The 115,343-nt window shown below is 62.4% G+C and carries 98 protein-coding genes, 1 tRNA gene and 5 pseudogenes (2 of these 104 cut by a window edge); 51 read left to right on the plus strand and 53 right to left on the minus strand.

What is annotated here, in order from left to right:
• From IVB24_RS31190 to IVB24_RS31260, 15 genes are all read left to right on the plus strand, one after another.
• Window positions 1-1,026: the 3' portion of an inositol-3-phosphate synthase gene (locus tag IVB24_RS31190; protein WP_247770292.1), read on the plus strand. The gene continues 75 nt to the left of window position 1, outside the view; only the last 1,026 of its 1,101 coding nucleotides appear in the window; the start codon falls outside the window, past its left edge; the stop codon is at window positions 1,024-1,026.
• Window positions 1,026-1,622 carry a histidine phosphatase family protein gene (locus tag IVB24_RS31195; RefSeq protein WP_247774210.1) on the plus strand — a complete coding sequence of 199 codons (597 nt, stop codon included), beginning with the start codon at window positions 1,026-1,028 and terminating at the stop codon, window positions 1,620-1,622. The genes IVB24_RS31190 and IVB24_RS31195 overlap by 1 nt, the downstream gene beginning before the upstream one ends.
• The gene (locus IVB24_RS31200; protein WP_247770293.1) at window positions 1,619-2,722 is read left to right on the plus strand and encodes a glycosyltransferase; all 1,104 of its coding nucleotides are present in this window, start codon (window positions 1,619-1,621) and stop codon (window positions 2,720-2,722) included. Before IVB24_RS31195 ends, IVB24_RS31200 begins: the two co-directional genes overlap by 4 nt.
• 3 nt (window positions 2,723-2,725) lie before the next feature.
• Window positions 2,726-3,535: a nucleotidyltransferase family protein gene (locus IVB24_RS31205; RefSeq protein WP_247770294.1), complete on the plus strand. Its 810-nt coding sequence runs from the start codon at window positions 2,726-2,728 to the stop codon at window positions 3,533-3,535.
• Window positions 3,532-4,296, plus strand: a complete 765-nt coding sequence (locus tag IVB24_RS31210) for a TIGR04290 family methyltransferase (protein ID WP_247770295.1) — start codon at window positions 3,532-3,534, stop codon at window positions 4,294-4,296. The genes IVB24_RS31205 and IVB24_RS31210 overlap by 4 nt, the downstream gene beginning before the upstream one ends.
• The gene (locus tag IVB24_RS31215; RefSeq protein WP_247770296.1) at window positions 4,296-5,246 is read left to right on the plus strand and encodes a beta-xylosidase; all 951 of its coding nucleotides are present in this window, start codon (window positions 4,296-4,298) and stop codon (window positions 5,244-5,246) included. The genes IVB24_RS31210 and IVB24_RS31215 overlap by 1 nt, the downstream gene beginning before the upstream one ends.
• On the plus strand, window positions 5,234-6,439 hold the full coding sequence (locus tag IVB24_RS31220; protein WP_247770297.1) for a phosphopentomutase: 1,206 nt from the start codon (window positions 5,234-5,236) through the stop codon (window positions 6,437-6,439). The genes IVB24_RS31215 and IVB24_RS31220 overlap by 13 nt, the downstream gene beginning before the upstream one ends.
• Window positions 6,440-6,644: 205 nt before the next feature.
• The gene (locus IVB24_RS31225; protein ID WP_247770298.1) at window positions 6,645-7,757 is read left to right on the plus strand and encodes an NAD-dependent epimerase/dehydratase family protein; all 1,113 of its coding nucleotides are present in this window, start codon (window positions 6,645-6,647) and stop codon (window positions 7,755-7,757) included.
• The gene (locus IVB24_RS31230) at window positions 7,757-8,815 is read left to right on the plus strand and encodes an NAD-dependent epimerase/dehydratase family protein (RefSeq protein WP_247770299.1); all 1,059 of its coding nucleotides are present in this window, start codon (window positions 7,757-7,759) and stop codon (window positions 8,813-8,815) included. The genes IVB24_RS31225 and IVB24_RS31230 overlap by 1 nt, the downstream gene beginning before the upstream one ends.
• Complete coding sequence (locus tag IVB24_RS31235; protein WP_247770300.1) at window positions 8,812-10,098, plus strand: TIGR04295 family B12-binding domain-containing radical SAM protein; 1,287 nt, start codon at window positions 8,812-8,814, stop codon at window positions 10,096-10,098. The genes IVB24_RS31230 and IVB24_RS31235 overlap by 4 nt, the downstream gene beginning before the upstream one ends.
• A 23-nt stretch (window positions 10,099-10,121) precedes the next feature.
• Window positions 10,122-11,207, plus strand: a complete 1,086-nt coding sequence (locus tag IVB24_RS31240; protein ID WP_247770301.1) for a glycosyltransferase family 4 protein — start codon at window positions 10,122-10,124, stop codon at window positions 11,205-11,207.
• Window positions 11,204-12,331, plus strand: a complete 1,128-nt coding sequence (locus tag IVB24_RS31245) for a glycosyltransferase (protein ID WP_247770302.1) — start codon at window positions 11,204-11,206, stop codon at window positions 12,329-12,331. Before IVB24_RS31240 ends, IVB24_RS31245 begins: the two co-directional genes overlap by 4 nt.
• Entirely contained in the window at window positions 12,328-13,416 is a 1,089-nt protein-coding gene (locus IVB24_RS31250; RefSeq protein WP_247770303.1) for a glycosyltransferase, read from the plus strand. Before IVB24_RS31245 ends, IVB24_RS31250 begins: the two co-directional genes overlap by 4 nt.
• A complete protein-coding gene (locus IVB24_RS31255; RefSeq protein WP_247770304.1) occupies window positions 13,413-14,537 on the plus strand; it encodes a glycosyltransferase in 1,125 nt (374 codons plus the stop codon). Before IVB24_RS31250 ends, IVB24_RS31255 begins: the two co-directional genes overlap by 4 nt.
• 11 nt (window positions 14,538-14,548) lie before the next feature.
• Window positions 14,549-15,613, plus strand: a complete 1,065-nt coding sequence (locus IVB24_RS31260; RefSeq protein WP_247770305.1) for a UDP-glucuronic acid decarboxylase family protein — start codon at window positions 14,549-14,551, stop codon at window positions 15,611-15,613.
• 35 nt (window positions 15,614-15,648) lie between these two features.
• Here IVB24_RS31260 and IVB24_RS31265 read toward each other — a convergent pair whose 3' ends face one another.
• Window positions 15,649-16,113: a metallophosphoesterase family protein gene (locus tag IVB24_RS31265; protein WP_247770306.1), complete on the minus strand. Its 465-nt coding sequence runs from the start codon at window positions 16,111-16,113 to the stop codon at window positions 15,649-15,651.
• A 42-nt stretch (window positions 16,114-16,155) separates the two neighbouring features.
• Window positions 16,156-16,374: a hypothetical protein gene (locus IVB24_RS31270; RefSeq protein WP_247770307.1), complete on the minus strand. Its 219-nt coding sequence runs from the start codon at window positions 16,372-16,374 to the stop codon at window positions 16,156-16,158.
• 150 nt (window positions 16,375-16,524) lie between these two features.
• Here IVB24_RS31270 and IVB24_RS40100 point away from each other — a divergent pair, with 150 nt between their 5' ends.
• From IVB24_RS40100 to IVB24_RS31325, 12 genes are all read left to right on the plus strand, one after another.
• The gene (locus tag IVB24_RS40100) at window positions 16,525-16,647 is read left to right on the plus strand and encodes a hypothetical protein (protein WP_256471533.1); all 123 of its coding nucleotides are present in this window, start codon (window positions 16,525-16,527) and stop codon (window positions 16,645-16,647) included.
• 73 nt (window positions 16,648-16,720) lie between these two features.
• A complete protein-coding gene (gene coxB / locus IVB24_RS31275) occupies window positions 16,721-17,731 on the plus strand; it encodes a cytochrome c oxidase subunit II (RefSeq protein ID WP_247770308.1) in 1,011 nt (336 codons plus the stop codon).
• On the plus strand, window positions 17,728-19,641 hold the full coding sequence (gene ctaD / locus IVB24_RS31280; RefSeq protein ID WP_247770309.1) for a cytochrome c oxidase subunit I: 1,914 nt from the start codon (window positions 17,728-17,730) through the stop codon (window positions 19,639-19,641). Before coxB ends, ctaD begins: the two co-directional genes overlap by 4 nt.
• Window positions 19,638-20,237: a cytochrome c oxidase subunit 3 gene (locus tag IVB24_RS31285; protein ID WP_247770310.1), complete on the plus strand. Its 600-nt coding sequence runs from the start codon at window positions 19,638-19,640 to the stop codon at window positions 20,235-20,237. Before ctaD ends, IVB24_RS31285 begins: the two co-directional genes overlap by 4 nt.
• On the plus strand, window positions 20,234-20,587 hold the full coding sequence (locus IVB24_RS31290; protein WP_247770311.1) for a hypothetical protein: 354 nt from the start codon (window positions 20,234-20,236) through the stop codon (window positions 20,585-20,587). Before IVB24_RS31285 ends, IVB24_RS31290 begins: the two co-directional genes overlap by 4 nt.
• Window positions 20,575-21,498 (plus strand): cytochrome c oxidase assembly protein, encoded by a 924-nt coding sequence (locus tag IVB24_RS31295; RefSeq protein WP_247770312.1) that lies wholly within the window; start codon window positions 20,575-20,577, stop codon window positions 21,496-21,498. Before IVB24_RS31290 ends, IVB24_RS31295 begins: the two co-directional genes overlap by 13 nt.
• Before the next feature lie 74 nt (window positions 21,499-21,572).
• A complete protein-coding gene (locus tag IVB24_RS31300; protein WP_247770313.1) occupies window positions 21,573-22,364 on the plus strand; it encodes a heme-binding protein in 792 nt (263 codons plus the stop codon).
• Window positions 22,365-22,467: 103 nt separating this feature from the next.
• Window positions 22,468-24,315: a PQQ-dependent dehydrogenase, methanol/ethanol family gene (locus IVB24_RS31305; RefSeq protein WP_346771345.1), complete on the plus strand. Its 1,848-nt coding sequence runs from the start codon at window positions 22,468-22,470 to the stop codon at window positions 24,313-24,315.
• Window positions 24,299-25,138 carry a substrate-binding domain-containing protein gene (locus tag IVB24_RS31310; protein ID WP_247770314.1) on the plus strand — a complete coding sequence of 280 codons (840 nt, stop codon included), beginning with the start codon at window positions 24,299-24,301 and terminating at the stop codon, window positions 25,136-25,138. Before IVB24_RS31305 ends, IVB24_RS31310 begins: the two co-directional genes overlap by 17 nt.
• A complete protein-coding gene (locus tag IVB24_RS31315) occupies window positions 25,138-25,773 on the plus strand; it encodes a cytochrome c (protein ID WP_247774212.1) in 636 nt (211 codons plus the stop codon). Before IVB24_RS31310 ends, IVB24_RS31315 begins: the two co-directional genes overlap by 1 nt.
• A gap of 16 nt (window positions 25,774-25,789) precedes the next feature.
• Window positions 25,790-26,167: a c-type cytochrome gene (locus IVB24_RS31320; protein WP_247770315.1), complete on the plus strand. Its 378-nt coding sequence runs from the start codon at window positions 25,790-25,792 to the stop codon at window positions 26,165-26,167.
• A gap of 5 nt (window positions 26,168-26,172) precedes the next feature.
• Window positions 26,173-28,587 (plus strand): glucose/quinate/shikimate family membrane-bound PQQ-dependent dehydrogenase, encoded by a 2,415-nt coding sequence (locus IVB24_RS31325; protein WP_247770316.1) that lies wholly within the window; start codon window positions 26,173-26,175, stop codon window positions 28,585-28,587.
• Between the two features lie 120 nt (window positions 28,588-28,707).
• Here the strand turns inward: IVB24_RS31325 and IVB24_RS31330 are convergent, their stop codons facing one another.
• From IVB24_RS31330 to IVB24_RS31340, 3 genes are all read right to left on the minus strand, one after another.
• Window positions 28,708-28,947 (minus strand): hypothetical protein, encoded by a 240-nt coding sequence (locus IVB24_RS31330; protein ID WP_247303084.1) that lies wholly within the window; start codon window positions 28,945-28,947, stop codon window positions 28,708-28,710.
• Between the two features lie 159 nt (window positions 28,948-29,106).
• Entirely contained in the window at window positions 29,107-30,885 is a 1,779-nt protein-coding gene (locus IVB24_RS31335; RefSeq protein ID WP_247770317.1) for an SDR family oxidoreductase, read from the minus strand.
• Between the two features lie 117 nt (window positions 30,886-31,002).
• On the minus strand, window positions 31,003-31,212 hold the full coding sequence (locus IVB24_RS31340) for a hypothetical protein (protein WP_247770318.1): 210 nt from the start codon (window positions 31,210-31,212) through the stop codon (window positions 31,003-31,005).
• 245 nt (window positions 31,213-31,457) lie between these two features.
• Here IVB24_RS31340 and IVB24_RS31345 point away from each other — a divergent pair, with 245 nt between their 5' ends.
• Entirely contained in the window at window positions 31,458-32,321 is an 864-nt protein-coding gene (locus IVB24_RS31345; protein WP_247774213.1) for a formate/nitrite transporter family protein, read from the plus strand.
• A gap of 183 nt (window positions 32,322-32,504) precedes the next feature.
• Here the strand turns inward: IVB24_RS31345 and IVB24_RS31350 are convergent, their stop codons facing one another.
• The 11 genes from IVB24_RS31350 to IVB24_RS31400 all read right to left on the minus strand — a co-directional run bounded on the left by IVB24_RS31350 (window position 32,505) and on the right by IVB24_RS31400 (window position 39,247).
• Window positions 32,505-32,849: a response regulator gene (locus IVB24_RS31350; RefSeq protein WP_247770319.1), complete on the minus strand. Its 345-nt coding sequence runs from the start codon at window positions 32,847-32,849 to the stop codon at window positions 32,505-32,507.
• 277 nt (window positions 32,850-33,126) lie between these two features.
• Complete coding sequence (locus IVB24_RS31355; protein WP_247770320.1) at window positions 33,127-33,351, minus strand: hypothetical protein; 225 nt, start codon at window positions 33,349-33,351, stop codon at window positions 33,127-33,129.
• 423 nt (window positions 33,352-33,774) lie between these two features.
• On the minus strand, window positions 33,775-34,056 hold the full coding sequence (locus IVB24_RS31360) for a hypothetical protein (RefSeq protein WP_247770321.1): 282 nt from the start codon (window positions 34,054-34,056) through the stop codon (window positions 33,775-33,777).
• Window positions 34,057-34,272: a hypothetical protein gene (locus tag IVB24_RS31365; RefSeq protein ID WP_247774214.1), complete on the minus strand. Its 216-nt coding sequence runs from the start codon at window positions 34,270-34,272 to the stop codon at window positions 34,057-34,059.
• 112 nt (window positions 34,273-34,384) lie between these two features.
• On the minus strand, window positions 34,385-34,726 hold the full coding sequence (locus tag IVB24_RS31370) for a hypothetical protein (protein WP_247770322.1): 342 nt from the start codon (window positions 34,724-34,726) through the stop codon (window positions 34,385-34,387).
• 175 nt (window positions 34,727-34,901) lie between these two features.
• The gene (locus tag IVB24_RS31375; RefSeq protein WP_247770323.1) at window positions 34,902-35,174 is read right to left on the minus strand and encodes a hypothetical protein; all 273 of its coding nucleotides are present in this window, start codon (window positions 35,172-35,174) and stop codon (window positions 34,902-34,904) included.
• 189 nt (window positions 35,175-35,363) lie between these two features.
• Window positions 35,364-35,570: a hypothetical protein gene (locus IVB24_RS31380; RefSeq protein ID WP_247770324.1), complete on the minus strand. Its 207-nt coding sequence runs from the start codon at window positions 35,568-35,570 to the stop codon at window positions 35,364-35,366.
• Window positions 35,571-36,049: 479 nt separating this feature from the next.
• A complete protein-coding gene (locus IVB24_RS31385) occupies window positions 36,050-36,397 on the minus strand; it encodes a hypothetical protein (RefSeq protein WP_247770325.1) in 348 nt (115 codons plus the stop codon).
• Between the two features lie 169 nt (window positions 36,398-36,566).
• Window positions 36,567-37,763, minus strand: coding sequence for an NADH-quinone oxidoreductase subunit D (locus tag IVB24_RS31390; RefSeq protein ID WP_247774215.1), 1,197 nt, complete (start codon window positions 37,761-37,763; stop codon window positions 36,567-36,569).
• 149 nt (window positions 37,764-37,912) lie between these two features.
• A complete protein-coding gene (locus IVB24_RS31395; RefSeq protein WP_247770326.1) occupies window positions 37,913-38,350 on the minus strand; it encodes an NUDIX hydrolase in 438 nt (145 codons plus the stop codon).
• A 111-nt stretch (window positions 38,351-38,461) separates the two neighbouring features.
• A complete protein-coding gene (locus IVB24_RS31400) occupies window positions 38,462-39,247 on the minus strand; it encodes a succinate dehydrogenase iron-sulfur subunit (protein ID WP_247770327.1) in 786 nt (261 codons plus the stop codon).
• A 218-nt stretch (window positions 39,248-39,465) separates the two neighbouring features.
• Here IVB24_RS31400 and IVB24_RS31405 point away from each other — a divergent pair, with 218 nt between their 5' ends.
• From IVB24_RS31405 to IVB24_RS31415, 3 genes are all read left to right on the plus strand, one after another.
• The gene (locus IVB24_RS31405) at window positions 39,466-39,882 is read left to right on the plus strand and encodes a four-helix bundle copper-binding protein (protein ID WP_247770328.1); all 417 of its coding nucleotides are present in this window, start codon (window positions 39,466-39,468) and stop codon (window positions 39,880-39,882) included.
• 137 nt (window positions 39,883-40,019) lie between these two features.
• Complete coding sequence (locus IVB24_RS31410; RefSeq protein ID WP_247770329.1) at window positions 40,020-41,393, plus strand: thiamine pyrophosphate-binding protein; 1,374 nt, start codon at window positions 40,020-40,022, stop codon at window positions 41,391-41,393.
• Window positions 41,300-41,812: a thiamine pyrophosphate-dependent enzyme gene (locus IVB24_RS31415; RefSeq protein WP_247774216.1), complete on the plus strand. Its 513-nt coding sequence runs from the start codon at window positions 41,300-41,302 to the stop codon at window positions 41,810-41,812. The genes IVB24_RS31410 and IVB24_RS31415 overlap by 94 nt, the downstream gene beginning before the upstream one ends.
• Before the next feature lie 150 nt (window positions 41,813-41,962).
• On the opposite strand, the gene IVB24_RS31420 is transcribed toward IVB24_RS31415, so the two are convergent.
• The 10 genes and pseudogenes from IVB24_RS31420 to mdeB all read right to left on the minus strand — a co-directional run bounded on the left by IVB24_RS31420 (window position 41,963) and on the right by mdeB (window position 56,201).
• Complete coding sequence (locus IVB24_RS31420) at window positions 41,963-42,826, minus strand: SDR family oxidoreductase (RefSeq protein WP_247774217.1); 864 nt, start codon at window positions 42,824-42,826, stop codon at window positions 41,963-41,965.
• A gap of 154 nt (window positions 42,827-42,980) precedes the next feature.
• Window positions 42,981-43,520, minus strand: a complete 540-nt coding sequence (locus IVB24_RS31425) for a hypothetical protein (RefSeq protein WP_247770330.1) — start codon at window positions 43,518-43,520, stop codon at window positions 42,981-42,983.
• A 274-nt stretch (window positions 43,521-43,794) separates the two neighbouring features.
• Window positions 43,795-44,093, minus strand: a pseudogene (locus IVB24_RS31430) (integrase core domain-containing protein); the annotation flags it as partial.
• Between the two features lie 963 nt (window positions 44,094-45,056).
• Window positions 45,057-45,632 carry an FAD-dependent oxidoreductase gene (locus IVB24_RS31435; protein WP_346771346.1) on the minus strand — a complete coding sequence of 192 codons (576 nt, stop codon included), beginning with the start codon at window positions 45,630-45,632 and terminating at the stop codon, window positions 45,057-45,059.
• Window positions 45,633-45,755: 123 nt separating this feature from the next.
• Window positions 45,756-46,813, minus strand: a pseudogene (locus IVB24_RS31440) (cobalamin-dependent protein); the annotation flags it as partial.
• A 116-nt stretch (window positions 46,814-46,929) separates the two neighbouring features.
• Window positions 46,930-48,945 carry an acetyl/propionyl/methylcrotonyl-CoA carboxylase subunit alpha gene (locus tag IVB24_RS31445; RefSeq protein WP_247770331.1) on the minus strand — a complete coding sequence of 672 codons (2,016 nt, stop codon included), beginning with the start codon at window positions 48,943-48,945 and terminating at the stop codon, window positions 46,930-46,932.
• Window positions 48,946-48,953: 8 nt separating this feature from the next.
• Window positions 48,954-50,483 carry an acyl-CoA carboxylase subunit beta gene (locus IVB24_RS31450; RefSeq protein WP_247770332.1) on the minus strand — a complete coding sequence of 510 codons (1,530 nt, stop codon included), beginning with the start codon at window positions 50,481-50,483 and terminating at the stop codon, window positions 48,954-48,956.
• Between the two features lie 17 nt (window positions 50,484-50,500).
• Window positions 50,501-52,216 (minus strand): dihydrolipoyl dehydrogenase, encoded by a 1,716-nt coding sequence (lpdA, locus tag IVB24_RS31455; protein ID WP_247770333.1) that lies wholly within the window; start codon window positions 52,214-52,216, stop codon window positions 50,501-50,503.
• Between the two features lie 8 nt (window positions 52,217-52,224).
• On the minus strand, window positions 52,225-53,505 hold the full coding sequence (locus IVB24_RS31460) for a 2-oxo acid dehydrogenase subunit E2 (RefSeq protein ID WP_247770334.1): 1,281 nt from the start codon (window positions 53,503-53,505) through the stop codon (window positions 52,225-52,227).
• Window positions 53,506-53,522: 17 nt separating this feature from the next.
• Complete coding sequence (gene mdeB / locus IVB24_RS31465; RefSeq protein WP_247770335.1) at window positions 53,523-56,201, minus strand: alpha-ketoglutarate dehydrogenase; 2,679 nt, start codon at window positions 56,199-56,201, stop codon at window positions 53,523-53,525.
• A gap of 371 nt (window positions 56,202-56,572) precedes the next feature.
• Here mdeB and IVB24_RS31470 point away from each other — a divergent pair, with 371 nt between their 5' ends.
• Window positions 56,573-57,433 (plus strand): helix-turn-helix transcriptional regulator, encoded by an 861-nt coding sequence (locus IVB24_RS31470; protein ID WP_187435289.1) that lies wholly within the window; start codon window positions 56,573-56,575, stop codon window positions 57,431-57,433.
• A gap of 72 nt (window positions 57,434-57,505) precedes the next feature.
• Here IVB24_RS31470 and IVB24_RS31475 read toward each other — a convergent pair whose 3' ends face one another.
• From IVB24_RS31475 to IVB24_RS31530, 12 genes are all read right to left on the minus strand, one after another.
• Window positions 57,506-58,609 (minus strand): ABC transporter substrate-binding protein, encoded by a 1,104-nt coding sequence (locus tag IVB24_RS31475; RefSeq protein WP_247770336.1) that lies wholly within the window; start codon window positions 58,607-58,609, stop codon window positions 57,506-57,508.
• Between the two features lie 195 nt (window positions 58,610-58,804).
• Window positions 58,805-60,670, minus strand: coding sequence for an AMP-binding protein (locus IVB24_RS31480; protein ID WP_247770337.1), 1,866 nt, complete (start codon window positions 60,668-60,670; stop codon window positions 58,805-58,807).
• Between the two features lies 1 nt (window position 60,671).
• Entirely contained in the window at window positions 60,672-61,451 is a 780-nt protein-coding gene (locus IVB24_RS31485; RefSeq protein ID WP_007594449.1) for an enoyl-CoA hydratase-related protein, read from the minus strand.
• Between the two features lie 16 nt (window positions 61,452-61,467).
• Window positions 61,468-62,601: an LLM class flavin-dependent oxidoreductase gene (locus IVB24_RS31490; protein WP_247770338.1), complete on the minus strand. Its 1,134-nt coding sequence runs from the start codon at window positions 62,599-62,601 to the stop codon at window positions 61,468-61,470.
• Window positions 62,602-62,768: 167 nt separating this feature from the next.
• Window positions 62,769-63,560: a creatininase family protein gene (locus tag IVB24_RS31495; RefSeq protein ID WP_007594454.1), complete on the minus strand. Its 792-nt coding sequence runs from the start codon at window positions 63,558-63,560 to the stop codon at window positions 62,769-62,771.
• A 4-nt stretch (window positions 63,561-63,564) separates the two neighbouring features.
• Entirely contained in the window at window positions 63,565-64,329 is a 765-nt protein-coding gene (locus tag IVB24_RS31500) for an enoyl-CoA hydratase/isomerase family protein (protein ID WP_247770339.1), read from the minus strand.
• A gap of 105 nt (window positions 64,330-64,434) precedes the next feature.
• A complete protein-coding gene (locus IVB24_RS31505; protein ID WP_007594456.1) occupies window positions 64,435-65,154 on the minus strand; it encodes an ATP-binding cassette domain-containing protein in 720 nt (239 codons plus the stop codon).
• Entirely contained in the window at window positions 65,147-65,872 is a 726-nt protein-coding gene (locus IVB24_RS31510; protein ID WP_007594457.1) for an ABC transporter ATP-binding protein, read from the minus strand. The genes IVB24_RS31505 and IVB24_RS31510 overlap by 8 nt, the downstream gene beginning before the upstream one ends.
• Window positions 65,869-66,900, minus strand: a complete 1,032-nt coding sequence (locus IVB24_RS31515) for a branched-chain amino acid ABC transporter permease (RefSeq protein WP_007594458.1) — start codon at window positions 66,898-66,900, stop codon at window positions 65,869-65,871. Before IVB24_RS31515 ends, IVB24_RS31510 begins: the two co-directional genes overlap by 4 nt.
• Window positions 66,884-67,753, minus strand: coding sequence for a branched-chain amino acid ABC transporter permease (locus tag IVB24_RS31520; RefSeq protein ID WP_148754989.1), 870 nt, complete (start codon window positions 67,751-67,753; stop codon window positions 66,884-66,886). Before IVB24_RS31520 ends, IVB24_RS31515 begins: the two co-directional genes overlap by 17 nt.
• Window positions 67,754-67,865: 112 nt before the next feature.
• Window positions 67,866-68,390: a flavin reductase family protein gene (locus tag IVB24_RS31525; RefSeq protein ID WP_247770340.1), complete on the minus strand. Its 525-nt coding sequence runs from the start codon at window positions 68,388-68,390 to the stop codon at window positions 67,866-67,868.
• Between the two features lie 89 nt (window positions 68,391-68,479).
• Window positions 68,480-68,833 carry a VOC family protein gene (locus tag IVB24_RS31530; protein WP_007594462.1) on the minus strand — a complete coding sequence of 118 codons (354 nt, stop codon included), beginning with the start codon at window positions 68,831-68,833 and terminating at the stop codon, window positions 68,480-68,482.
• A gap of 676 nt (window positions 68,834-69,509) precedes the next feature.
• On the opposite strand from IVB24_RS31530, the gene IVB24_RS31535 reads away from it, so the two are divergent.
• On the plus strand, window positions 69,510-70,067 hold the full coding sequence (locus IVB24_RS31535; protein ID WP_245285907.1) for an Lrp/AsnC family transcriptional regulator: 558 nt from the start codon (window positions 69,510-69,512) through the stop codon (window positions 70,065-70,067).
• A 142-nt stretch (window positions 70,068-70,209) separates the two neighbouring features.
• On the plus strand, window positions 70,210-71,286 hold the full coding sequence (gene ribB / locus IVB24_RS31540) for a 3,4-dihydroxy-2-butanone-4-phosphate synthase (RefSeq protein ID WP_007594472.1): 1,077 nt from the start codon (window positions 70,210-70,212) through the stop codon (window positions 71,284-71,286).
• On the opposite strand, the gene IVB24_RS31545 is transcribed toward ribB, so the two are convergent.
• Window positions 71,245-72,183, minus strand: a complete 939-nt coding sequence (locus tag IVB24_RS31545) for a helix-turn-helix transcriptional regulator (protein WP_247770341.1) — start codon at window positions 72,181-72,183, stop codon at window positions 71,245-71,247. The genes ribB and IVB24_RS31545 overlap by 42 nt on opposite strands.
• Window positions 72,184-72,273: 90 nt before the next feature.
• On the opposite strand from IVB24_RS31545, the gene IVB24_RS31550 reads away from it, so the two are divergent.
• From IVB24_RS31550 to IVB24_RS31580, 7 genes and pseudogenes are all read left to right on the plus strand, one after another.
• Window positions 72,274-74,343: an FUSC family protein gene (locus IVB24_RS31550; protein WP_247770342.1), complete on the plus strand. Its 2,070-nt coding sequence runs from the start codon at window positions 72,274-72,276 to the stop codon at window positions 74,341-74,343.
• Window positions 74,340-74,558 (plus strand): DUF1656 domain-containing protein, encoded by a 219-nt coding sequence (locus tag IVB24_RS31555; protein WP_247770343.1) that lies wholly within the window; start codon window positions 74,340-74,342, stop codon window positions 74,556-74,558. The genes IVB24_RS31550 and IVB24_RS31555 overlap by 4 nt, the downstream gene beginning before the upstream one ends.
• Window positions 74,559-74,584: 26 nt before the next feature.
• Window positions 74,585-75,457, plus strand: a complete 873-nt coding sequence (locus tag IVB24_RS31560) for an HlyD family secretion protein (protein ID WP_247770344.1) — start codon at window positions 74,585-74,587, stop codon at window positions 75,455-75,457.
• Window positions 75,458-76,511: 1,054 nt separating this feature from the next.
• Window positions 76,512-78,002, plus strand: a pseudogene (istA, locus tag IVB24_RS31565) (IS21 family transposase); the annotation flags it as partial.
• A gap of 8 nt (window positions 78,003-78,010) precedes the next feature.
• The gene (gene istB, locus IVB24_RS31570; RefSeq protein ID WP_346771335.1) at window positions 78,011-78,874 is read left to right on the plus strand and encodes an IS21-like element helper ATPase IstB; all 864 of its coding nucleotides are present in this window, start codon (window positions 78,011-78,013) and stop codon (window positions 78,872-78,874) included.
• A gap of 45 nt (window positions 78,875-78,919) precedes the next feature.
• A pseudogene (locus IVB24_RS31575) lies at window positions 78,920-79,347 on the plus strand (hypothetical protein).
• 3 nt (window positions 79,348-79,350) lie between these two features.
• A pseudogene (locus tag IVB24_RS31580) lies at window positions 79,351-79,437 on the plus strand (SOS response-associated peptidase); the annotation flags it as partial.
• 179 nt (window positions 79,438-79,616) lie between these two features.
• Here the strand turns inward: IVB24_RS31580 and IVB24_RS31585 are convergent.
• The 6 genes from IVB24_RS31585 to IVB24_RS31610 form a co-directional block, all read right to left on the minus strand.
• Window positions 79,617-80,675: a hypothetical protein gene (locus IVB24_RS31585; RefSeq protein ID WP_247770345.1), complete on the minus strand. Its 1,059-nt coding sequence runs from the start codon at window positions 80,673-80,675 to the stop codon at window positions 79,617-79,619.
• Between the two features lie 299 nt (window positions 80,676-80,974).
• Window positions 80,975-83,716, minus strand: a complete 2,742-nt coding sequence (locus IVB24_RS31590) for an AAA family ATPase (RefSeq protein ID WP_247770346.1) — start codon at window positions 83,714-83,716, stop codon at window positions 80,975-80,977.
• Window positions 83,717-83,889: 173 nt separating this feature from the next.
• Window positions 83,890-85,518, minus strand: a complete 1,629-nt coding sequence (locus IVB24_RS31595) for a hypothetical protein (protein ID WP_247770347.1) — start codon at window positions 85,516-85,518, stop codon at window positions 83,890-83,892.
• Between the two features lie 281 nt (window positions 85,519-85,799).
• Window positions 85,800-86,780, minus strand: coding sequence for a hypothetical protein (locus tag IVB24_RS31600; protein WP_247770348.1), 981 nt, complete (start codon window positions 86,778-86,780; stop codon window positions 85,800-85,802).
• A gap of 527 nt (window positions 86,781-87,307) precedes the next feature.
• Window positions 87,308-90,850 carry a YhaN family protein gene (locus tag IVB24_RS31605; protein WP_247770349.1) on the minus strand — a complete coding sequence of 1,181 codons (3,543 nt, stop codon included), beginning with the start codon at window positions 90,848-90,850 and terminating at the stop codon, window positions 87,308-87,310.
• 3 nt (window positions 90,851-90,853) lie between these two features.
• Window positions 90,854-92,125 (minus strand): DNA repair exonuclease, encoded by a 1,272-nt coding sequence (locus IVB24_RS31610; RefSeq protein ID WP_247770350.1) that lies wholly within the window; start codon window positions 92,123-92,125, stop codon window positions 90,854-90,856.
• Between the two features lie 1,431 nt (window positions 92,126-93,556).
• Between IVB24_RS31610 and IVB24_RS31615 the strand changes: the two genes are divergently transcribed.
• On the plus strand, window positions 93,557-94,609 hold the full coding sequence (locus IVB24_RS31615; RefSeq protein WP_247457857.1) for a tyrosine-type recombinase/integrase: 1,053 nt from the start codon (window positions 93,557-93,559) through the stop codon (window positions 94,607-94,609).
• 239 nt (window positions 94,610-94,848) lie between these two features.
• On the opposite strand, the gene IVB24_RS31620 is transcribed toward IVB24_RS31615, so the two are convergent.
• From IVB24_RS31620 to IVB24_RS31640, 5 genes are all read right to left on the minus strand, one after another.
• Window positions 94,849-94,924, minus strand: a tRNA-Lys gene (locus tag IVB24_RS31620).
• A 157-nt stretch (window positions 94,925-95,081) separates the two neighbouring features.
• Entirely contained in the window at window positions 95,082-95,699 is a 618-nt protein-coding gene (locus IVB24_RS31625; RefSeq protein ID WP_140480781.1) for a Spy/CpxP family protein refolding chaperone, read from the minus strand.
• A 206-nt stretch (window positions 95,700-95,905) separates the two neighbouring features.
• Entirely contained in the window at window positions 95,906-96,910 is a 1,005-nt protein-coding gene (locus IVB24_RS31630; RefSeq protein ID WP_140480782.1) for a TRAP transporter substrate-binding protein, read from the minus strand.
• Window positions 96,911-97,175: 265 nt separating this feature from the next.
• Entirely contained in the window at window positions 97,176-98,738 is a 1,563-nt protein-coding gene (locus IVB24_RS31635; RefSeq protein WP_247770351.1) for a 2-isopropylmalate synthase, read from the minus strand.
• Window positions 98,739-100,045: 1,307 nt separating this feature from the next.
• Window positions 100,046-100,309, minus strand: a complete 264-nt coding sequence (locus IVB24_RS31640) for a hypothetical protein (protein WP_094977853.1) — start codon at window positions 100,307-100,309, stop codon at window positions 100,046-100,048.
• Window positions 100,310-100,531: 222 nt separating this feature from the next.
• On the opposite strand from IVB24_RS31640, the gene IVB24_RS31645 reads away from it, so the two are divergent.
• From IVB24_RS31645 to IVB24_RS31680, 8 genes are all read left to right on the plus strand, one after another.
• Window positions 100,532-101,779 (plus strand): SMP-30/gluconolactonase/LRE family protein, encoded by a 1,248-nt coding sequence (locus IVB24_RS31645; RefSeq protein ID WP_162406702.1) that lies wholly within the window; start codon window positions 100,532-100,534, stop codon window positions 101,777-101,779.
• 260 nt (window positions 101,780-102,039) lie between these two features.
• Window positions 102,040-103,284 carry an ABC transporter substrate-binding protein gene (locus tag IVB24_RS31650; protein ID WP_247770352.1) on the plus strand — a complete coding sequence of 415 codons (1,245 nt, stop codon included), beginning with the start codon at window positions 102,040-102,042 and terminating at the stop codon, window positions 103,282-103,284.
• 101 nt (window positions 103,285-103,385) lie between these two features.
• Complete coding sequence (locus IVB24_RS31655; RefSeq protein ID WP_247770353.1) at window positions 103,386-104,261, plus strand: branched-chain amino acid ABC transporter permease; 876 nt, start codon at window positions 103,386-103,388, stop codon at window positions 104,259-104,261.
• 1 nt (window position 104,262) lies between these two features.
• A complete protein-coding gene (locus IVB24_RS31660; protein WP_247770354.1) occupies window positions 104,263-105,189 on the plus strand; it encodes a branched-chain amino acid ABC transporter permease in 927 nt (308 codons plus the stop codon).
• The gene (locus tag IVB24_RS31665) at window positions 105,189-106,670 is read left to right on the plus strand and encodes an ATP-binding cassette domain-containing protein (RefSeq protein WP_247770355.1); all 1,482 of its coding nucleotides are present in this window, start codon (window positions 105,189-105,191) and stop codon (window positions 106,668-106,670) included. Before IVB24_RS31660 ends, IVB24_RS31665 begins: the two co-directional genes overlap by 1 nt.
• A gap of 41 nt (window positions 106,671-106,711) precedes the next feature.
• Window positions 106,712-107,947 carry an ABC transporter substrate-binding protein gene (locus IVB24_RS31670; RefSeq protein ID WP_247770356.1) on the plus strand — a complete coding sequence of 412 codons (1,236 nt, stop codon included), beginning with the start codon at window positions 106,712-106,714 and terminating at the stop codon, window positions 107,945-107,947.
• Between the two features lie 152 nt (window positions 107,948-108,099).
• Window positions 108,100-110,610, plus strand: a complete 2,511-nt coding sequence (gene uvrA, locus IVB24_RS31675; protein WP_247770357.1) for an excinuclease ABC subunit UvrA — start codon at window positions 108,100-108,102, stop codon at window positions 110,608-110,610.
• Window positions 110,611-110,758: 148 nt separating this feature from the next.
• Window positions 110,759-112,069: an ABC transporter substrate-binding protein gene (locus tag IVB24_RS31680; protein WP_247770358.1), complete on the plus strand. Its 1,311-nt coding sequence runs from the start codon at window positions 110,759-110,761 to the stop codon at window positions 112,067-112,069.
• A gap of 84 nt (window positions 112,070-112,153) precedes the next feature.
• Here the strand turns inward: IVB24_RS31680 and IVB24_RS31685 are convergent, their stop codons facing one another.
• The 3 genes from IVB24_RS31685 to IVB24_RS31695 all read right to left on the minus strand — a co-directional run bounded on the left by IVB24_RS31685 (window position 112,154) and on the right by IVB24_RS31695 (window position 114,341).
• Window positions 112,154-113,323 carry a Gfo/Idh/MocA family oxidoreductase gene (locus IVB24_RS31685; RefSeq protein WP_247770359.1) on the minus strand — a complete coding sequence of 390 codons (1,170 nt, stop codon included), beginning with the start codon at window positions 113,321-113,323 and terminating at the stop codon, window positions 112,154-112,156.
• A 43-nt stretch (window positions 113,324-113,366) separates the two neighbouring features.
• A complete protein-coding gene (locus IVB24_RS31690; RefSeq protein ID WP_094977462.1) occupies window positions 113,367-113,678 on the minus strand; it encodes a septal ring lytic transglycosylase RlpA family protein in 312 nt (103 codons plus the stop codon).
• A 225-nt stretch (window positions 113,679-113,903) separates the two neighbouring features.
• Complete coding sequence (locus IVB24_RS31695; protein ID WP_094977461.1) at window positions 113,904-114,341, minus strand: hypothetical protein; 438 nt, start codon at window positions 114,339-114,341, stop codon at window positions 113,904-113,906.
• Window positions 114,342-114,703: 362 nt separating this feature from the next.
• On the opposite strand from IVB24_RS31695, the gene glgC reads away from it, so the two are divergent.
• Window positions 114,704-115,343: the 5' portion of a glucose-1-phosphate adenylyltransferase gene (glgC, locus tag IVB24_RS31700; protein WP_094977851.1), read on the plus strand. The gene runs 623 nt beyond the window's last position; the window shows 640 of its 1,263 coding nt (coding positions 1-640); the start codon lies at window positions 114,704-114,706; its stop codon lies off the right edge, out of view.

Raw genomic sequence — 115,343 nt, forward strand, 5'->3', positions numbered from 1 at the left:
ATCCAGGGGCTTACCTACTACCGGAATGCAACGTCGAATGAGCCGGTACCCGGATTGATGAATGTGGATGTCGGCGGCTACCACATCAGCGACATTCAGATCGCTTCGGCATTCGACGTCAACGCTCATAAGGTCGGCCGCGACGTTGCCGAGGCGATCTGGGCCAAGCCGAACAACACGCACCGCTTTTCCGACGTCGCCGAGAGCGGCGTGATCGTGCAGCGCGGGCCGGTCATGGACGGCGTCGGCCGCTATCTTCAGGACGACATTCCAGTTTCAGATGCGCCTGAAGTGGACGTTGCGGAGGTGCTGGCGATGTCGCGCACAGACGTTCTGGTGTCCTATCTTCCGGTCGGCTCGCAACGTGCAAGCGAATGGTACGCCGCCCGAGCGATCGAGGCCGGTTGCGGCTATGTCAACTGCATCCCGGTTTTCATCGCCTCCAATCCGGATTGGCGAGCCAGATTTGAGCAAGCCGGTCTGCCCATCATCGGCGACGACATCAAAAGCCAGGTCGGCGCCACCATCCTTCACCGCGTGCTCGCCAATCTTTTCCGCGACCGCGGCGTCCGCCTCGACCGCACCTATCAACTCAACGTCGGCGGCAATACCGATTTCAAGAACATGCTGGAGCGGGAACGGCTGACATCCAAGAAGATATCGAAGACCCAGGCCGTCACCAGTCAGTTCGACGTTCCCATGGATGCCGATAACATCCATGTCGGGCCGAGCGATCACGTCCCCTGGCTCACCGACCGGAAGCTCGCTTACATCCGGCTGGAGGGCACCACCTTCGGCGGCGTTCCCCTCAGCGCCGAGGTGAAGCTCGAGGTCTGGGATTCTCCGAACTCGGCGGGAGTCGTCATCGACGCCGTGCGTTGCGCCAAGCTCGCCATGGACCGCGGCATGGCGGGCGCGCTGACCGGCCCTTCGAGCTACTTCATGAAGTCGCCGCCGCAGCAGTTCACCGACGAAGAAGCCGGGCGCCGCACGCGGGCCTTCATCGACAACAAGGCCCGCGCGTGATGGCGAGAGTCATACATCTCGTACGTCACGGTCATCACGCCCTGCTTGGCCGCACCCTGTGCGGCCGGATGAAAGGCGTCGCGCTCGACGAGCTGGGTTGCGAGGAGATCGCGCACTGCGCCGATGCGATAGATCCCCGCCCGAATCTGGTTCAATCGAGCCCGCAGCGCCGCTGCCTGCAATCCGCCTGCATCCTGGCCACGCACTACAGTCTCGCGGTCGAGATCGTTCCTGCTGTCGACGAACTGGACTACGGCGACTGGACGGGACAAAGGTTTGACGATCTCGACCGAGATCCGCGATGGTCGGCCTGGAACACGCAACGCGGCACGAGCCGGCCGCCCGGCGGCGAGAGCATGCGGGCCCTCCAGCAACGCGTCATCGGCCATCTCGAGCAGCTGCGGAGCGACTCTAGTTGCGACACCGTAGTCGTCGTCAGTCATGCAGAGCCTATCCGTACAGCGCTATTGCATTATCAGGGACTTGAACTCGACGACTTTCTCTCCGTCGAAATCGAACCGGGCAGTGTCAGCACGCTGACCGTCGATCAGAACGAATTCAAGATTACCGGAATGAATCAGCGGGCAAGAGCGTGAAGATCGTCATATTCGGCCTGACTATCTCCTCCTCCTGGGGCAACGGTCACGCCACCCTGTGGCGGGGCCTCTGCAAGCACCTGGTGCGACTGGGGCACACCATCGTGTTTTTCGAGCGCGACCTGCCGTATTATGCCGGCGCTCGAGATATTCACGAACTGCCGGGCGGTGAGTTGAAGCTGTTCTCGGATTGGGAGTCCGTTCGCCCGATTGCAAATCAGGATCTCCGGGACGCGGACATCGCGATCGTCACGTCCTATTGTCCGGACGCAATCGCGGCAACCGACCTGATCCTCATGGAGGGACGCACCCTACCGGTGTTCTACGACCTCGACACGCCGGTGACGCTGTCGAGGATCGTCGCGGGAGAGACAGTGCCGTATATCGGTCCGCGCGGCCTTGCGGATTTTGATCTGGTTTTGAGCTTTACCGGCGGCCCGCGCATCTCGCATGAATTTCGCTCCAGGCTCGGCGCGCGGCACATCGAGCCGCTGTATGGTCATGTCGATACCGACATACATCGGCCGGTCCCACCGCTGCCGCATTACCGTGCCGATCTGTCATATCTCGGAACCTATTCCGACGATCGTCAGCGGACGCTTGAGGCGCTGTTCGTGGCGCCCGCGCGTGACAGGCACGATCTGCGTTTTCTGATCGGCGGCGCCCAGTATCCCGACGATTTTCCATGGTCCCCGAACATCTATTTCGTCCGGCATCTGCCGCCGTCCGAACATGCCGCTTTCTTCGCTTCGTCCCGCCTGACACTTAATGTCACGCGGCGGGCGATGGCTCAGATGGGGTGGTGCCCCTCGGGCCGTCTATTCGAAGCCGCAGCCTGCGGTGTACCTATTCTCAGCGACAGCTGGGAGGGAATTGAGACGTTCTTCGCTCCTGGCGACGAAATCCTGCTCGCGAAGGACGAGGACGATACCCTCGCCGCCTTGGCAATGCCCGATGCCGAGCTGCGACGTATCGCGCGACGGGGGCGCGAGCGGACCATCGATCGGCACACATCGGACAAGCGAGCCAATGAACTTGTCGCGATGTTCGAACGCGCGGCATCCGTTCGCGTGCGCCAACAGCAACCCGAGGAGGTCTAGATCATGTGGGGAATCGTCCCAGCTGCCGGTCGCGGCAGCCGCATCCAGCCGCTCGCCTTTTCAAAGGAACTGCTTCCCGTCGGCAGCCGCGGCGAGGACGGCACCACGCGTCCTTGCGCGGTCTGCGAGTATCTCCTGGAGCGATTGATTCTCGGCGGGGCCGGCAAGATCTGCTTCGTCATCTCTCCCGGCAAGTCGGACATTCTCGAATATTTCGGCGACCATTATGGCAGCGCCCAACTCGCCTACGTGGTGCAGCCGGAGCCCCTCGGCCTGTGCGACGCCGTGTTCAGGGCGAGTACCGTCGTTGGCAGAGACGAGGACGTGATCGTGGGGCTACCCGACACAGTGTGGTTTCCCGCCGCCGCACTGCGCGCGCTGCCGGGCGCCGATCTGTCGTTTCTGTTGTTTCCGGTAGAACATCCGGAATTCTTCGATGCCGTGGTGCTCGATGGCGATCGTGTGACCGAAATCCAGGTCAAAAAACCCAACGCAACCTCGACATGGATATGGGGAGCGTTCCGGATGTCCGCGCGCGGCTTTCGTGAGCTGCAGGCGTTGTGGACCAAGCGTGACCGCTGCGACGAATATTTTGGAACGTTAGTCAATGCTTTCCTCGCTGCCGGCGGCCGCGGCACCGGTGTCAAGGCAGGCGAATCCTATGTCGACGTCGGCACGATCGATGGCTATCGCACGGCGATGGCGCTGCTCGCAGAGACGAGTACCGGCAATGGCCGTTCGCGCCTGCGGGCCGGCGCATCGGTGGAGATGATTCCGGCAACGCCCATGACGAATGACGGAGTGATCGTATGACCCAATCAGCCCTTTCCCGTGACGAAATCCGCCGGCGCGTCGATGCGCTAGGTCCATGGTTTCACAATCTCGATCTTGACGGCGTCCCGACCGCGCCGGCGCATTTTCTCGGCGACTATCCGAACGTCAAATGGCGGCATTTCTCAGGAATCATCCCGGACCGGCTCGAAGGCAAGACCGTGCTGGACATCGGCTGCAACGCCGGCTTCTACGCGATGGAAATGAAGCGGCGTGGTGCCGAGCGCGTGCTCGGCCTGGACACCGACGAAGAATACCTGGCGCAGGCCCGTTTCGCTTCCGAAGTCAATGGACTCCGCATCGAGTTCCGCAAGATGTCCGCCTACGACGTGGGGCAGCTTCGCGAAAAATTCGACCTGGTGATCTTCATGGGCGTGCTCTATCACCTGCGGCATCCCCTGCTCGCCCTCGACCTGATCCACGAACACGTCGCCGACGATCTCTTGCTGTTCCAATCGATGCAGCGCGGCAACAGCGACATTGAGCCAATCGAGAAGAACTACGACTTCTGGACGACGGATCAATTCGACGCTCCGGGCTATCCCAAGCTCCACTTCGTCGAGCACAAATACGCCGACGACCCCACCAACTGGTGGGTCCCCAATCGTGCGTGCGTGGAAGCCATGCTTCGCAGTTCCGGCTTTGCCATCACGGCGCATCCTGAAGACGAGGTCTATCTCTGCAAGCGAACCGAGCGGCCCCAGGCCGATGGCCCTGTTTACCCATCACGCAAGGTGGGCTGATGATCGAAGCTGCCAAAATATGGAACGAGCCGAACAACAAATCGCATTGGGACCTCCTGATCGATCCGGACTGGGCGCTGTTCGCCGACACCGCGATCGCGGCGGGCAAAGCCATCCGCACGGCACATCCGACCTTGCCGCGCGTGCTGGGCGGCATATCGCCGATCGACCCCTCCTTCATCCGCAACATGCAGGCGCGCGGCGTCCTCGATCATGTCGACGCCGTGGCAGTGCATGGCTTTCCGCTCGACTGGAATCTCTGGCAAATCGGGGAATGGCCGAACAAGCTCGAAGACATCAAGGCGACGACTTCGCTCCCGGTCTGGGTCACCGAGGTCGGGGTTTCATCGTTCGGTGCTGAAGAGGTCCAGGATTGGGGCCTATCGCGCACCGCCGAGCTCCTGATCGGTCGCGCGCCGCGGATCCACTGGTACAGCCTCTACGACCTGCCCACCGCCTGGGAGGCGACGACCCGGCACAAGGAAGCGGAAGGCTCCTCCTACTACCGGCATTTCCACATGGGGCTGCTGCGGGAAGATGGCACGCCAAAAGCAGCACTGGACAAGTTCGGGCAATACGCGCGTGATCTCGGGCTCTGTCAGTGGTTTCATTATGAAGATCATCGTCTGCACGAGGCCGCGGTTTGGATGCGCCGTCTCGGCGTGACACATCTGCGAACGGGATTGTCTTGGGCCGACAGCTTCCGTCCCAACGCCCTTGATTGGTTCGATCGCCAGATGGACGCTCTGGCCGAATTCCAGGTTACCGTGACATTCTGCTTCACGCCGGAACATCGCGGAGTCGCGCCTCATCACACCAGCCCGCCAAAGGACGTGAACGAGTTCGCCGACTTCTGCGCTCAGATGGTCGAACGCTATTGCACCCGGACTGGGCTGACGCCCGCGACTTCACCGCAACCGGTTGCGACGGAGCCAGTATGCGCGCCCTGATCCTGGTGATGGATTCCGTCGGCATCGGCGCTGCGCCCGACGCTGCGCTGTATGGCGACGAGGGCGCGGATACGGTCGGCCACATCGCAGAGGCCTGCATTGCCGGCAGAGCAGACAACGCAAGTCGGGAGGGGCCGCTACGCGTTCCCAACCTGGTCGCGCTCGGCCTCGGCCAAGCCTGCCAACTCGCCACCGGACGCACACCGCCGGGCCTCGCGATCCAGGCCGGGATCTCGCAATCCGGATGCGCGAGCGAGATATCGAAAGGCAAGGACACCCCTTCAGGGCATTGGGAAATCGCCGGCGTACCTGTCCCCTTCGACTGGGGGTACTTCCCGAGAACCGTACCCTGCTTTCCCGGCGATCTGGTGCAGCGCATGTGCTCCGAGGCGCGTCTGCCCGGGATCCTCGGAAACTGCCATACTTCGGGGACTCAGATCATCGCCGAACTTGGCGAGCACCACATGCGAAGCGGCGAGCCGATCTGCTACACTTCCGCCGACAGCGTGTTCCAGATCGCGGCGCATGAGGACACCTTCGGGCTCCAGCGCCTCTACGATGTCTGCCTGACCGCGCGCAGACTAGTCGATCCCCTCAATGTCGGGCGCGTCATTGCGCGGCCATTCGTCGGAAATCCCGGCACCGGCTTCAGGCGAACCGCGCACCGCCGGGATTTCTCCGTTCCTCCTCCGGAACGCACGATCCTGGACATCGCGGAAAGCGACGATCGTGACATCGTCACCGTCGGCAAGATCGACGATATCTTTGCGCATCGCGGCACCGGGCGGAATATGCGAGGCGATGGCAACGATGCCCTCTTCGATGCCACCCTCGAGGGATTAGAGGGCCTGGCGGAGGGCGGACTGTTGTTTGCCAACTTCGTCGACTTCGATACGATCTACGGTCATCGTAGGGACGTGGCCGGATATGCCGCGGCCCTCGAGGGTTTCGATGCAAGACTGCCACAACTGCTCGATCGGCTGCGAAGCGATGATCTATTGATCATCACCGCGGATCACGGCTGCGATCCCACATGGGCCGGCACTGATCACACGCGCGAACAGGTACCTATTCTCGCGGCGAATGCCAGACGCTCTCGTCGCATCGGCCGGCGCACCAGCTTTGCAGATATTGGCGCAACTGTCGCAAGACATCTGGAGTTGCCAGTGCCGCTCCACGGCACGAGCTTTTAAAATCTGCGTTCGGCGATTCACCCAGTTTATTGATCCAGGTTAGAGAACTTTTCGTTTGTACATTTTGCAGGAACCAACATTCCTTGCACCGCTTCTACCTTAGAACGTGACTGGCGCGCGGGTCGCCCGACCGATAGCAGAGCGCGCTTCCACACTCATAAAGGTCGATCCCGCGGGATCGGTCTCCATGCGCACGGAGCGGTGAATGACGCGAGTATTGATCACGGGCGGCGCGGGCTTCATCGGATCGCATGCGGCCGATGGTCTGTTGGCGGCCGGCTATGAGGTCAGACTGCTCGACAATCTCTCGCCACAGGTTCACGGCGGCAACCGTCAGCGGCCCTCTTATCTCGCTGCCGACGCGGAGCTCGTCGTTGGAGACGTGACCGACGCCAACGCCGTCGAACACGCTCTGCGAGGGGCCGACATGGTCCTGCATCTCGCCTCCGCGGTCGGCGTCGGCCAGAGCATGTACGACATCGAACCCTATGTCAGGACCAACGAGGTCGGCACTGCCGTACTGCTGCAGGCGCTGTCGAAGCGCCCAGTCGAACGGCTGGTTGTGGCCTCCTCGATGAGCATCTATGGCGAAGGCCTTTATCGGCGCGCCGATCAGAGCGTCATCGTCTGTGACGAACGGCCGATCGAACAGCTTCGCCGCGGCGACTGGGAATTGCGCGACTTGGCCGGTGATCCGCTTGAGCCCCTTCCGACGCCCGAGACCAAGCAGCCGACATTGAGTTCGATCTATGCGCTGAACAAATACTCGCAGGAGCGGATGTGCCTGATCACAGGAAGAGCCTACGGCATCCCAACTGTGGCACTGCGCTTCTTCAACGTGTTTGGTCCTCGGCAGGCCTTGTCAAACCCTTATACGGGGGTCCTCGCGATCTTCGCCGCCCGGCTGCTCAATGGACGGCCGCCGTTGGTGTTCGAGGACGGGCTTCAGCGCCGCGATTTCGTGCATGTGCACGACGTCGCTCGTGCTTGCCGCATGGCGCTCGAGGCTGATCACGCCCAGGACGTTTTCAACGTCGGTTCAGGCCAGAGCCGCAACATTCTTTCGGTGGCGCAGGATCTCGCCGACGTCATGGGACGGCCCGACATCCAACCCGAGATCACGCGGAAATACCGCGCCGGCGACATCCGGCACTGCTTTGCGGACGTCGGAAAATCTCGCGACGTGCTCGGGTTCGTGCCGCATGTCGGCTTCAAGGACGGCCTTGAAGAGCTCGCGGAATATCTTGCCGACCAGATCGCCGACGATCAGGCCGAGCGAGCAACCAGCGAGCTGCTGCAACGAGGATTGGTTGCGTGATGACTGACAGCAGACCCATCCTGATCACCGGCGGCTGTGGCTTCATCGGCTGCAATCTGGCCGATCGGCTTGCCGAGCGAGGCGACAACGTCGTGGTGCTGGATAATCTCGCCCGCACCGGCGTGCGTGAAAATGCCCAGTGGCTCAAGTCCAGGCACGGCGACCTGGTGGCGGTCACGATCGCCGATATCCGCGATCCGATCCCCGTCATCGACGCCGTGCGCGACGCCCGCGCAGTCCTGCACCTGGCGGCGCAGGTCGCCGTCACCGACAGCGTGAGCGATCCCGCTTCCGATTTCGAGATCAACGCGCGCGGTACGCTGAATGTCCTTGAAGCCGTTCGCCTGCACAATCGGTTGGCGCCGGTGATCTTTGCTTCGACCAACAAGGTCTACGGCCGCCTGATCGACGACAGTGCGATCACGCTGGCCGGCCAGCGCTATGTGCCCACACACGATGGCCTGGCTGGCGGCATTTCCGAAGACACACCGCTCGATTTCTACAGCCCCTATGGTTGCTCCAAGGGCACCGCGGACCAGTACGTTCACGATTACGCTCGCGTGTTCGGCCTTCGTACCGTCGTTATGCGCATGAGCTGCATCTACGGCCCGCGCCAGTTCGGCACTGAGGATCAAGGCTGGATTGCGCACTTCCTGCTGAGCGCGATCCGAGGCAATCCGCTCACGATCTATGGCGACGGCAAGCAGGTTCGCGACGCGCTCCATGTTTCCGATGCGGTCGGCGCCTGGCTCGCGGCGCTCGACCGCATCGATCTGGTACAGGGGCGCGTGTTCAATCTTGGCGGCGGTCCTCGCAACGCGATCAGCCTGCTGGAATTGATCGACCAGATCGGTAACCTGACCGGCAGAGGCGTTGCCTACAGCTTCGCCGACTGGCGTCCCGGCGATCAGCCCTGGTACATCACGGATACCAGCGCCCTGTCCGACGCGCTCGGTTGGGCGCCCAAGGTCGAGATTGCGGAAGGCCTCCGCTCGCTCCACACCTGGCTGCACAGCCGCTTCGGAACGTCAGACGGCAGCCGCGAGGCCACGGCATGACCCGCGTCGCCCTCATCAACCCAAATTGGGAGTTCGGCGGTAGCATCTATTTCGGCTGCCGATCGCCTCACCTGCCGCTCGAGCTTGGTATTTCCGAGCATCACTTGAAGGCGGCCGGGCACGAGACCCTGCTGCTCGACGCGCACATGTTCGATCTATCGCTCGCGGATATCGAGGCAGAGCTCCGGCCATTCGGTCCCGATGTGATCGCCATGACCACAGCTCCAACCTATCTGTTCTGGCGTTGCGCGCCCCCCGAGCTTCGCGTGCCGCAGCAGCTCGCAATTGCGGTTCGAGACCTTGCACCAATCCTGGTCGCGGTCGGCCCCCATGGCTCGACGACACCGAAGGCGGCGCTGAAGAAGCTCGGCGCCGACATCGTCGTCATGGGCGAATGCGAGACGTCCTTGCTTCGCCTGGCCAACGGCGAACGCGACTTTGCCGGCCTTTGCTTTACAGACGGAGCTTCCGTCCGAATCAATGGTGGGCCACAGGCTGCGCGCTTCACGGATCAGCCGCCGCTGAGCTGGCCCGACGAGATGATCCGACGGCATCATCACCACCATCACCGCTTTGAAGCCGAGCCGCTTGCTCCCGGCGCCGAAGTCGAGGCCTCACGCGGCTGCCCCTACAGCTGCACGTTCTGCGCCAAGGACAATTTCCGCAACGCCTATCGCAAGCGCCCTCCCGGCGTCATCCTCGATGAGATCGACGGCCTCCGCCGTCAGGGCGTCGAGTATGTCTACTTCGTCGACGAGATCTTTCTGCCCAACGCCGAACTGCTGCAAGCGCTGACCACGCGGGGGCTGAAGTTCGGCGTACAGACGCGGATTGATCTTTGGAAGCCGGACATGCTGGCCCTGCTCGGCCGCGCCGGTTGCGTTTCGATCGAAGCCGGGATCGAGAGCCTGACGGTTGAGGGGCGCGCCGCGCTTGCCAAGAATTGCAAGATGACGACGGATCAGCTCGCCGAGCGGCTGACCGAAGCGCATCGTCACGTTCCATTCGTGCAAGCCAACCTGATTGAAATGCCCGAGGACGACGATCCGGTCGTGCAGCGCTGGCGCCGCCAGATGCAGGACGCCGGTGTCTGGGCCAACGACCCCGTGCCGCTCTATCCGTATCCGGGATCCCCGGATTATCGCAAATTGTGGGGTGAGCCCGACGACTTCGCCTGGGAGCGCGCGCATCAACATTATCTAGCGATGTTCGACCGGTTTAGCGACGTCCAGAACGATCGCCCCGTCCCGCTGGACGCGCTCGAACTCCGGGTGGCGCCATGAGCCGCAATTCGAGCATCAGGCTCATGATGACCACCGACACCGTGGGAGGCGTGTGGACCTATTCCCGAGGTCTCGCCTCCGATCTCGCCCAAGCGAATGTCGAGGTCACGCTGGTGACGATGGGTCCTCGCGCGCGCGCAGACGAGCGGACCCAGCTGCAGCGGTCCCGCGTGCGCCTGATCGAGACGGACCTCGCGCTCGAGTGGCAGGATCCGGAAGGCCGGAATGTGGCAGACGCGAGCCGGGTGCTGGCCGGCCTTGAGATCAAGCTCAGGCCCGACATCGTCCACCTCAACAGCTTCCGTGAAGCATCTTTCGGCTGGCACGCACCGACTGTGCTCGTGGCGCATTCCTGCGTCAATTCATGGGCACAGGCGTGCCAAGATACGGCGTGGCTCGAGCAGCCGCGATGGCGGCGCTACACCGGGCGCGTTGGTGCGGCTCTCGACGAGGCGCAGGCTTGGGTGTGCCCGAGTCAGTCCTTCCACGACGTGATCAGCGAACTCTACCGTCCTCGCTCCAGAGGCACGGTGATCTGGAACGGGATTGCACCGGGCGATTTCGTCGGGAGAAAACAGGACCTGATCTTCGCCGCCGGACGGCTTTGGGATCGCGCCAAGAACATCGAAACTCTCGCGGCGGCAGCGCGTGGACTCGTCTGGCCTGTCGAGGTCGCAGGTGCCGCCGATGCGAGCCCGTCCGCGACTGTTAGCTGGCTCGGGCAGTTGTCGCCCGAAGCCATTCACACCCGGCTGCGGCATGCTTCAATTTTCGTCAGCCCGGCAAAGTACGAACCGTTCGGCCTGTCCGTTCTGGAAGCCGCGGCAGCCGGCTGCGCGCTCGTTCTGTCCGACATCCCCACGTTCAGGGAGCTTTGGAACGGAGCCGCCGTATTCGTCGATCCGACCGACTCCGATGCGCTGCATCGTGCGCTCGCCGGTCTCTGCGCCGACCGGCACGAGCGCTCGCGGTTGCAGCGTGCCGCCTATGAGCATTCCCTGACCTATTCGCAGGCGCGAATGACCAGCGCCTATTTGACTCTCTACGAAGGCCTGCTCACCTCGCACCCTGCCGACACCGCAGATGACCAGATCGAGGTGCGGGCATGAGATGCATCCTGTTCTACCATGCGTTCACCTCGTGCTGGAACAATGGCAACGCACACTTTCTCCGTGGCTACACCCGCGAACTGCACGCGCTGGGTCATGAGGTCGTCGTGTTCGAGCCGATCGACGGCTGGAGCCGATTGAATGCGACACGAGAAGGCGGTCCGCACGCCCTGGACGAGATCCCGTCGCTGCTGCCCGGGATCGATATCCGCCGCTATGATGCCTTCCTCGATCTCGACAATGCCACTGACGGCGCTGATCTTGTCATTGTCCATGAGTGGAATTCGCCAGACCTGATCGCGCAACTCGGGCGCAGGCGAGCGCAAGGGGCTGCCTACACGCTGCTGTTTCACGACACCCACCACCGCGCGGTCAGTGCCCCGGACGAACTCGCGCAATTCGATCTTAATGGATTCGATGGCGTGCTTGCCTTCGGCGAGGTGCTTCGGCAGATATACCTGAAGCTCGGATGGGCGGATCGCGCCTTCACCTGGCACGAGGCGGCGGATACCGCCCTGTACCATCCGCTGCCGGATATCGCGCGCACCGACGATCTGATCTGGATCGGCAATTGGGGCGATGGCGAGCGCGGCGCCGAACTCAACGAGTTCCTGGTTGAACCGGTCGCAGACTTGAAGGTCCGGGCAAGCATCTACGGTGTCCGTTACTCCGACGCGGCGCTCGATACTATTCGGGCGGCCGGTATCCGGTACGGCGGCTGGCTGCCGGCACATTGGGCTCCCGCAGCCTTTGCCAGCGCACGTACCACGGTGCATGTGCCGCGGGCGCCCTATGTCCGTTCTCTTCCCGGGATACCTACCATCCGCGTGTTCGAAGCGATGGCGTGCGGCATTCCCCTGATCTCCGCGCCGTGGTCCGATACGGAAGGCCTGTTCCCCGCAGGCGCCTATCTCAGCGTTGCCGATGGCGGGCAGATGAGACTGGCATTGCGCACGCTCCTGGATGACCGCGAGATGTCATCCGCAATGGTGCAAACCGGGCTCCGTGTGATCAGCGAAAAGCACACCTGCCGTCATCGGGCGCAACAGCTGCTTGATATCGTCGAGCACATCGGGGCCCAGGGCCAGCCGCAGCGCAAGCCAGACATCGGAGCGGTTGCATGAAGATATGCTTCTTCGGATCGAGCCTCGTATCGTCCTACTGGAACGGCGCCGCGACCTACTATCGTGGCATGCTGAAGGAACTCGCGGCGCTCGGCCACGACGTCACGTTCTTCGAGCCGGACGCGTTTGAACGCCAGGCGCATCGCGATATCGACGACCCCAACTGGGCACGGGTGGTCGTCTATCCGGCAACAGCGGAGGGCTGGCAACGCAGTCTTGATGCGGCCGCCAAATCCGCGAACATGCTGATCAAGGCCAGCGGGGTCGGCGTCTTCGACGAGGAGCTCGAGATCGCGGCCGCGACGATCCCATCGAGAGCCATGCGTATCTATTGGGATGTCGACGCGCCCGCCACGCTTGAAGCGATCGAAGCAAGCCCCCAGCATCATTTGCGTCGTGCCATTGCGTCCTACGACATGGTGCTGACTTATGGCGGCGGCGACCCGGTCGTGTCCGCGTATCGCGCCATAGGCGCCCGGGACTGCGTTCCGATCTACAATGCACTCGATCCGGCCACGCACTTTCCGGCCCCGCCAATTCCACGGTTCAGTTGCGATCTCAGTCTGCTTGCAAACCGGCTCCCCGACCGCGAGCAGCGCGTCGAGCGGTTCTTCATCGATGTGGCGCGTCTCCTGCGGGAAAAGACCTTCGTGCTCGGCGGATCCGGCTGGGAGACCAAGGACACTCCGGCCAACCTGCGCAAGGTCGGACACGTCGGCACCGCCGATCACAACGGTTTCTTCGGCTCGGCTCTTGCCACGCTCAACGTCAATCGCGACAGCATGGCGCGCTACGGCTTTTCGCCGCCGACACGCGTGTTCGAAGCCATCGGCGCCGGCGCCTGCCTCATCACCGACCAATGGGACGGCATCGACCATTTCCTCGAACCGGGCCGGGAGGTCCTGGTCGCGGCGACAGCATCGGAGGTGGCGGACCACATCAACACTCTGACGCCCGATCGCGCTCGGGCAATCGCCGGCTGCGCCCACGCGCGCATCCTCGATCACCATACTTACCGGCATCGCGCGCGCCAGTTCAACGAACTCTTTGTGGGAAGCAGCTCACGCGTCGAGGCAGCAGAATGAACCTCAACATCGTCGTCATCGGTCTTTCGGTCACATCCTCATGGGGCAACGGTCATGCCACGACCTATCGCGCCCTGATCGAGGCTCTGGCACAGCGAGGCCACAGCGTCAGTTTCCTCGAGCGCGACGTCACCTGGTATCGGAATCATCGCGATCTGGTCAGCCCCTCCGCGTGGAACGTTCACCTCTACGAATCGCTCAGCGATATTCCGTCCCGCTTCGGGCCCCTCGTCCGCGCTTCCGATCTGGTGATCGTCGGCTCGTACGTGCCTGATGGCATCGCGATCTCCGACTGGGTGACGAGCCAGGCTCGGGGAATTACAGCCTTCTATGACATCGATACGCCAGTCACGCTGTCTCGCCTCGAGCAAGGGCTGAATTACCTCTCGGCGGCAATGATCCCGCGCTTCGACCTGTATCTGTCCTTTAGCGGCGGCCCGGTCCCGCAGATGATCGAGGAGAATTACGGCAGCCCGCTGGCGCGCGTTCTCTACTGTAGCGCCGACACGAAGCGCTATGCGCCGAGGCAGGTCGAACCCAAATGGTCGCTGGGCTATCTCGGAACGTACAGCGACGACAGGCAGCCTGTTCTCGAGGAATTGCTTCTGGCTCCTGCCCGAGCCCTTCCCGCAGAGCAATTCGTGGTCGCTGGAGCGCAATACCCGGAGCATATCGTCTGGCCTGCCAATGTGACCCGCATCGAGCATCTCACGCCTCAACACCATCCGACGTTCTATTCCGAGCAACGCTTCACCCTGAATGCGACCCGCAGCGACATGCGCGCCCTCGGCTTCTCGCCCAGCGTTCGTCTGTTCGAAGCGGCAGCCTGCGGAACACCGATCATCTCGGACCGATGGCCCGGCATTGATACGATATTCGAGCCGTCGTCTGAAATCCTCATCGCCTCGGAGCCAAACGAGGTGGTCGATATCCTGCGGGACATGCCTGAAGAACGCCGGCGCGCGATTGCGGAGAACGCGAGAAAGCGCGTTCTTGCCGATCACACTTCAGAGCACCGGGCGCAGCAATTGGAAGAATATTATTTGGAGGCTTCCGCCCGGCGCCATCGGAAATCAAAGAGGCTGCCTGAAATCCGGCCGGTGCAGGTCGCCGAGCTCTGAAGGAGGTGAAAATGACGTTCCAGACTCGCATTCGTGCCCCGCGCCCGACCTCGACGGCGCTGATCCCAGGTGGTGCCGGCTTTATCGGCTCGCATCTGTGTGATGCGCTTCTCCAGCACGGGAAGAGAGTCATTTGTCTCGATAATCTGTTCACCGGCACCACCGCGAACATCCGGCCACTGCTCAACCATCCTAACTTTCGTTTCATTGAACACGACGTGCGCGATCCGTTGGAGATCGACGAGACCATCGACCGGATTTACAGCCTCGCCTGCCCGGCCTCGCCGCGCCATTACCAAAAGGATCCGATCGCTACGATGAACACCTGCGTGATCGGCACCATGAACATCCTCGAGCTTGCGCGCCGGAAATCGGCTCGCGTGCTTCAGGCCTCGACCAGCGAGGTGTATGGCGACCCCGAAATCCACCCTCAGCCGGAATCGTATCTCGGCAATGTCAACCCGATTGGTCCGCGCGCCTGTTATGACGAGGGCAAGCGCGCAGCAGAGACACTGATGTTCGACTACCACCGGCAGCACGGAGTCGAGATCAAGGTCGCACGCATTTTCAATACCTATGGACCACGCATGCTCGAGAACGACGGGCGGGTCGTCTCGAACTTCATCGTACAGGCCTTGCGGGGCGAACCGATCACGATCTACGGCCGCGGGACCCAGACCAGGAGCTTCTGTTTCGTCGACGACCTCGTGCGGGGATTGCAGCTTCTGATGGAGAGCCCGGCCGCGGTTACCGGGCCGTGCAACCTGGGAAACCCGCATGAGGTCACGATCGAAGCGATCGCCCGCGAAGTTCTGTCGTACACCCGCTCGACGTCTCCGCTCCGATTCGAGGCGCTGCCCCAGGACGACCCCAAGCGTCGCAAACCCGTCATCGACATCGCCGAGCGGTCGCTGGGATGGCGTCCGCGCGTGCCGCTGAAGGACGGCCTACAGGCGACGATCGCCTATTTTGCCCTTCGCATTGCGACGGATGCGCCGGTGCTGAAGCCGGCGATCGCCGCGGCCAGGACGGGCCGTACGGCACGCGGACGACTGACGCTTGCGGAGCGCACGTGATGGGCTGGGACAAGTAAAATCGATGACTCGCGCCGTCATCCAAGGTCGTGGATGACGGGACTAAGGGGCCCGCCCTTGTCCAATTCGAGCGTTGCCAGTGTGATCGGCAGCTTGAAGCGCCGCGGCCCGGCGCTGCCGGGATTGAGGTAAAGCACGCCGTCCCGTGTGCTGATCTGCACACGATGGGAATGGCCCGACACCACGATGTCGATGCCGAGATCGGCCGGGACCAACTTCAGAGCGTTGAGGTCATGCAAAATGTAGAAGCAGTGGCCGCCGAGGCGCAAGGTTTCAGTCTCAGGGTAGGATTTTGCCCACCCGCCTCGATCGACATTTCCCCTGATCGCGGTGACCGGCGCAATTCGGCGAAGCGGCTCCACGACCTCGGGAGCGCCGATGTCGCCGGCATGGATGATGTGGGAAACGCCCGCGAAGCAGTGCTCCACCTCCGGCCTCAGCAGTCCATGCGTGTCGGAGATCACACCGATGGTCAACGACATGCGAGAATCAAACCTTGTCGGAGAGCATTGCCGGATCAAGCCTCAGTGCAGGACGTCCAGCGGCACCCGGCCGATCGCCTCGCCATCCTGGTTCGTCACGAGGATGGCGAAGTGACGCCCTCGAAGCTCGGGACGCTCCTTCGACAGACGTCGTGCAATCTCTTCGGCAACCTCCGGCGCCTGAATGTCTTCCGGCAGCCCAGCGCCCCCCTCGTCGGTCGCTGTCCTGGAATCCACCAAATCAAAATGATAGCGCGACACGTTCAACCCGTCGAGTTTGCTGTCAGGAACGCCCGCTGTCCCGGCTTCGTTCCGGCCCGATCGCGGTACTGACGGCCCCGCCATCTCAGAACAGGAACCTCTCAGCTGCCGCAAGATTGCAGAAGTATAGATCGAGCGAGGAGCAAGGACATGCTGGAAGCGCTGCGCGTGCTTGCCCAACCCGGTGCGATGATCGCAGTCCTTGCCATCCTGCTGCTGATGGCCGCCGGCGATGCAGCCATTATCATCGCCGCCGGACGCTGGCCGTTCTAGCGGCTCCCGATTAGGAACCTTTGTAGGATTGGCCGGTTCCGTCCCTCGAAGCGGAAGTACGGCGATCGTCGAGATGCCAGTCTGGGTGCGAAGGATTCTCACGCTAAGCACAACCTGGCCGCTCGCTGCATGCGCGGGCCAGCAGTCCGCGCTCGCCCCCCAGGGATTGCAGTCCGAGCAGATCCGGTCGACGCTTTTCATCTTCCTCACCGTTGCAGCAATCGTCTGGATTGCGGTCGTGCTCGTCCTTGGCGTCGGAATGGTGCGCCGGAAGCGCGTGTCCGACGCACCGCTCGACCTCCACCCAGCCTTCGAGGACCATGCAGGCCGCCTCATCCTGGGGCTCGGCATTGCCACCACCGCGATCGTGCTCGGCCTCTCCTTGGTCAGCTATGCCGGCCAGCGCACCGTTTTCGCCAAGGACGAGAATGCCCTCACGCTGAAGATCATCGGGCATCAATGGTGGTGGGAGGTCCGCTATGAGTCCGACAGTCCGCATCAGAGTTTCGTCACTGCCAACGAGATCAGGATCCCGACTGGCCAGCCGGTGAAAGTCGAGCTGGAATCGGCCGACGTGATCCACAGCTTCTGGGTGCCGGCCCTGACCGGTAAGATGGACCTTATCACCGGGCAGAAGAACGAGCTGCAATTCACGGCAAAGAATGCCGGTGTTTATCGTGGACAATGCGCCGAGTTCTGCGGGCTCCAGCACGCCCATATGGCCTTTGCCGTCATTGCCTTGCCGCCGGACGAATTCGTCCGGTGGCGGCAGCATCAGAACCAGAGCGCGGAGAGCCCTGCGGATCAGCTCGGCGGGCAGGGCGAGGGGCTGTTCCGCGCGCGGGGCTGCGCACTCTGCCACAACATCAGCGGCACGCCGGCCGGCGGGCAGCTCGGCCCGGATCTCACGCATGTCGGCAGCCGCACGACCATCGCAGCAGGAACGCTGCCGAACACCCCGGCGACGCTCGGCGCCTGGATTTCCGATCCCCAGCACATCAAGCCCGGCAATCTCATGCCGAAGATGCCGCTGCAATCGGACGAGCTCATCGCGATTCTTCATTATCTGGAGCAGCTCAAGTGAGCATCGCCGCCCAACCAAACGAATTGCGGGACGATGTCCTGAACGGCTTCCAGCTCTCCACCCAGCTGGAGCGCATCTGGCGCACGCCGTCCGGGCTGCTCGGCGCGCTCATGTCGGTCGACCACAAGGTTGTCGGCCGCCGCTACATCGTAACCGCGTTCGCGTTCCTGCTTCTCGGCGGCGTTCTCGCGATCCTGATGCGCATTCAGCTGGCCGGACCGGAGAAGACCTTCCTCTCCGCAGACAAGTACAACCAAATCTTCACGATGCACGGCTCGACGATGATGTTCCTGTTCGCCGTGCCGGTGATGGAGGCGTTCGCCGTCTACCTCGTTCCACTGATGGTCGGCACGCGCAACATCGCCTTCCCGCGCCTGAATGCCTTCAGCTACTGGATGTTCCTGTTCGGAGGCTGCTTCCTCTGGATCTCCTTTGCCCTCAATGTCGGCCCGGACGTGGGCTGGTTCGCTTACGTGCCGCTTTCGTCGCTGCAATACACGCCCACCAAGCGCCCGGACGTCTGGGCTCAAATGATCACCTTCACCGAAGTCGCGGCGCTGGCGGTTTCGGTCGAGATCGTGGTGACCGTGTTCAAGCTCCGCGCGCCCGGCATGACGCTCGATCGCATTCCGCTGTTCGTTTGGGCGATGCTGGTCACGAGCTTCCTGGTGATGTTTGCGATGCCATCGATCATGGTCGCGTCGACCTCGCTGATCCTGGATCGCCTGGTCAACACCCGCTTTTACGATTCCTCATCCGGCGGCCATCCCCTGCTCTGGCAGCATTTGTTCTGGTTCTTTGGCCATCCCGAGGTCTACATCATCTTCATCCCGGGCACCGGCATGGTCTCGACGATCCTCGCGACCTTCGCGCGCCGGCCGGTGATCGGCTATCCCGTCATCATTCTCTCCTTGATCGCGACCGGCTTCCTGTCGTTCGGCCTGTGGGTCCACCACATGTTCGTGACGGGCCTACCCCAGCTTGGCGCCGGCCTGTTCACGGCGTCCAGCATGCTGATCGCAGTGCCGAGCGGGCTCCAGATCTTCTGCTGGCTGGCGACGCTATGGGACGGGCGGCCGGTCTACCGGACGCCGCTGTTGTTCGTGATCGGCTTCATCGTGATCTTCGTGCTCGGCGGCCTGTCAGGCGTGATGGTCGCCTCGGTACCGATCGACACCCAGGTGCACGATACCTACTTCGTCGTCGCCCATTTTCACTATGTGCTGATTGGCGGTGCCGTCTTCCCGTTGATCGGCGCGGTCTACTACTGGTTTCCCAAGATCACCGGACGCATGCTGAGCGAACGGCTTGGCCGCTGGAATTTCTGGCTCGCCTTCGTCGGCTTCAACGTCGCGTTCTTTCCGATGCATATCCTCGGGCTGATCGGGATGCCGCGTCGGGTCTACACCTACACCGCCGACATGGACTGGGCGCATCTGAACCTGTTGTCCAGCGGCGGCGCCTTCCTGTTCGCGCTCAGTTTCGCGCTGTTGCTCGTCAATGTCATCTACAGCCTCCGCAAGGGTGAGCTTGCCGGCGACAATCCCTGGGATGCGTCGACGCTGGAATGGGCGACCGCCTCGCCGCCGCCGCCGCAGAATTTCGACCGCATTCCCGTCGTCAATCACCGTGATCCGCTGTGGGCCGACAGCGAAAGCCTGCCCGTGGTCGCGGGCCTGAGCGCAGAGCGGCGTGAAGTGCTGCTGACCTCGCTTGCGGAAGCCGAGCCGCAGATCCGCGAGGCTTCGCCGGAGCCAAGCATCTGGCCGCTACTCACGGCGATCGCGACGACGATCTTCTTCATCGGATCGATCTTCACGCCCTGGGCCGTACTGTGGGGCACGCCGCCGATGGCCGTTGCCCTGATCGGCTGGTTCTGGCCGACGGGCAGCAAGGAGGACGAGGTGTGAGGCAGATCATCGTACGCGACGTCTCGGGCCTGCCGACCTACGGCTTCGGCCCGCGCAGCGGCCCCTGGTGGGGCGCGATGGGCTTCATGGCGCTGGAAGGCATGGGCTTCGCCATCGCCATCGGCGCCTATCTCTATCTCTATGCCGTCAATCCGAGCTGGCCGATCGGTGCGTCGCCGCCCGATCTCTGGCCAGGCACGGCTGAGACCGTGCTCTATCTGCTCAGCATCATCCCCAATGAATATACCAACCGCGCGGCGCATCGGCATGACCTCCCCAAGGTCCGTGTCGGCCTGATCGTGATGTCGTTGATCGGCATTGCGCTGTTGGTGCTGCGCGGCTTCGAGTTCGCGCATCTCAACACCCGCTGGGACAATTCCGCCTACGGGTCCATCGTCTGGCTCATCCTCGGGCTGCACACCACGCATCTCGCCACCGATCTCGGCGACACCGTCGTGCTGGCGGTGCTGATGTTCACGCGACACGCCAAGCCCCGTCGGTTCGGCGACGTGACCGACAACGTGTTCTACTGGAATTTCGTCGTGCTCGCCTGGCTGCCGCTCTACGTCCTGCTCGATTGGGTGCCGCGCCTATGACCGACGCTGACGGACGCTCCCGACTGCTCTATTGGGCCGGCGTTGCACTGGGCCCCCTTGCATGGGGGATCAATTTGCAAGGTGTCTACGTGTTGGCGCACTTCTCGTGCGAGAGCACCAGAATCAGCGGTGCGATCCTGAGCGGCGTGCTGGCGGTCGTCGCCCTCGCGGGCACGGCCATATCGGCCCGCGCGGTTCGGCGAGGAGCCGGGGCTGAATGGGCCGATGCGCAAGGCGGCGGGCCGCGGACGTTCATGGCCTGGCTCGGCGTCGGCAGCGGCGTGCTGTTCGCCCTCGTCATTGCGAACCAGCTCGCCGCCTCACTGATGATCAGTCCATGCCTGCGCTGAGGGTTGCGATACTGTTGATCGCGCTGCTTTCGCAGCCGGCATTTGCCCACGGCATCTCGGATGTCGATTCCGGATCGCTCTGGAGCTACGACCCCTGGCTGCTCGCGCCGCTCTACGCGGTCGGCATCGGCTTCTATGTCGGAACGCAGCGGCTATGGCGACATGCCGGCGGAGGACGAGGCGTCAGCTTCCGCCAGGTCGCCGCGTTCTGGACCGGCTGGCTGGTCACGGCGCTGGCCACGACGTCGCCGCTGCACTGGCTCGGCGAACACCTCTTCACCGCGCATATGGTCGAGCACGAGCTGCTCATGGTCGTCGCGGCCCCGCTAATGGCCTTTGCGCGGATCAACGGCCCGCTTTTTTGGTGCCTGCCCGCCTCACTGCGCCCGGCCGCGGGCCGGATTCTCAATCTGCGGGTATTGGCGTTGCCGTGGCGCTTCATCAGCCATCCCGTCAGCGCGACCGTGCTTCATGGCGCAGCGCTGTGGGTCTGGCATGCCCCGCCATTGTACGCATGGGCACTCGAGAGTGCTGCCGTGCATCGTCTCCAGCACATCAGCTTCTTTGCGACCGCGCTGTTGTTCTGGTGGGTGCTGCTGCACGGCCGCGGGCGGGACCGCAGCAGTCGCGTTCGCGACGGCATAGCGATCGGCTGCCTGTTCGTCACCACCCTGCATTCCGGTGTGCTCGGCGCCGTGCTGACGGTCTCGCCGCGGCTCTGGATCCCCGTTCAGGGCGCATTGGCGGGAGAATTCGGCTTGTCGCCGCTAGAAGATCAGCAGCTCGCGGGCATCCTGATGTGGGTGCCGATGGGTACCCTCTACACGGGTGCAGCGCTGTTCTTCGCCTATCGTTGGCTGACCGCTGTCGACTCGCATACACGCCTGTCGCTCGTTCGAAACGTCGGCTGATCGACGCTGCTTCCATAGGAACCGCAGGTTCGAGTCCGACGTTCGCCTGCCAAAGGTCAAATCCCGGAGGCGATATGGCTAAACTCCCTCTCTTGGCGGCAGCTGCGTTCGCAGCCGCGGCATCTTCGTTGACGATCGGCTCCTTCGCGCAGGACCAGCCCCACCCGGCGATGTCCTGCCCGATCGACCATGATCAGCTCGCCGACACTCTCAAGAAGAGCGTGAAACCCGGCGGCGGTCCAAGCAACGGCGGATTGGACAATAACGAGTGGGCAGCCGTCGTTAATCGGCAGGGCATCGTCTGCGCAGTCGCCTACAGCGGCGGCAAGGTCGACGACCAATGGCTGGGCAGCCGGGCCATCGCAGCCGAGAAGGCCAACACGGCGAATGGGTTCAGCCTGAAGGACAAGGCGATGGCGACGGCCAATCTCTATGCAGGCGCGCAACCCGGCGGGTTCCTGTTCGGCGCAGCCCTCAGCAACCCGCCGTCCCCGGAGGTCTTGTACGCGGGACCACCGGAGGAATTCGGCACGGCCCGCGATCCGATGGTGGGCAAGCCGGTCGGCGGCGTGATCGTGTTCGGAGGCGGGCTGGCACTCTATGACGGCAACGGCATCACGGGCGCGTTGGGCGTCAGCGGCGACAGCTCCTGCGCAGATCATAACGTGGCCTGGCGCGTGCGCCACCAGCTCGGGCTCGACCGCGTGCCGGCCGGCGTCAGTCCCAACATGAAGGACGCGATCATCTATGACATCGGACCGGACGGCAAAAGCCTGTCGGGATTTGGTCACCCCAAATGCAACGGCAGGGAAGATCAGATCGCAGTCGACCTTGGTGCCGGGGTCTCGGGCAATGTGGTGAGATAGCCGCCTCTGCCTTTTGGAACCAAGCGGAGGCGCAAGGTTTGTACGTTCGCAAACCGGCCTGCAGCGCGGCACGGCCTCATCACTGCCGTGGAGATCTTTACATATGTTAATGCGTGGTCTCACGCGTTTGCTGAACCGGATTCCAGCCGTCCTTTGCACTTGCTGTGCGGTGCTGTCGTCGGCGTCGGCACAGAGCGATCTCGCCAGCCGCATGAAGAACCCGGGCCAGTGGCCGATGGCGGCGCGCGACTACGCCAACACGCGCTATAGCGAGCTCGACCAGATCAACGCGTCCAATGCCTCGCGCCTCCAGCTTGCCTGGACCTTCTCGGTCGGCGCCGACCGGGGCCAGGAGGCGGCGCCGCTCGTGATCGACGGCACCATGTACGTGGTCGGCCCCTATGCAGGTCCCTATCCCAACCGCGTGTTCGCGCTCGATGCCACGACAGGCGAGTTGAAATGGTCCTACGCGCCGAAGCCCGAGCCCGCGGCCGCGGGGGTCGCCTGCTGCGACGTGGTCAATCGCGGGCTCGCGTTCGACGACGGCAAGGTCTTCCTCAACACGCTCGATGACCATACCGTCGCGATCGACGCCAGGTCCGGCAAGGAGCTGTGGCACACCAAACTCGGAGAGATCAACAAGGGCGAGACCATCACGATGGCTCCCGTGGTGGTCAAGGGCAAGGTTCTCGTCGGCAACAGTGGCGGCGAACTGGGCGTGCGGGGCTGGGTCACCGCCTTAGATGAAAATACCGGCGCGATCGCGTGGCGCGCCTATGCCACGGGCCCCGACAAGGACGTGCTGATCGGCGACGACTTCAAGCCGTTCTACGACAATCTCAAGGGCAAGGATCTCGGGGTGAAGACCTGGCCCGCCGACCGCTGGCAGGTCGGCGGCGGCACCATGTGGGGATGGATCTCCTACGATGCCGAGCTCAACCTGATCTATTACGGCACCGCCAATCCGAGCCCATGGAACGCCAACCAGCGCAGCGGCGACAATCTCTGGAGCACCACGATCTTCGCCCGCGACCCGGACACCGGCCGCGCCAAATGGGCTTACCAGATCAATCCGCACGATCTGTTCGATCACGACGAGATCAACGAGAACGTACTTGTGGATCTCGAGCTCAATGGCCAAACGCGCAAGGTTCTCATTCACCCCGGCCGCAACGGCTACATGTACGTTATGGATCGCGCCACCGGCGAGGTGATCTCGGCGGACGCCTTCGAATTCGTCAACGCGTATAACGGCGTCGACCTCAAGACCGGCAAGATCATCCCAAACGAGGAGAAGACCCCGCTCGTTGGCAAGACGGTGAAGAACATTTGCCCGGCCGCGCCGGGCGCCAAGGATTGGCAGCCGAGCGCGTGGTCGCCGCGCACCAAGCTGCTCTACGTGCCGCACCAACACCTCTGCATGAGCTTCAAGGCGTCGCAGGTCGGCTACATCGCAGGCACGCCCTATGTCGGCGCCGATGTCGACATGTACGCAGGTCCCGGCGGGCATCGCGGCGAGTTCATGGCCTGGGACCCCGTCGCGCGCAAGAAGGTCTGGGAGATCCACGAGAAGCTGCCGGTCTGGAGCGGCGCGCTGGTGACCGCCGGCGACGTTGCCTTCTACGGCACCATGGATCGCCTGTTCAAGGCCGTGGACGCCAGGGACGGGCATGTGCTCTGGCAATTTCGCGCCGGCTCCGGGTTCGTCGGCCAGCCGATTTCCTATCGTGGCTCCGACGGACAGCAATACATCGCGATCCTGTCCGGCGTCGGCGGCTGGCCGGGCGTCGTCGCAAATGCCGAGGTCGATCCGCGCGTACGTAACGGCGCACTGGGCTTCACCGGCGCCATGCAGGACCTGCCGTTCTACACCGCAGGCGGGAGCGAACTGCTGGTGTTCAAGCTCGGCGGCGCGACCGGCGAGGACAACAGCCATGCGCCTGCGAAATAATCGTGTTGCCGTCATCGCGGGCGTTGTTCTGTCGATTGCAACGAGTGTAACGGCATCCGCCGACGGCGCGCTCCGGGTCTGTGCTGATCCCAACAACCTGCCGTTCTCGAACGGTGCCGAGGCGGGGTTCGAGAACAAGCTTGCCGCCATGGTGGCCAGGCACCTCGGTGAACAGATCTCCTACATTTGGTGGGCCCAGCGCCGCGGCTTCATCCGCAACACGCTCAAGGCAGGCAGATGCGACGTGGTGATGGGCGTGCCCGCCGGCTACGATCTCGTGGAGACGACCAGGCCGTATTATCGCTCGACCTATGTCTTCGTCGCGCGCCAGGATCGCCACCTCGATCTCTCCTCGCTGCTTGACCCGCGCTTGCATCATCTGGCGATCGGTGTGCACCTGATCGGCGACGACGGCAACAATCCGCCGCCTGCACAGGCTCTTGGCGACCAGGGGATCGTCGATAATTTGCGCGGCTACTCGATTTACGGCGATTATCGCGAGGCCAATCCGCCGGCGCGCCTGATCGAGGCGGTCGAGAACGGCGAGATCGATGTCGCCGCCGCCTGGGGGCCGCTGGGCGGCTATTTCGCGCAGCGCTCCCCGGTGCCGCTGACGGTCACGCCGATCCGGGATACCGAGCGCTTCGCGCCTCAGCAATTCCAGTTCGCCATCGCGATGGGCGTGCGCAAAGGCGATCACGCCCTGCGCGATCGGCTCAATGCCTTCATCGACGAGCACCGGTCCGAGATCAACGCCTTGCTGCGATCATACGGCGTGCCTCTGGTCGATCTCGCGGCTACAGCATCAGGAGGCAACCAGTGATGTCTGCTCCAGCGCTGGGCGTCAGCGCCATATCGTTGCTGCTGTTGACTGCGCCGGACGGCGCGGTCCTTGCCCAGCAGACCCTGCCGCAATCCCAGGAGGCGCAAATGCCGACGCTGGCGCCGCGCCCCAATTTCGGCGGCAGCATCGGCAACGGCAGGCCCGGCGTCTTCATGCAGGTTCCGGTCAGCCATCTGTTTCCGGGCGCACAGCCGGACCCGCCGCAGATCAAGAACCCGGTGCAGGGCGACCCGAATGCAGCGCAGCGCGGGATGACCTATTACGTCAACTTCAACTGCGTCGGCTGCCACGCGGCCAATGGCGGCGGCGGCATGGGACCGGCGCTGAGCAACAGCACCTTCACTTACGGCGAGCAGCCCGAGAACATCTATCTGTCGATCTACCAGGGACGCCCGAACGGAATGCCGGCCTGGGGAGGCGTGCTGCCCGACAGCGTGATCTGGGATCTCGTCACCTATATCGGCAAGATCAGCAACGAGCCGAGCCGCCAATGGGGTCGGACCTTCTCGGCAAACCCGCTGTCGCCCGGGGTCGAACAGGTCCCGACCGAGCAGGTCTCGACGACCGATCCGTGGTCCGCCACCAAAGCCTTCAGTTTTGGCCAGAAGCCGTGATTGAACGGAGATGCCGATGATGAGCCCGGTCGCACGATTGCTCATTGCCGCCCTGCTGGCGCTGGCAACCGCTTCTTGCGAGGAGGGCAAGGCTGCGGGCCCGGACAATTTCATGGGGGATGCGCGTCGGGGCGCAGACCTGGTCAAGCAGTACCAGTGCGGCGGCTGCCACGATATTCCCGGCATCGCCGGCGCCGAAGGCAATGTCGGGCCGCCCCTGCATCGCATCGGGACGCGGACCTACATTGCCGGCTACATTCAGAATTCGCCGGACAACATGGCAAGTTGGATCGAAGATCCGCAAAGGGCGTTACCCGGCAACGCGATGCCGAGAATGGGTATCCCGCAGAAGGACGCGCGCGACATCGCGGCGTTTCTCTATACGCTGAAGTAGCCGACATGACTCCAAAATCTGGTTCAACAAACTGGTTCCGGGGTGCGCCGTGGCTGGCCATTACCATTGTGGTCGTCGCCATCATGGGCCTTGCCCTTGCCGGCGGCGGAACCTGGCTCGCAGCGCTTGGCGGCTCGGTCTACTATCTGATCGCGGGTGCCATGCTCCTGCTCACGAGCTGGTTGCTCGCGATCCGCCGCGCCGAGGCGCTCTGGGTCTATGCCGTGCTGCTGCTCGGCACGATGGTGTGGGCTATCTGGGAAGCCGGCCTCGATTTCTGGACGTTGGCGCCGCGCGGCGATGTGCTGGCACCGCTGGGTGCATGGCTGATGCTGCCGTTCATCGCATCTCATCTTGGGCCGCGCTGGCGGATCGCCCGGCGGGCTCTCGGAGTCGTTCTGATCGCCGCGGCCATCGTGCTCGGTGTCTCCCTGACGAGCGATCGCCACGATCTCTCGGGCACATTGGCGGAGAACGGGACCGCCGGCGCCACTCCCGCGCCCGAACCGGCTAAGGCCCCGGCCGCCGTGAACTGGACCGCCTATGGCGGCAGCGGCTTCGGCACGCGCTATTCCTCGCTCAGCGAAATCACCAGGGACAACGTGAAGAACCTGAGGCTTGCCTGGGAATTCCGCACAGGTGACCACAAGGGCCCGGAAGATCCAGACGAGATCACGAACCAGGCGACGCCGCTCAAAGTTGGCGATCTGCTCTACACCTGCTCTCCGCATCAAATCGTGTTCGCGCTCGACGCCGCCAGCGGGAAATTGCGCTGGAAGTTCGATCCGCAAATCCAGCACAACAAGGGCTTCCAGCACATGACCTGCCGCGGCGTGGCCTATCATGCCACCCAGCCCGGCGCGGTGACCGCTGACGGCGCGCCGGCGCCGGCCGAATGCGCCGAGCGGATTTTCCTCCCCACCAACGACGGACGGATGTTCGCGCTGGATGCGCAGAGCGGCAAGCCTTGCGAGAGTTTCGGCCAGCATGGGCAGATCGACCTCAAGGAAGGGAGCGAGGTCCAGACGCTCGGCTTCTACGAAGGCACCTCGCCGCCCGTCGCCACCGACAAGGTGCTGATCGTCGGAGGCGCGGTGATCGACAATTATTCCGACCGTGTGCCGTCGGGCGTGATCCGCGGCTTCGACATCTATTCCGGGCGGCTGATCTGGGCCTTCGATGCCGGCAATCCCGACCCGAACGAAATGCCCTCGGCCTCGCATCATTTCACCGCCGGCTCACCCAATTCCTGGAGCATCTCGGCCGTCGACGAAAATCTGGGTCTCGTCTACGTCCCGCTCGGCTCGAGCTCTCCAGACATCTGGGGCGGCGGCCGTTCACCTGAAAAGGAGCGTTACGATTCGGCACTGGTGGCGCTCGATATCATGACGGGAAAGCTGCGCTGGTCGTTCCAGAACGTGCACCACGATCTCTGGGATATGGACATGCCCTCGCAGCCGAGCCTGGTCGATCTGCGATCGAATAGCGGCGTCACGCCGGCGATCTACATCCCGGCCAAGACAGGTGACATCTTCGTGCTCGACCGGCGCGACGGACATCAACTGGTGCCGGCGCCGGAGAAGCAGGTGCCCCAGGGCGCCGCGCCCGGCGACCGCCTTTCCCCGACCCAGCCCTTTTCCGACCTGAGTTTCCGTCCCCGCGCCATGCTGACGGATGCGCAGATGTGGGGCAGCACGATGTTCGACCAGCTGGTCTGCCGCATCAAGTTCAAACGCCTGCGCTACGAGGGCCCGTTCACACCGCCGTCGGAGCAGGGCACGCTGGTGTTTCCTGGTGATTTCGGCATGTTCGAGTGGGGCGGCATTGCGGTCGATCCGCAGCGCCAGATCGCGATCGCAAATCCCCAGTCGATTCCCTTCGTCTCACGCCTCGTGCCGCGCGGGAAAGACAACCCGGCGGCTCCAAACGCGGCACATCCGCCCGGCACGGAGCTTGGCGTTCAGCCGATGTACGGCGCGCCCTACGGCGTCGATCTCGGCATTTTCCTTTCGCCACTCGGCATTCCCTGCCTGGCACCGCCCTGGGGCAATATCGCCGCAATCGATCTCAGGACGCATAAGGTGGTGTGGCAGCACCGCATCGGCACGATCCGCGATCAGGCTCCGCTGCCGCTGCCGTTCAAGCTCGGCGTTCCCATGCTGGGCGGGCCGATCGTGACCGCAGGCGGACTCATCTTCATCACGGGAACGATGGACGACTACATCCGCGCCTTCGACGTTCGCAACGGCAGGCAGCTCTGGCAGGACCGCCTTCCCGCCGGCGGCCAGTCGACGCCGATGACCTATGAAGCCGGCGGCAAGCAATACGTCGTCACGGTGGACGGCGGCCATGGATCGTTCGGCACCAGACTCGGCGATTATGTCCGCGCCTATGCGCTGGAGAAACCGTCACGACGTTGAGCGATGATCCGACGGTCAGCCTTCCGGCACTCGCAAGCTGACCAGCTATACAACCCCAGGAACGCGATCGAGGTATACAAGTTTTTCGCAGCCGCGATTGAACGAGTCTTCGTTAGCGACCTACTCATCGACCGATAAGGTCAGCGAGAAAAAGATACGACCGTGTTCGGGAGAGGCGCTGTCACTGACAACGATCTGCCAAGGGTGCCCCTGCCAAAATGTCTCCCCAAGCCCGTCGGCGAGTAGACCGCTGGCCAGTTTGACGGCTTCGGCCTTGGCCGCTTTAATGTCGGGAAATTCCTCGCCGGTTTCATCCGTGATGGCGGTGCCGTCCAGAACGTGAAAATAATACCGCGTCATACCCGATCTCCCTCCCATCTGATTCTACTCTGGAAGATACGTGTGAGGGAGCAAGCCAGATCACGCCAAAGGCTGCGAAAGCACTTTCTTGTGCGGCGGCCAAGGGCGCGGCCCTGGTCGTTTTTCGAGGAAAGCGCCGATCTATCATGTCCGCTTCCGCTAACGGGACGAGGCCCTGCGCCGCCTCACCCGCGCCGGCCTTCGAGGGCGGCCAAAAGCCTGCGAGGCGGCAACGGCGACGCAGGCCGCAATCCCGATCACCGCGAGTCCCTTGCTGATCACGCCGGCCGGCGGAAGTTGCTTTCGCGCCAGCCAACCGCCATCGAGCGATCTGCCCTGGGGACCGGCATCGATCATGGTGCCCTCGCTGCTCTTAGCGGGGCGCGCCCGCGCGAGCAGGAATTGGAAAGCTGCCCCCACGACATTCTCGGTGACCTGCGGAGCCATCGCATAGGCAATTTGACCTGCACGCGCGGGCCAGCCGACCGCGACCTCGTCGCGAGGCGCGCGCACGAGGCGAACGAATGTTTCAGCGACGTCATCGGACTGGTAGAGCAGCGGACCCGGATCGAGCATCCGCCCGGACATGTTGGCGCCGTGGACGAAGCCCGGCGTATCGACCATGGCCGGAAAGACGCCGCAGACGTGGATGTTCGGATGCGCCCGCAGCTCCTGGCGCAGGCTTGCGGTAAAGCCGCGCAGACCAAACTTGCTCGCGGTGTAGGCCGCGGCGAACGGCGTCGGCGCCCAACCGCCCAGCGAGATGTTGTTGATCAGAATGCCGCGCTTCTGGCGCAGGAAGATCGGCACCGCGGCAAAGGCGCCATACATGGTGCCAAGGAGATTGACCTCGACGGTCCGGCGATGAAGCGCGATATCCGCATCCTGGAAGGCCCCGAAAACGCCGGTGCCGGCGTTGTTGATCCAGACGTCGATGCCGCCGAAAGAGTCTTCGGCTTGCTTGGCCAATCGGCGCACCGCCTCGGCATCGGTGACATCGGTCGGTACGGCCAAGGTTTGACCACCGAGCGCCTCGCATTCAGAAGCAAGCCGCGTCAGGATATCACCTCGGCGTGCTGCCAGGATCACGCTTGCACCTTTGCGAGCAAACGCCAGCGCCGTGGCACGACCGATGCCGCTCGAGGCGCCGGTGATGACGACACGCGTGCCGGTCATCTGTCCTTGCTCACGTCTCGCGGCATCCGCAGGAACAAGCCAGCGCAACGATTGCCGCAGGCGCTCGGTCCCGTCTGTTTGGAACCAGTCTCCATGCGCGAAAATCACCCGCTCCGGTGCGAGGCTCACGAGCCGCTCCGCTGCGGCCCGGACAGAACGGCCACCAAGACGCAACAGAAGACGAAGGTAGAGCGGCGCCTTGCCGTCCGGCCCGGAGATGCCGAGCAGGTTCGCCGCGGCCTCGTTCGTCGCGCTGAGATGATCAAGATCGAGGTTCTGCACGAGATCCGTCAGGATTAGCGTTCGGCTGCGCATGTCGAACAGTTCGATCTCGCAGAACATCGGAGCATCCACCGCCATGGTCTCCAAGTCGGCGGTCCATTCCTCAGGCGTAACGTCTCCCAGTTCACGGTCGATGCGGATGCCCGCCGCGCGAACCTGCCTGCGTGCCGAAAGGCCGCGGGCGGCGAATGTCTTTGCGTGCGGCAGTTCCCGTTGCCACTCGAGCAGGAACATCCAGTGCGCGATGTTCGGCGCCAACAGATATCTTATCTCGCCCAATCGCTCCAGATGGTGACGGAGGTCGGAGGAATATCGCACCGGCGAATGCAGCACGAGATCTCCGTTGGACAGCCGGACGACAACCATCCGGACGGGCAGCTCCAGGCCGGCGGCACTGATCGGTTTGTCATCAACAATCCAGATCTGGTCTGTGACCCGAGCAAGGCCAGTGACCGACGAAACACCTTCGGAACTTTGCATGAGCGGCTTCCATTACGAGACTTTGCTCAAATTCCCGCAGCGCCGCTCGTTCCTAGGAGCACAATATTCAAGGTCGCCGCGGGACGCACGGGCCTACTGATGCGAGCCGCAGCGGCGCTAATCGGGCGAGCGCAGGCCGGGCGAACGTATCCATTCCTCCAGGACTGCCGTGGTTTCAGCCAAGCGGGCCTCGCGGATCAGATTTTCGCGCTCCCTGCACGGCGCCATTTGCAGCGCCAAGGTCCGCGTCTGCTTGGCAAACTCCAGCAGTCGTTCCTTCAGTGTCCGGGTACGCTTAAAACTATTGCGCCGCTTGACTTCTGTCATTGTACGCCTCCTGACTACGCTGGACGCCCTCTCGTTTTCGATGACAGTTGCATCAACCGAGAGCGTGCGCATTCGCATAAGTGAACCAGCGGTACAGAATTGCGAAAGAATCGCCGACTTATATACGCGTCGAAACGCCGATCGGGCGGCGCTGGTCTACGAACGGCCATGGACGGCCGCTTGCGAGGAACGGATCACCTTTGGGCGCTTTGAAGCTGGAGGACGAAATCCCCCGAGCGCAGAACGTGGACAAGCCGAGCGAACCGCAGTCATTCAGCCCAGCATCGGAACTCGACGGAATCTCGCCACGCCAGAGCGCGGAAATCGAGTCCCAGAGCAGGCCGAGTGCGGCGCTTATCCACGAGACGATCCGCGCCGAGGGCGAGCAGGAGCTCGAACGGCATTGGTGGGCGATCCTCATGTCGGGTCTTGCAGCCGGCCTCTCGATCGGTCTGTCGCTGGTCGTGCAGGGAGAATTTCACGCGGCGCTCTCCGATCAGACTGCGCAGCGGCTCGTCGCGCCGCTCGGCTACACCGTTGGCTTCCTCGTCGTCGTGCTGGGGCGACAGCAACTCTTCACGGAGAACACGCTCACCCCAATTCTGCCTCTGCTGCATCACCGAAACCTCGGCACACTGATCAAAGTGCTCAAGCTGTGGGGGCTGGTGCTGGCCTCGAATATTGCGGGCACGTGGGCGATCGGATACGGGCTCGCACGCGCGAATATCTTCAAGCCCGAGGTTACGGACGCATTTCTGGAGCTCGCCCGTCACACCATCGATGGCACCTTTTCGGCGACTCTCGTTCGAGCTGTGTTCGCCGGTTGGCTCATTGCGCTGATGATGTGGCTTCTGCCGGCGACAAAGGGATCGCGGGTACAGGTCATCGTGATCATGACCTACGTGGTCGCGCTCGGTGAGTTTTCGCATATCGTCGCAGGCTCGGTCGAATGCGCCTATCTGGTGCAACGTGGGCAAGCTTCGATTGCCCAATACGGATATGATTTTTTCCTCCCGACGTTGCTGGGCAACATCCTGGGCGGAACGACATTGGTTGCACTGTTGAACTACGGTCAGGTCGCGGCAGAACTCGACAAGGCCGGACAGTAGAGGAACGCGTTCGCATCGAGCCGCCGGAAGGACAAGCTGTCGGCCGGCGACGTACCGGATCAAAAGCGGCCAATTTCATCGCGTGCATACTTGCTCTCGTCCCGAGGCGAAGGGCGAAGAAGCAAATCGTTCCTCGGCCAGAGCCGCGGTGATTTTTCGCCGTCCCAGGTCACTGGCGACGTCTCAGCAAGCCCCGGTCGTCAATTGCATGACGCGGGCCAAATCTTCCTCGGAGAAAGGCTTTCTGATCATCGGAAAACCGTCGCGCCTTCGCTCGCGCCCCGACAACTGTAGAACCTTGAGCGCGGGCCGCAGGCGCGTCGCACGGTACGCCAGCTCATGCCCGTCCATGGAAGGCATATTGATGTCCGTGATCAGAATTGAGATCTGTTCCTTGGACGCTAGCTGGGCGAGCGCATCGGCCCCGCTCTCCGCACAGACCACCAAACAGCCAAGATCTTCCAACATACTCGCGATCACCTCGCGCACGCTCGCGTCGTCATCCACAAGAAGAACCGTGTGCTGCATATCAACACCTCAGGGTTCAAACGCTTCATTGCTGTCGATGTTCCGCGAGACGACTAGACCTCCGAAACTTGTCACCGCCCTGCGAGAGAACGAAACTCGATTCCCTCTGTCGAACTCAAGGGCGCTCACATCGAGAACGGCCTGCTCGTCAACGGCCTGCAAGCTGCTCCGGATCGAAGCGAGCTGTCCACGCCAGAGCGAAAACCGCTGAAGTTGTTGTTCCAGGTTAAGCGCTTTGGTTCCACTGGGGGACAATCAACCCAACGGCTTGAAAGCCCTAACGCGATTTCAGGCCAGCGAGCCGATCCATCGCACGGTCAATCGTAAATATCACCTCCAGCACGAACTGCATTGCCGTGTGCCGGTGATTGTCGGGGTCGCTGACGACCACGCGAGCGATGTCTTCCCTGACCTGCTCGGTGCGGTAAGCTTTCGGCAGCCGCGCAAATGCCTCATCCAGAGTCACCTGCATTTCATCAGCCTTTCCGCTGTCGATGATCATAGGCTGCTGAAGCTCACAGGTCTGACATCCGCTTGAAATGGCGAGGGACCGTGTGAACTGTGCCACGACGGCAACGGGCGCACATTAACCTGGATCAACGACACGCTCGCCGAGAGTATGGCGAGCTTACCGGGCTCCAGCCATCCCGAATAACCTCGCGGCGTCGGGCTCCACGTCGAGGTATCTCATTCGGCTTCCAGCCAACCAAGTCGCCATTTCGACGGCTTGCGTCGAGGTGCTCCGCGCACTCAACGATCTTTTCGGCAACATACTTCCGGGCGAGATGCGCTCGGACGACTCGATCGCAGTACCGGCGAAATCCTCACGCCAGCGCTCTCAACGACGCATGACAAGGTTGATGCAGCAACATCGCCAGCATGAGGGTGCGTCACTGTTTCAGTAGACCGCCCCGTGGGCCTGCCGCTACTTGCCGGTCCCTTGGCCCGGAGGCACTGACGCGTTGTTGGTGGCGGGTTGGCCGGTGCGGTTCATTCCGCTGCTTGGGCCACCGGTGGCGTTGTTGCCGTAACTGTTGCCCTGATTGGTGTTCACAGTACCTCCGACATTCGTCCCTGCGGTACCCTGCACGCTCGATGAACTGGTAGTCGTCTGCCCCGCCGCGGAGCCGCCGGAACCGCTCTGCGCGAGAGCGAATGGAAAACTGCCGAACATGACGCTCAGAAAGATCGCGATGTGCTTCATCATCTATTTTTGCTCCTTGTTTCGAAAGGGGTCGGCGGCCTCGTCGTAGCCCTGCCGGCTGCTGAAGAACATCAACGCCATCAGGCCGCAGCCGATGACCAGCGAGAAGAACGAGCCCAGACCGAGTGCGATCCAGCCGTTCTCGTCCATGGCTACGTCGTCCACGCCATTGGTGGCATTCCAGGCCCAGACGATGCCAAACACGGCAAGACCGAGCATGATGAGCAACGCTGCGATGAGAAGAACATGACCGGGCTTGATGCTGCTCATGAGCGGCTCCCTTTGCCCGGTAACCGCAGGGACATGCGACGGTTCCTGCTGCAACTGCTCTTTAGGCACTTTTAGCGTCCGCGACAGTTGCAGTTGGAATATAGGCCACGCCGGCTGCTTCAATGATGGAAGCCTTGCCGCATGGCTTCGCAACCGGAGGAAGCGACATGAAAAATATGACGATGCTCGCGCTTGGCGCCGCCCTGATCGCCACATCCACGGCCGGGGCCCAAAGCGGATCGGGCGCATCCAGCACGGGCTCGAGCATTAATTCTTCCGGCACGGGCGGGGCGCCCGGCGCCGGTGCCTCGAGCCTGAACACGCCAGCGGACAACAACGGCGGGGGATCGAGCGCGCCGGCGAAATCCGCGCCCGCGTCCCAGAACGGCGCAGGCGCCGGCACGTCAGGAAGCGCAGCCCCGAACGCCGGATCATCCGGGCCCGGCCGGAAATAGCAGCGGCAGTTGGGGCTCATGTGCAAAGGCAACATCCCGGCGGGTCTTGCTTGTGTCGCAGCACAAGCAGCAATCTTCGTCTGGAATGACCGGCATGGCCGACAGCAAGGTATGGGATAAGAGTTACGGCCTTCCGATGCCGCCAGGCTGAAGAGCGCCCTTCCGCGGCTCGTCGAGTCCCTCGCGGTAGTGCTGGTGTTCGGAAATCGCGCGATTGGCCATCCGAATCCGGTTGGTATGGCCTTCCTCGACCATCATGGTGATACGCTGCGCCAGGAATACACAGGTCTCGAAATCATTGCGGATAGCTCCGCTGCGAGCCAGAAAGTCCCAGGCGATCTCGTAGGCCTGCTCGGCAGCAGGACTCCTGTAGTCACTGAAGATGATTTTCGTCATCACGACATCTGCACTGGGGTGGTATCGTTCCGGCGCGAGAAGCGAGCATCTCAAAGCTCCTGAACGCGTTGCTGGCGGAACCGTACTTGCATCTGACACAGTGCTGCTCCGCAGCGCGAAGGCGGACTCGCCTGACCAGGCGGACGAGCCCGCCGCTCGAATACCGAGCTGAGCTAGCGCTGAGAGTGCTCACCTGTTGGGGCCGGAGCCATTCGAACCAGTTGTGACGCTCGGAGCATTGCCGGGAGTCGTGGTCGTGGTCTGATGGCCGACGTCTTTCCCATTGTAGAAGAAGACAATTGCGAAGACTGCGATGACGAAGATTGCGCCGATCATCCACGCTACTGGGCTGTTCCGTCGTGCCGCGTCGGTCTTGTCATTGCCTCGATCGGTCATTCTGCTCTCCCGTGACATTGTGGAAACCGAAGGTTGCGGGGAACGGTCCTGATCTTCTTATCGGCCGTCTTCTCGCGCATCCTCCGCTGCTGTCGCTAGCGACGCCGGGTCATCAGGACCCCGAGCAGGAACGCCACGAACACCGCCTGCAACGGCGCGGCCCTGGCGATTTCCCGCAGTTGGTCGGACAATCGCGTTGTGGGACGCGAACACGGATCAAACCGTGCCGGACGCGACCTCGTTTTCGGTGCGGCCGGTGGCTCGCGCCCCGCGCTCTCACCGGCGACATGATCGTCTACAAGACCGGATGCTTCGGTCATTATAGAAGCTTCTTTTAGATCCATGCCGATCCTCCGATGATGCAAGGCAACCTGGCGTCGACCATCCGGTTCCAACCTCGCGGTCCGTTCGAGTTCGCGCGGCGGACGATGCGTGCTCACCGGCCATGAAATACCCGTCGTGCCGACTTCGCATCGTTGCTACGTCATAGGGCGAACCGGACTTCCCGACGCGCGATCGCTGCGCCCCCTATCGGAGAGCTGCCTGAGCACGCCTCCGGCCCCTGCGCCCGAACCGCCGTTGGCGCCGTCCACTCCTTGCGCCGATGTCGCCGCGATTTGCCTGCCTCTCAATTCAACGACGGTCTTGCGGGCAACGATGTTGAGTTCTCCCAATGTACGATGGCCCGCCAGGGCCGCCTCCATCAGCCGCTCGGCGACAATCCTGCGCCTGGCGTGATCTCCGCCATTCGGCATTTCGCGGCAGGTCTCCTCGAGCACCATTTCCATGGTTGCCCGCAATCGTTCAACGTTCTCGGTCATGGACACGCCCCTTTGCTACGCATCTGTTGCAGGGAAGGGTATACTTCGCCGGATTGCCGCGAACATTCACATTTCCTAATTGCCTGATGCAGCCATTGCTGCGGCGCGTCGCCTTCAACAACGCCATGAAACTGAAATCGCGGACATCGAGTTTGGTTTGTGCGGGCCTGACAGATCAGCGATCAACCTCGCCGAAAACGATGTCGAGCGAGCCGAGGATAGCCGAGACGTCTGCAAGCAGGTGACCCTTGCAGAGAAAATCAATGGCTTGCAGGTGAGCAAATCCGGGCGACCTGATCTTGCACTTGTATGGCTGGTTTGTCCCGTCAGCGACGAGGAACACACCGAATTCGCCTTTCGGAGCTTCCACTGCGACGTAGACTTCGCCGGCAGGAACGCGAAAGCCCTCTGTGTAAAGCTTGAAGTGGTGAATTAGCGCCTCCATGGACCGCTTCATCTCGCTGCGCCTGGGCGGGGCAACCTTGTTGTCCTGCACGAGCACCGGGCCTTGGCCGTCCGACGACTTCAGCTTCTCGATGCACTGCTTCATGATCCGCACCGACTGTCGCATCTCCTCCATGCGAATGAGATAGCGGTCGTAGCAGTCGCCGTTCTTGCCGACCGGAATGTCGAAGTCCATCTCGGCGTAGCAGTCGTAGGGCTGCGCTTTGCGCAAATCCCATGCCGCGCCCGAACCGCGTACCATAACGCCCGAAAATCCCCAAGCCCAGGCCTGCTCAAGTGTCACTCGGCCGATATCCACGTTACGCGCCTTGAAGATCCGGTTGAGCGAGAGCAATCGGTCCAGATCATCAACGACACGGAGAAATGGATCGCACCAAGCCTCGATGTCGTCGATCAGCTTTGGCGGAAGATCCTGGTGCACGCCGCCGGGCCGATAGTAGTTGGCGTGCATCCGGCTCCCGGATGCGCGCTCATAGAAGACCATCAGCTTCTCGCGCTCCTCGAACCCCCACAATGGCGGCGTCAATGCACCGACGTCCATGGCCTGAGTTGTAACGTTCAGGAGGTGCGACAAGATGCGGCTGATTTCGTGATAGAGCACCCTGATGAGCTGCCCTCTCCGCGGTACTTCGAGTCCAATGAGTTTCTCAATGGCAAGGCAGAACGCGTGCTCCTGGGTCAAGGGCGCGACGTAGTCGAGCCGGTCGAAATACGGGATCGCCTGCAGGTAAGTCTTGGCCTCAATCAGCTTCTCGGTGCCCCGATGCAGCAAGCCGATATGGGGATCGACACGCGCGACGACTTCACCGTCCAATTCGAGCACGAGCCTCAACACGCCGTGGGCGGCGGGATGCTGGGGGCCGAAATTGATGGTGAAGTTTCTGAGGCTGGGGGACTGTTCTGGCATCATACTTCCGATCACAGCCGACACATTAACGGCGATCCGCGCGAAGCGGTTTCACACAGGTTAATGGCTTGCCTCAAAGCAGTCCGGCTGAACTATTACCTCAGAGCTACCGCCTCGACGCCGGAAGGCGCGCCGCGAACCTCCGCAGGTCATTTGCCGGGTCGCAACGAGGCACTTCTGTCGGTCTGCGCCGCGAAACGCACAATCAGGCGCCGGAGCTGCGCCTTGTGGACCAGACGCGCCGCCTTCTCCGCCGAGACCCAGATTGCGTCGCGCTGCCCTTTCTCGGGCCACCAGCTCTCCTGACCATGCACCTTCATGGGGAAGACAGAGACGTCCATGGTGCGCTTGCGCTCGCCCTTGCGTTTGCGATGCTTGAAGCTGCCCAGGGCGCGCTTTGCGACTGCACCGATCAGACCTGCTTCCTCATAGGCCTCCAACGCAGCCGTACGATGCGGCGCCGTGTTGCGGATCAACGATCCCTTCGGCACCGACCACCGGCGCTTGCGTCTGGTTGTGATCAGCAGCACGCGCAATTTTGAATCATCCACGCGGAACGGTAAGGCTGCAAACTGTCTCTTACCCATTGAAAGCCTTCCCGGCTGAAGTCTGATAAGCGGAGGCTATAATGATCGTTCCTTTCGACTGCCGCGCCGGCACTGTCGGTTCGGCAACCCGCCGTCCGCAGAGCTTGAAGACTAGAACTTTCGCTCAACCATCTTGAGACGCAATCCGGAAATGGCTTCGCCCGGATTCAAACCCTTGGGACATGCCTTCGCGCAGTTGAGGATTGTGTGACAGCGATAGATCCTGAAAGGGTCCTCAAGCTTGTCGAGACGCTCGCCGGTCGCCTCGTCCCGACTGTCGTTGATCCAGCGCGCGGCCTGGATCAGCGCCGCCGGGCCTAGGAAACGCTCGGAGTTCCACCAGTAGCTTGGGCAGGATGTCGAGCAGCAGGCGCAGAGGATGCACTCGTAAAGTCCGTCGAGCTTCGCCCGATCCTCGTGGCTCTGCCGCCATTCCTTTTGTGGCGTGGGCGAAACGGTTTGCAGCCACGGTTCAATCAGCGCCAGTTGTGCGTAGAAGTTCGTCAGATCCGGAACGAGGTCCTTGACCACCGGCTGGTGCGGAAGAGGGAACACACGTAGCGGCTCCCCATGCTGAATGTCCTCGCTCATGGCTTTCGTACACGCCAGCGTGTTCTGGCCGGCGATATTCATCGAACAAGAACCGCACACGCCCTCTCGGCAAGACCGCCGGAACGTCAAAGTGGAGTCGATATTGTTCTTGATCCAGATCAGGCCATCCAGAACCATTGGCCCACAATCGGTGGTATCGACGAAGTAGGTATCGAGCCTGGGATCGCGGCCGTCATCGGGGTTCCAGCGATAGACCTGGAATTCCTGTATGGCTTCGCCATTAGGCTTGGGCCAGACGGTCCCCTTCCCGACGCGCGAATTTGCAGGGAGCCTGAATTCGACCATGCTTACCTCCAGCCAGACATGCGGCGGCGACGATGCAACGTGATGAACACGGCGCCAGTCGCGCGCCAATAACATGAGTTAGTCGGTAGGCCGGATAGTCATCATAGCTGAATGCAGAGCCGTCGACCGTCCACGCTTCTTGCGGAGCGGGATAGGAACGTTCGAGAGATCGCGGCGTCTAGTGTGAACTCCACGTAATCGGCGGCAACCCGCAGGCCATGGAGATTTCAATGCATGCTCAACAGATGGCCAGAACGCATCCGCTTATGCGCGGCCAGACCAATGATGCCCTCATTCGATGCATCGAGGAATGCTACTCCTGCGCCCAGACATGCACGTCTTGCGCGGACGCGTGCCTGGGGGAGGAGAACGTCAAGTCGCTCACGCGATGCATCAGACTGAACCTCGATTGTACAGACATCTGCAACATCGCGGGCAGGATCGCCACCCGACTTACCGGGTCCGACGGAGAGTTGATCCGCAGGGTCATCGATACATGCGCCGCCGCCTGCCGGCTGTGTGCGGAAGAATGCGAGAAGCACGCGGGCATGCACGAGCACTGCCGGATCTGCGCAGAAGCCTGCCGTCGTTGCATGAAGGCATGCGAAGAGGTGGGCCTTTCAGTGATTTACTGAGCCGCCCCGCCCGAGGGTCTGTCGCATCGATTTCAACGAGGCGAGAGTGTCTCCGACGCGTGGGTCGCATCCACCCTTGCCGGGGAAACCATGCCTGCGGGACCTGATCAAACAGGAACAATCGCGGAAACGACAGGTTGGCGTGGTGGTTTCAGACCGGAGAAGTTGCAATGACAAGAACCGCCTCGGACATTCTCGTCGAGAGCCTGATGGAGTGGGGCGTCGAGGTGATTTTCGGATTGCCCGGTGATGGCATCAACGGCGTGATCGAGGCATTAAGGACACGCCAGGACAAGATCCGTTTCATCCAGACCCGCCACGAGGCGGCGGCGGCTTTTGCAGCCTGCGCCTACGCAAAATGGACCGGACGCCTGGGCGTTTGTCTTGCCACGACTGGTCCGGGCGGCACGAATCTTCTCACCGGACTTTATGACGCCAAATTCGATCGCGCGCCGGTGCTGGCAATCACTGGATTGCCCTACCACGATCTTGTCCAGACCTACACCCAGCAAGACATCGATCACACAAAGGTCTTTCAGGACGTGGCCGCCTACACGACAGCCATATATGGCGCGCAGCATGTCAGGCAAGCCACGGCGCTTGCCTGCCGGACGGCACTGGCCGAGCGAGCCGTGGCGCACCTAGCCTTTCCTGCCGACGTTCAGGAACAAAGCATAGAGGCCGATAAGCCGTCCCCACGGCACAAGACCGACCCTGGCCTCGCATTCTTCCGGAGCGAGCGGCAGCCGGATGACGCCGCAATCAGCGCCGCGGCCGAGGTGATCAGCGGCGGTCGCAAGGTGGCGATCCTCGCAGGGCAAGGCGCGATCCATGCCGCTGAGGCGCTGGCGCAGACCGCCGAACTGCTTGGAGCCCCGATCTGCAAGGCACTGCTTGGAAAAGCGGTGCTGCCTGACGATCATCCTTACGTGATGGGCGGCGTCGGCTACCTCGGCGCCCGGCCCTCTCAGCAGGTGCTCGACGCCTGCGACACGCAGTTGATCGTAGGCTCCAGCTTCCCCTATATCGAATATTATCCGAAGCCTGCGCAGGCGCGCGGGGTACAGATCGATCTCGATCCCCGACGGATCAGCCTGCGCTATCCTGTCGAAGCTGCGGTGGTCGGTGACGCTGCCGCCTGTCTTGCGGCGCTCAATGGCAAGCTCGCGCGCAAAGCGGATCGCAGCTTTCTCGAACAGGCGCAGCAATGGAAGACCGTGTGGCTGCGGGCGCTGAACGACGGCGCAGATCGCCCCGGCAAGCCGATGAAGCCACAACGTGTGGCCCGCGACCTCAATCGGCACCTTGCGCCCGACGCGATGATCGTGGCCGATAGCGGCTACAACACCGCACTCGCTGCTCAATATCTGATGATCCGGAACGGCCAGACTTTCGGGTGTCCGGCACGCTTGCCTCGATGGGATGCGGGTTGCCGTACGCGATTGCCGCAGGGATCGCTTTCCCAGGTCGCCAGATCGTCGCTGTCGTTGGCGACGGCGGCATCAGCATGACACTCGCCGAGCTCTCCACGGCCGCGCGATACAAGATTCCGATGAAGGTCGTCGTCATCAACAACGGCACCCTTGGGCAGATCAAATGGGAGCAGATGCTGTTCCTCGGGCATCCAGAATTCGGCTGCGATCTCGCCCCGATCGATTTCGCCAAGGTCGCTGAAGGAATGGGCGTTCGCGGGCTTCGGGTGGACGATCCCGAGGATCTCGCGCGCGTGCTCAAAGAGGCGTTCGCCTATGACGATGGGCCAGTTCTGATCGACGCGGTGGTCGATCCTGCCGAACCCATGCTGCCACCCAAGCGCCGGGAGCAATACATGAAGCATTTGCAGCAGGCGTTCGACGGCGGAATGGCCGGGCAAGCCGACATCGCACGGCGCATGGAGGAAGAGCCGGCGCTTACGGCCCTAAAGCCCTGACCGGCTGTGCGACGCGCTGGTGGAGGTCGAAGCGGCGGCGGGGCGTAGTGGAAGCGGCGCAGCAGCACCACGGCGGGTCCTCACCTGACCCCGTGAAGCTGCTTCCCGTCGGCCTCGCCGGTACGATGAGCGAGGTCCACGCGTACCGGATCAAATGATCGGCTTGCCGCCGGTCACGGCGACGGTTGCGCCGGAGATGTAACTCGCCTCGTCCGACGCCAGCATGACGTACGCCGGTGCGAGTTCCTTGGGTTGCCCCGGCCGCTGCATGGGCACCTGCTTGCCGAAATTCTTTACTTTTTCCGGCGGCATTGTCGATGGGATCAGCGGAGTCCAGATCGGGCCAGGCGCCACACAATTGACCCGGATACCTTTCTCCGCGAGCAACTGGGCAAGGCCGCCCGTGAAATTCTGGATCGCGCCTTTCGTGGTCGCGTAGGCGAGCAATTGCGGGCTCGGTGTATCGGCGTTGATCGAGGTCGTGTTGATGATCGCCGCGCCTTTCTTCAGGTGCGGTACGGCGGCCTTGGTCAGGTAGAACATGGCGTGAATGTTGGTCCGGAAGGTGACGTCCCATTCTTCATCGCTGATGTCTTCGATCGACGAGAACGTCGCCTGATGCGCCGCATTGTTCACCAGGATGTCGAGGCCGCCCAGCTGCGACACCGCGGCGTCGACGAGCTTACGGCAATGCGCGGGGTCCTTGATGTCCCCGGCCATCAACACGCATTTGCGGCCGGCCCCTTCCACCAGCCGCCTGGTCTCACGGGCGTCGTCCTCTTCATCGTAGTAGCTTGCGACGATGTCGGCTCCCTCGCGCGCGAACGCCAGTGCCACCGCTCGTCCGATGCCGCTGTCCGCGCCCGTAATGATCGACTTCTTGCCGGCCAGGCGCCCGGAGCCCTTATAGGTCGATTCGCCGTAATCCGGCGGCGGATCCATCGCCGCGCTACTTCCAGGCATCGATTGCTGCTTGTCTGGAAGCGGCGGCTTGGCAAAGTTGGTGTCGGTCATGGTCAGCTCCAATAGCTTATTGCGATGAAACCTGCGGTCTCGAACAAGGTTGCAAAGTGTCGAAGAAAAGTGAGCCGGACCTGGATCCTCTGCGCGGCCGCGGACGGACTCTCGCCATCGACCATGCAGCGGCTCATCCTTCCGATTGTGTTCGTCAGGCCGCGTGCGGATTCACAATTGTATATCCGCGCAGCGAACGTGCGTGAATGCGCGTTGCGTGGCCGCTAGAGTTGGCATCATACGCCATCCACAGGTCAGCCGCGACATGTTGCTCGAGAACAAACACGTGCCCGCGACGGGCAGCAACCATTCCGGATGCCGGGGACGTGCGAGGAAAGCGAAGCCAATTCGCCGCAAGGTTCAGCTCCGGCACCATCCGCCCGAACACGCGGAGCGCCGCGCCACAGCCGCAATAAGATGACGGACAGCCGGCCGGACGGCCGCCGACGACACGTCCGGCTGGCTCATTTACGCTGGCAAACGCGTTGAAGGCATTGCCTTTGGAATCGGCTCGTTGCGATATGAGCAGTCTGCGCCCATGTCGTACAACGGCACGGTCGGTCTGCAGATATGAAAAGTCACACGGCATCGACACGTTGCATTCGGGGATCTTCTGGGTTCGGAAGGGACGCGCTTCGGATGCGACCGAGCCGTTGATGAAAATGAGTGAAGTTAAAAGAACGAACTTCAGCATGCAGGACTCCTACGCGGGGACCCTGCCCCGGCCGCAGAAGCTAAAAACAGTTCGGCCATTTTGCGGCTACACAGCGCCTCCGATCCCCGGCGGCGGATCCGCTTAACTCAGGTTTAGTTTTCTGAGCACACGACACCAGCGTGCCTCATCCGGCATTCGAAAAATCTGCAGAGGCGCTCCGGATCCCATGGGACATCTCTCGATCTCCTCGTTCTCGATGGACGGGCGGGCGATTTGACCCCCCCTTGGTTTGCCGGAGGCAATTTAGTTGAAGTTATACCGCCATAGATGGTTGTTCCAGCATGGCGTCGTAGCGTTGCCCGGCTGCGGCTGGTGGGATGTTGCCGATGGGCTCTAGGAGCCGCCGGTTGTCGAACCAGTCCACCCATTCCAGGGTCGCGAACTCGACGCCTCGAAGCTGTGCCATGGCCCGCGCCGATGGATCACTTCGGCCTTGTAGAGACCGTTGATGGTTTCGGCGAGAGCATCGTCGTAGGAATCTCCGACGCTTCTGACGGAAGGTTCGATGCCAGCTTCAGCCAGGCGCTCGGTGTATTTGATGGAGACGTATTGGACGGATTCAACGGTCGTCGCAACACTGGGGGGGTGGAATTTCGAGCGCTCACCGAAATCTTGAAGAAGATCATACGACGCTGATCAACCGGCTTCGAGCGGCACTAAATATCGTCAGCAGCCGAGAAAAGGGCCCGGCGATCGCGCCGGGCCGAGTAGAGGGAGGAAAACAAAAGATCGCAAATCTGTCGCAGACGCCGAATGCGGAATTCGATCGTAGAAACCCAACGAACGACCTCCAGCAGCAATACTATCGTACATATTAGACCGCATTTTGTGCTGAAGTCGGCACCTCTCCGCGCCGTTTCCGGCATTTGACGGGCGTACGATTTCGACAGCACCACAAAGAGGCGCGCGCGAGACTTGGAAGGTCCCGATCACCAGACTCCGCGCGTCCGGTAGTTCATTTCATCGCCCGGCTCCGATCTCGCAATGCCCGCACCGCCGTACCCGCCTTTGCAATTCAGAGAGCCGAATCTCCTGCCAAGGGATGACTGCCGGTCCTCGTTGCGTCGATGAGCATCTATTCCTTGAATCTGCGCGCTGAATGAATCGTGCTAGTAACCCGAGGGGCTGTCCTCAATCGTCCCTACCTAGCGCGCGGAGTATCTTCCTTCTGTAGCTCGCCAGGTCGAGCACGAGTCTTGTCACTCTTTTGAGCGCAATCGCCTTGCCCTCGATTGCGAGATGTAGAACTCGTACCAATCTGGCAAGACCAAGTTCTACAAACGCGAGCCGAACATGCGGATCGTTCACAATCCTGAGCTGGTTGTCTACAATGACGATGGATGCCGCGAGATCAGGTTTCCTCTCCAGAACGAAGTCTCGACATGCCGCGGCAAATTCCTCCTCTTGAACGCTCAAAGGTACCTTTACTTCCCTGCGAGAACTTCCGGCCATATTCGGGTCCCCTATGAACGATCGGCAGCGAGGCACCTGATGCCGGCTCAGGTTTTTGGATTTCTAGTGGCTCGCGCGCTTGGTCGATCTCTTCGGACCCGGCAACACATCCGTGCAAACACCTTCATACACTTCGCCAGCCAGGTCTATTGTCTCTCCGAACGTCGGATGCGGATGGATGGTCTTGCTGAGATCAATTGCATCGGCGCCCATCTCGATCGCCAGGCAGATTTCTCCAATCATGTCGCCAGCGTGCGGGCCAACGTTCACACCGCCGATGATGCGGTGCGTCTCTTGGTCGATGATCAGCTTGTTCATGCCATAAGACGCGCCCGAGGCGATCGCTCTGCCCGAGGCAGCCCACGGAAACTTCGCGGATCTAACGTGCCTGCCTGAGGAGGCCGCTTCATGTTCCATGATGCCAACCCAGGCCACCTCAGGATCAGTGTAGGCGACGTTCGGGACGATCTTCGCGTCAAAGAAGCTCTTGAGCCCGGCAGCCGCTTCTGCCGCGACATGCCCCTCGTGAACCGCCTTATGGGCGAGCATCGGGTTACCCGCGACATCGCCGATCGCGAAAATATGAGGAAAATTCGTCCGCATTTGCCTATTGACTGCAACGAAACCTTTGCGTCGCATCTTACACCAATCTTCTCCAAGCCCAGATTTGCGCTGTTAGGCACTTTGCCTGCGGACTGCAGGATCAAATCGTACGTTCGACGCCCCGGCTTTGAGCTTTCAATCTGGACCGATACGCCGTTACTATCTGCCGTGGCGCTTACTATATGCCGCCTCACTGTGCCCGAGCCGAGCATTGAGCTTCTGGATCAGCTGATCCGCGGCGTCTGCGATCACGGTACCGGGCGGGAAGATGGCTTCGGCACCGGCGGCGTAGAGCTCATCATAGTCCTGCGGCGGCACCACGCCGCCGATGATGATCATGATGTCCTCGCGGCCTTGCTTCTTCAGCGCGGCCTTCAGCTCCGGCACCGCGGTGAGGTGCGCGGCCGCGAGCGAGGAGACACCGAGGATGTGGACGTCGTTCTCGACCGCCTGCCGCGCGGCCTCGTCGGCTGTCGCAAACAGCGGCCCGATGTCGACGTCGAAGCCGATATCGGCGAACGCCGACGCAATCACCTTCTGGCCGCGGTCGTGGCCGTCCTGGCCGATCTTGGCGACCAGGATGCGCGGACGGCGGCCTTCCGCTTCCTCGAACGCGTCGATCAGCGCCTGAACCTTCTCGACCTGGTTGCCCATGCTGGACGCCTCCCGCTTGTAGACGCCGGTGATGGATTTGATCTCGGCGCGGTGCCGCCCGAACACTTTCTCCATCGCATCCGAAATTTCGCCGACGGTTGCCTTCGCACGCGCCGCGACGCAACATGGATCGCGGTCTTACGCCCGTCTGTACCAATTTGGAGTTCAATCCCGATGCCGGCATCAAGGTGGACGTCCTTTAAAGCTTTGGCGACGGTACCTGCCGTTTGATCGAGACCGAACCCGCGGCTGCTGTTGGCGCCGGCAAAGACGAGCGCCAGGCCCGTCGCCCCATTCTCCAGATCGTGAAGGGCCTGCCTATTGGCCGTCACCGCGTCTGGATGATCGATGCGCTGCATGATCTGCCAAGGCGCCGCGGGTGCCCGCCCGTCGACTAGTGCAATGTCTTTCGCGCGGAGATAAATCGGCTCGATTCTCAAGTCGTCGTACGTCCTACCAATCAGCTTTTCGAACGGCGCTCCCTTTAGCACGCCATCAACCAGCTTGTGCCAGTCCTGGCGTGAAGCAGGCGCAAAGCCCGATGCCAATGCCAACCGTTCGGTTTTCATCAAGTCCACCTAATCCCAAGTGACGCCGAGCTGCCCAACATGACTTCTGCCTGGAAGTAACCGGAATTCCTGCAGTCAGGCTGCCCATCTCAGGTCGCCTCTTGCGGTATTCAGGAAAACTCCAAAATCAGCGCGTCCACCGCGAGCGTCGCGCCCGCGCTGGCGTGGACTTTCTTCACGGTGCCGTCCTGCTCGGCGCGCAGCACGTTCTGCATCTTCATGGCTTCGACCACCGCCAGCGTCTCGCCGGCCTTGACCTCCTGCCCCTCGGTCACCGCGATCGAGACGATCAGCCCGGGCATCGGGCACAGCAGCTTCTTGCCGGTATCGGAGGCCGTCGTCACCGGCATCAGCCGCGCCGAGGTCGCTTCCGCTTCGGTCCAGACATAGACCGGGACCTCGACGCCCTGATGCGCGAGACGAATGCCGTTGGCGATCGGGCGCGCCTGCACGGCGACGACGTGGCCATCGATGGTGCCCTGCCAGACCGGATCGCCGGGCTTCCAGGCCGACTGCAACAGATGCGCGTTGCCGGCCTTGCCCTCGGCGTCGACGAAGCGGATCGCGATGGCGTCGCCCTCGCGAGCGACCTCGAGCTGGATCTCCTGGCGGTCGAGCCAGACCGCGCGGCGGCGCTCGCGCTGCACGACGCGGCCGCCCATCTGGCCCGAGATCTGGCGCTTGCGCTCACCCAGCACGTGATCGATGGCGGCGCCGACCGCGGCGATCCGCCGGGCGACCTCGCCTTCGGGCACGCGCACCGCAAAGCCCTTGGGGAATTCCTCGGCAATGAAGCCGGTCGACAGACGGCCCTCGCGCCAGCGCGGATGGTGCATCAGCGCCGACAGGAACGGGATGTTGTGCCTGATGCCGTCGACATAGAAGGAATCCAGCGCAGTCGCCTGCGCCTCGATCGCGGCCGCGCGCGACGGCGCGTGCGTAACGAGCTTGGCGATCATCGGGTCGTAATGGATCGATATCTCGCCGCCCTCCTGGACGCCGGTGTCGTTGCGGATGGTGATGCCGTCGTGGCTCGCCTCCGCCGGCGGACGGTATTTCACGAGCCGCCCGATCGAGGGCAGGAAGTTGCGGAACGGGTCTTCGGCGTAGAGGCGCGATTCCACCGCCCAGCCCGTCAGCGAGACGTCCTTCTGCGCGATGCCGAGCTTCTCGCCGGCGGCGACGCGGATCATCTGCTCGACGAGGTCGATGCCGGTGACGAGCTCGGTGACGGGATGCTCGACCTGGAGGCGCGTGTTCATCTCCAGGAAGTAGAAGCTCTTGTCTTGCCCGGCGACGAACTCGACGGTGCCGGCGGAATCATAGTTCACGGCCTTGGCGAGCGCGACGGCCTGCTCGCCCATCTTGCGGCGCGTGGCCTCGTCGAGCAGCGGCGACGGCGCCTCCTCGATGACCTTCTGGTTGCGGCGCTGGATCGAGCATTCGCGCTCGCCGAGATAGATGACGTTGCCGTGCTTGTCGCCCAGCACCTGGATCTCGATGTGGCGGGGATCGACGATGAACTTCTCGACGAAGACGCGGTCGTCGCCGAACGAGGCCTTGGCCTCGGCCTTGGCGAGGTTGAAGCCTTCCGCGACCTCGGAGGTCGAATGGGCGGTGCGCATGCCCTTGCCGCCGCCGCCGGCGGACGCCTTGATCATCACGGGATAGCCGATCTCGTCGGCGATCTTGACCGCGTGCTTGTCGTCCTCGATGACGCCGAGATAGCCGGGCACGGTCGAGACCTTGGCCTTGGCGGCCGCCTTCTTGGATTCGATCTTGTCGCCCATCGCGGCGATGGCGCCGGGGTTCGGGCCGATGAAGACGATGCCGGCGGCCTCCAGCGCGCGCGGAAACGCCTCGCGCTCGGACAGGAAGCCGTAGCCGGGATGCACGGCCTGCGCGCCCGTCTTGCGGCAGGCCTCGACGATCTTCTCGATCACCAGATAGCTCTCGGCCGCGGCGGGCGGACCGATCAGCACGGCCTCGTCGGCCATCTCGACATGGAGGGCGTCGCGGTCGGCTTCGGAATAGACCGCAACCGTCTGAATTCCCATGCGGCGCGCGGTCTTGATGACCCGGCAGGCGATTTCGCCGCGATTGGCGATCAGAATCTTCTTTAACACAGCTCTTCCTACAACGGAATGTTGTCGTGCTTCTTGGCCGGCATCTCGACCTTCTTGTCCCTCAGCATCGCCAGCGCGCGGGCGATCCGCCGCCTGGTCGAATGCGGCATGATGACGTCGTCGATATAGCCGCGCTCGGCGGCGATGAAGGGCGACAGGAAGCGGTCTTCGTATTCCTTGGTGCGGGCCGCGATCTTGTCGGAGTCGCCGATGTCGCTGCGGAAGATGATCTCGACCGCCCCCTTGGCGCCCATGACCGCGATCTGCGCGGTCGGCCACGCATAGTTCATGTCGGCGCCGATCTCCTTGGAGGCCATGACGTCGAAGGCGCCGCCATAGGCCTTGCGGGTGATGATGGTGACCAGCGGCACCGTGCACTGCGAATACGCGAACAGCAGCTTGGCACCGTGCTTGATCAGGCCGCCATATTCCTGCGCGGTGCCGGGCAGGAAGCCGGGAACGTCCACAAAGGTGACGATCGGGATGTTGAAGGCGTCGCAGAAGCGGACGAAGCGCGCGGCCTTGCGCGAGGCGTCGCTGTCGAGCACGCCCGCCAGCACCATCGGCTGGTTGGCGACGAAACCGACAGTACGGCCCGCGATACGGCCGAAGCCGGTGACGATGTTCTTGGCAAAACCCTCGGCGATCTCGAAGAAGTCGCCCTCGTCCACGACTTTCAGGATCAGTTCCTTCATGTCGTAGGGCTTGTTCGGATTGTCGGGGATCAGCGTGTCCAGCGACATGTCGACCCGCTCGATGGAATCGAAGCTCGGCCATTCCGGCACGCCGTCGGTGTAGTTCGCCGGCAGGAAGTCGATGAGACGGCGCATCTGCAAAATCGTCTCGACATCGTTCTCGAAGGCGCCGTCCGCAATCGAGGAGCGCGTGGCGTGCACCGAGGCGCCGCCGAGCTCTTCAGCGGTGACGACCTCGTTGGTGACGGTCTTCACGACGTCGGGGCCGGTGACGAACATGTAGCTGGTGTTCTTCACCATGAAGATGAAGTCGGTCATGGCCGGCGAGTAGACGTCGCCGCCGGCGCAGGGGCCCATGATGACGGAGATCTGCGGGATCACGCCCGAGGCCAGCACGTTGCGGCGGAACACGTAGGAATAGCCGGCGAGCGCCGCGACGCCCTCCTGGATGCGGGCGCCGCCCGCGTCATAGAGGCCGATGATGGGCGCCCGCGCCTTCATCGCCATGTCCTGGAGTTTCGTGATCTTCAGCGCATGGGTTTCCGAGAGCGAGCCGCCGAACACGGTGAAATCCTTGGCGAACACGAACACCTTGCGGCCGTTGACGGTGCCCCAGCCGGTGACCACGCCGTCTCCCGGAATCTTAGTGTTCTCCATCCCGAATTCGGTCGAGCGGTGCTGGACGAACATGTCCATCTCCTCGAACGAATGCTTGTCGAGCAGCAGGTCGATCCGCTCCCGCGCGGTGAGGCGGCCGCGCGCATGCTGCGCGTCGATGCGCTTCTCGCCGCCGCCGAGTTTGGCGCCGGCGCGACGTTGTTCGAGGGCTTCGATAACAGACATTGATTGGGTCAACTGATCTACCGGTTTCTGGCGATTGGAGGCAGGTCGGTGCAAATGCCCTCATGGACTTCGGCAGCCATGCCGATCGTCTCGCCGAGGGTCGGATGCGGGTGAATGGTCTTACCTATATCGATCGCGTCAGCCCCCATTTCGATCGCGAGACAGATTTCCCCGATCATATCGCCGGCATGCGGTCCGACGATCACGCCCCCGACGATGCGACCGGTTTCGACGTCGAACAACAGCTTCGTCATGCCATAGGACGCGCCCGACGCGATGGCCCGACCGGACGCGGCCCATGGGAATCTTGCCGAACGGATCTTCCCTCCGGATTCGGCGACATCACGCTCGGACTTGCCGACCCAGGCGATCTCAGGATCGGTGTAGGCGACATTGGGGACGATCTTCGCCGTAAAGGCCGCCGGCTTCCCGGCAGCAACTTCCGCGGCGACGTGCCCCTCGTGAACGGCCTTGTGAGCCAGCATCGAACCGCCGACGACGTCGCCGATGGCGAAGACGTTGCGCGCCGTCGTTCTCATTTGCTTGTCGACCTGAATGAAGCCGTTCGGATCGATTGCAACGTCGATCCGTTCGAGGCCGAGCTCGCTACTGTTGGGAACACGGCCGGCCGATTGCAACACCAAATCGTACGATCGTGTCCGTACCGATGCGCCCGTGGTACCGACCGTCACGCCATCCGGCGTGATTTCGGCGGCTGATACGCTGCTTGCGACGTCGATATGCTCGAAGCGATGCGCGTTACGCGAACGCCAGATCTTCACCGCGTCGGCATCCACGCCCGCCAGGATATCGGGAAGCCTTTCGACAAGATCGATCTTGGCGCCGAGCGCGCTGTAGACGGTCGCCATCTCCAGCCCGATGATCCCCGCTCCGATCACGAGCATGCGGCCCGGAATGCTCTGCAGCGCGAGCGCGCCGGTCGAGGTCACGACCCGCTCGTCCTTGGGAAGCACCGCCAGCTGCACCGCGCGCGAGCCCGTGGCGATGATGCATTGACCAAATTCAATTTGCTGCGGGCCTGCCCCCTCACCGGCAATCTCGAGCCGCGTGGCGGAGACGAATTTCGCGGTGCCGCGGATCACCGTGACGCGGCGCGCTGCCGCCATCTGGCTCAGCCCATCCGTCAACTTCTTGACGGTGCCGTGCTTGAAGGCGCGCAGCGCCTGCAGATCGATCTGCGGCGCGGCGAAGCGAATGCCCTTGTCGGCGATCCGCTCGGCTTCCTCCTTGACGGCCGCAACATGAAACAGCGCCTTCGACGGGATACATCCGACATTCAGGCAAACTCCGCCCAAGGTGCCGTAGCGTTCGACGATCGCGGTCCTCAGTCCAAGATCTGCGGCCCGAAACGCTGCTGAATAGCCGCCCGGCCCGCCTCCGATCACGACAAGATCGTAGCGCGTATGACCCGTTACGCGCTGGCCAGCATCGGTCTGACCCGCCGAGATCGTCTCGCCTTGCGCGCCCGCTTCGTCCGACGCCGACGCCGTGCCAATCATGGAGCCTTTAGACACCTTGTCTCCGACACGCAGCGACATGCTCGTGATCACCCCTGCGATCGGCGACGGAATCTCCAGCGTGGCCTTGTCGGATTCCACTGTGATCAACGCCTGCTCTCGCACGACGACGTCGCCCGCCCTGACGTGGACCTCGACGACCTCGACGTCTCGGAAATCCCCGATGTCGGGGACGCGGATCTCCTCTGTCCGCATCTGCGTCCTCACAATGCGAACCGCCGCAGATCGGAAAGCACCGACGCGACGAGGCCGAGGAACCGGGCCCCGGCCACGCCGTCGACGACCCGGTGATCCCACGACAGACCCATCGGAAGGATGAGGCGCGGTTCAAACTCGCGGCCGTTCCAGACCGCCTCGGTGGCGGCACGACCGGCGCCGAGGATCGCCACCTCGGGCGCGTTGATGATGGGCGTAAATCCCTGACCGCCGACGCCTCCCAGAGACGACACCGAGAAACAGCCGCCCTGCATGTCGCCCGACGCGAGCTGCCCTGCGAGCGCCTTGTCGGCGAGCGAGCGCATCTCCGCGGCGATCTGCCGAAGGCCCTTCTTATCGCAGTCCCGGATCACCGGCACGACCAGACCTCTCGGCGTGTCGACGGCGAAGCCGATGTGGACGTAGTGCTTGAGGATCAACTCATCGCCATCGAGGGACGAATTGAAGCGCGGGTATTTCTGCAGCGCCAAGGCCGCCGCCTTGATCAGCAGCGACACCATGGTGAGCTTCGCCGTGTCCTTCGCGGCCTCGGCGTTGGCGAGCTGACGAAAGGCTTCGGCGTCGGTCACATCCGCTCTGTCGAAATTCGTTACATGGGGAATGACGCTCCAGTTGCGCGAGAGGTTCGTACCGGTCAACTTCTGGATCCGTGTCAGCGGCAGGCGCTCGACCGCGCCGTACCTCTCGAAATCCACCTTGGGCCAATCGACCGGGGCGCCGGGCGCAGGCGCCATCGCTGGTCCCGATCGCACCAGTCCGTTGACGAAGGCGGCCACATCCTCGCGCAGAATCCGGCCCTTGGGGCCGGTGGGCACGACAGATTCCAGCGTCACGCCGAGCTCACGCGCCAAAGCGCGGACCGACGGCGACGCATGCGTCGCCTCGCTGGGCAGCGACTGCTGTGCACGTGCTCGCGAGTCATCGACTGGAGCGGCGGGCGCCGGCCGTGACAGCGCCTCCTGCTGCGAGATCCGTTGCTCCACCTGCGGTGCCGACGCAGCCGCCGGCGGAGGCGCGGTGGATTCACCGCGACCTTCGAGGATCATCAGAACCGAACCTTGAGAAATCCGCGCCCCGACGTCGATCATCAGTTTGGCCACCGTGCCTGCGGCCGGGGATGGCACCTCCATCGTCGCCTTGTCGGACTCGATCGACAGCAACGGCATGTCGATCGTGACCTCGTCGCCGACCGACACATTGATTTCGACTACCGGAACATCCTTGTAGTCCCCAATATCCGGCAGAACGACTTCAATTGAACGAGACATGCGCGCTCCGCTCTCTGTCAACGCGACCAAGGCGATGCAACGCCGGTCGGCAATTCGTAGCTGGCGATGGCTTCGGCAACCTGCTCACGCGCCACTTCACCCGATTTTGCCAACGCCGACAGCGCCGCAACGACGATCTGCTTGCGATCGACCTCGAAGAAAGATCTCAGCGCGGCGCGTGTATCGCTGCGCCCGAAGCCGTCGGTGCCCAGCACCGTATAGGGCGCCTCGATGTAAGAACCGATCAGTTGCGGATACGCCCGGACATAATCCGATGCCGCGACGATCGGCACCTTGCCGCCGAGGCATTGTGCGACGTGGCTCTCGACCGGGGTCGACAGCGGCGAGAGCCGATTGGTTCGCTCCACCTCGCGCGCCTCCCGCGCCAGCTCGGAAAAGCTCGTTGCCGACCAGACCTCACTGGGGATTTTCCATTCGCTTTGCAGCATCGCCGCGGCGGCGAGCGCCTCCGGGAGAATGGCGCCCGAGCCGATCAGCCTGATCTTCGCCGGCCCGTCAGCGCTCGGCAGAACCCGATAGAGACCCTTGATGATGCCGCCGCGCGCATCGTCGGGCATCGAGGGCTGCGCATAGTTCTCGTTCATCGCCGTGAGGTAATAGAACTCGTCGTTGCCCTGCTCGAGCATCGACCGCATGCCGTGATCGACGATGACGGCCACCTCGTAGGAGAATGCCGGATCGTAGGCCCGGCAGTTCGGAACGGTCGCCGCCATCAGATGGCTGGACCCGTCCTGATGCTGCAAGCCTTCGCCGCCGAGCGTCGTCCGGCCGGCCGTCGCCCCGATCAGAAAGCCACGCGCGCGCTGGTCCGCCGCCGCCCAGATCAGATCGCCGACCCGCTGAAAGCCGAACATCGAATAGTAGATATAGAACGGCAGCAGCGGGAAGTTATGGATGCTGTAGGAGGTCGCCGCCGCGGTCCAGGACGAAATCGCCCCCGCCTCGGTGATCCCTTCCTCCAGCAATTGACCGTCGATCGCTTCCTTGTAGTACAGCATCGAGCCGGCATCTTCCGGCTCGTAGAGCTGTCCCGCCGGCGAGTAGATGCCGACCTGCCTGAACAGGTTCGCCATTCCGAAGGTGCGGGCTTCGTCGGCGACGATAGGAACGATGCGCGGGCCGAGCGTCTTGTCCTTGAGCAAATTGGTGAACAGCCGCACGATCGCCATCGTGGTCGACGTCTCCTTGCCGTCGCCGCGCAGCGCGAACTCCGCGTAGGATTGCAGCGGCGGCACCGGCAGCGCCGCCGAAGCGCGTCGCCGTGCCGGCATGTAGCCGCCGAGTGCCGCGCGACGGGCGCGCAGATACTGAATTTCCGCGCTGTCTTCCGCAGGCCTGAAGAATTCCAGATCCTCGACTTGCTTGTTGCTGAGCGGCAGGGCGAACCGGTCGCGGAACGAATACAGCGCGTCGACGTCGAGCTTCTTGGCCTGGTGCGACGTCATGCGCGACTCGCCGGCGCCGCCCATGCCGTAGCCCTTCTTGGTCTTCGCCAGAATGACGGTCGGCCGACCCTTAATGTCCTTCGCGGCGGCAAAGGCCGCGAACAGCTTCTTGAAGTCGTGGCCACCGCGCTTCAGGCCGCCGATATCCGCGTCCGACATGTGCGCAACTAGCGCCCGGACCTCGGGATCCTCGCTGAAGAAGTTGGCGAGGTTGTAGGCCCCATCCTTGGCGCCGAGCGTCTGATATTTGCCATCGACGGTGTCGGCGAATTTGCGCAGCAGCGCATGCTTGATATCGCGCGCGAAGATATCGTCCCAGTCCGATCCCCACAGCACCTTGATGACGTTCCAGCCGGCGCCCTGGAAAAGTGATTCGAGTTCCTGAATCACCTGCCCGTTGCCGCGGACCGGCCCATCCAGGCGCTGCAGGTTGCAATTGACGACGAAGGTGAGGTTGTCGAGATTTTCCCGTGCCGCCAGGGCGAGCCCGGCGATCGATTCCGGCTCGTCCATCTCGCCGTCGCCGAACACACCCCAGACGTGACGACCAGCCGTCTGCACCAGGCCGCGATGCTGCAGATACCTCATGAACCGCGCCTGGTAGATCGCGCTGATCGGGCCGAGGCCCATCGACGCCGACGGCACCTGCCAGAACTCTGGCATCAGCCAGGGATGCGGATAGGACGACAGACCGGGGCCACTCAGTTCCTGGCGATACAGCTTCAAATTTTCGTCCGACAATCGGCCTTCGAGATACGCTCGTGCATAGACTCCAGGAGACGAATGCGGCTGGAAATACACCAAGTCCCCCTCCGACTCGGAGCTTGACGCGCGAAAGAAATGATTGAAACCGACTTCGAAGATCTCTGCCGCCGAGGCGTAGCTGGCGACGTGCCCGCCGAGTTCCCCATAGGCCTTGTTGGCACGGACCACCATCGCGAGCGCGTTCCAGCGAATGATTGCCGTCAGGCGGGTCTCGATCGCGATGTCGCCGGGGTAGGGCTTCTGCTGCTCAAGCGGAACCGAATTTCGATAGGGCGAGAACGGCGGAGAGTCCAGCAGAACGCCGAGCTCCTTCGCACGCCGATCGAGCGCAGCCAGGATGTATCGCACGCGCTCGGCACCGGCGCTGTGGTGGAGCGATCCAAGCGAGGCGAGCCAATCGGCGGTTTCGACCGCATCCTGATCGGCGTTGACGGCCTTGCGTGGCGGATCGATGTGTGCAGTCATGCGTCGGGCTCCGAGAAAGCCCGCACTTGGTAGCATCGGGTGCTATGGCACGTGCTGCTGAATACGGCCGCGTTCCGACGGATTGCCCGGCTCCGGCGGGACGCCGAGGCTCGCATTGCAGCATTCTCTGCTGTTGGTTTAATCGGGCGAGTAATCGAGCCGTCGGCCGCCTGACAGGTGCTCCCGCTTGGTCACGGCGCAGCATGCCGCATCGCTCAGCGCTCACGCCGCAGTAGCGGGCATCTTGTCACAGATCAGCGAACTCGACGGCTCGCCGCGACTAGTGACCTGACCTTTCAAAACAGCTAACCTCGGCTAGCAGCAGGATCTGCATCAAAGCTTGACCGACTTGACGAATTGGCAGGATTGAAATGCCGCCCGAGACCGAGTTCGATCGCGAATTTGCGCGAATGGATCTGCCCGATCTTCGGATCAACTATGATCCTGTCGATCCGGATCAGTTCGATCGTCCCGTCACTTCATTCTGTCTCGAAACCAGCAAAGACAACGACGATCTGCCGCTGCACTCACACCGCAAAGGCCAATTGGTCGTCGCATCTCATGGCTCGGTGATGTGCCGGGCGCCTGGCGGCTTGTGGATCGTGCCTCCGCAAGGCGCGGTATGGATCCCGGCCGGCGTGCAGCACAGCAATTGCGTGGCCGATTTCGGCAAACTCTACACCGTGTTCATCGATCCGCAGGTCAGCATGCTGCCGCGGACCTGCTGCACGCTGATGATCACGTCGCTGGTGCGCGAATTGATCCACCGTCTCTCGGTGTTCCCACCGCTCTATCCGCTGGAAGGACCAACCAGCCGTCTCGGCCGCGTTTTGCTCGACGAACTCGTGCAGATGTCGACAACGGATGAAATGTATCTGCCGATCTCCCCCGACGCCCGTCTTCAACACCTCGCGACCTCCTTGTTGAATAATCCGGGCGACCGCAGCACGATGGACGAAGTCGCCTCGCGCTACGCGATGAGCGAGAGTACGTTCGCACGCTTCATCGCCAAGGAAACAGGGATGACCTTCGGGCGCTGGCGCCAGCGTCTCCACATTCTGATCGCCATGCAACGCCTCACGGCGGGCACTTCGGTCCAGGCTGTGTCGCTCGAACTGGGCTACGAAACGCCCAGCGCTTTCATCACGATGTTCAAGAAGACGATGGGAAAGAGCCCCCGCCGCTTCCTTGCCGAGCGGTCGCGCCTGATCAATTCGGACGGTTTGCCCTAGTTCGCACGTCCCTGCCTGAGCCTTTGACGACCGCGACCCCACGACGCTTTCGTGGGGCCGCCCGTAACGACGTCAGCGTTTGCTGTAAGGCGCAAGCGGATACTCGAGCGACGCTTCCGCAATGGCCTTTGGAGCCACCACCCGCGGCCTGCTTTTCAAACCCTGCAGCATCACCATCGAACAGTGGATGTTCTGGCCGGTCTCGTCGAACTTGGTGTTGTCGCCGTACATCAGGATCGGCTTCATGTCGGTCTTCTTGAGCGCGCCGTGAATCGCCGCCGACTCCGGCGACGCCGCCCGCGTCACGGCGTCTGCGACGATCTGCACCGCCTCGAACGCGCAGCCCGCATTGGCATCGAACCAGTCATTCGGGTAGTCGGCCGCGAACATCTTCACGATCTTGTCGGTCTCGGCGCCCTTGGGATTGAGCCACAACGCCGACAGAATCGGACCGTCACCATACTTTCCGAGCGCGTCGTGATACGCCTTGTCCGACACGCCGTTGGAGTTGGGCGAAAACACCATCTTTGGGTCCCAGCCCTGCTTGATGCATTCGCGCGCGATCATGATCGCGTCGTTGACGCGCGTGACCGAGATCAAAGCATCGGCACCCGACGCTTTCGCCTTGGCGACCTCTACCGACAGATCTTTCGCTTTCTCGTCATAGGCAATGTACTGCGCGATCTTGAGCGGAACATCCACTTCCTTCCACGCCTGATCGATGCTGGCCGCCGTCGACTGCCCCATCGTGTTGTTGAGATGGAGAACGACCGCGCTGCTCGGCGGATCCTTCAGCGTGCCGAGCACGGACTTCAGCTCGGTCAGCGATTGCCGCACGATGGTCAGCGACGTGGGATAATAGCGGAACACCTGGGTGAAGCCCTGCGAAGTCACCTGGGTAGCGCTCGCGATGTGGACCACCATGGGCACCTTGGCGGCCTCGCAGGCCTGCAACGCCGAAATGGTGGCGCCGGAATCCCACGCGCCGATCAGCACGGTGCAGCCCTGCCGGATCAGGCTCTCGGCGGCAATCCGACCGTTCTCCGGACGGCTTTGCGTATCGGCGTGAACGATCTCGATGTCGAGGCCGAACTTCTCACGCGCGAATTTGACGCCGAGATCGATGCCGCGCACGCAGGCTTGACCGGGAAACGCCAGCACGCCGCTGCTGGGCATGATCGCTCCCACCTTCACCTTCGTGTTCGCCGCAAACGATGGCTTAGATACCAGGCCTGCTGCAATTCCCAATCCGCTTCCTACAATCGTCCGCCGCGTGATTCCGCTTCGCTTGGTCATCTCAATGTCCTGTTGCTAAGGGGTGAAATCTTTCTCGACTAGTGGTTTCGTACGTTTGAGGAGCGACCGCCGACGTCAAAGGCCCATCTCGGCCTTGATCAATTTGTCCTCGGATTCGTCGTAGAGCGACGCGATCAGCGACTGATAGCGCTCGTTGATCTGCTTGCGACGCTTCTTCCGCGTCGGCGTCATCACGCCGTTCTCGAGCGACAGCTCCTCCGGCAGAATGCGGAACGCCTTGATCTGCTCGGCTCGCGCCAGCCTTCCGTTGGCCTTGCCGATCTCCGCCTCGATCAGCCGGTTGACGATCTCGGAGCCTGCCAGGTCCGCGTAACTCGCGATCTTGTCGTCGCGCGACTTCGCCCAGTCCATTGTGGCGGTGGCATCCACTTCGATCAGGGCGGTGAGATAATTTCGCCCCTCGCCGATCACAGCCGCCTCGGAGATGAACGGGCTGTGCCTCAGCTCGTTTTCGATCTGAGTCGGGCTGATCGATTTGCCGTTCGACGTGTTGATGATCTCCTTCTTCCGGTCGACAAGCTTGAAGGTTCCCTCCGGCGACACTTCGACGATGTCGCCGGTGTAGAGCCAGCCGTCGCGAAGCGCCGCTTTCGTCTCGTCCGGCTTGTTCCAATAGCCCGCGAACAATCCCGGTCCACGGACGATCATCTCGCCGTCCTGGAGCACGGCGGTTTCCCAGGCCGGATCCGGCAGAGGGACCCCGACGTTGCCGGCCTTCGGCCACTCCGCCATCTGCACCAGATTGGCACCGACCAGTTCGGTCTGGCCGTAGCACTCCTTGAGCTGCAAGCCCCACAACTGCCACAGCGACATCAGCTCGGACGGCATCGCCGCCGACGAGGTGAACGCGACCTTCAGCTCGTCGAAACCGACCTCCGCGAGCAGCGGCAGGAACACTTGCTCGCGGCAGGCCGCGAACAGTTTCGAGACGAAGGCATCCTCGTGGCCGCGCTGACGGTCTTCGAGCGCCCTGCGCGCGATCGTCATGGCGAGCGTGTAGTTCTGATCTCCCGCTTCCCCGGCGGGATGCACCTTGCTGAGGATCTGTGTCGCAAAGCGCTGGTAGAACCGCGGCGGCGCCATATAGTAGGTCGGCTTCACCTCTTTGATCGTCTGGGCGAAATCCGCGGTCGTCTCGCCGAAATATGGAACTGCGTCGGCGATCAGCGGCAACGTGGTCGCCTGCCCGCGCGCCACGGTGTGCGACATCGGCAAATGCACGACCACCCGGTGCTCCTCTTCGCGCATGCTGGGGCCGAACAGGGTGATGCAATGAACGCCGGCGAGAATGGAAAGGTGCGTCAGCAGGGCGCCTTTGGGGTTTCCGGTCGTCCCGGACGTATAGCCGATGCTGACGACATCGGACGCCTTTGCTGTCGCGCTCTCCTTCTGCAGATAGTCATGCGCATCGACATCGAGTGCTCCAACAAAGTCGGCCAGCGACTTGATCGACGCCGAGGCCTCGCCGGTCCAATCCAAGTCGAACACGATGATGCCGCGGAGCTGCTCGGCCCGACCGGAGGCGAGCACGATGCGAAGCTGCGGCTCCCCGCCGACGAACGCGAACTTCGCGCCTGAATCCGTGAAGCAGTAAGCCACTTCTTCGGGTGACGAGGTGAAGTACACGCCCACCATGACGCCGCCGGCGCACATCGTGGCCATGTCCGCGATCAGCCATTCCTCGGACGAATCGCCCATGATCGCGACCCGATCGCCGCGCTCGAGACCAGCACGCCGCAGCGCGCTGGCCAGGTTCACGACACGCTGCGCATAGGCGCCCCACGTCATGGCGGTCCAGGCGCCGTGACGCTTTTGTTGCAAGGCGATCTTGTCGGGCCGCTCCGCGAGTCGCGCGGCCAAAAGCTGCACGACGGTCGTATCCGCCAACTGGGCGCCGGATGTCATCTCAGCGACGTTCATCTCAGCGCTCCGCGAAACGCTTGCGCTTGGCTGCGAATGCGGCAACCGCCTCGGCCCGCTCGGGCGACTTGAACGTCAACATCTCCAGCGCCGCAGAGGTGTCGAGCAGCAGGTGGGCGTACTGCTTGATGATCTTGTTGACGCTGTACTTGGTCCACACGATCGATTCCTTCGGCCCGCTTGCCAGCAGTTCGGCGTATTCGATCGCGGCATCGAGAACGTTGCCGTCTGCGACCACCTCGTTGATCATGCCGATAGCAGCCGCTTTCTCGGCGGAGATGAATTCGCCGGTCATCAGATAGTGCTTCGCGCGTACCGGCCCCATCAGCAGCGGCCAGATCACCGCGCCGCCATCGCCCGCGACGACGCCGGCATTGACGTGCGTGTCGGCGAAACGGGCTGTCGAGCTCGCATAGATCACGTCGCAGAACAGCGCGAGCGTGGCACCCAGGCCGACCGCGACACCGTTGACGGCCGCGACGATCGGCACTTCGACTTCCAGCATGTTGCGGATGAGGTGGCGACCGCTGCGCGTCGGGGACGGCAGCGTTCCCTTATCCAGCGACTTCTGATCGCCACCAGAGCAAAATCCGCGGCCCGCACCGGTGAGAACGATCGCGTTGACAGAACTGTCGTGATCCAGCTTGACGAAGACGTCTTCTAGCTCCTCGTGCATCTCCCAGTTGATCGCGTTGAGGATCTCCGGGCGGTTCATCGTGACGATCGCGACGCCAGTGGCGCGCTGCTCGACGATTAGGTACTTGTAGCCGTATTGCGACATTGATTTCACCGTTCGATTACTGCTTCTGGGTCCGCATCAGCCGGATTTGCCCGAGGATCTCCTCGGTCGGCCGCACGACATTGTTCCCGTCGTTGAAATGCGGGATGACGTAGCGACCGACCATGTCGATCGCCTCCATGATCTTTTCGTGCGGGACGGAGTCCATGTGCAGCAGCACCTCGTCGATACCCATGGCCTCGAACTTCTCGATCTGACGAATGACCGTATCGGGGCTGCCGCACACCGTCGTGGCCGACTCGTTGACCAGATAGTCCCAGTCGTTGGCGGCGCGCTCCATCGACGGCACGCTCTCCCCCATGTATTTGTAGTCGTCGGCAATCGCCGCGAGACGCGGATAGGCATCGGTCGAGATCTTGGCATAGTGCATTAGCGGGCCGGCATAATCTGCCTTGGCCTGCTCGTCCGTTTTCCCGATGCCGATGAACAGCGGAACGCCGATACGCGGACGCTGCAGCGGTCCCTCCGCGTCGCACTTCCAGTTCTTTTGATAGGCGTCGATCAGCTTCTGCTGAGCTTCCCAGCCCTGATAGATGTTGCTGCTCATCACGGCGAAGCCCTGCGAGGCCGCCCAGAGATGACTGCGCTCGCTGGTCGCCGCGATCCCGATCACCGGATGCGGCTTCTGCAGCGGCTTCGGAACCAGCTGGCGCGGAGGGATCTGGTAGTACTTGCCGTCAAACGTAAAAATGTCCTGGCGCATCGCCGTTTTCAGCAGCGCCAGTCCTTCTTCCATCTGCGCCAGCGTTTCGTTCGGATCGACGTTGAACGCCCGCATCGCGATGGTGGTGTTGGCGCGGCCGCCGTAGAATTCCATGCGGCCGTTGGACAGGATGTCGGTCACGGCAAGCCGCTCGGCCGAACGCAAGGCGTGATTGATGCGCTGCGGCATCAGCGTCACCGCCGCGCGCAGCTTTACGCGCGACGTCACCGCGGCCAGATAGCCGAACACCACTTCGGGCGCCGAGCTCGAGATCCCGCCCAGTGCCACGTGCTGCTCGGAGAGCGCGACGCAATCGAAGCCGACCTTCTCGGCCAGACGGACTTCGTCGATCAGTTCGTGAAGCCTGCGCGAGTAACTGTGGCCGACCTGGGTTTCCTGTTCAGACCAGAACCCAAACGTAAGTGCCATGTCTCAATCCTTTTAGCTTGCGAGATGGCACAGGGTTTCATAGGCGTGGCGATATTTTCGCCCGAAAGCCGCGTTGCGTAGTAACGCTTTCCGAATTTTATGCTGTCGGCATTCGCAACATGACAGACGCCCCGGGAAGCTTCGCCACGCAGCGGACGGGCTGACCGTCAACGGCGGGCGCTAGCGGCTCCGGCCTCGCTATCGAAGGTCTTGATCAGCAACTCGGCGACCGCCGCGAGGCACGCTTCGCCGATGGCGTAGCTCGAGCCGATCGGACTTCCGATCACGCCGTTCTGTGAAACCGATCGGATGCCGTTCTTCCACATCAGCTCGAGATCAGCCTCCGACAAGCCGCCAAGATGGCCCACCTCGAAGCGGTCCGGTCTGACGCTGTCGGGCCTAATGACCATCATCAGCGACGTCTCGGCGATGTCGGCGTGCCCGCCGACGGCCGACACGTCTCCTCCGGCTTCGCGCACCGCATCGCGCCACGTGTCGATCCATTTCGTCGAGTCGAAGAACGCCAGGATCTCGACATCCGAGGGGACGGCCTCGCGCAAGCGACCGAGCATGTCCTTCAGGACCGGAAAATTGCCGATGTGACCCGAGTGAATCAGGATACGCTTGAAGCCGTGCCGCGCCAGGCTTGTGCAATAATCGACACAAATCGCTTCCAGCGTCTCCGGCCGTAGCGAGATCGTACCCGCGAATGGCAGATGGTGAGACGAGCAGCCGACCGTGATGGTCGGCGCCACCAGCGTGTTGCCGCGGCTGCGCGCGATCCGCTCGGCCAGAGCATCGGCATGATCCGCATCCATGCCCAAAGACAAATGCGGCCCATGCTGCTCGACGGCCCCCAGCGGGATCACTACCGTCGTGCACCCATCGGCCAGCGCCGCGGCGACTTCCTCGTGGCTCATCTGCTCCAGATAGATCTGATCGGGATATCCGCGCGTCATCGGCTCAGCCCTTACTGTTCTTCGACAAAAATCTCGCACGCGCGTTGGTTGAGCTCTCGGCTGTGACATAGGCATCGAGGTCGGCCACGCTCATTTTTTCGAGCGCCTGATCGCTCATTTGCGCGGTGAGGTTGAGCGATCGCTTGATGGCATGGAACAGCTTGCGGTCTTTCTGCCGCAACACGCCGCACACGTCTCGCGCACGGGACGCGACCTCCTCGGTCGGGACGATCTCATTCACGGCGCCGATCGCCACGGCGCGCTCCGCGCCGACGAGCTCGCCCCAGTAGAGCAGCTCTTGCGCCGCCCGCACGCCGAGCTTCTCGACGGCCCGGCGCATGCCTTTGGTCACCGGCAGCAGGCCATGGTTGATTTCCGGAAATCCAATCTTGCACGCCGCATCGGCCACAACATAGTCCGCATGCAGCAGAAACTCCAGGGCGCCTCCGACCGCATAGCCGCGGACGGCGCAGACGATCGGGCCCGGATAGTTCTCCATCGCCACGAGGAGTTCGTGGAAGAACCGGATGCGCGGCCTCGCGACGTCGATCCCGACGACTTCCTTGATGTCGCCGCCTGCGCTGAAGAAGCGGTCGCCGCTTCCGGTGAGCACGATGCCGGGCGGATTCTCGTCGTCGGCAAGGCGCCGGATCGCCTCCAGCAACTCGACGATGAGTTGCGCATTCAGCGCATTGGCCGGCGGCCGGTTCATCGTGATCGTGACCAGGTCTTGATCACGCTCGATCAGGAGAGAAGTGGCAGTGTTCATCAATGAGACCCAAGCGAGAGGCGGCTGCAACAGCCGGGGAGCGGTGGACCGAATGGCGGCGCGACGAGAGCCGCAACGCCCGACGCCTCGCCGAGACGGCGCGCCTCACAATCCCAGATAGGCGCGCTGGACATCGGGGTTCTCGAGCAGATCGCGGCTAGATCCATGCAACACCACGGAGCCGTTCTCGAGCACATAGCCGCGGCTGCTCATCGCGAGCGACTTGGCGACATTCTGCTCGACGAGAAGGACCGTGATGCCCTGCTCGTTAAGGGATTTGACGACGCCGAACATCACATCGGTCAGCGCCGGCGACAGTCCGATCGACGGCTCGTCGAACATCACGATTTCTGGCTTCGACATGATCGCCCGACCGATCGCCAGCATCTGTTGCTCGCCGCCGGACAGCGTGCCGGCGAGCTGGTCGCGGCGCTCGCGAAGTCGCCCGAACAGCTGATAGACGGAATCAAGCGTATTTGCCAGGTCGTGCCTGGCCCGCTTCAGCGAGCCGCCGATCAGCAGATTGTCCTCGACGGAAAGCGCACTGAAGATCTGGCGACCCTCGGCGACCTGAGCGATGCCCATTTCGCAGATGTCCCACGGCGGTCGCCGCGAGATTTCGACTCCGTTGATCCTGACGGAACCGCGCGACGACGGCACGATCCCCGCGATTGATCGGATCAGAGAGGTCTTGCCGGCGCCGTTGGCGCCGACCACGCAGATCAGTTCACCCTTGCCGATGCGGAGCGACACGCCGTTCAGCGCATTGGAGCCGTCATAGGCCACGCACAGGTCGTCGATTTCGAGAAGCGCGTCGTCAGGCATGGAAACCGGCTCCCAGATAACTTTCCAGCACCGCAGGATCCGCTACCACCTCTGACGGCTTGCCCTCGGCGATCTTGACGCCGTGGTGAAGCACCACCACGGTCGACGCCACTTCCATCACGATCCGCATCACGTGCTCGACCAGTAGGATCGTCAGTCCACTCTCGGCGAGCCGGTGCAGCACGCCGACGACGCCGGCCGCTTCGGTCGGACGCAGCCCCGCCATCACTTCGTCGAGCAGCAGCAACTTAGGGCGAGTCGAGAGCGCCTTCGCCATCTCGAGCATCTTGCGATCGGGCAACGTCAACTGATCCGTCCGGGCATTCGCCTTGCCGGCGAGCCCGACATTTTCGAGCGACTCATACGCCTTGTCCCGCGCCTCCTTGACGTTCGTCGTCCAACTGAAGGCGCCCACCATGGCATTCTCGAGCACCGACATATCTTTCATCGGCCGGACGATCTGGAAGGTGCGCGCAATGCCCATGCGGCACACCGCTTCGGGCGGCTCGCGCTCGAGCGAACACCCCTCGAACAACACCTGCCCGGCGGTCGGTCTCAGCGCCCCGGCGACGAGATTGAAGCAGGTGGTCTTGCCGGCGCCGTTCGGCCCGATCAGGGCGGTGATGCGGCCTGCCTGCAGTGAGAAGCTGACGTCATTGACCGCGACCAATCCAACGAACGCTTTGGTCAAGTTCTTCACTTCGAGCAGCGCGGTCATTCCTCGGCCTTCCGCAGTTGTGAGATCCGGCCGCGCGCCGGCAGCTGGATCGCCCCGTAGAGCCGGACGATCGCCGGCCAGATGCCGTCGGGCAGAAACCACACGACCAGGATCAGCACCGCCCCGTAGGCGACGCTGTTCAGTCCGGGGAGCCCCAGGCTGTCGCCGAGCGCCCCCATGGCGTGATGCAGCGGGATCGCGGCCATCGAGCCGACCAGCGGGCCGAATGCAGTGCCCAATCCGCCAACCACGGGGCCGATCAGGACATCGACCGAGATCGCCATGCCCATGATCGAATCCGGAAAGATCGCGCCCTGCACCAGGCCCAGGACGCCGCCGCCGATCGCGGCCGTCGCGGCCGATATCGAGACCACCAGCACCTTGTGGCGAAACGTCCGCACCCCCAGCGCGCGGGCGGCCTCGTCGTCGTCCCGCATCGCCCGCCAGACATAGCCCCAATAGGACCGCGAGATCAGCTCCGTTCCCGCGACGCCGATGGCCGCAAGCGCGAGCGCGACGAAGTAGTAAAACCGCGCGTCACCGCGCAGCATCCCGAGGTCCATCGTGCCGCTCGGCGCCTGATAGAACAGGCCCTGCATGCCGCCGACATAGTCCCACCCGCCGAACATGATCCGGGCGAATTCGGCGGCTGCGATCGTGAGCAGCGCGAAATAGATGCCACGGACCTCGAAGCGGAAGCTCAGCCACGCCAGCACCGCGCCGACGAAGCCCGCAATCACCGCGCCCAGCAGCAGACCGATCCACGGGGTGACGCCGTATTTGATGTTCAGGATCGCCACCGCATACGCACCGATTCCAACGAACAGCGCGTGACCGATGGATAGCTGCCCGCCGATCCCGAGCATCAGGTTCCACGATTGTCCCAGGAAGGTGAACAACAGGACGATCGTCAGAAGCGAGATGACGTAGGCGTTGGACATGCCACCCACCATGGCCAGGGCGGCGAAGACCAGAGCGCCGGCGCCCCAACGCTTGGTGTCGCTGGCTTGATCAGATGTCCTTTGCACCGAAAAACCCCCTCGGACGTAAAATCAGGATGATTATCAGGAGCGCGTAAGGGAGTGCAGTTTTCATCGACGGCGTGAACATCAAGGCCGCGATCGCTTCGGCGACTCCGATCGTCAGGCCGCCCAGAAGAGCGCCGCCGAAGCTGCCGAGACCGCCGACGATCACCGTCACGAAGGCCAGCAGCGTGAAGTCGACGGCGAGATAGGGTTGCGCATCGAACAGCGGCGAGATCAATGCGCCGGCGACGCCAGCGCAGGCGGCTCCGATGCCGAAGGTCACCGCATAGACCCGAGGGATATTAAGCCCGACCACCAGTCCGCCGAGTCGATTATTGGCGGCGCCCCGCAGCGATCGGCCGAATGCGGAGTACTTCAGATAGGCTCCCAGTGCGGCGATTAGCAGGCCGGCCGTAGCGGCCGCCTGGATGCGGGCCCAATCCAAGGTGAGCGGTCCCACGCTCACGGTCTGGAAGGACAGCTGAGACGCCGTCGGCCGCGGATCCGGACCGAACGACATCAGCAATACGCCGCTGAAAAGCAGTGAGAGGCCGATGAAGACGATAAACTGATAATGATGCGGCCGATTGACGAACCGCTTCACGACGAGCGTCTCCAGCAGATAGCCGAACACGAACATGACGACCGCGGCGACCGCAGCGGCTAGAAAGATCGGGACGTCCCAAATTCGAACGGTCCAGTATCCGATGTAGATCCCGAACACGACCATCTCGCCATGAGCGAAATTGACCACGCGCATGACGCCGAAGATGATCGTGAGACCGAGCGCGACGAGCCCGTAAACCAGTCCGATGAGCACCCCGCCGGCGATGACATTGAGCCAGAGCGACAGCATCAGCGACCGACCGCTGATGGATGCGCGATGGAAAGTCTTCGTCTTCCTTGCATGCTGATCGGTCCATCTTGGCTGTAGCGGAAACGTAGCGGCGCCTGACGTCGTCTGTGTTTCAGACCGCCTTTGGCGCGGCGAAACATCCGTCGATGTAGACGAGCGACTCACATCCGGCTCTCGTGGTCTGAGCCACCACCTCTCCGGTGAAAATGGTGTGACTACTGTCGCTGTAAGCATTCACCACGCGGCAATCGAAGCTGCAGACCGCGCCGACCAGACTCGGTGCTCCGGTTTTGAGATCGCACCACAAACCGTCGCCGAAGCGGATATCGCCCTTGCTGCCGTCCTGCCCGGAAAACTTGAGCGCCAGATCGCGATGCTCGACCCCCAGAATATTCCAGCAGAACGACCGACTGCTGAGAATGGTGTCGTGCGCACCGGCAGATCGATTGACGCAAACCAGCACGCTGGGCGGAGCCGCCGACAGTGAGCAGCCCGCCGTCAGTGTCAGACCATGGCGGTTCGGCGCCCGGCCTGTCGTGACGATCGACACGGTGCCCGGCACGCTGCGCATTGCAGCGCGGAATGCTGCGGCATCGAGTGGGCTCGTTTCGGACAGCGGCGGTGTTGCGGACGGCATGGCTACGACCCTTGGATTCATGGGATGGATGCGCCCTTTTTGTCTGGTTGTGAGTCCGGGCATGCAGCGCTGCCCCGGTGAACTCTGAGCTATCCGGCTGCTTGATAGAACTGGATGACGTTGCCGCCCGGATCCCGCACCTTCACCGCGCGGCCGTGACTGGCCATGTCCCGAACTGCGCCGACTTGCGCCCCCATGGCTGCGGCACGCTCCATAGCGGCCTCGAGGTCATCGACATCGAAGACAAGAACGGCATCTTGCAGCTGGTCCGAGACCGACTCCGTCGGTCCGGCGACGCAGAACGCAGCTGCATCGCTCACGAACTGGATCCACTTGCCGGGGTCAGCGAAGCGCACCTTCAGACCCAGGCCTTCGTAGAACTCGGCCAGGCGTCCAGGATCGTTCGCTGTCAAATAGACTTGCTTCAGTTTCACGCTCGACATCCAAACCGTCGCTACCCAAGTGCGATCGTGGGTGGATAGTCGCCCGAGCCTCTCAGCATTACTGCTTGAACAACGCCTGTCACAGAAGCTTCATCAGCATTTTATGCTGTAACAACTTGTCGAGTCGCTAGATCCAACTCTGCATCCGGCCGATCTTTGCCATTTTCTGGTTGACGAGGGTGGGCGTCGTTGCTGCCGAACCTTTTGTCTCACGCAACGCCCGCGGCGTGGTCAGCGAAGTGGGACCAGGGCCACACGCGACGACAGGCGGTTGTACGAAACAGGGCAGCTCTCGACATCGAGCTCTGCTGCACATCCCGTCAAGTGACATGGGGAGCCAATCGATGGAGCGGCGGGCATTACATCTTGACCGAATCCGCGGATCAACGTCGGCCTGCATATCGCATAGGCAAAAAATGTATCAGAAGTAGGCAACTAACCTCCTGATCGCAATGCACAATGCGAAGGTTGACGGTTTTTCAATATAAGTCGATGATTTGTCGAAATCCCACAAGCGCAATTGCGGTTAGCTTTTACCACGCGATTGTCATCACCCCGCAAACGACGGTGATACGCGCCGCAGAAGACTGCCATAATTGGGAGATACGCGATGTCAACGACTTCTCTCGACAGAATAGATATCAAGATCCTCAACGAGCTCCAGCAGAATGCGAGCTTGACCAATGTCGAGCTCGCATCACGCGTGAATCTCTCGCCGTCGCCGTGTCTGGCACGCGTCAGAACACTCGAAAAGCTCGGTGTGATCGATCGACGGATCGCCCTTCTCGATCCCGCCGTGCTCGGCATTGGTGTAACGGCTTTCATCCAGATCAAGCTGGAAAAGCAGGTCCAGACGTCCCTCGAGAATTTCACACGATCCATCGACCGGCTGGCCCAGGTAATGGAATGCTATCTCATGACCGGTGAGAGCGACTACATGCTCCGCGTCATGGCGGCCGACATCGAAGATCTCGAAGACCTGATTGTCAACAAACTATCCCGCATCCCCGGCGTCAGCAGCATTCGATCAAATCTGGCCCTCAAGCGCATTTCGTACAAGACCGTACTGCCGATCGACACCAATCGGCCGGTCACCGTCAAGGCTTGCGCCAACCCCTCGCGCCCTCTGGAGCGCTCACCAAGACCCCGATACGACCCAACTGGTCCTTTGCTGTCCGATGCGCCGATCGGGCTGGACACCAATCGTCCCAGCTACAGCGTGGAAAGACTATGAGGCGCCCCGCCATGCGCTCCGGCCAGTTGACAATAATGGTGAAGTTAAGATCGGCAGAGTGCTCGAGCGGCGCTGCGAGCCTGACAATCCGCACAAGACCCAACGCGAGCACCCGTCGGTTCCAGCGAGCAGAGCGACCGAGATGACGGGTGTGATCGAAGCGGCCCTGCAGGCGCTCGCCGACGGCGAAATCGTCGTGGTCACCGACGACGACGATCGCGAGGGCGAAGGGGACCTCATCGTTGCCGCCTCGCGGTGTACCGCTGAGAAGATGGCCTTCATCATTCGCCATACATCGGGAATCGTCTGCGCTCCGATTACCCTCGAAGACGCGAGACGCCTGCGGCTTGACCCGATGGTTGTCAACAACGACTCGGCTCACACCACGGCGTTCACCGTGTCAGTGGACTACCGGCCGGATAACGGTACGGGCATCTCGGCCGAAGAGCGGGCCTCGTGCTGCCGTGCACTCGCCAACCCCAACGCTGGCGCCGGCGATTTTTGCCGGCCGGGACACGTCTTCCCGCTGATCGCAAAAGAAGGGGGCGTACTCATGCGCTCGGGTCACACCGAGGCCGCCGTCGACCTGTGCAGACTGGCAGGTCTCGAGCCGGTCGGCGTCATCAGCGAACTGATGAACGACGATGGCTCGGTGATGAAGGGGCCGCAAGTCGCGGCGTTCGCCGACAAGCACAAGCTGAAACAGGTCACCATCGCAGACCTCATCAGCTTCCGGCAGGCCCGCGAGACGCTGATCGAGCGCGTCTCGAGCGTCACGGCGGAGAGCCCGATCGGCCCGCTCCAGGGCTATTCGTATCGCTCGCCGTTCGACCCCATTCATCACGTCGCCTATATCTACGGAGAACTGGGCGACGGCACCAACGTCCTTACGCGCTTCTACAAACCCAACATCCTGCGCGATTTGTTCTCGGGTCAGGAACAGGCCAAGATGAACGTCATTCTGCAACGCTTCAAGGATAATGGCAGCGGCGTGCTCGTCTATCTGCGCGACGGCGCGGCGGGCGTTCCGCCTGCGCCGCTAGGCCCGATCAGTTCGCGCGAAGACGACCGTAATCGGCAATGGCGCGAGATCGGCGTCGGCGCCCAGATCCTGCGGGATCTCAAGATCAGCTCCATCCGTCACCTCACGTCGTCGACGCATCACTTCAAGGGACTTTCAGGCTTCGGCATCGAGATCGTCCGAAACGAAGCGCTCTAACTCCAGCCATCCGCGTTGCGAAAGTCCATTGAGCGCGTCCCGCACCTCAGGCATCCGGCGAAGCTTGCAGTTCGTCTCGCGGCAGGTCTCCCCCGGGCCAGCCTGGCCGGCCTCGCGCTCGGAGAAGTAGCGCGCCGGCGATTTGCCAAGCGCCTTCTTGAACATGGTGATGAACGCACTCACCGACTCGTAGCCGAGCGCCTCGGACACGGACTGAACCGTGTTGCCAGCAGACAATTTCTGGATGGCGACGATGATCTGAAGCTGCTGACGCCAGCGACTGAAGGTCATGCCGGTCTCGGCGAGCACAATGCGCATCAGCGTCCGCTCGCCGAGCGCGATGGCTTGCGCCCACTCCGCCACGGTCCTACGGTTGGCCGGATTGTCCATCAAGGCATCGGCGATCATACGCAGTTTCGAACTCCGCGTGATCGGAAGATGCAGCCGTTCGGTCGGCATGGCGATCAACTCGTTGAGGAGCACCGCGGCGATCTGCGCGGGCGGGCCGTCGGGATCGTAGAGCGGGGGCAGCGTCGCCATCCGATGGATCAGCTCGTGCAACAGCGGTGAGATCGACAGCGTGCAGCATTCCTGCGGCACGCTCGCCGCATCCATGTCCACATAGAGAAACAGCAGGCTGGCGTTGCCGCTGACGCGATTGCTGTGGGGCATACCGCCGGGAATCCAGACGCCGCAGCGCGGCGGGACCATCCACAGGCCGCTCGGCACTTCGCACGTCACACCGCCGCGCTGGGCGAGGACGAGCTGTCCCTTGCGATGGATATGAACCGGCAGTTCGTCCTCCTGCTCCCGGGTATCCACCATGCCGGCCACGATCGGACGGTCCAAAATGTCAGGATCGAACCGCCGATAGTGCTGATAGAGCGTGCCGCGCATTGTCATCCTTTAGCAATTAATTGGCAGAATAACGAAATTCTCCCGACGCAGCAACGCCTATGGTCTCCGTGCTTCACGGACGATCACATCATGCCTTCACCATTTCTGTCTCGGCTTCTCGCAGCAGCAGCGCCCGGCCGGCTCGATCCGAAATGGGCGCTGTTCTCGGCGAACTCCTTCATCGCGGCAATGCTCGCGATCTATTTTGCCTTCCGGCTCGGATTGGAGCGGCCGTATTGGGCGATGCTCACGGTCTATCTGACCGCACAGCCGTTCGCCGGCGCGGTTCGGTCACGCGCCGTCTACCGCTTTGTCGGGACATTGCTGGGCGCCTGCGCGGCGCTGGCGCTGGTCCCGATCCTGGTCGATCAACCCGCGTTATTGTCGGTTGCCGTTACCGCATGGGCCGGACTCTGCCTCTATATCTCCTTGCAGGACCGCACGCCGCGCAGCTATGCTTTCCTGCTGGCAGGCTACACCGCGACGACAATCGCGTTCTCGAGCGTCCACGTTCCGGCGATGGTATTTGTGACCGCGCTGTCGCGTGTCGAGGAGATCCTGCTCGGCATCGGCTGTGCGACCCTGGTGCACACCCTGCTGTTCCCGCGCGACGTCACTACTCCTGTGCTGAAATCCCTCTGCGCCGCATTGTCGGACGCCTTCGCCCGGACCACCGATGTGCTCTGCGCGCGCGTCGACAAGGCACCGAATACGGGGCGCTGGAAGCTCGCTGCGGACATCACGCAAATCGAGATCCTGTCGACGCACCTGCGCTACGCACCGGCCGCGAGCAAGCCGGACCTGCGCGCCATCGGTGCCGTGCAGGACCAGCTCGCATTGGTCTTGCCGATGCTGCTGTCGGTGGAGGACGGACTCGCCGCCTTGGGAGAGCGGCGCTCGGCCGAGTTGAACCACCTGCTGTCTGAACTCGCCGACTGGACACGTGCGCCGGAGCGATCACCGGCCACTTCCGACGAACTGATCAGAAAGTGCACATCGTTCGAAGCGACCTGTTGCAACGATCGCAGCGAATGGGATCGGCTGATCGAGGCCGGAACCGCGGCCAGATTGGCCACGCTGATCGAAGCGCTGGCTGCCGCGCGAAACCTGTCGCGCGCATTGCACAGCGGTGCTCACCCTGCCATTTGGAGCCAAGCTGGCCTGCGGGATCGACACGCGAGGCGACGCCTGCACAGCGATCCCGGCCTTGCCGTTCTGTCGGTCGTGGCTCTTGGCGTCGCCGTGCTCGGCTGCTGCACGGTCTGGATCACGACGGCCTGGCCGGAAGGCGGCGGCGCCACGCAAATCGCCGCCATCGCCGCGGCGCTCTACAGCAGCCTCGACGATCCCGCGCCAACGCTGATTTGCTCCGCGCTCTGGACGCTGGCCTGCCTGCCGGTCGCCGCGATCTACCTGTTCGTGATCTTCCCGGCCATCACCGGCTTTCCGATGCTGGTGTTCTCGCTGGCGCCGACCTTTCTGGTGATCGGCTATCTGCAGGCCAATCCCCGGCATTTCATCAAGGCGCTGGCGCTCGGTCTCGGACTGATCAGCGCGCTCGACCTCCAGAACAAATTCAGCGCCGACTTCGCTCTGTTCATCAATAGCAATGCGGCTGCGATGATCGGACTTCTCACAGCGTTCATCGCAATTCGATTGCTGCGTTCACTGTCGGCATCGGGAGCGGCGCAGCGTCTGCTGCGCCACGGCTGGTCCGATCTGGCGAGGCTGGCTGCTGCACGGCGGCCGATGAGCCGCGCCAGATGGACCAGCATCATGCTTGATCGATTCGGCCTGGTGATCCCTCGGCTGGCTGGCGCGACGACGGACATCGCGGTGGAAGCCCGTCCTTTGGCCGCGCTGCAAATCGGCCTCGATCTGCTCGCGCTCAGGCAAGCCGCAGTGCACGAGGACGCGCGCAGCGACCCTGGCCTCCAGCAGCTTCTGCCGATGCTGTCGCAGGCATTCCGCTGGCTGGCCCGCGGCAACGCGAAACTGAAGCCTGACGATGCGCGCGCCCTTCTGGCCGCGATCGACAACGCGCTGTGCGACACGCGCAAAAACACGACCGCCTGCCAGCAGCGAACGCTCGCGCTGATCGGCCTCCGTCGGACGATGTTTCCGGATGCTCATGCTTTGTCCAGCAAGGCCATGCCATGAACGAGGAAATCGCCATTGCCGGCGTCTACGTTCCGACGTTTGCGCTGGCCTGTGCTTGTGCGCTCGCGGCCTGCTTTATCGCCTCCGCGGCCAACCGCAAATTCATCGGCGTCCATATTCGAAGGTATGCGTGGCACCCCGCGCTGTTCGACTTCGCCGTCTTCGTCATTCTGACCAAGATCTTCTACGCTGTTCTGGGAAAGCTGCCGCTATGACAACGATGAGTTCGATGTTTCCCCGCATGATGCTCACTGTCCTGATGGTGAGCGTCGCGGCACCGGTCGGCATCGGCATGTGGGAGCATTATGAGGCGGCGCCATGGACACGGGACGGCCGCGTCCGCGCCGACATCATCGCCGTTGCCGCCGATGTCTCCGGGCTGGTCGACGAGGTGCTGGTCCGGGACAATCAGGTCGTCCGCAAGGGCGATATCTTGCTGCGGCTGAATCCCGACCGTTTCCGCCTCGCCGTCCAACAAGCAGAGGCGTCTCTGGCCAACCGCGAAGCCGCCGCGGAGAAGGCAGCGAGCGACCGCGCACGATATGAGAAGCTGAGCGAAGGTGTCGTGTCGCAGCAACAGCGCGAGACGATCCGCGCTACGGATTTGCAAGCCAAGGCGCTTTATGGTGAGGCCGTGGCCGACCTTCAAATCGCGCGGCTCGATCTCGATCGATCCGAAATCCGGGCACCCGCGAATGGCCGCGTGACCAATTTCGATTTAAGGCCCGGCGCCTATCTCGCCGCGGGGCGCGGCATCATGGCGCTGATCGACATCGACACCGTGCGTGTCGAAGGCTATTTCGAGGAGACCAAGATCCCGCGGATCCACCTTGGTGACGCCGTTGACGTGAAGCTGATGAGCGGAACGACGCTGAGCGGTCGGGTCGAGAGTATCGCTGGCGGAATCGAGGACCGCGATCGAAGTTTGGGGTCCAGCCTGCTCGCCAGCGTCAATCCATCGTTCTCCTGGGTCAGGCTCGCCCAGCGCATTCCGGTTCGGGTCCGCATCCCGCGCAAAGATGTCGATCGCCTGATCGTCGGAACGACTGCGACGGTGCAAGTCAATGTTGGAAACCGCAACGCACCGCCAAACACCATGGGCGTTTTACGGTAACGCTCGGTAACGCGCTCAGCCGGCGCCAAGAAAATCTAACGAACAAAGCCGAATTGCGCGCCCCGAAAGGATTCGAACGTCCGACCCTCAGATTGGTAGTCTGGTCCGGAGCATTGAAACAACTAGCGTTTGTTACCGTAAGCGCAAGCAAGAATCGCGAAATAGCGCCGTTTCGCCGCGGCACCGGATGTAGCCAGACCTTGAGAAAGGGCCCGCCGATCGCGCCGGGCCAAGTAGAGGGAGGAAACGAAAGGTCGGATATCTTTCGCAAACGCCGAATGCGGAATTCGATCGCGGAGATCTAACGAACGACATCCAGCAGCAATACTGTCGTGCACATCAGACCACATTTTGAGCTGAAGTCCGCAGCTCTCAGTGCCATTTTGGCACTTGATGCGAGGTACGATTTCGACTGCACCAAAAAGCGCGCGCGAAACTTGAATGGTCCCGATCACCAGGCTCCGATCACACCGCCGATGATCCGGTGAGTCTCTTGGTCGATGATCAGCTTGGTCGGCAAACTAGCCTTTCTGGCCGGTCAACGCACTGTCCCGGCACATGCAGGCCCCTGGCCAGTTGCATAGCCGCATCACATTCGGCGTTTTGGGGGTGACGGCTGCGATTTCGGCACAAAATGCCGGGGGCGTTATGAGAATAGGCAAAGACAAACTGTACGAGGCACGACGTTGTGGTGTTTGGTACAAGAGGGCTTTGCCTTGACTTCACCGGCCGCGAAGCGCGGCTCTTTGGTCACTTGTTGTGGGCACAATCAACGAATTGGGCGAGATCTCTGCTCTCGCACCATGCACGGCTTGCTTGGCAGCGATGCACCGCATCTTTCAAAATTTCATTGATCTCCTAGCGACCGCAGAAGATCTCCAAGACTTCTCCAAAGCCATGGCGGACACAGCGACCGCTTTGGACCTATCGTGTTTTGCCTATTGTGTTTCGGCATGGAATAAGGACCCCGTTTTCGGGGTGATCGGCATCCAATCGGGACCCCGGGATAAGGGTCCACAGTGGCTTCCATCGAGTCATGGAAGCCGAGGTTGGGATGCTGGTGGTGGAGACGATTGGTAAGATCCGTCGCGCCTACTTTGTTGATGGTCGTCCGATCAAGGCGATCTGCCGAGAACTTGGCGTATCGCGGAAGGTGGTTCGCAAGGTCATTCGTTCTCAAGCGACGGAGTTCCGGTACGAGCGCGAGACGCAGCCGCTCCCGAAGATGGGTGCCTGGAGTGCCGAGCTTGATCGGTTGCTGGCAGGGAATGAGAGCAAGGCGGCGCGGGAACGGCTGACACTGATCCGGCTATTCGAGGAGCTTCGCGGCCTGGGTTATGCCGGCGGCTATGATGCGGTTCGTCGATACGCCAGGCGCTGGAGCAAGGAACGCGGGCAATCGACCGCGGCCGCTTATGTCCCGCTGAGCTTTGACCCAGGCGAAGCCTACCAGTTCGACTGGAGCCACGAGGTGGTCCTGTTGAGCGGCACCACGGTAATGGTGAAGGCCGCCCATGTCCGGCTCTGTCACAGCCGCATGCTGTTCGTGCGGGCCTATCCGCGGGAGACGCAGGAGATGGTGTTCGACGCCCACGACCGGGCGTTCGCCTTGTTCAAAGGCACCTGCACCCGCGGCATCTACGACAACATGAAGACCGCCGTAGAGACGATCTTCGTCGGCAAAGGGCGTCTCTACAATCGTCGCTTCCTGCAGATGTGCAGCCACTATCTGGTCGATCCGGTCGCCTGCACGCCAGCGTCGGGCTGGGAGAAGGGGCAGGTCGAGAACCAGGTCGGGCTGGTCAGGGAACGCTTCTTCACGCCGCGGCTGCGGTTCAAAAACCTCGAGGAATTAAACGCTTGGCTGCTCGACAAATGCATCGCCTACGCCAAGGCTCATCGCCATCCGGAGCTAGTCGATCAGACGATCTGGGACGTGTTCGAAGCCGAACGCCCCAAACTCGTTCCCTATGCCGGCCGCTTCGACGGCTTCCATGCGGTGACGGCATCGGTCTCGAAGACCTGCCTGGTGCGCTTCGACAACAACAAATACTCGGTCGCAGCCAGCGCAGTCGGACGACCGGTCGAGGTTCAAGCCTATGCCGATCGCATCGTGATCCGTCAGGATGGACGCATCGTTGCCGAGCACCCGCGATCCTTTGGGCGCGGCGATACCGTTTACGACCCCTGGCATTATGTGCCGGTGCTCGCCCGCAAACCCGGCGCCTTGCGCAACGGTGCTCCCTTCAAAGACTGGGTGTTGCCGGCCGCGATCGAGCGGATCCGGCGCAAGCTTGCCAGCACCGACGATGGCAATCGGCAGATGGTCGATATCCTCAACGCGGTGCTGACTGACGGTCTGCCCGCGGTGGAAGCGGCCTGTGCCGAAGCGCTCAGTCACAGCGTCCATTCCGCCGATGTGGTGCTCAACATCCTGGCCCGTCAACGTGAACCCGCCCCACCGGCCAACATCATGACACCGGCCGCACTGACGCTCCGTCATGCACCGATCGCCGATTGTGCCCGCTACGACAACCTCCGGAGGACCATCTGATGGAACGAACCCAAATCTTCGACCTCATGGGCGAACTCAAGCTCTACGGCATGAAGGCTGCCTTCGACGAGATCATGGCAACTGCCGTCAAGCGCCAGCACGAACCTCAGCGCATTGTCGGCGATCTGCTCAACGCCGAGATCAACGAGAAGCAAGCCAGGTCGATCAAATATCAGCTCACCATTGCCAAGCTGCCGCTTGCCAAGGACATCGCCGACTTTCAGTTCGACGGCACGCCGATCAATCAGACTCTCGTCAATGATCTCGCTGGCGGCGGCTTCATCGCCCAGCAACGCAACGTCGTGCTGGTTGGCGGCACTGGCACCGGCAAAACCCACCTGGCCATTGCAATTGCAAGAAGCTGCATCCGATCCGGTGCCCGCGGCCGCTTCTTCAACGTCGTCGACCTCGTCAATCGCCTCGAGACCGAGACCCGCAACGGACGGCAAGGACGGCTCGCCGAGCATCTGACCCGGATGAACTTCATCGTGCTGGATGAACTCGGCTATTTGCCCTTCGCCCAGTCCGGTGGCCAGCTTCTGTTCCATCTCGTCAGCCGGCTCTATGAGCGCGCCTCCGTCATCGTGACCACCAATCTTGCGTTCGGCGAATGGCCGAGCGTGTTCGGCGATGCCAAAATGACCGCCGCGCTACTCGACCGATTGACCCATCACTGCGACATCGTCGAGACCGGCAACGACAGCTGGCGATTCAAAAGCCGCGACGATGTTCAAACAACCCGCGCTCGCGCCGTCTCCGCAACCCCGACCAGCTCCGACGACCCGAGCGCTACCAGCAGAGCACGCCGATCAAAGGGGTCCATTTTGGATGCCGATAGGGGGTCCCAGTCAAACGCCGATTGACAGCTCCGGATTGCCGATCCGATCTCTTGGCGCCTGGATATCCGGATGGCCCCGAAGTATCACCCCACGCCCCTGTCGGGCGGCGATCGCAAGGCTCTGGCAAAGGAGCTCGGCAAGGCACGCGCGATGGCCAACATGCTTGCTGCCCAATCGGCGGAGATGCGGGCCAAGGGCGAGGCCATGATCCAGCAAGCTGACAGGCTGCTTTGCGAAAGCTGAAACGAGCGGATGTGGAGCGACGGCGAACCTATCGATCCCTCGCCCACCATCGATCAGGCTGTGAACGGAGGCTTTCCCTGGCTGGAGATCAGGTGCGCTCGCTGCAAGACGCCGAGCGACGTCGACCTCGCGGCGATGAAGCATCCGCCGACCACGTTCGTGCATGATCTCGCAAGCCGGCTACGCTGCCGCGTCCATCCGCGACTCTGTTACAATTGACCTGGCAGCCTCGCCATCCTCGAACCGAAGCCTGATCGATGTGCAATCTCTATTCGATCACGACCAACCAGGCCGCCATCAGCGCGCTATTCCGCGTCGTGAACCAATACGTTGGCAATCTGGCGTCCACCACAGCACGGGCCGGCTAAAACTTTCCAAGGATCGTTGTTATGTCGACGGCGCCCTGTTGCCAGCCGTTATCCGCCTGTCGGCGTGTTCGACGACCTGACCCAGGACAGGGACGAGATCGCGGTCGGCAGCACCCCGCAGCAGGCGATCGTGGCGATTTGCTCCGCTGAACAGATCAGCGCCCCATTCCCATCAGCATGTCGTCAACCTTCTCGAACATTACATTCTCAGGCGGATCTCCGGCATCAGCTCCTTCCAACATGGCGCAAAGTTCGGCCATGCTGATCACAAGGATCAGCTTTTGATCTTCGCGCAATGCTTGCTCGGCGGCGATCCTCGCCTGAGCCGAGGCCCCTTCGCGGGCGAGGATGATCGCTACCGTTCGAAGCCCGCCCCTGAAGAGATATTTCTTTGTCAGCTCGATCTCGTTCTGACCGACCGGTGCCTCATAGTTCTTGGCGTCGAAGACGACGTAGCGTGTCGAAAAATCGGAAGCGATCATTGACCAAAAAGAGTTCCCCTCCGACCTAATGCGGCAGATCAGATCCATACGATGCAGGCCTTCTCCGCTGCGCTTCTGGGACGTGGACCGATGCAATTCCCGACCGAATAGGAACTTTACCGCATCTGCGCATGTGCGTTCGAACGCCTGCCACCCATGCGTACCAGCAAGCGTCGCCCGCAAAATGCCGGCGATCGCCGTACCCTTCGCGAGAACTTGAGTTTCGGCCCGCGGTGCAATCGAACGCGTGTCCATTGCTGTGTCGCCGGCAAGTTCGTCGAGCTGCTCGGCAAGCGTTTTATCCTCGCCGGCGAGCTCGCGAAGGTGCTGCAGAGTCCAGATGTCGATGGTTCCCGCTACCCGTGATCGCGTCGCAGCAAGGGTTTGGTCATCGACGTCGAACGAGAGGATGATTATCCCTCGCTGATAACGTCCTTGCGCCAGTATCTCCTGCATGTGGGCTACGGCTTCCCGCAGCCGCCGTTGCCATTCGCTCTGCCAGCGGTACATCTTGAACTCGACGGCGAGCGGCTCGCTCTCACCCGCCGGTGTAAAGGCTAGGTCTGGTACAAGCCGGAGCTCGTTCCATCTTTCCTCATCGTCGGGCGCCTCGTCCGGTCGCATGACGTAGGCCGCACCGACTTTATCTTGACTCAGAATTCGCCTGATCAGCTCGTGCCAATCCTGCGTCAGCCCCATGATCTCGATCTGGAGGTCCTTCATCGAACCCATGCGTCGTCACTTTCCACGCCAATGCCCGCTTTGGGCGGCAGTTGTAGCCGCGTAAACCAATGACAGGCTTTAAGCCTTGCGAAAAGATGGTCTCAACGGCCGATTTCAAGGGCGCGTAGCCGCCGTCGCATTTAAGTTGAATGAGCTGCCAAACACAGCGTTAGGCCAAAACTGGACGTGCAGGTTTCCGCCAGGACTCCCCGCCTCAGAAAGTCCTTCAATACCCCACCCGGCTGAGAAGAGCGATTTCCAAGGAAATTACCCTTGATCACAATATTCATCTGCCATCCTCCGCCACTTTAGCTTCGCTGGTGCAATGATTTGTAGAACTGCCGCGGCGCACCAGGACTCGGCTCGTATCTAAAGCACTCACAGTACTGATCGATTGACTGCATCACGCCCAGAAGCGATGGACCCGAAAAACTGAGCGTTTGCCCCGTCCCCCAGTGACTGAGGAAATTACCAACGATGGTTGCCATGTTGGCATTCAGCCCGGCGATTTGAGTAGCATCGAGCACGAGAGAATTGGCAGCTTGATGCAGTTTGACGGCCGCCTCGATAGCCTGCAGAAATTCATGCGCAAGCTGTTTGTTGTCGTTGAACGCGACGTCGACAGGCACCGGGATGCGCAGGCGGCTGATGAGATCGCTAAGGCGGTATTCCAGATATTGCCGCACGCCCTCTTTGGCAAAATCCACCTGCCCTGCCTGCAGCATCGAGATCGTCTGATCGCGCACCTTGTTGACGGCGCCGGCCTGCGGCAGAACCGCGATTTGCGGAACGCCTTCGAGCCGCTGATGCCACCAGGTCCCTGTATTGCTGTGCTTGTTGAACAGCTTCTCCAGCATGGTGTCGTGGCTTAGCAGGATGACCTGCAGGCCGGATGGGTTCGCCGGACGGGCGAAAGACGTCCTGAGCAGCTCAACGAGGAAATTCTGATGACCCGCATCAAAGCTTGAGGTCACGTCGTCAAGCACGATGAACTTCGGAAGCCCGCCATAAAGAGAGGCGGCCGCGAGATAGAGAGAAATCGCGAACGCGTTCCGGAAGCTCTCCGAAAGCAACGCCTGCGGCGAAAGATTCTGCAGCCCGTGGAAGTCCGCGAGCGCGATTTGAAGGTCCTCGCTGTTGGCGCGTTTAGCTACCGTCGGAACGACACCGAAGAACGAGAGCTTGTCGAAGTACGCCCTGAAAACCGGCTCGACGGCGGCCAACCGCGCCTTGCTGAGAGCGCCTTCCGCGGCGCCGAAGCAATCGGAAGCAGAATCAAGAAAGCGCTTCACCTGCGTGACCAACGCCTCCCGCCCTTGCTCCAGCCCCGCGGCTTTTTCAGCCTCGGCAAGCTTGTTCCAATTGGCCTGGAGGCGACGAGCCGCCTCGACTTTGCGCGTGACCTCGACGGAGGACGGCGGCAGTTCCTTCTCAAGATCGGCTTGTTCGGCAGCCAGGCTCTGCTCTTTCTGGTCGGCCCGTGAGCGCAACGTTTTCAGCCACTCCATGAGGCTCTCCGCGTCGTTAGAGGTGATATCGCCCTTTTCCGCGCGCGCCTTCAGCTTCGCAATCAGCCGATTATCGGCGCCCTCCTCCAACTTAGATTCAAGATCGCCAAGATCGGACCAGCCGGCTTCGCCCCATTCTTTTGCAATCGCCGTTCCTGCCTGCTCCAATGCATCGAATTGGGAAAGCTTGGAAGCGATATGCGCCTTCAGATCGTGCGAGCCCTTCTGATCGCAAAGCGGGCACAGCGTGGGATTACTCCATTCCGGCAAGCCAAGCGCCTTTTGCCCGGCCTGAAACAGGGTCAGCATGACGTCGCCTGCGGTTTCAGCGAGCGCCTGATCGCGTGCCTTTGCCAGGGCCACAAGCACGGCCGCACGCTCGGGTTTCGGAGCTTCGACATTGAGCTTCTTTAGATCCGCCCGCTCGCGAATGCATTCGCTCAGGCGGTCCCGCTTAGGCCCTCCCTCGGCCGCCTTCACCGCCTCAATGCAGGCGTTAATGTCAATGTCGTGAAAAGCTTTGTTCTCGCAGAGCGGCTTCAGAGGACCGATCTGCTCCAGAGCATGGTGACACTTCGCCTGTGCGGCCGCTCCATTGAGGGCTGCCAAAGGCTGCCCTACCAACACTGCATAGTCGGCCGCAATGGCGGCGCGCGCATCGGCCGCTGCCTTCTCCTCGCGGCCGCGAAGCTGCGCGTGTTCTGCTACCGCGAAATGGTTGTTAAAGGCCCGCGTGTTCGCGACAGCCGCAAGTGACTGGCGCGTTACACTGTATTGGGCGAGACCAAGCAGACCCGAGAACGTCCGGCCCCGATCCAGGGGTTTTGCTGAAATGAAGCTTTGAAACGTGTGCCCGTCCAGAAGAACAAATTCGCGATTGAGCGATCGCAGAATGCCTTCGGCATCAGCCGCCGGCGCCGACGAGACGGTGCGATTACCTTGCGCGTCCCGCTTCACCGTGATGGCTACTTGCTGGCCGCCCGGCTCGGCGATCAGCTTGAGCGTGATCGTCGCCAACCCGGATGAGTTGAATTTGTTCAGATAGTAGTCGGGGCCCCGTTCGCTTGCGGGCAAGTCTTCAAGCCACGCTACCGCACCGCATATCGCATATCGGACCGCATCGTAGACAGAGCTCTTGCCCACCCCGTTTACCGCCGAGATGCTATTGACCTTGTCGGTATGAAACTTCAGCTCGAGCGGCTTGCCTTGATTGTTAATGCCGCGAAAGCCTTCGATCGAAAGTCCTTCAAGCAACCAGCCGGTTGCGGACGGCAAAGCAGCGGCCGGTGCCGCCCCTTGGCCGGTAGCGGCGCCTGAAACCGGGTTCGCGGTTTGCGGCTGCGATGGCTTTCCGGCAGCGGCGAACAAGCCGTTCAGAATGTCCTGCTGGCTGTATGTGCCCTGCGACAACGCTTTGAAGTGGGACTGCAGTTCTCCGGCAAGCGCGGCGTCCTCCTGAGCCATGTGCCCGAAGAACGCCGCGATGTTCGCTTCAAATACCCCGTGCTCGGTAAACTCGAATTTTTTTCCGCTTGGGGCCATGCCCTTCTCCCAAAATTTCTTATCAATATTGGCTGCCGCTTTGCGGCTCAGTCTTCATGACCGCAATCTGCGAGCGTCGTTGACACAACTGTCGACGACTGCTTTTTCAACTGGAAGGAGGTCCGCCCACGTTCTACTGGAATGACGACCCCGGTAAAAAACCGCATCTGCTGTCAGCCCCGCAAGCGGTCGGCGAAACGCTTGAGATCCACCCGGTCCTCGTCCATCAGGAAGAAGCCCCGGGCCGGGTAATCGTTGGTCCCTCCGCCCAACACGCGCCGCTCGTTGATCTGGGAGATCATATAGGCAAAGGCCGGATTGAAGCGGCGCAGCGGCCATCCGGTCGCTGCGTGCAATTCCTCGACGCCGACCGTGTCGCTTTTCGTTAGCGCGAGATCAACGATTACGACCACATCCGATGCCGGGTCGGTCTTCACGGCATGCGGATCGAAAGTGATGAACAGCTCGGCCGTAGTGCGCATGCGTGGAATCCGCTTTGAAATCACCGCGCTCGTCCGCAGATAACCGTCCTTGGCGAGCTCCGCCACCGCGAACGCCAAATCGTCGATGGTCGAGTCCGGGAAAGCCTTCCTCAGATCTTCTTCGGCGATGAAATCATCGAAACCTTTCTTGGAGCGTTCCGACACCCACAATCCGATGCTGACCGCGAGCTTGCCCAGCTGGCCGACCGTCAATGCGGCCGGCTCCTTTGCTTGCGGCGCTACAATCGGCCTGGCAGGCAGCGACCCATGGCCCGGCGGCGACACGCCGTTCGCGAGCCACGCATCGATATGGTCGATCATCGTCTTGCAGATATCCGCGAACTGGAGAATGTCCTCGCCAACCAAGGGCACCGTCTCGCCGAGGCGCGCATCCGTCGCGTGCTCAGCGAAAGCCGCATCGGCGACACCCAGATTATGCCCGATCACATGGCGCTTTTGAATATTGAGCGTCAGCACCGCGAGCGCGTCGGCGCTCAATGCCCCGAACGGATCGAAATCGAATTCGGAAAAGCGCTTTCGGCCCCTCTCGATATTCTGAAAGGCATTTCCCGGTGGCTTTACCTCGGGCGCGTCGGCGGGCCGCGTGGTGAGCTTGTAAAGGTAGACCGTCTTGAGCGTCGCCTCGAAAGCCGTGAGCACATCTTCATGCGCATTGCCGAGCAGCCGGTAGGCAAGCTCGTCCGCGCCTGCGTCCAGCTTGCCGGCGAGTTCCACCTGCTCCCGCACGAGCGTCGCCTCGCGCGCGAAGTGCAGATGAATGTTGGGCGCGCCGCAATCCGGACAGAACAGCGAGATCGCGAAGACGCCGTAGTCGCGCCCGCATTCGTCGCAGATCAAATCGCGCAGCAAATCGCGTCGAGCAAAACGGGGCCTGGGCTTGGGATACGGTTTCGGACCCGGTTTGATCTTGACAAACTTACTGCCCGCGAACTTGCGCCCTAAATCGGCGAACATGCCGTGAAAGACTTCAGCGACGTCGGCCGCGGCGGCATGCGCAACGACTTCCTTCGCGGCCGCAATATCGTCAGGGTGCGTGAAGGCACCGTCTTCGGCCTTTACGCCGCTGTAAGGGCAGATAGTCCCCGGCGTGCCCGGCGCATGGGTCATGCGCGGCGTGGGCGCCTCCGGCGGGGTAACGCCTTCCACGCGGCCGCCGAGCAGGAAATGCCGCGGATGCGCATTTTCGTTGGGCGAATAGCGATAGACCCGACCATCCGGCGTTCTAGGTAAGGGTATAGCGAGTTGCATGTCGCTGCCGGCCCCGCTGCTCCTGTAGCTTTCAAGATTCCTGAAACGCATCGCCGTCACATCCGCACAGGCCTGGGTTGAGTCGATCCACAACCGTTAGTATATCACGCGGCTTCTGGTCCATCGATATTCGTGTATTCTTTTCCCTTCTCAATTTACGCGCGCCGGTATTGCCGACCGGGCTTTGCTCGCCTGCGCTCTCCAGGCTACCCGTTGCGTCTCGGGGCTGCCCTCGATTCCCCTGACGGCGGCGCTATGCCGACACTCTTGCGAGTGCCATTTCATCGGGCCGCTCATTGCGGGCGCTGCAACGGAGCATGGTACCTCAGCGCTCAAGGAGTTCGCGAGGGTTGGGTTGGAAAGTCCACGCCGGAAACCATAAGGCGGACGTCATCGCCGTCCACGAAAATGAAATCCGCCGCGTTGGAAATAAACCCCTGAGGATCACGCGCGCCCCGCACCCTGCCGTGCGCCGTGTTGAAGGTCACGTCTTCGTTGACGAGATACCCGTAGCGCAGGAAGCCAGCTCCGTAGAGCCCATCGGAGCCTTTTGGGTATCGAGCGAACCGGACCTTGTTGTAATCAGGTTTAAGCATGCTCACGAATGCTTTTTCGGCGTCCGCTACGACCTGCTTTCGGTCAAGATTATCCTCGAAGTCGCTATCCTGAAAATCGTGTTCTGGCTCGAAGGTTTGCATAACGAGCGACTCGGTCCGGAACAAAAACAAATACGTCTCGTCAGAGACACGCGCGCCGGGAAATCGTTGAGGCTCATTGGCCAAAATCGCTGTTCGCGCATGATGACCCTTGTCGATCAGTCGATCGAAACTATCCCCTGTTTTGGCAATACCAACGTAGAGAAGATCGTACACCGCAAGCTCAGCGTGCCGGTTAAGCCCCTCGATTCCAGGCCACTCATGCGCGCGGCTCCAAAGCAACTTCTCAGTGGTGAACCATTCCAGCACTTCCGAGCCGTCCTGCTTTACGGGGCCATCCCAGAAGCGGACGAATTTAGGGCCAAGCTCGATATATAACGTATCGGGGTCGGCCTCCTCGATACCGGGCAGGTCTTTGATGCGCAGCAACACGTGATCGGAAGGGCCACCCTCGACCGAGACGTCAAAACTCAAGGTGGCCTCTTCGTCGTCTTTCCGGAAATCGCTGAGCTTGATCTCCGGTCGGCCGCCAATGATATAGAAGTCACTCTGCCGCAGCATTTCCTCAACTTCCGGGACGTCCCTGAACCACACAGCTTCCTGGTTGGAGACCGGCGGAAATACCAGCTCAAGCTTCGAGATTTTTGCGCGTGTCACTGTGGGTTCTGACATAGAGGGAAATTAGCACTTCGGCATCAAGGATTGAACAAGCGAATTCAGATGCTTTCATTACCTTGGCATTCAGCTCGGGGATGCTAAGAAGCGAAGGCGCCGAGGTCCGGTGACGATCCCTCTCGCAAGGGAATATCGAGCCGCTCGCGGAGGCCGGTTTGCGGCTGCAGTCGGTCCCGCGCCCCCACTCCGGGCGGCGCTATGCTGACGCTCCTACGGGTGCCATTTCACCGGCCCAGCGCTTACGCCCTCCGGCGCGATCCGCAGGCCTTTTCATGACCGCCTGTCGCGGTCGCTGCCCCCGTCGGCCCGCCGCCAAGAACAATCTGCTCTCCGTGGCTCGGCTTCGCCTGCGCCCGCGCCAAACTCCGCAGATTCTTCTTGCGGCTTGCACACCCCGCTCTCGGCGAGGGCCAAGGCTGCATCACCCGATGCGACCCTGACCAACAAGGAGGAGACGGTAGCGACATCGAATCCCATTGCCGGTCTTTGCGCGACTGATCGCAGGAACGCTATGCCACGTTTTTCAGGGGATCATCGTGATGCTCAAGCACGGCTGTCGACACATTCCCGCCGAACGCAGTGCGGGCCACGTCAATCAGGTGTTGATGGTGGGTAAAGAACAGCACCTGCGTTTTTTCCGAGAGCTCGCGCAGTACTTTGAACCCGGCAGCAGCGCGCTCATCGTCATAATTGATAAACAGATCGTCTGCGATGAAGGGCGCTGACCCGGCATGGGCGAGATACTCTTCGACGGCGGCGACGCGAAGGGCCAAGAACAACTGATCGGCCGTGCCCTCACTCAGGCCGGAAACCCCCACTACGCTCCCGTCGCGCCGAACACCTGCGAGATGAGGAACGTCTTTCTCATCGTACTCGAGCGCGAGCCTCTCAAAGGATCCGCCGGTCAGGATAGAAAACAGCTCCCCCGCACGCTTAAGCAGCGGCGCCTGCTTTTCTCGGCGGAAGCGTTCGATCGCCCATTGCAGGATGAGCGATGCCGAGCGCACACGGGCATATTGGCTGGCGGCGTCTCTCATATCCGCGAGCGCTGCCTGACGGTCGGACGCGGCCTTTGCAGCGGCAGCGTCGCCGCCAAGTGCTTCGAAAACGCGCGCCGCGTCGTTGCGCTGCTGGATGGCCTCAAGCTGGCGCTGTCTTTGATCCTTCAGGGATTGCGTTAGCGTCTGTTCGCGAGCCGCCGCCTGATCCAGGTCGCTGTTGCGGCACTCCTCTCCAAGAGCGTCAATGCCAAGACCATCCCCGTCCGCTTCGAGCGTCATATGCAGGCTTGCTTGTTCATCCTTAAGCCCGCGCAGCAAATCGGATTGCCTTATGGCTGCGCGCAACGCATCGAGCGTCACGCAAGCCGCCTGTTGCAGCTTCAGGATAATTTCCTGCGCGGCTTCTCTCGACTTGTCGCGGTCCTCTAATTTCTTTTGAAGGCCGTGGATGGCCGCTTTCTTCTCACCGAGCGTTGCCTGGCTTTGCTTCGCGTCATCCAGCCGCGCCTGCATTTTGATGACAACGTCGTCAGCATCTGCGCCTGCCAAATCCGTTGCTACGGACCCGGCGAGTCTCGCTACCTCGCTTTCAAATGCTGTAATATCCCGCTCGATCTTGCCGATACGCTCATGCTGCAGGTCGGCAATTTTTGCAGCGACGTCGCGCATCTGTTCCAGAGCTTCGATCTGGCCTTGTATGGTCTCGACCGCCGCCTCGCCCGACAAGTTCAGCGCGGCCAAGGCCTCCTTCCATTCTTTTTCCCACTCGCGCTGCTCTTTCTCGGCGCTTTCGAGGGCCTTGCTCTTGCGCTCCGCGTCAGCCTTGATCTTGCGTTGCTCAAGCTCGAGCTCGGCGCGCTTTTGCGCAATCGCTTCCTGCGTCCGGATGCGCAGCTCCGCCGTCGTCAGAATGCCGTTGAGCGGCAGGCTTTCTGCGGTGGCGGCAACCGCAGGATCCTGCAGTATGCCAACAAGCTGCTTCCTGGCGTCCGCAATCTCCTGCTGCAGCGATGCCGACGACCGGAGGGCAGCGTCGCGCTTGGCGATCTGGCCAAGCAACACTGTCCTTGCATCGAGCCATTCGAGCATTTCATCCGGGGTCGATGGCGTGTCCGTAACACCGGTCCACATGCCCACCCATGCAGCGGCCAGTCCAGACTGCTCCCGGGTTAGCGCTTCCAGCTCTTCTTTTTGCGCGTGCAGTCCGTCTTCCTGTTCAGTAATCTGCCGGACCAACACCATCGCCTCGGCCGTCGATTGTGCATTCTCAAACCGCTGATCGGCAGCTCCGTCGGCATGGCCGATGCTCGCCTCAAATACGCTCAGCAGGGAACCGCCCTTCGTGAAGGCCTGTTCGTCGGCATCCGGCACGGCGACGTTCTCAATGTGCTTCCGCTTTATGATGGACCAGCCGGCATCACGAAGCTCCCGCAATTTCGTCAGCTCGCCTGCGGACACGATCCCTTCATCCGAGACAAGCCGGAGGTAAGCTTTGCGATTGTTCTCGACCATCCGGGCGGATTCACGGATTGCCGCCTCGCGGCTATGGATGCGGCGTTCCAATTCGTGGGCGGCATCACGGTGCGCTTTGACTGTTGCGTTGACCGGCGGCCGCATGGCGCGCAAACGCGCCTCATCTGCAACCGCGGGATTCATCGTCGCCATTTGCTCCTGACAGAGATCATTGGCGTCCCGCCGCTCTCTTTGGGCCGCCTGCAGACGCGCATCCAGGTCACCGAGGGCGCGGATGGATTTCACGACGCCCGCGAGCGCCGAAACATCCTGCGCGGCGCCCACCGATTCGATACGGACACGAATTTCTTCTACCTTCTCAAGCGCGTCCTCGACCGCTTTCCGTGCGTTTCCCACCGCCGTGAAACGGCTGCCGCGCGCGGTCAACAACCCACGGACAACCGAGATCTTGGCGCGCACGGGAATCCGGGCGATCAAATCCTCGACTGTTGGAGCCATCCATTCCAGTTCGGTGGCCAGGCGTTTCAGCGCCTCTTCTGAAGCCGCAAGATCCGCGCGCCGCTTTGGCAGGTCCGCCCTGCCCGACGCGATCTGGATGCGGCGTTCGTAAAGCCGCTCTATTTCCGGTCCGTGCTGAAGGAGATTGTCATCGATAACCAGGCCATCGCACTCCACGCCGATGGCCGCGATCTGTTCGCCAAACGCGCTGATGCGCACTTCTGCGGCGGCGTTATCGGAGGCCGCTTTCTCGAATTCGCTCGCCGCGCCGGCGGGAAGAACCGCAACACCGCCAAGCCCGGCGATGTCACGCTCGATTTCCGCCAAACGCCGCACGGCGCGATAAACGCGCCGGATGCGCGCGATTTTGGCGAGTTCAGTAACCTGACCTTCAATCTCCTTTTCAATGCTGGCGCAGCGCTCGCGCGCATCATCGAAGGCCGATTTCAGTTCCTGCCATTTGCTTGCCGTCACGGTGTGCTGCCGCAAGGCGGTTTCCGCATCCTTGAGGCGGTCTTCGGCCTGGTAATATTTTCGATGCCCCGCTTTGCGGCCGGCCCAGAGCCCTTCGGCCTCTTCCTGCATCGCTGCAAGGCGGCCGCGAAGTCCCGACACGCCTGCCCCGGCCGCGAACAAGGTGGCGCCGACATCGTCCTTGGCCTGGATAATGTCACGCCCGCCGACGCGCAGGCGCTCATGATCGAGACAGAACATCCTGCAATAAAAGGCGCGATCAATCCCTCCGAGCAGCGGCCCAAGCGTCCCGTCGCCTGTGCTCAAGGGCAGATCGTCCCATCCCAGGATGGTATCTTTATTGCCCTTGCGACGCCGGATGGCGAGCGTATTCGCATCGTGCTCCAACGTCGCACCGATCCGAAGTGCAGCGTTTTCATGAAGAAAGTTGCGAGGAGACTGACCGGGGATTCCGAACAGCAAATCTTCAATCGCCGACATTGTCGTCGATTTCCCAGCCTCGTTCTCACCGTACACGATATGAAAATCCGGCCCACCTGACGGAAAAGCGAGCGTCCGGTCGGTGAAATTGCCGTAGCGAATGAGATCAAGAGAACGCAAACGCATTGTTCAGCGCCTCCCTGCACTCAGGCGTGCATTTAGATACGCGCCGGCCTGATCGATCACCACGGCAAAATCCTTGTTGATGGCGGCCAGCAGAAGCGTATCGTCCACATCGAGCACAGCGTCATGCGGAAGCTTGCGGATGAGTTCGCCCAGTTCATTCGCTATCTGAGCCTGCAATTCAGAATCGCCGGCTGCCTGCGACAGCAAGGCGTTCAAATCATTGAGAGCTTCCTGATCCATCGCTCCCGACATTGTCGATGCTGGCTGCGTCGCATTCGTCACGCTCGAGATCCACGCAATCTCTTCGCCGAGCGCCAGGGAAGCGGCGCGCGCCTCGGCCAGCAGCTGGGTCTCTGACGCCAGCAACTCGCCATGGAGAGCGCTCGCACCCGTCAACTGGATGCGGCATGCCAGCAGCCGCCCCTCTGCGTTTCTCGTGGCTGCATCAATCTTGTTTTTGATTTCATCGACGACGTCGCCAAACTGCGGGCACGCGCCGACCGGCACATCGATCTGCGCCCAGCGCACGACGTCGGTGTGAAGCGGTTCAATGCTTTGCAGAACGCCGTCCTGAACGGTGTTCAGGTAAGCTGACTTTGGACCTGTTTCGCGAATATGCCGGCCCTGCAGGTTGCCGCAGAAAACGACGTGAGGATTCTCGTGCAGAACGCTGGCCTGATGCACATGCGCCAACGCCCAATAATCATAGCCCTTGTTCACGAGCTCATCGAGGCTGCACGGCGCGTAATTCTGGTGAGGTCCATTCACGCCTCCAAGCGCAGTATGCAACACGCCGATGTTGAAGCAGCCTTTGAGCGGCGGAGGATAAGCCGCCGCGAGATTGTCTGTTGTCGCGGGCACTCTGAAGCTTTGGCCATGCAGCGCGACGCGGCATCCTTCCAGCTCAAACGTTTGCGGCTTCCGATAGCCGAAGACCTGCACGTTGTCCGGCAAGGTGAGCCGCCGGGTGATCTGGCTTTCGGCATCGTGATTGCCGTGGAGCACGAATACGGGGATGTTCGCTGCGCGAAGACGCCCCATCTGCCGGACGAAAAAGAGACCTGTCTGAAAATCGCGCCAATCGCCGTCATAAAGATCACCGGCGATGATCATGAAGGCGACCTGCTCTTCAATCGCCCCGGAAACGAGATCTTCGAAGGCGGTTCTGGTTGCCGTCCGGATGCGCTCGGCGGCAGCCCCCTCCTGACCGCTCACCCCTTTCAGAGGGCTGTCGAGGTGGATATCCCCGGTATGAATAAATTGGAAGGAACTCATCCTCGCCCCGTTCGAATCGCCACCGTGAACGAAACATGAAAATCAAGTTCTCGCAATGGGTGTGGATAACTGTGTCCTTTTCCCCAGAGTTGAGGCCCATGACCGGAAAGGCGTGAATTTCCGGTGACTTAGCTTGGAGGTCATGACCGTGGACGCACCGGCGCCCGGCCGGACTCTCGTAAACGGAGCCACGCGGGTTTGAGAGGCGTGTTTACCCCTGCCGTCAAGGCTAGGTCCTTTGGGTCTCTATTAGCCGGGATCGTCAAGCTTCAAGAAGCACATGACGCCGAGAAAGCGCTAATGGCTATTCCACGCTTTCATTTTCCAAGCCGTCCTTATGATCGGCATCGGTGAAACCGCACCGCTCCATGAACTGCCAAGCGTTGAACCAGCTGTACAGCTCGTTGACCTTGAGCACCGAGATATCCTCGTCGCACAAGCGACCGCCTCTCCTTTTTTCGCGCCCTCGGCCGAGTTGCCTAGAACTCCCGCGCCTTCCCCCACGCGCAAGCTGAAGCTCCGAGCTGAATTATCACTGCAGACCGTTGCACGCGCCGACGCAGACGCATATCGCCTACTGCGGCGCGCAGGTGCGTCGCGCTACGCTATAGCCGCAGGGCAGACGCCGGCGCGCGACGACGCCTTCTCGTCGAGCTCCGAGCGGTGGCAGTACTACATTTGGTACGACATGCTCGATCAAGCTGCGGCTTAAGTGCTGATGATGCTTTGCTTTTTGCGATGTCCCGGTCCAATCCATCATAGGACAGACCGAGGCTCTAACGTGCCGAGTAGCAGTGTGACGCCTTCCTACCTGGAATTCAACCGCATCAGTTTCGCACCAGAAACCACGTGACCAAAGCACAAAGAACGCGATCGAATTCAACCGAAAACGCAGCAAGAACAACGAAACTGATCGATAGTCTGCCGCTCATAACGGGCTGGTTGCAGGCTCGAGCCCGCTGACCCGCAAGTGAAATCAGCAGACTGTCGCACGCCGGCCGGGATCACCGCTCCAGACACCACTAGATTCCCTGCTTCCCTTTCGTCCAATAATCATCTCGCACGGACCGGTCCGATTCCGCTCCACACCAGCCGAATTTGCTACTCCCCGCCTTCTCCCCTTGTCGTGCGTTTTCGGCCTCGATCAATAAGAGTGCTGCCGAAACGCGGCATCAACCGGAGTATCGGCAGTGGGAGCACCGATGATCGAGCCCCGTGGCATGTCGAGAGACCAAGCTGCGGCTTACGCAGGATGCGAGTCGCTTTCAGCGTTTAACAATTGGGTTCGACGCGGGATCATGCCGAAGCCGATTCCGGGAACACGCAAATGGGACAGAAAAGCCATTGATGCGGCCCTTGACCGAATGTCCGGTCTCGATTCTAAAATGCAACTCCAGCGATCACCCTATGATGAATGGAAGGCCTCGCAAAATGAGGGTGCGGCTCAAAGGCATCAACAGCCTCACAAAGAAGCTCGCTGACGGGACAACGAAGACGTACTGGTACGCTTGGAAGGGCGGTCCACGCATCGATGCTGAACCCGGCACGCCAGATTTCATAAGGCTCTACGGGGAAGCTACTGCGGCTAAAAAGAAGAACGCTGAAACATTCAGCTCATTGATCGACTACTTCAAGGACCAGAGCGAATACACGGGCCTTGGCGACAAGAGCAAGCGCGCCTACGATCAGTACCTCGCGCTGATCGAGGCCGAGTTCGGCGAGATGCCGATCGGCGCGCTCGAGGATCGGCGTTCGCGCGGAGATTTCAAGGCTTTCCGCAATACCTTCGCAGCCACGCCGCGCAAGGCTGATTACGTCTGGACGACGATCGCGCGCGTGCTCTCGGTTGCGAAGGATCATGGCAGGATCTCTGTGAACGTCTGCGAGCGCGGCGGTCGGCTTTATGAATCCGATCGGTCGGAGATCGTATGGAGCGCCGAAGACATCCGTTCGTTTTGCGGTGTAGCGTCCATCGAGCTGCAGGCGGCTCTGCTGCTCGCTCTATGGACCGGCCAGCGCCAGGGAGACCTGTTGCGGCTGACCTGGAGCAACTACGATGGCACGTATATCCGGCTGCGTCAGTCGAAGGGCCGCGGCAGCAACGGCCGGCGGCGCGTAACGATCCCGGTCGGGCCGCCGCTGAAGGCCGCGCTTGACGCTGCGCTCAACCAAAAGCGCTCAGCCGTCACCATCTTGGTCAACTCGTTCGGCCGACCTTGGACGGAGGACGGTTTCCGGACAAGCTGGGACAAGGCATTCAAAAGGACTTCGCTGAAGGACTTGCACTTCCACGATTTGCGCGGAACCGCTGTCACACGGCTCGCGCTGTCGAATTGCTCAGTGCCCGAGATTGCCGCGATAACGGGGCACTCCATGGCCACGGTGCAGCAGATACTCGATGCGCACTATCTCGGCGGCCGCGTAGAACTCGCGGAGTCAGCGATCAAGAAGCTCAGTGCAGTTTACGGACAAGCGCAGAAATGAAGGTTTGGGATGTGGATGGGATTCCAGGTGAAGGCGTTCATCGGTCGCCAAGGCTTCTGCGTGAGAGAGTGCTCCACGCCGCCGGGAACGAGGTAACCGCTGCGGTAACGCGCAGCAATCCCGCCAATCGTCCATGAGGAGCGTGCGGATGAGCACGAAAACCGAACAAAAACTCCCAACTGACCTCCCAACTGAAAGGTCCGTTCTGGGGCACAGCTTTGGTAAGCCTTTGATTTATTTGGTGGGCGCACCAGGGCTCGAACCTGGGACCCGCTGATTAAGAGTCAGCTGCTCTACCAACTGAGCTATGCGCCCGAAAGGCGGTGATTGCCTTGCGAGGTCGGTCGTTTAGCAAAGCGATCCGGGTATGGCAAGCGATGCAATGAAGGTTTTTCCAAAGTCCCCAGAAAGCGAAAAGCCGCTGGATTCCAGCGGCTTCTCCAGGGTTAATCGTCGCGAAATCCAGCCCCGTTCAGAGCCGGCCCTCGCGGTCCCGGTCGGGGCCGCCGTCGCGGTCGGAGCGGTCACGATGGAAGTGCTCCATGTTGCGCTCCATCATGCGGTCCATGCCGCGCTCCATGAAGTGGCGGTGCGAGCCGTCTTCGCCGCCTCCGAACGGCCCGCGGTGGCGGGTCAGCACGGCGAGGCGTCGCTTCTGGCCCTCGTCCAGCGTCTTGTAGAGGGGATCGGCGGCATCGGCGATCTTCTTCAGGGCTGCCGACGTCGCGCCCATGTCCTCGGCGCGCTGGCGCAGGCGGGCGACCGGATCCTCCGGCCTGTCCCTGTCAGCATTCCTGCCGGCATCGCCAGGGCCGGCATTCATCCGCGCATTGGCGCGGTCGATGCGCAGCTTGGCAAAGTCGCGCACAGCAGCCTCGACCGGCGGCCACAGCTTCTCCTGGTCGGCGTTGAGCTTCAAGCCGGCATGGACGGCGGCGATCCGCGCGTCGACGAGGGCGGCGCGGTCCTCGGGGTTCATGCGGATGTGGTGGCGCATGTGCTCCATCCACGGGCGATGATATTGGGCATAGACCGCGCCCGAGCCGGCGATGCTGAGCACGGCAATGGCGGCAATGGTGAACTTCTTCATCCGGACCTCCTCTGGAAGGATGGCCATGAAGATGGGCGCCGGACGGCTGACAAGCAACTTACAATCTGGACAGGGAGCATGTCCTTACGAAGATGTAACGCGCGATTTTACCTCCAGCCGCGATCGGAAATCATTCGCAACAAAAAGGCTTCCGTGCAGACCGCACGGAAGCCTTCGTTCATCGTTCGGAGCTCAGTTCGTCGTGCTCAGTTCGTCGTGCTCTTGGCCTCTTTGAGGAATTCGTCGATCAAGGGTTGGCCGATGCGGCCTGCGGCATCCTTGTAGACCGGCTCCATCGCCTTGCGCATCGCCTCGTTCTGCTCCGGCGTGAGCTTGATGATCTCGCTCTTGCCGCTCTTCTTGATCTCGGCGAGCGCGTCGTCGTTCTCCTTCTGCGACTGCGCGTTGCCGAACTCGGTCGCTTCCTTCATCGCCTTGGTGAGCTGGTCGCGGATGTCGGCCGGCAGATCGTCCCAGAACTTCTTGTTCACGATCACGACGTAGCCGATGTAGCCGTGATTGGTCTCGGTGATGTACTTCTGCACCTCGTGCATCTTCTGGGTATAGATGTTCGACCAGGTGTTTTCCTGGCCGTCGACCACGCCGGTCTGCAGCGCCTGATAGACCTCGGAGAACGCCATCACCTGCGGCAGCGAGCTGAGCGCCTTGAACTGGGCCTGCAGCACGCGTGACGACTGGATGCGGAACTTGACGCCCTGATAGTCGGCCGGGGTGATCAGCTTCTTGTTGGCGCTCATCTGCTTGAAGCCGTTGTCCCAATAGGCAAGGCCGGTGATGCCCTTGGCATCCAGCAGCTTGAGCAGCCGGGTGCCCAGCGGGCCATCCGTCACCTTCCGCAGCGTCTTCAGGTCGGGCAGGATGTAGGGGAGGTCGAACACCTCGAACTCGCGGATGCCGAGCGGTCCGAATTTGGAGTTGGACGGCGCCAGCATCTGCACGCTGCCGAGCTGGAGCGCCTCGAGCTCTTCCTTGTCCTTGTACAGCGTCGAGTTCGGGTAGACCTCGACCTTGACCTTGCCGCCGGTGTACTTCTCGGCGAGTTCCTTGAACTTCTCCGCCGCCTTGCCCTTCGGCGTCTCGGTGGCGACGACGTGACTGAACTTGATGATGATTGGCGATTGGGCCGATGCCGGCCCGGCAAGCCCGAGTGCCAGTGCCGCGATCGACGCGGCGATTGCGAAGGTGCGCATAATCTCTCCCTGATGTTATCTAAGCCGCCCGCGCGGGCGACCAATGCTTGTTCCGGCTGCATCAATACAGGCCCGCCGGTGTGGACTGCTATTGGCCGTTAGCAGGGCGGCCATTCGCGGTAACCAACGCCGTCATTCCGGGGCGATGCGAAGCATCGAGCTACGATGTGCAATTGCACATCGGAGGATCCCCAGATCCTCAGGTGCGCAATTGCGCTCCATAGTTCGCCTCTTCGAGACGCCCCGGGATAACGAGCTTCGCTCGTCAGCTCGCAGCCGTCGTTGTCACGGTGTCACGCTGGCGCTTCATGACGATCTTGTTGAGCGCGCCGAGATAGGCCTTGGCCGAGGCCACCAGCGTGTCCGGATCCGCCGCGCGCGCCGTCATCGCACGTCCCTCGTGCGACAGGCGCACCGAGACCTCGGCTTGTGCATCGGTACCTTGGGTGACGGCGTGGACCTGGTACAGCTCCAGCTTGGCCTCGTGCGGCACCAGGCGCTTGATACAGTTGAACACCGCATCGACCGGACCGTTGCCCTCGGCTTCCTCGATCTTGATCTGGCCGTCGACGTCGAGCTTCATGGTCGCGCGCTGCGGGCCATGGGTGCCGGCGATCACGGTCAGCGAGGTCAGCTTGATGCGGTCGTGCGACGCCGCCATCTCCTCGTCGACCAGCGCCTCGATGTCCTCGTCGTAGATGTCCTTCTTACGGTCGGCAAGAGCCTTCATCCGCGTGAACGCATCTTCCAGCTGGTTCGGGCCGAGCTTGTAGCCCATCTCCTCCAGCTTGTGCACGAAGGCGTGGCGGCCGGAATGCTTGCCGAGCACCAACGAGGACTGCTTCAGGCCGACCATCTCGGGGCGCATGATCTCGTAGGTCGAGGCGTCCTTCAGCACCCCGTCCTGATGGATGCCGCTCTCGTGCGCGAACGCGTTCCGGCCGACGATGGCCTTGTTGTATTGCACCGGGAACGAGGTCGCCGCCGAGACCACCTTGGAGGCGCGGGTCAGCTGCGTGGTGTCGATCTTGTTCCAGTAGGGGAATTTGTCGTTGCGGACATTAATCGCCATCACGATCTCTTCGAGCGCGGCGTTGCCGGCGCGCTCGCCGATGCCGTTGACGGTGCACTCGACCTGGCGCGCGCCGCCCATGATGCCGGCCAGCGAGTTCGCCACGGCCATGCCGAGGTCGTTGTGGCAATGCACCGAGAATACCGCCTTGTCCGAGTTCGGCACGCGCTCAATCAGCGTCCTCATGAAGTGGGTGTATTCCTCGGGCACCGTGTAGCCGACGGTGTCGGGGATGTTCACCGTGGTGGCGCCGGCCTTGATGACGGCTTCCACGATGCGGCACAGATAGTCCATCTCGCTGCGGGTGCCGTCCTCGGCCGACCATTCGACGTCGTCGATCTGGTTACGGGCGCGCGCGACCATGGCAACCGAGGTCTCGAGCACCTGCTCGGGGGTCTTGTTCAGCTTCACCCGCATATGCAGCGGCGAGGTCGCGATCACGGTGTGAACGCGGCCGCGCTTGGCAAATTTCACGGCTTCGGCGCAGCGGTCGATATCGGCCGGATGGGCGCGGGACAGACCGGCGATCACGGCGTTCTTGGAGCGGCGGGCGATCTCGCTCACCGCCTGGAAGTCGCCCTCGGAGGTGATGGGGAAGCCGGCCTCGATGACGTCGACGCCCATATCATCCAGCAGCTCCGCGACCTCGAGTTTCTCCTCGAAGGTCATGGTGGCGCCGGGGCACTGCTCGCCGTCGCGCAGCGTGGTGTCGAAAATGATGACGCGGTCCTTATCGGACTTGTTCGCGGGGGCCATTGTAAAATTCCTTTTGAGCTTTCGCGCCGTCAGTCTTAAGGGCGCTTGAGGTGTCCGGTGATCTCGACCAACCCCTGAGCGCCCAGGCGCGTGGCGCCCAGCCGGCCCTCAGGGGCAAGTAAGAAGAAGCCCGCCAATCAGGAGGGTGGGCAGCAGCGCGGCCGGGATCGTGGCGGCGGCCAGAGCCACCTCCCCCGAAATCCCATCGATTTGGCCGCGAATCAGCATTGCCAGACCCTTTTGAGCCCATAAATCCTCGGCCAAAACCGTTGACGGTTGGTTGCCAGAGGGCTCAGTAGCCTGTTTCTAGACGAGAAATAGCCGCAACTGCAACGCCAAAAGATGGTCAGGGAACCTGACCTGGTTGGGAGTCGTCCCGCTCTCTCCGTGTCCCGGACAAGCCGCAGCGCCTCTCGGCGTTGCGGCGCAGAGCCGGGATCCAGGACGGCACGGGACGCGCCGAGATTGGCGCCGGCTCTGCAGCAGTGCGCAATTGCGCACTGGCCGGGCGACGACATTGAATGTGTGGTTGCAGACATGCCTTCTCGTCCTCGCGGCGGATTTCGCCCGAGCTTTGCTTCGTCGCTCCACCCTCTGATCCAAGAGGGCACAGGGAAGGCCGGGTGCCGGCTGGCACCCGCGGTCCGCTGCGCGAAAGGCACGCGCAAAAAGAACCGCACAGCAGCATACAGGTGTCGCCGATCACTCGGCCTTCCCTGCGCAGTGGCTGGACGGCTTATGCCGTGATCTCCCGGGAGCCGACCATTCCTTTTGGCCTCCCTCGCCCCGCGAATTTAAATGATGCAGTCTGCCCGGTTGGGCTCGCTCGCACCTTCGCGAAAGACTTGACCGTGGCAACGACGGTCAGGACCACACGGTTTTGCCGTACGCACGGCCCGCCATGTCGCCGCAGTATTCCCGAGCCCTGTCGACAGAGCCGAAAACTTACGAGCGAGACGAAGCCTGACAGCGCCGTCGTCCGCACGAAGCCTCGGGCTCACAGGGACTACCCGCCCTGCCCGCACCTCTCGTGCCGACGCTGCCGCGTCCACCGCAACCCCGGCTCGCGAACATGACGACTTCACGTCGCCCCTCTTGGGTGAGCCGGGATGGGCGACACATACGCCGAAACCGAATTTCGGTAAAGTGGAATATTTTTGCGTGCGTGGATTGACAGAGGGCGACACAGGCGCGGCGCCGTAGCCCGGGTGAGCGGAACGATACCCGGGAGCGGTGCAGCCGGCACGGAGGCCCCGGATGTCGCTTCGCTCATCCGGGCTACGGGACTACGCGCACTGCGAACTCTGCTACCCCGCGCGGCGGGCGCGGGCCCGGCTTTCCCAGCGGGTCAGCATCTGGCCGAGTTCGCCGGTGACGACGGGGGCCGCGGTGATCGCGCTCGCGATCTCGTTGGTGTTCGCAGGCGCGTTGGCGGAGAGCCAATCCGGCTCGCTATATTCCCGCCAGCGGCGGGCTTCCGCGCGTCGTTTGCTGGAGATGTGATCACGCGTGAAATAGCCGGCCGCGAACGCGATCCCAAGCAACACGATCAATACGATGACGCCAGCCACATTCAACTCCGTGCATCTGCCCGGCCGGTTCTTGCGTGGCAATCCGCGCGAAATCAAGGCTTCGACACGGCTTTTTTCTCCAGCGCATTCGAATATGACGACATTGCGGCTCACAACCGCACGGAAGAATTCTATTCCTCTCGCAACCGGAGGCGGACCGCATTAACCTCCGCTTCCGCTCGGCCGGATCAACCGGTCAGCGAACATCATTGGGAGGACGCGATGACACGCCAGGAGACGGGTGAGCCAGCGGCTCGTTACCAAGAGCAGCGTGAGCAGGATGCCGCGCTTTCACGACGAACACTCGTCCGGGGGCTTGCGCTTGGCGCCGCGGCCACGCTCGCCGGCCCTGCGCTGGCCCAGACCGGACCCGCCGCACCGCCGACCACCATCACCACCCCGCCGCGCGATTTCGGCCCCCGCGGCGCGCCGACCACTTATTTCTGGGACCCCGACATCATCGCAGTCGATCCTTCCTTCAACGATCTCGCGCAGCCCAACACCGCGATCAAGCGCCTGTACACCGGCGTGCTGTGGGCCGAGGGCCCGGCGTGGAGCGCGCAAGGAAGATATCTGCTGTGGAGCGACATTCCCAACAACCGGCAGATGCGCTGGAGCGAGGACGACGGCCGCGTCAGCGTGTTTCGCACGCCGTCCAACAATTCCAACGGCAATTCCTTCGACTTCCAGGGCCGCCAGCTCTCCTGCGAGCATCTGACCCGCCGGGTGACGCGCTACGAGCATGACGGCACCGCCACCGTGCTCTGCGACAATTACAACGGCAAGAAGCTGAACTCGCCGAACGACGTGGTCGCACATCCCGACGGCAGCTACTGGTTCACCGATCCACCCTATGGCGGCCAACTCTATGAGGGCGAACCCGACGCCGCAGGCGGCCCGAGCAATGCGGGCGGAAAGCTCAATCCACGGATCGGACAGCCCGCCGGCTTCGTCCCCGGCAAGCGCGAACTGCCGACCAATTGCTATCGCATCGATCCCTCAGGTCGCATCGATCTCGTCGTGACCGAGGAGCAGGTGCCGGACCCGAACGGCCTGTGCTTCTCGCCCGACTACAAGAAGCTCTACGTCGCCTCAACCGGCAAGGGACCGGGCGACACAGGCCCGGGCGGCAAAGGCGATATCTTCGTGTTCGACGTCGGGGCTGACAACAAGCTGTCCAACGGCAAGAGGTTCAGCGACTGCGTGATCGACGGCGTCAAATGCGGACCTGACGGCCTGCGCTGCGACGTCAATGGCAATGTCTGGGCGTCCAGCAATGCAGGGCGCGCGGTCGGCTACAACGGCGTGACGGTATGGTCACCGGAAGGCAAGCTGCTCGGCCGCATCCGCCTGCCGGAGGTGTGCGGCAACATCACCTTCGGCGGCCCCAAGCGCAACCGCCTGTTCATGGCCGCGAGCCAATCGCTCTACGCGGTGTTCACCGCAACGCAGGGCGCGGGCCCGGGCTGAGCGCAAGGCATCATCGAGGGCGTCGGCATCACACGACGCCCTCGACATTTCGAATCTAGCGCGTGTCGAACCCTGGTTCCGCGCCGCGGTTTTTCTGGCACTGAAGAGAAGTGGCAAGGACTGCCCGCAATTTGCGCAGGCGCTAGACTTTAGTCCCGCTCTCACGATCATGAACGCGGTTTCACTTGCCGAGACCTCCCTCGCCGCTATAGTGCGACATAATGGCTCACAAGAGGCCTGTTCGAAGGGAGAGAAAAAAAATGAATAATGCACTCTCTGTTGCATTGCGAATGACGCTCGGTGTGGCCGCGACCACCGCGATGATGACAGCGTCAAGCGCGGCCAAAGCGGCAGATCCGATCAAGATCGGCGTGATCGCGGAAGCTCAGGCGATTGCCGGCGCATCCATTCCGCAGGCGGCACAGCTCGCAGCGGACGAGATCAATGCGAAAGGCGGCGTCGAAGGCCGCAAGATCGAAATCGTCTCCTACGACAATCACTCCTCCTCGGCAGATTCAGTGCGAGCGTTCCAGCGCGCCGTGAACGAGGACAAGGTCAACATCGTCATCGCGAGTTATATCAGCGAGGTCGTGCTGGCGCTCGAGCCCTGGGCTTCGCGGCTGAAGACGCCGTTCGTCACGCCTGGCGCAGCGTCAAACGAAATCAGCAAGAGCGTCCATAGCGACTACGCGAAGAACAAGTACACTTTCCACGGCTATCTGACCTCGGCGGCACTGGCGCTTTCGGTCTGCGATGCCGCCAAGGATCTACTCGTCGACAAGATGCACATGAAGACCGCAGTCATCATGAGCGAGGACGCCGCCTGGACCAAGCCGCTCGACACCGGCTACGAAGAATGTCTGCCCAAGATCGGGCTGAAAGTGCTCGACCACGTCCGCTTCTCGCCCGACACCACCGACTTCACGCCGATCTTCAACAAGATCGAGGGCTCCAAGCCGGATGTCATCATCACTGGCATTTCCCACGTCGGCGTGCAGCCGACGGTGCAGTGGAAAAACCAGCAAGTGCCGATTCCGATGTTCGGCATCTCCTCGCAGGCCACCAACGAGACCTTCGGCAAGGACACCAATCAGGCGGCCGAGGGCGTGCTCTATCAGGGCGTCTCCGGTCCAGGCGTCGCGGTGACGCCGAAGTCGGTGCCGTTCGCAGAAGCCTTCAAGAAGAAGTTCGGCAACTATCCCTCCTATGCCGGCTACACCGCCTATGACGAGGTCTACTATATCGCCGACGCGGTGAAGCGGGCTGGCTCGACCGACGCCGACAAGCTCGTCGATGCGCTGGAGAAGACCGACTGGGAAGGTACGATCGGCCGCGTCCAGTTCTACGGCAAGGACGATCCGTTCACCCACTCGATCAAGTACGGCAAGGGCCTGATCACCGGGCTGATGCTGCAATGGCAGGACGGCAAGCAGGTCGCGGTCTGGCCCAAGGACGTCGCGAAGGCCGACGTCAAGTTCCCGAGCTTCGTCAAGCTCAGCAATTAGCAGGAAATGCTCCCGGGACCACTTCCCGGGAGCTTCCACATGCGTCCAACGCAGCACCGTCCCTCAAAGCGGCAGCCCGGCTGCCATCCGGCCTATCATCAATGCGAGCCTTCCAGATCTTGATCGATGGCTTTGCCATCAGCGCTCTCTACGCTCTCGGTGCCACCGGCTTTACCCTGATCTTCGGCGTCTCGGGCGTGCTCAACCTCTCTCACGGTGCCATCATGGTCGCGGCAGCGGTGGCGGCCTGGGCCGCGGCCAGCGTGCTTGGTGTCGGCACCTATGTCGGCGCACTGATCGGAGTGGCGGTCGCGCTCCTCACCGCGTTTGCCACCTATTTCGCGGTGGTGAAGCCGATCCAGGATTCCCGGCGCATTCCCAATGAGGAGAAGGAGATCTTCGTTCTCACGGGAACGCTGCTCTGGGGCATCATGATCCAGGAGCTGATCGCCTATTTCTTCACCAACAACGCCAAGACCGTGCTGCCGATCGTCGAGGGCGTCGTCGAGATCCTCGGCGTTCGCACGCCGAAGAACGAGATCTTCACGGCGATCGTGTGCTGCCTCGTCATCGCGCTGCTGTGGCTTCTGGTGAACCGCACCCGCATCGGCAAAGCCGTGCTGGCGGCCTCAATGAACCCGCGCGGCGTCACGCTGCTCGGACTCGAGCTCACCAACATCTACGTCGTGGTGTGGGCGATCTACGGCATTCTCGCCGGCATCGCCGGCGTGCTGCTCGGCATGTTCCTCGGCGTCAGCTCCTACAGCGTCGGACCGTTGACGGCGAGCGCGTTCTCGATCGTCGTGCTCGGCGGCCTCGGCAGCGTCTCCGGCTCGCTGATCGCCGCCTTCGTGGTCGGCTATCTCGAGACGCTGACGGCCTACCTCGTCTCGCCGGCCTATCGCACCATCCCGGCGCTGCTGCTGCTCGTGTTCGTGATGTACATCCGGCCTCAAGGCCTGCTGGGGAGGCGCTGAGATGTCCAACTTCTTCACCTCGCGCCTGTTCTTCATCTCGATCGCGCTCGTCGTCATTGCGGCAACGCTGCCGCTCTACGTCTCCGGCTACGTGCTCGGGCTACTGACCGTCGCCTTCTATTTCGGCGTGTTCGCGATGGCCTGGGATCTGTTGTTCGGCTTCGCAGGCGAAGTGAATTTCGGGCCGACCTTCCTGATCGGCGTCGGCGCCTACACCGCCGGCATCCTGAACGCCCAGTTCGGCTGGTCGGTTTATCTCTGTATCGTGTTGGGAGCGCTCGCCTCCGTGATCGCCGGCCTCGTGCTGGCGCTGCCGGCGCTGCGCGTGCGCGGACCGTATTTCGGCCTGACCACGCTGGTCGCGGTGCTGATGTTGCAGAACTTCATCGTCGTGTTCGCCGACCTCACCGGCGGCGAGATCGGGCTCACCATCCCCGACGTCATCAGCATCAACGCCGGCACCAACTACTGGATCGCGCTCGGCTTCATGACCATCTCGGCGGCCATCCTCTACGGCCTGTCGCAATCGCCGATCGGCCTCGTGCTGCAGGCGAGCGGCCAGGACCCGGTGCAGGCCGGCGCGCTCGGCTTCAACATCGTCAAGCACAAGCTCGCTGCCTTCGTCGTCAGCGCGTTCTTCTCGGGGCTGTCGGGCGCGCTGCTGGTGTTCTACTTCGGCACCGCCTCGGTCGGCACCGTCGTCGACGTCGCCGTCGGCGTCAACGTGATCGTTGCGGCGGTGCTCGGCGGCCGGCGCACCGTGCTGGGCGCGGCGCTAGGGGCGATCTTCCTGATCGTCGCCGGCGAGTTCCTGCGCCCGACCGGCGAGCTCGCGACCTTCATCGTCTCGGCGGTCGCCCTGCTCGTCGTGCTGTTCTTCCCCGGCGGCTTCCTCGGAGCGGCCCTCTCGCGCGAGGCGCGTTCGTGATGGATATGAGGCTTTCAAACCGTGCCGTGCTCGAAGTCCGCGGACTGACCAAGCGTTTCGGCGGCCTGACCGCAGTGAAGAACCTGGGCTTCGAGGTCAACAGCGGCGAGATCTTCGGCCTGATCGGACCGAACGGATCGGGCAAATCGACCGCGATGAAGAGCGTGATGGGGATCGAACGCCCGACCTCGGGCGAGGTGATCTTCGAGGGCGAGAACGTCGCCGGCCTGCCCGCGCACAAGATCGCGCGCAAGGGCTTCGGCATGGTGTTCCAGCACTCGCGGCCGCTGAACCGCCAGACCGTGCTGGAGAACATCCTTGTCGCGCTGCTGCCGGACAGCCTGTTCATGCTGTTCCCGGACAAGGCGCTGGTCGAGCGCGCCAAGTGGATCGCCGAGCGCGTCGGGCTCGGCGATGTGATGAACCGCCGCCCGCCGACGCTGCCCTTTGCGGATCTGCGCCGGCTCGAGCTTGCGAAAGCGATCGCGCGCGATCCCAAGGTCGTCCTGGTCGACGAACCCTTCGCAGGACTGACACGGGCCGAGGTCGACATCTTCTCCGAGCTGATCCGAAGTTTCCGCGACGAGGGCCGCGCGGTGATGCTCGTCGACCACAACGTCAAGAGCGTCGCCGCGCTGGTCGACCGCGTGCTCGCGATGTATCTCGGCGAGGAGATCGTCACCGGCAAGGCCGAGGACGTGATGAAGAACGAAACGGTACGGAAGGTCTATCTTGGCGGCGCCCTCGAGACCCATGCGCGGCCCGAAACCGGCTTTAAGGACGAGGTGCCGCTGCTGCAGGTCGAGCATGTCAGCGTATTCTACGGCAAGGCGCAGGCGCTGGAGAACGTCTCGATCCACGTTCACGAGGCCGAGTTCGTCTCCATCGTCGGCCTCAACGGCGCCGGCAAGACCACGCTGTTCAACACCATCTCCGGCTTCCTGCCCTATACCGGCGAGATCGTGCGCGGCGGCGACAAACTGCGCGGCACCAGTCCGGCGAAGATCGCGCGCAGCGGCCTCGTGCAGTGCCCGGAATCGCGGGAGCTGTTCGGCGAGATGAGCGTGCGGGAGAACCTCGATCTCGGCGGACAGCACCTGTCCGACGACGAGCGCGCCAAGCAGCTTGCCTGGCTGTTCGAGCTGTTCCCGATCCTGAAGGAACGCCAGGGCCAGATGGCCCAGACGCTCTCGGGCGGCGAGCAGCAGATGCTGGCGATCGGCCGCGCGCTGATGATGCAGCCGCAGATCCTGATCCTGGACGAGCCGACGCTGGGCCTTGCCCCCGTCATCCTCGAGCAATTGTCCAAGGCGCTGGAGAAGTTGCGGCAGACCACGGCGATCACGGTGCTGCTCGGCGAGCAGAACGTGACCTTCGCGCTGCCGCATGCCGACCGCGTCTACGTGCTGGAGCATGCCAGGATCGTCTGGGAGGGCGATCCCGGCCGCTTCGCAAGCGAGGCCGGCGCGGATTTTCTCTAGTTCGTACATCTCGACAACAAAACAACGAAAGGGAAACGACCATGCGATCTTCAGTTCTCGGCAGCAGCCTGCTCGCCTCCGCGCTGGTGCTGTGCCTCGCGGCGCCCGCCTACGCGCAGTCGAACGATCCGATCAAGATCGGCGTCATCGCCGAGGTGCAGTCGATCGCGGGTGCGGCGACGCCGGGTGGCGCGCAGATCGCCGCCGACGAGATCAACGCCAAGGGCGGCATTCTCGGCCGCAAGGTCGAGATAGTCACCTACGACAACAAGAGCTCCTCGGCGGATTCCGTGCGCGCCTTCCAGCGCGCGGTGAGCGAGGACAAGGTCTCCGCCGTGATCGCGAGCTACATCAGCGAGGTCGTGCTGGCACTGGAGCCCTGGGCGGCGCGGCTGAAGATGCCGCTGATCACGCCCGGCGCCGCCTCGAACGAGATCACCAAGGCGATCCACAACGACTATGAGAAGAACAAGTACACCTTCCACGGCTATCTGACGTCGGCCGCGCAGGCGCAGATCGTCTGCGACGCCGCCAAGGATCTCCTCGTCGACAAGCTCAAGTTCAAGACCGTCGCGATCATGAGCGAGGACGCCGCCTGGACCAAGCCGCTCGACGTCGGCTACGAGGCCTGCCTGCCGAAGGCAGGCCTGAAGGTGGTCGAGCACGTGCGCTTCTCGCCCGACACCACCGACTTCACGCCGATCTTCAACAACATCGAGAGCAAGAAGCCTGACGTGATCGTCACCGGCATCTCGCATGTCGGGGTGCAGCCGACGGTGCAGTGGAAGAACCAGCAGGTGCCGATCCCGATGTTCGGCATCAGCGCGCAGGCGCTGAGCCCGACTTTCTGGAAGGACACCAATGGCGCCGCCGACGGCGTGCCCTCGCTTGCAGTGGCTACTCCGGACGTTGCGGTGACCCCGAAGACGAAGCCGTTCGCGGCTGCATTCAAGGCCAAGTTCGGTTCGGCGCCGGCCTATACCGGTTATACCGCCTATGACGAGGTCTACATGATCACCGACGCGATCAAGCGCGCCGGCTCGACCGATCCCGACAAGATGGTCGCCGAGCTGGAAAAGACCGACTACGAAGGCACGATCGGCAAGATCCAGTTCTACGGCAAGAACGACGAGTTCACCCACGGCATCAAGTCGGGGCCGGGCGCCGTGACGGGCCTCGTCTTCCAGTGGCAGGATTCCAAGCAGGTCGTGGTCTGGCCCGAGAAGATCGCGGAGGGCAAGCTGAAGTTTCCGAACTTCGTGAAGCTGTCGCAGTAAGCGCCGGGCGAGCCGTTCCGCGGCCCCTTGCAAGGCCCGTCGTCGACCGCGGCGGGCCTTCGCCTTGTGCAGAACACTGCCGGTCCCACTGGCCTCAAAGGACCCATCCTGCGATCCTGCCGTTGTTTCCCCAGCGAGCCGGAGGAGGCGAGATGGACGATCAACCGGGACGGCCCGACAGCCTGATGCAGGACGACGGCTTCGTGCGGGTGCGCGGGGCGCGCGAGCACAATCTCAGGAACGTCGACGTCAGGATTCCGCGCAACGCCCTCGTCGTGTTCACGGGCGTGTCGGGCTCCGGAAAATCCTCGCTCGCCTTTGGAACGATCTACGCCGAGGCGCAGCGGCGCTATCTGGAATCGGTGTCGCCCTACGCGCGGCGGCTGTTCCACCAGATGCAGATCCCCGAGGTCGACGACATCGAGGGCCTGCCGCCCGCGGTCGCGCTCCAGCAGCAGCGCGGCTCGCCGACGACGCGGTCGTCGGTCGGCAGCGTCACCACCATCTCGAACCTGCTCAGGATGCTCTATTCGCGCGCCGGCGATTATCCGCGGGGGCAACCGATGCTCTATGCGGAATCGTTCTCGCCGAACACGCCCGAGGGCGCCTGCCCGACCTGCCACGGCATCGGACGGATGCTCGACGTCACCGAAAAATCGATGGTGCCCGACGACACCAAGACGATCCGCGAGCGCGCCGTCGCGGCCTGGCCGAGCGCCTGGCAGGGACAGAACCTCCGGGACATCCTGACGACGCTTGGCTACGACGTCGACAAGCCCTGGCGGGAGCTGCCCAAAAAAGACCGCGACTGGATCCTGTTCACGGACGAGCAGCCGACCGTGCCTGTCTATGCCGGTTTTGACGCCGCCGAGGTCAAGCGCGCCCTTCGCCGCAAGGAAGAGCCTAGCTATCAGGGCACCTTCACCGGCGCCAGGCGCTACGTGATGCAGACCTACGCCAAGTCCGAGAGTGCGATGATGAAGCGCCGGGTCGCGCAATTCCTGATCACGCGGGACTGCCCGACCTGCCATGGCACAAGGCTGAAGCCCGAGGCGCTCAAGGTGAAGTTCGCCGGGCGCAACATCGCCGAAATATCGCACCTGCCGCTGAAGCAGTTGCACGAAGTGATCAGGCCGTTTGCGAGACCTTCGGCGGACAAATCGGAGAAGACCGTCGTCGCGATGCGCATCTGCGAGGATCTGTCGGCGCGCCTTGCCGTCCTGCTCGACCTCGGCCTCGGCTATCTCGCCTGCGAACGCAGCACGCCGACGCTGTCGCCGGGCGAGTTGCAGCGCCTGCGTCTGGCGACGCAGGTGCGCTCCAACCTGTTCGGCGTCGTCTACGTGCTCGACGAGCCGTCCGCGGGCCTGCACCCGGCCGACACCGAGGCGCTGTTGCGGGCGCTGGACCGGCTGAAGCACGCCGGCAATTCCATCTTCGTGGTCGAGCACGAGATCGAGGTGATCAGGCATGCCGACTGGCTGGTGGATGTCGGCCCCGATGCCGGCGAGGGCGGCGGGCTCATCCTCTACAGCGGACCGCCGGAAGGGCTCGGCGAGATCGAGCAATCGCGCACCGCGCACTACATCGCACGTCCGCGCAAGAAACTGCCGGCGGTCCGCCGCGAGCCGAAGGGACATCTGAAGCTCCGGGGCGTGACCCGCAACAATCTGCTCGGCCTCGACGTCGACATTCCGCTCGGTGTCATCGCCGGCATCACCGGCGTGTCCGGCTCCGGCAAGTCGAGCCTGATCAGCCAATTCCTCGTCGAGACCGTGGCCGCGCATCTCGGCCATACGCTCGCCACCGATACGGACGACGACAGCCTCGCCCCGACGGTCGAGACGCTTGGCGGCAGGATCGTCGCCGGACTCGACCGGATCAATCGTCTCGTCGTCGTCGACCAGAAGCCGATCGGCCGTACGCCGCGATCCAACCTTGCGACCTATACCGGCCTGTTCGACCATGTCCGGAAACTGTTCGCGGCAACGCCTCAGGCCAAGTCGCGACGCTACGATGCCGGGCGCTTCTCGTTCAATGTTGCGAAGGGGCGCTGCGCGACCTGCAATGGCGAAGGCTTCGTCTGCGTCGAGTTGCTGTTCCTGCCCAGCGTCTACGCGCCCTGTCCGACCTGCAAGGGCGCGCGCTACAACGACAAGACGCTGGAGGTGAAGATCCGCGGAAAATCCATCGCGGACGTGCTGGCGATGCGCGTGGACGAGGCCTTCGACTTCTTCCGCGACGATGCCACGCTGAACCGGTCGCTGTCGGTCGTCCGCGAAGTCGGTCTCGGCTATATCCGCCTCGGCCAGTCCGCGACCGAACTGTCCGGCGGCGAGGCGCAGCGGATCAAGCTGGCGACCGAGCTGATGCGCCCGCAACGCGGCCACACGCTCTATGTGCTTGACGAGCCCACCACCGGCTTGCACCCGCGCGACGTCGAGCGGCTGATCGCCCAGCTCGATCGGATCGTCGATTCCGGCAACAGCGTGATCGTGGTCGAGCACGACATGGACGTCGTGGCACACAGCGACTGGATCATCGATCTCGGCCCCGGCGCCGGTGACGAGGGCGGCCGCATCGTCGCATCGGGGACGCCGGACCAGGTCGCCACAGCCGGCAGCAAGACGGCGCCTTATCTGGCGCGGCGCTTGTCGCAATAGCGCACGATCTCGCCGGGCCTCACCGTCGTCTCGCAATTGCGTTCTGCGGCGCACCCGACTTTCGCGATGTTGACTTTCCGCTGTCCCCCTCTTCATACTTCGCAAAAAAATAACAGCCGGTCACACGACGGATTTGAGGGAGGATAGGATGCCAACTTCACGCAGGCAGCTGCTGAAGGGTACGGCGGCTGCCGCCGCCACGCTCAGCCTCGATTGGACCAGGGCCCAGGCGCAGGCCGAGAATTTGCGCATCGGCCTGATCTACGACCTCACGGGTCCCTTCGCCGCCGGCGGCTCGGTCGCCTCCTCGGTCGGCGCGCAGATCGCCATCGACCTCGTCAACGAGAAGGGCGGCATCGGCGGCAAGACCAAGATCGTGCCCGTCGCGGCGGACTCCCAGAGCAAGGCCGACGTTGCGATCAACGAAGCCGAGCGGCTGATCAGCCAGGAAAAGATCGACATCATCAACGGCGTCTATTCCAGCGCGCATGCGGTGCCGATGGCTGCAAAGGTCGAGCAGCAGAAGAAGATCCTCTGGATCACGACCGCGGTCTCGACCGCCGTGTTCAAGGACAAGAACCTGCAATACGTGTTTCGCGCGCAGATCCATTCGGATCAATACGGCCAGGCCTTCGCCGGCTTCCTCACCGAGCACGCGAAAGCCAGGCTCGGCATGGAGGCCAAGAACGTCAAGGTCGCGCTGATCCACGAGGACGGCCCCTATGGCGTCGGCGTCGCCGCGGCCGACGAGGCCTATGCCAAGCAGGCGGGCATCCAGGTGGTGCTGCGCGAAGGCTATTCGGCGTCCGCGCCCGACCTCTCGGTGCTCGTCACCAAGCTCAAGCGCGCCAAGGCGGACGTGATCTCGCACGCCGGCTACAACCCCGACATCACGCTGTTCCTGCGTCAGGCCCGCGAGAGCGGGTTGCGCTTCAAGATGCTGTTCGGGGCCGGCGCCGGCTACAGCCAGCTCGACAAGCTGCGCGCCACCTTCGGCCCCGACATCGACAATTTCTGCAACATCGATCCGGTGCCGGCGCAGTTGCTCGATCCCGCCAAGCTCGCACCGGGCATGGGCGAGCTGATCAAGACCATGGTCTCGCGCTACCAGACCAAGACCGGCGCCACCGACGTGCCGCCGCACTGCTCGATGGGCTTCAACCAGACCTGGGTGCTGCTCAACAACGTGCTGCCGGTGGCCAAGGAGAAGTACGGCAGCTTCGAGCCGGAGGCGATCCGCAAGGCCGCGCTCGACGTCGATATTCCCGCCGGCGGCACCATCCAGGGCTACGGCGTGAAATTCTTCCCGCCGGGCACGCCGCTGTCCGGTCAGAACGAACGCTCGACTCCGGTGGTGATGCAGAACGCCGGCGAGCACATCTCGGTGGTGTGGCCGACCAACATCAAAACGCGGGACCCGGTATTCCCGCTGCCGAAGGGCTCGACCTACGGGGCGTAGGAGCGAGCGACGGCCACGGTGCTGCGCTCTCTCGCCCCGCTTGCGGGGAGAGGGAGCACACCTCCGCTGCAGCGATGGCCTGCTTCACAACACCACCCTCCGCCCCTCCTCCGCCGCCCAGTACCCTGCGTAGTTCACCTTGATCGTCTCATAGGCGAGCGCGAGGTCGGACAGCGGCTGCCGGCCCGTCGCCACGCATTCCATGAAGTCCTGGATCTCCTGCAAATAGCCGCGCGTCCATTCCTCCTCCAGGCAGACATATTGCCAGCCGGTTTTGCGGTCGACCTTCTCGGTGATGTAGACGGAAGCGAGCTTCTCTTCGGAGGTCTGGTAGCTCATCAGATGATTGTTCGGCGTGATGTTGGCGAACAGCGAGCCGCCGGATGTGTAGGTCTCCACGAGATTGCGCACGCCGCCCATGATCATGTCGCCGGAGAACACGGTGGCCTTGGTGCCGTCGGAGAAGGTGGCGGTGAGCGTGCCCCAATCCTCGACGTCGAGCGGATTGGCCTTGATGTAGCCGCGCTCCTCGGGCTTGAGCGCGGCGGTGACGTTGCCGACATCGCCGGTGACGCTGGCGACACGGATGCTCTCGCCGCGCGCCTTCGCCTCCACCTGCTTCAGATACAGCACCGCCGAGAGCGGATGGCAGCCCATGCGGATCAGCGAGCCGCCGCCGGTCATCGCCCATTGCGCGGCGTGGGCCGCGTGCGAGCCGGAATGGCTCTCCTCGCCCTTCATGAACAGGATCTTGTCTTTCGTCGCCCTGATGATCTCCGCCGTCTTTGTCACCGCGGGCGCGTAGATCCAGTCCTCGGCATACATGAAGAGTTTTCCGGTGCGCTCGATCGCGGCGCGCGTCTTGTCCATCTCCTCGATCACGCGCTGATACATCAGCGCCTTCGGCACGTGCTTGCCGATCGGCTGCGGATCGCCGTCACGGCCGAAATAGCCGGCGAACGGCTTTTCGCAGATGACGTGCTTGCCGGCTTGCATCGCGCCGACGATCATTTCCGCATGAAGATTGGGCGGGGTGCAGATGTCGACGACGTCAATAGCTGCGTCCCCGATCAGATCAGAGAAGCTGCGATAGACCCGCGGGATGTCGTGGCGGCCGGCGAATTCGATGACATGGTCGCCGCGGGCAGCCACCGCCGCGACCTCGACGTCCACGCCATAGACGCGCCGGAACGCGTACATGTGCAGCTCCGACACGAAGCCGCAGCCGACGAGTCCCACCCTTATCCTTGCCATAGCGCCCCCTTGCTTTGGGCGGCACTATAGCGCGCGGGCCGGCTTATTCCACGGAGACCCGCACCACGCCGGCGCTCATCATGCCGAGCGCGCGGGCGGCGGGCACCGAGAGGTCGACGATGCGGCCGCGGATGAAGGGGCCGCGATCGTTGACGCGGCACTGGATCGTGCGGCCGCTGTAGGAGACCTTGAGCACGCTGCCGAACGGGCGGGTCCGGTGCGCGCAGGTCAGCTCGCCCTTGCCGGCCTTTGCGTAGCCGTAATAGGAAGCGAGCCCGCTTTCGGCGCGGGCGACGGAAAAGGCAGAAAAAGAAAAACAGGCCAGTGAAAAGAATAGCGTCGTTTGCGCTCGCACGGCACCGCTCCCGATTGGCCCCGCCCGGCGCTGCAAACGTGCATTTGTTCCTCGAGTTCCAGCATACTGCCGAGCAATCCCCGGCAGGACCATCACACATTGTTACTTTCGTGAAAGAGCAGCAAGCACGCGTCGATATCTTGCGCAGTCTGTCCCGGCACGCCGCGACGCCGCGCGGAGGTGCGCGCAAACGCTCATCGTTTGCGCGCATGCTCGAACCGGCTCTCACCAATATCGGCGGTGATAGTGGCGGTGATAGACCCGGTACGGCCGGTAGTAACCGTAGCCATAGCCGTACGGACGATAGGGCCGGTAATAGCGCGGATAGGCAGGTGCGTATCCATAGCCGCCGTAATAGGCCGGCGCATAACCATAGCCATAGCCCGGCCCATAGCCGCCGTAATACGGACCGCCGCCGTAATAGCCATAGCCATAAGGCGCGCCGCTGGCGATGGCGCCGCCGATGATCGCACCGGCAAGGAGGCCGCCTCCACCCCATCCCCAGCCACGACCGCGCCAATGCACTTGCGCGACATCGTCACCGACCGCGGCCTTCATGGTCGCGACGTTGGTCGGCAGCGGAGCCGCTGCCGCCTGTTGAATTTGGCCAGCGATGACCACGCCGGCGACCGAACAGGCAATTGCCGTTTTCCAGATCCTCATCAACTTGCTCCCTGTCTGACGTTTCGCTTGGAAAAGGATCGCAGCAGCATGATCGGGCATCTTTGCGCCAAGTCAAAGCCGGGATTTTAAAGCCCGGATTTGCGTGCGGCGCACAAGTCCCGTTCATGCTTCTGCGAAGCGGCTGCCGACCTGCGAGACGGACCAACGCGCCTGCTCTGCCCGACGTGACGCCGACGCGATGCCGGAGCCCTGCGGCCAACGCAAAGCATTAAGCTTCCCGCCTTCGCAACCAACAACCTACTTCACGATTGACTATTCGTACCGCTACTATCGGTTCCAAGGGAGCGAGGTTTCTCGCGACGAATAGCCTCGGCCCTGCGCCGGGTGTGTGGGAGGATGACATGAGTGCCGCGAGACCCGAGCCGCTTGCCCGTCAGGCGCTGGCCTTCGTCCTGGCCGGCGGACGTGGCAGCCGGCTCCTGGAGCTGACCGACCGCCGCGCCAAGCCGGCTGTCTATTTCGGCGGCAAGTCCCGCATCATCGATTTCGCGCTCTCCAATGCCGTCAATTCGGGCATCCGCCGCATTGCTGTCGCGACCCAGTACAAGGCGCACAGCCTGATCCGGCATCTTCAAATGGGCTGGAACTTTTTCCGCCCCGAACGCAACGAGAGTTTTGACATCCTCCCCGCGAGCCAGCGGGTCTCCGAGAACATGTGGTATGTCGGCACGGCGGATGCCGTCTACCAGAACATCGACATCATCGAAACCCACGCCTGCCGTTTCATCGTCGTGCTGGCCGGCGACCATATCTATAAAATGGATTACGAGGTGATGCTGCGCCAGCACGTCGAGAGCGGCGCCGACGTCACCGTCGGTTGCCTGGAGATGCCGCGGCAAGAATCTTCCGGCTTCGGCATCATGCATATCGACGAGAACGGCTGGATCCAGGAATTTCTGGAGAAGCCGAAGGATCCGCCGCCGATGCCGGGCAAGCCGGACGTCTCGCTCGCCAGCATGGGCATCTACGTGTTCAACGCGA

The sequence above is a fragment of the Bradyrhizobium sp. 192 genome (assembly GCF_023100965.1).
Classification (GTDB): Bacteria; Pseudomonadota; Alphaproteobacteria; order Rhizobiales; family Xanthobacteraceae; genus Bradyrhizobium; species Bradyrhizobium symbiodeficiens.

Excerpts from the sequence above, each read along its gene's own strand:
- IVB24_RS31195 (WP_247774210.1), top strand. The coding sequence starts at position 1,026 with ATGGCGAGAGTCATACATCTCGTACGTCACGGTCATCACGCCCTGCTT.
- IVB24_RS31205 (WP_247770294.1), top strand. The coding sequence starts at position 2,726 with ATGTGGGGAATCGTCCCAGCTGCCGGTCGCGGCAGCCGCATCCAGCCG.
- IVB24_RS31210 (WP_247770295.1), top strand. The coding sequence starts at position 3,532 with ATGACCCAATCAGCCCTTTCCCGTGACGAAATCCGCCGGCGCGTCGAT.
- IVB24_RS31215 (WP_247770296.1), top strand. The coding sequence starts at position 4,296 with ATGATCGAAGCTGCCAAAATATGGAACGAGCCGAACAACAAATCGCAT.
- IVB24_RS31220 (WP_247770297.1), top strand. The coding sequence starts at position 5,234 with ATGCGCGCCCTGATCCTGGTGATGGATTCCGTCGGCATCGGCGCTGCG.
- IVB24_RS31225 (WP_247770298.1), top strand. The coding sequence starts at position 6,645 with ATGACGCGAGTATTGATCACGGGCGGCGCGGGCTTCATCGGATCGCAT.
- IVB24_RS31230 (WP_247770299.1), top strand. The coding sequence starts at position 7,757 with ATGACTGACAGCAGACCCATCCTGATCACCGGCGGCTGTGGCTTCATC.
- IVB24_RS31235 (WP_247770300.1), top strand. The coding sequence starts at position 8,812 with ATGACCCGCGTCGCCCTCATCAACCCAAATTGGGAGTTCGGCGGTAGC.
- IVB24_RS31240 (WP_247770301.1), top strand. The coding sequence starts at position 10,122 with ATGATGACCACCGACACCGTGGGAGGCGTGTGGACCTATTCCCGAGGT.
- IVB24_RS31245 (WP_247770302.1), top strand. The coding sequence starts at position 11,204 with ATGAGATGCATCCTGTTCTACCATGCGTTCACCTCGTGCTGGAACAAT.
- IVB24_RS31250 (WP_247770303.1), top strand. The coding sequence starts at position 12,328 with ATGAAGATATGCTTCTTCGGATCGAGCCTCGTATCGTCCTACTGGAAC.
- IVB24_RS31255 (WP_247770304.1), top strand. The coding sequence starts at position 13,413 with ATGAACCTCAACATCGTCGTCATCGGTCTTTCGGTCACATCCTCATGG.
- IVB24_RS31260 (WP_247770305.1), top strand. The coding sequence starts at position 14,549 with ATGACGTTCCAGACTCGCATTCGTGCCCCGCGCCCGACCTCGACGGCG.
- IVB24_RS31265 (WP_247770306.1), bottom strand. The coding sequence starts at position 16,113 with ATGTCGTTGACCATCGGTGTGATCTCCGACACGCATGGACTGCTGAGG.
- IVB24_RS40100 (WP_256471533.1), top strand. The coding sequence starts at position 16,525 with ATGCTGGAAGCGCTGCGCGTGCTTGCCCAACCCGGTGCGATGATCGCA.
- coxB (WP_247770308.1), top strand. The coding sequence starts at position 16,721 with ATGCCAGTCTGGGTGCGAAGGATTCTCACGCTAAGCACAACCTGGCCG.
- IVB24_RS31290 (WP_247770311.1), top strand. The coding sequence starts at position 20,234 with ATGACCGACGCTGACGGACGCTCCCGACTGCTCTATTGGGCCGGCGTT.
- IVB24_RS31295 (WP_247770312.1), top strand. The coding sequence starts at position 20,575 with ATGCCTGCGCTGAGGGTTGCGATACTGTTGATCGCGCTGCTTTCGCAG.
- IVB24_RS31300 (WP_247770313.1), top strand. The coding sequence starts at position 21,573 with ATGGCTAAACTCCCTCTCTTGGCGGCAGCTGCGTTCGCAGCCGCGGCA.
- IVB24_RS31305 (WP_346771345.1), top strand. The coding sequence starts at position 22,468 with ATGTTAATGCGTGGTCTCACGCGTTTGCTGAACCGGATTCCAGCCGTC.
- IVB24_RS31310 (WP_247770314.1), top strand. The coding sequence starts at position 24,299 with ATGCGCCTGCGAAATAATCGTGTTGCCGTCATCGCGGGCGTTGTTCTG.
- IVB24_RS31315 (WP_247774212.1), top strand. The coding sequence starts at position 25,138 with ATGTCTGCTCCAGCGCTGGGCGTCAGCGCCATATCGTTGCTGCTGTTG.
- IVB24_RS31320 (WP_247770315.1), top strand. The coding sequence starts at position 25,790 with ATGATGAGCCCGGTCGCACGATTGCTCATTGCCGCCCTGCTGGCGCTG.
- IVB24_RS31325 (WP_247770316.1), top strand. The coding sequence starts at position 26,173 with ATGACTCCAAAATCTGGTTCAACAAACTGGTTCCGGGGTGCGCCGTGG.
- IVB24_RS31330 (WP_247303084.1), bottom strand. The coding sequence starts at position 28,947 with ATGACGCGGTATTATTTTCACGTTCTGGACGGCACCGCCATCACGGAT.
- IVB24_RS31335 (WP_247770317.1), bottom strand. The coding sequence starts at position 30,885 with ATGCAAAGTTCCGAAGGTGTTTCGTCGGTCACTGGCCTTGCTCGGGTC.
- IVB24_RS31340 (WP_247770318.1), bottom strand. The coding sequence starts at position 31,212 with ATGACAGAAGTCAAGCGGCGCAATAGTTTTAAGCGTACCCGGACACTG.
- IVB24_RS31350 (WP_247770319.1), bottom strand. The coding sequence starts at position 32,849 with ATGCAGCACACGGTTCTTCTTGTGGATGACGACGCGAGCGTGCGCGAG.
- IVB24_RS31355 (WP_247770320.1), bottom strand. The coding sequence starts at position 33,351 with ATGATCATCGACAGCGGAAAGGCTGATGAAATGCAGGTGACTCTGGAT.
- IVB24_RS31360 (WP_247770321.1), bottom strand. The coding sequence starts at position 34,056 with ATGATGAAGCACATCGCGATCTTTCTGAGCGTCATGTTCGGCAGTTTT.
- IVB24_RS31365 (WP_247774214.1), bottom strand. The coding sequence starts at position 34,272 with ATGCTCGGTCTTGCCGTGTTTGGCATCGTCTGGGCCTGGAATGCCACC.
- IVB24_RS31375 (WP_247770323.1), bottom strand. The coding sequence starts at position 35,174 with ATGACGAAAATCATCTTCAGTGACTACAGGAGTCCTGCTGCCGAGCAG.
- IVB24_RS31380 (WP_247770324.1), bottom strand. The coding sequence starts at position 35,570 with ATGACCGATCGAGGCAATGACAAGACCGACGCGGCACGACGGAACAGC.
- IVB24_RS31390 (WP_247774215.1), bottom strand. The coding sequence starts at position 37,763 with ATGCCAGAACAGTCCCCCAGCCTCAGAAACTTCACCATCAATTTCGGC.
- IVB24_RS31395 (WP_247770326.1), bottom strand. The coding sequence starts at position 38,350 with ATGGGTAAGAGACAGTTTGCAGCCTTACCGTTCCGCGTGGATGATTCA.
- IVB24_RS31400 (WP_247770327.1), bottom strand. The coding sequence starts at position 39,247 with ATGGTCGAATTCAGGCTCCCTGCAAATTCGCGCGTCGGGAAGGGGACC.
- IVB24_RS31405 (WP_247770328.1), top strand. The coding sequence starts at position 39,466 with ATGGAGATTTCAATGCATGCTCAACAGATGGCCAGAACGCATCCGCTT.
- IVB24_RS31415 (WP_247774216.1), top strand. The coding sequence starts at position 41,300 with ATGGGATGCGGGTTGCCGTACGCGATTGCCGCAGGGATCGCTTTCCCA.
- IVB24_RS31420 (WP_247774217.1), bottom strand. The coding sequence starts at position 42,826 with ATGACCGACACCAACTTTGCCAAGCCGCCGCTTCCAGACAAGCAGCAA.
- IVB24_RS31425 (WP_247770330.1), bottom strand. The coding sequence starts at position 43,520 with ATGCTGAAGTTCGTTCTTTTAACTTCACTCATTTTCATCAACGGCTCG.
- IVB24_RS31435 (WP_346771346.1), bottom strand. The coding sequence starts at position 45,632 with ATGCGACGCAAAGGTTTCGTTGCAGTCAATAGGCAAATGCGGACGAAT.
- IVB24_RS31450 (WP_247770332.1), bottom strand. The coding sequence starts at position 50,483 with ATGTCTGTTATCGAAGCCCTCGAACAACGTCGCGCCGGCGCCAAACTC.
- lpdA (WP_247770333.1), bottom strand. The coding sequence starts at position 52,216 with ATGCGGACAGAGGAGATCCGCGTCCCCGACATCGGGGATTTCCGAGAC.
- IVB24_RS31460 (WP_247770334.1), bottom strand. The coding sequence starts at position 53,505 with ATGTCTCGTTCAATTGAAGTCGTTCTGCCGGATATTGGGGACTACAAG.
- mdeB (WP_247770335.1), bottom strand. The coding sequence starts at position 56,201 with ATGACTGCACACATCGATCCGCCACGCAAGGCCGTCAACGCCGATCAG.
- IVB24_RS31470 (WP_187435289.1), top strand. The coding sequence starts at position 56,573 with ATGCCGCCCGAGACCGAGTTCGATCGCGAATTTGCGCGAATGGATCTG.
- IVB24_RS31475 (WP_247770336.1), bottom strand. The coding sequence starts at position 58,609 with ATGCCCAGCAGCGGCGTGCTGGCGTTTCCCGGTCAAGCCTGCGTGCGC.
- IVB24_RS31480 (WP_247770337.1), bottom strand. The coding sequence starts at position 60,670 with ATGAACGTCGCTGAGATGACATCCGGCGCCCAGTTGGCGGATACGACC.
- IVB24_RS31485 (WP_007594449.1), bottom strand. The coding sequence starts at position 61,451 with ATGTCGCAATACGGCTACAAGTACCTAATCGTCGAGCAGCGCGCCACT.
- IVB24_RS31490 (WP_247770338.1), bottom strand. The coding sequence starts at position 62,601 with ATGGCACTTACGTTTGGGTTCTGGTCTGAACAGGAAACCCAGGTCGGC.
- IVB24_RS31495 (WP_007594454.1), bottom strand. The coding sequence starts at position 63,560 with ATGACGCGCGGATATCCCGATCAGATCTATCTGGAGCAGATGAGCCAC.
- IVB24_RS31500 (WP_247770339.1), bottom strand. The coding sequence starts at position 64,329 with ATGAACACTGCCACTTCTCTCCTGATCGAGCGTGATCAAGACCTGGTC.
- IVB24_RS31505 (WP_007594456.1), bottom strand. The coding sequence starts at position 65,154 with ATGCCTGACGACGCGCTTCTCGAAATCGACGACCTGTGCGTGGCCTAT.
- IVB24_RS31510 (WP_007594457.1), bottom strand. The coding sequence starts at position 65,872 with ATGACCGCGCTGCTCGAAGTGAAGAACTTGACCAAAGCGTTCGTTGGA.
- IVB24_RS31520 (WP_148754989.1), bottom strand. The coding sequence starts at position 67,753 with ATGCTGTCGCTCTGGCTCAATGTCATCGCCGGCGGGGTGCTCATCGGA.
- IVB24_RS31525 (WP_247770340.1), bottom strand. The coding sequence starts at position 68,390 with ATGCCGTCCGCAACACCGCCGCTGTCCGAAACGAGCCCACTCGATGCC.
- IVB24_RS31530 (WP_007594462.1), bottom strand. The coding sequence starts at position 68,833 with ATGTCGAGCGTGAAACTGAAGCAAGTCTATTTGACAGCGAACGATCCT.
- ribB (WP_007594472.1), top strand. The coding sequence starts at position 70,210 with ATGACGGGTGTGATCGAAGCGGCCCTGCAGGCGCTCGCCGACGGCGAA.
- IVB24_RS31545 (WP_247770341.1), bottom strand. The coding sequence starts at position 72,183 with ATGCGCGGCACGCTCTATCAGCACTATCGGCGGTTCGATCCTGACATT.
- IVB24_RS31550 (WP_247770342.1), top strand. The coding sequence starts at position 72,274 with ATGCCTTCACCATTTCTGTCTCGGCTTCTCGCAGCAGCAGCGCCCGGC.
- IVB24_RS31555 (WP_247770343.1), top strand. The coding sequence starts at position 74,340 with ATGAACGAGGAAATCGCCATTGCCGGCGTCTACGTTCCGACGTTTGCG.
- IVB24_RS31560 (WP_247770344.1), top strand. The coding sequence starts at position 74,585 with ATGATGCTCACTGTCCTGATGGTGAGCGTCGCGGCACCGGTCGGCATC.
- istB (WP_346771335.1), top strand. The coding sequence starts at position 78,011 with ATGGAACGAACCCAAATCTTCGACCTCATGGGCGAACTCAAGCTCTAC.
- IVB24_RS31585 (WP_247770345.1), bottom strand. The coding sequence starts at position 80,675 with ATGGGTTCGATGAAGGACCTCCAGATCGAGATCATGGGGCTGACGCAG.
- IVB24_RS31590 (WP_247770346.1), bottom strand. The coding sequence starts at position 83,716 with ATGGCCCCAAGCGGAAAAAAATTCGAGTTTACCGAGCACGGGGTATTT.
- IVB24_RS31595 (WP_247770347.1), bottom strand. The coding sequence starts at position 85,518 with ATGCGTTTCAGGAATCTTGAAAGCTACAGGAGCAGCGGGGCCGGCAGC.
- IVB24_RS31605 (WP_247770349.1), bottom strand. The coding sequence starts at position 90,850 with ATGCGTTTGCGTTCTCTTGATCTCATTCGCTACGGCAATTTCACCGAC.
- IVB24_RS31610 (WP_247770350.1), bottom strand. The coding sequence starts at position 92,125 with ATGAGTTCCTTCCAATTTATTCATACCGGGGATATCCACCTCGACAGC.
- IVB24_RS31615 (WP_247457857.1), top strand. The coding sequence starts at position 93,557 with ATGAGGGTGCGGCTCAAAGGCATCAACAGCCTCACAAAGAAGCTCGCT.
- IVB24_RS31625 (WP_140480781.1), bottom strand. The coding sequence starts at position 95,699 with ATGAAGAAGTTCACCATTGCCGCCATTGCCGTGCTCAGCATCGCCGGC.
- IVB24_RS31630 (WP_140480782.1), bottom strand. The coding sequence starts at position 96,910 with ATGCGCACCTTCGCAATCGCCGCGTCGATCGCGGCACTGGCACTCGGG.
- IVB24_RS31635 (WP_247770351.1), bottom strand. The coding sequence starts at position 98,738 with ATGGCCCCCGCGAACAAGTCCGATAAGGACCGCGTCATCATTTTCGAC.
- IVB24_RS31645 (WP_162406702.1), top strand. The coding sequence starts at position 100,532 with ATGACACGCCAGGAGACGGGTGAGCCAGCGGCTCGTTACCAAGAGCAG.
- IVB24_RS31650 (WP_247770352.1), top strand. The coding sequence starts at position 102,040 with ATGAATAATGCACTCTCTGTTGCATTGCGAATGACGCTCGGTGTGGCC.
- IVB24_RS31655 (WP_247770353.1), top strand. The coding sequence starts at position 103,386 with ATGCGAGCCTTCCAGATCTTGATCGATGGCTTTGCCATCAGCGCTCTC.
- IVB24_RS31660 (WP_247770354.1), top strand. The coding sequence starts at position 104,263 with ATGTCCAACTTCTTCACCTCGCGCCTGTTCTTCATCTCGATCGCGCTC.
- IVB24_RS31665 (WP_247770355.1), top strand. The coding sequence starts at position 105,189 with ATGGATATGAGGCTTTCAAACCGTGCCGTGCTCGAAGTCCGCGGACTG.
- IVB24_RS31670 (WP_247770356.1), top strand. The coding sequence starts at position 106,712 with ATGCGATCTTCAGTTCTCGGCAGCAGCCTGCTCGCCTCCGCGCTGGTG.
- uvrA (WP_247770357.1), top strand. The coding sequence starts at position 108,100 with ATGGACGATCAACCGGGACGGCCCGACAGCCTGATGCAGGACGACGGC.
- IVB24_RS31680 (WP_247770358.1), top strand. The coding sequence starts at position 110,759 with ATGCCAACTTCACGCAGGCAGCTGCTGAAGGGTACGGCGGCTGCCGCC.
- IVB24_RS31685 (WP_247770359.1), bottom strand. The coding sequence starts at position 113,323 with ATGGCAAGGATAAGGGTGGGACTCGTCGGCTGCGGCTTCGTGTCGGAG.
- IVB24_RS31695 (WP_094977461.1), bottom strand. The coding sequence starts at position 114,341 with ATGAGGATCTGGAAAACGGCAATTGCCTGTTCGGTCGCCGGCGTGGTC.